Annotated in this window: 86 protein-coding genes and 1 tRNA gene (2 of these 87 cut by a window edge); 39 read left to right on the plus strand and 48 right to left on the minus strand. The window is 59.1% G+C overall.

Translation table 11 applies throughout. The annotated features are described in order from the left end of the window. From J4E00_RS07460 to J4E00_RS07495, 8 genes are all read right to left on the minus strand, one after another. Window positions 1–686 carry the start of a T9SS type A sorting domain-containing protein gene (locus J4E00_RS07460; RefSeq protein ID WP_208174516.1) on the minus strand. The gene continues 1,027 nt to the left of window position 1, outside the view, so 686 of the gene's 1,713 nt are visible here — the first part of the coding sequence; its start codon is at window positions 684–686; the stop codon falls past the left edge of the window. Window positions 687–859: 173 nt separating this feature from the next. Next, on the minus strand, window positions 860–1,621 hold the full coding sequence (locus J4E00_RS07465; RefSeq protein ID WP_208174517.1) for a slipin family protein: 762 nt from the start codon (window positions 1,619–1,621) through the stop codon (window positions 860–862). A gap of 67 nt (window positions 1,622–1,688) precedes the next feature. Further along, window positions 1,689–2,309 carry a hypothetical protein gene (locus J4E00_RS07470; protein WP_208174518.1) on the minus strand — a complete coding sequence of 207 codons (621 nt, stop codon included), beginning with the start codon at window positions 2,307–2,309 and terminating at the stop codon, window positions 1,689–1,691. A gap of 25 nt (window positions 2,310–2,334) precedes the next feature. Further along, window positions 2,335–3,693 (minus strand): M20/M25/M40 family metallo-hydrolase, encoded by a 1,359-nt coding sequence (locus J4E00_RS07475; RefSeq protein WP_208174519.1) that lies wholly within the window; start codon window positions 3,691–3,693, stop codon window positions 2,335–2,337. A 163-nt stretch (window positions 3,694–3,856) separates the two neighbouring features. Continuing rightward, on the minus strand, window positions 3,857–4,804 hold the full coding sequence (locus J4E00_RS07480) for an enhanced serine sensitivity protein SseB C-terminal domain-containing protein (protein ID WP_208174520.1): 948 nt from the start codon (window positions 4,802–4,804) through the stop codon (window positions 3,857–3,859). A gap of 192 nt (window positions 4,805–4,996) precedes the next feature. Further along, window positions 4,997–5,392 (minus strand): c-type cytochrome, encoded by a 396-nt coding sequence (locus J4E00_RS07485; protein ID WP_208174521.1) that lies wholly within the window; start codon window positions 5,390–5,392, stop codon window positions 4,997–4,999. Window positions 5,393–5,539: 147 nt separating this feature from the next. Then, the gene (locus tag J4E00_RS07490) at window positions 5,540–6,217 is read right to left on the minus strand and encodes an SCO family protein (protein WP_208174522.1); all 678 of its coding nucleotides are present in this window, start codon (window positions 6,215–6,217) and stop codon (window positions 5,540–5,542) included. 7 nt (window positions 6,218–6,224) lie between these two features. Next, the gene (locus J4E00_RS07495; RefSeq protein ID WP_208174523.1) at window positions 6,225–6,674 is read right to left on the minus strand and encodes a hypothetical protein; all 450 of its coding nucleotides are present in this window, start codon (window positions 6,672–6,674) and stop codon (window positions 6,225–6,227) included. Window positions 6,675–6,936: 262 nt separating this feature from the next. Here J4E00_RS07495 and J4E00_RS07500 point away from each other — a divergent pair, with 262 nt between their 5' ends. After that, on the plus strand, window positions 6,937–7,926 hold the full coding sequence (locus tag J4E00_RS07500; RefSeq protein ID WP_208174524.1) for an aldo/keto reductase: 990 nt from the start codon (window positions 6,937–6,939) through the stop codon (window positions 7,924–7,926). A 35-nt stretch (window positions 7,927–7,961) separates the two neighbouring features. Here J4E00_RS07500 and J4E00_RS07505 read toward each other — a convergent pair whose 3' ends face one another. Together J4E00_RS07505 and J4E00_RS07510 are read right to left on the minus strand one after the other, a co-directional pair. Next, a complete protein-coding gene (locus tag J4E00_RS07505) occupies window positions 7,962–8,657 on the minus strand; it encodes a hypothetical protein (RefSeq protein WP_208174525.1) in 696 nt (231 codons plus the stop codon). Window positions 8,658–8,936: 279 nt separating this feature from the next. After that, window positions 8,937–10,385 carry a diadenylate cyclase gene (locus J4E00_RS07510; RefSeq protein WP_208174526.1) on the minus strand — a complete coding sequence of 483 codons (1,449 nt, stop codon included), beginning with the start codon at window positions 10,383–10,385 and terminating at the stop codon, window positions 8,937–8,939. A 197-nt stretch (window positions 10,386–10,582) separates the two neighbouring features. Between J4E00_RS07510 and J4E00_RS07515 the strand changes: the two genes are divergently transcribed. The 6 genes from J4E00_RS07515 (at window position 10,583) to J4E00_RS07540 (ending at window position 18,939) form a co-directional block, all read left to right on the plus strand. Beyond that, entirely contained in the window at window positions 10,583–10,852 is a 270-nt protein-coding gene (locus J4E00_RS07515; RefSeq protein WP_208174527.1) for a hypothetical protein, read from the plus strand. Between the two features lie 77 nt (window positions 10,853–10,929). Further along, window positions 10,930–13,551: a PIG-L family deacetylase gene (locus J4E00_RS07520; RefSeq protein WP_208174528.1), complete on the plus strand. Its 2,622-nt coding sequence runs from the start codon at window positions 10,930–10,932 to the stop codon at window positions 13,549–13,551. 169 nt (window positions 13,552–13,720) lie between these two features. Continuing rightward, on the plus strand, window positions 13,721–15,097 hold the full coding sequence (locus J4E00_RS07525) for an aspartate kinase (RefSeq protein WP_208174529.1): 1,377 nt from the start codon (window positions 13,721–13,723) through the stop codon (window positions 15,095–15,097). A gap of 84 nt (window positions 15,098–15,181) precedes the next feature. Next, window positions 15,182–15,835, plus strand: coding sequence for a phosphatase PAP2 family protein (locus J4E00_RS07530; RefSeq protein WP_208174530.1), 654 nt, complete (start codon window positions 15,182–15,184; stop codon window positions 15,833–15,835). 105 nt (window positions 15,836–15,940) lie between these two features. Continuing rightward, window positions 15,941–16,837 (plus strand): glycerophosphodiester phosphodiesterase, encoded by an 897-nt coding sequence (locus J4E00_RS07535; RefSeq protein ID WP_208174531.1) that lies wholly within the window; start codon window positions 15,941–15,943, stop codon window positions 16,835–16,837. Between the two features lie 146 nt (window positions 16,838–16,983). Continuing rightward, window positions 16,984–18,939: a CocE/NonD family hydrolase gene (locus J4E00_RS07540; RefSeq protein ID WP_208174532.1), complete on the plus strand. Its 1,956-nt coding sequence runs from the start codon at window positions 16,984–16,986 to the stop codon at window positions 18,937–18,939. 165 nt (window positions 18,940–19,104) lie between these two features. On the opposite strand, the gene J4E00_RS07545 is transcribed toward J4E00_RS07540, so the two are convergent. The 5 genes from J4E00_RS07545 to J4E00_RS07565 form a co-directional block, all read right to left on the minus strand. Continuing rightward, entirely contained in the window at window positions 19,105–19,995 is an 891-nt protein-coding gene (locus J4E00_RS07545; protein ID WP_208174533.1) for a DUF2911 domain-containing protein, read from the minus strand. Window positions 19,996–20,253: 258 nt separating this feature from the next. After that, on the minus strand, window positions 20,254–20,901 hold the full coding sequence (locus J4E00_RS07550) for a biopolymer transporter ExbD (RefSeq protein WP_208174534.1): 648 nt from the start codon (window positions 20,899–20,901) through the stop codon (window positions 20,254–20,256). Window positions 20,902–21,479: 578 nt separating this feature from the next. Further along, complete coding sequence (locus J4E00_RS07555; protein WP_208174535.1) at window positions 21,480–23,390, minus strand: ABC-F family ATP-binding cassette domain-containing protein; 1,911 nt, start codon at window positions 23,388–23,390, stop codon at window positions 21,480–21,482. Window positions 23,391–23,507: 117 nt separating this feature from the next. Continuing rightward, complete coding sequence (locus tag J4E00_RS07560; RefSeq protein WP_208174536.1) at window positions 23,508–24,269, minus strand: hypothetical protein; 762 nt, start codon at window positions 24,267–24,269, stop codon at window positions 23,508–23,510. A gap of 208 nt (window positions 24,270–24,477) precedes the next feature. After that, window positions 24,478–25,338, minus strand: coding sequence for a DUF4240 domain-containing protein (locus J4E00_RS07565; RefSeq protein ID WP_208174537.1), 861 nt, complete (start codon window positions 25,336–25,338; stop codon window positions 24,478–24,480). A 263-nt stretch (window positions 25,339–25,601) separates the two neighbouring features. On the opposite strand from J4E00_RS07565, the gene J4E00_RS07570 reads away from it, so the two are divergent. Together J4E00_RS07570 and J4E00_RS07575 are read left to right on the plus strand one after the other, a co-directional pair. Continuing rightward, the gene (locus tag J4E00_RS07570; protein WP_208174538.1) at window positions 25,602–26,234 is read left to right on the plus strand and encodes a hypothetical protein; all 633 of its coding nucleotides are present in this window, start codon (window positions 25,602–25,604) and stop codon (window positions 26,232–26,234) included. 436 nt (window positions 26,235–26,670) lie between these two features. Continuing rightward, on the plus strand, window positions 26,671–27,024 hold the full coding sequence (locus J4E00_RS07575; protein WP_208174539.1) for a hypothetical protein: 354 nt from the start codon (window positions 26,671–26,673) through the stop codon (window positions 27,022–27,024). Between the two features lie 87 nt (window positions 27,025–27,111). Here J4E00_RS07575 and J4E00_RS07580 read toward each other — a convergent pair whose 3' ends face one another. Then, entirely contained in the window at window positions 27,112–27,639 is a 528-nt protein-coding gene (locus J4E00_RS07580; protein WP_208174540.1) for a hypothetical protein, read from the minus strand. 180 nt (window positions 27,640–27,819) lie between these two features. On the opposite strand from J4E00_RS07580, the gene J4E00_RS07585 reads away from it, so the two are divergent. Together J4E00_RS07585 and J4E00_RS07590 are read left to right on the plus strand one after the other, a co-directional pair. Further along, the gene (locus tag J4E00_RS07585; RefSeq protein ID WP_236049595.1) at window positions 27,820–28,623 is read left to right on the plus strand and encodes a rhamnogalacturonan acetylesterase; all 804 of its coding nucleotides are present in this window, start codon (window positions 27,820–27,822) and stop codon (window positions 28,621–28,623) included. A gap of 81 nt (window positions 28,624–28,704) precedes the next feature. After that, entirely contained in the window at window positions 28,705–29,709 is a 1,005-nt protein-coding gene (locus J4E00_RS07590) for a pectinesterase family protein (RefSeq protein ID WP_208174541.1), read from the plus strand. Window positions 29,710–29,994: 285 nt separating this feature from the next. Here J4E00_RS07590 and J4E00_RS07595 read toward each other — a convergent pair whose 3' ends face one another. Next, on the minus strand, window positions 29,995–30,894 hold the full coding sequence (locus J4E00_RS07595) for a manganese catalase family protein (protein ID WP_208174542.1): 900 nt from the start codon (window positions 30,892–30,894) through the stop codon (window positions 29,995–29,997). A 406-nt stretch (window positions 30,895–31,300) separates the two neighbouring features. Continuing rightward, on the minus strand, window positions 31,301–35,428 hold the full coding sequence (locus tag J4E00_RS07600; RefSeq protein WP_208174543.1) for a T9SS type A sorting domain-containing protein: 4,128 nt from the start codon (window positions 35,426–35,428) through the stop codon (window positions 31,301–31,303). Between the two features lie 707 nt (window positions 35,429–36,135). On the opposite strand from J4E00_RS07600, the gene J4E00_RS07605 reads away from it, so the two are divergent. Continuing rightward, window positions 36,136–36,504, plus strand: a complete 369-nt coding sequence (locus tag J4E00_RS07605) for a hypothetical protein (RefSeq protein WP_208174544.1) — start codon at window positions 36,136–36,138, stop codon at window positions 36,502–36,504. A gap of 7 nt (window positions 36,505–36,511) precedes the next feature. On the opposite strand, the gene J4E00_RS07610 is transcribed toward J4E00_RS07605, so the two are convergent. Further along, window positions 36,512–39,016 carry an ABC transporter permease gene (locus tag J4E00_RS07610; RefSeq protein ID WP_208174945.1) on the minus strand — a complete coding sequence of 835 codons (2,505 nt, stop codon included), beginning with the start codon at window positions 39,014–39,016 and terminating at the stop codon, window positions 36,512–36,514. 327 nt (window positions 39,017–39,343) lie between these two features. Here J4E00_RS07610 and J4E00_RS07615 point away from each other — a divergent pair, with 327 nt between their 5' ends. Further along, window positions 39,344–40,171 (plus strand): OmpA family protein, encoded by an 828-nt coding sequence (locus tag J4E00_RS07615; RefSeq protein ID WP_208174545.1) that lies wholly within the window; start codon window positions 39,344–39,346, stop codon window positions 40,169–40,171. A 47-nt stretch (window positions 40,172–40,218) separates the two neighbouring features. On the opposite strand, the gene J4E00_RS07620 is transcribed toward J4E00_RS07615, so the two are convergent. Continuing rightward, window positions 40,219–40,914 carry an ABC transporter ATP-binding protein gene (locus J4E00_RS07620; protein ID WP_208174546.1) on the minus strand — a complete coding sequence of 232 codons (696 nt, stop codon included), beginning with the start codon at window positions 40,912–40,914 and terminating at the stop codon, window positions 40,219–40,221. A gap of 208 nt (window positions 40,915–41,122) precedes the next feature. On the opposite strand from J4E00_RS07620, the gene J4E00_RS07625 reads away from it, so the two are divergent. Together J4E00_RS07625 and J4E00_RS07630 are read left to right on the plus strand one after the other, a co-directional pair. Continuing rightward, window positions 41,123–41,821: an arylesterase gene (locus tag J4E00_RS07625; protein ID WP_208174547.1), complete on the plus strand. Its 699-nt coding sequence runs from the start codon at window positions 41,123–41,125 to the stop codon at window positions 41,819–41,821. 491 nt (window positions 41,822–42,312) lie between these two features. Next, complete coding sequence (locus tag J4E00_RS07630; protein WP_208174548.1) at window positions 42,313–43,941, plus strand: cellulase family glycosylhydrolase; 1,629 nt, start codon at window positions 42,313–42,315, stop codon at window positions 43,939–43,941. A 199-nt stretch (window positions 43,942–44,140) separates the two neighbouring features. Here J4E00_RS07630 and J4E00_RS07635 read toward each other — a convergent pair whose 3' ends face one another. From J4E00_RS07635 to J4E00_RS07645, 3 genes are all read right to left on the minus strand, one after another. Next, window positions 44,141–44,902, minus strand: a complete 762-nt coding sequence (locus J4E00_RS07635; protein ID WP_208174549.1) for a serine protease — start codon at window positions 44,900–44,902, stop codon at window positions 44,141–44,143. Between the two features lie 139 nt (window positions 44,903–45,041). Continuing rightward, complete coding sequence (locus J4E00_RS07640; protein ID WP_208174550.1) at window positions 45,042–45,887, minus strand: hypothetical protein; 846 nt, start codon at window positions 45,885–45,887, stop codon at window positions 45,042–45,044. Window positions 45,888–46,139: 252 nt separating this feature from the next. Next, window positions 46,140–46,367: a hypothetical protein gene (locus J4E00_RS07645; protein ID WP_208174551.1), complete on the minus strand. Its 228-nt coding sequence runs from the start codon at window positions 46,365–46,367 to the stop codon at window positions 46,140–46,142. 105 nt (window positions 46,368–46,472) lie between these two features. Between J4E00_RS07645 and murI the strand changes: the two genes are divergently transcribed. The 4 genes from murI (at window position 46,473) to J4E00_RS07665 (ending at window position 54,225) form a co-directional block, all read left to right on the plus strand. After that, window positions 46,473–47,318 carry a glutamate racemase gene (murI, locus tag J4E00_RS07650; RefSeq protein WP_208174552.1) on the plus strand — a complete coding sequence of 282 codons (846 nt, stop codon included), beginning with the start codon at window positions 46,473–46,475 and terminating at the stop codon, window positions 47,316–47,318. 124 nt (window positions 47,319–47,442) lie between these two features. Next, the gene (locus J4E00_RS07655; protein WP_208174553.1) at window positions 47,443–48,654 is read left to right on the plus strand and encodes a T9SS type A sorting domain-containing protein; all 1,212 of its coding nucleotides are present in this window, start codon (window positions 47,443–47,445) and stop codon (window positions 48,652–48,654) included. A gap of 427 nt (window positions 48,655–49,081) precedes the next feature. After that, a complete protein-coding gene (locus J4E00_RS07660; protein ID WP_208174554.1) occupies window positions 49,082–52,387 on the plus strand; it encodes a SusC/RagA family TonB-linked outer membrane protein in 3,306 nt (1,101 codons plus the stop codon). Window positions 52,388–52,434: 47 nt separating this feature from the next. Next, the gene (locus J4E00_RS07665) at window positions 52,435–54,225 is read left to right on the plus strand and encodes a RagB/SusD family nutrient uptake outer membrane protein (protein ID WP_208174555.1); all 1,791 of its coding nucleotides are present in this window, start codon (window positions 52,435–52,437) and stop codon (window positions 54,223–54,225) included. 89 nt (window positions 54,226–54,314) lie between these two features. On the opposite strand, the gene J4E00_RS07670 is transcribed toward J4E00_RS07665, so the two are convergent. The 6 genes from J4E00_RS07670 to J4E00_RS07695 form a co-directional block, all read right to left on the minus strand. Continuing rightward, window positions 54,315–56,123 (minus strand): hypothetical protein, encoded by a 1,809-nt coding sequence (locus J4E00_RS07670; RefSeq protein WP_208174556.1) that lies wholly within the window; start codon window positions 56,121–56,123, stop codon window positions 54,315–54,317. A gap of 4 nt (window positions 56,124–56,127) precedes the next feature. Next, complete coding sequence (locus J4E00_RS07675; protein ID WP_208174557.1) at window positions 56,128–58,395, minus strand: hypothetical protein; 2,268 nt, start codon at window positions 58,393–58,395, stop codon at window positions 56,128–56,130. After that, entirely contained in the window at window positions 58,392–59,993 is a 1,602-nt protein-coding gene (locus J4E00_RS07680; RefSeq protein ID WP_208174558.1) for a BatA domain-containing protein, read from the minus strand. Before J4E00_RS07680 ends, J4E00_RS07675 begins: the two co-directional genes overlap by 4 nt. Before the next feature lie 180 nt (window positions 59,994–60,173). Next, entirely contained in the window at window positions 60,174–61,049 is an 876-nt protein-coding gene (locus tag J4E00_RS07685) for a DUF58 domain-containing protein (RefSeq protein WP_208174559.1), read from the minus strand. Window positions 61,050–61,124: 75 nt separating this feature from the next. Then, window positions 61,125–62,102 (minus strand): AAA family ATPase, encoded by a 978-nt coding sequence (locus J4E00_RS07690; protein WP_208174560.1) that lies wholly within the window; start codon window positions 62,100–62,102, stop codon window positions 61,125–61,127. Between the two features lie 89 nt (window positions 62,103–62,191). Beyond that, window positions 62,192–62,815 carry a DUF4159 domain-containing protein gene (locus J4E00_RS07695; RefSeq protein WP_208174561.1) on the minus strand — a complete coding sequence of 208 codons (624 nt, stop codon included), beginning with the start codon at window positions 62,813–62,815 and terminating at the stop codon, window positions 62,192–62,194. 261 nt (window positions 62,816–63,076) lie between these two features. Between J4E00_RS07695 and J4E00_RS07700 the strand changes: the two genes are divergently transcribed. Further along, window positions 63,077–63,709, plus strand: coding sequence for a porin family protein (locus tag J4E00_RS07700; protein WP_208174562.1), 633 nt, complete (start codon window positions 63,077–63,079; stop codon window positions 63,707–63,709). Between the two features lie 142 nt (window positions 63,710–63,851). Here the strand turns inward: J4E00_RS07700 and J4E00_RS07705 are convergent, their stop codons facing one another. The 7 genes from J4E00_RS07705 to J4E00_RS07735 all read right to left on the minus strand — a co-directional run bounded on the left by J4E00_RS07705 (window position 63,852) and on the right by J4E00_RS07735 (window position 74,282). Further along, on the minus strand, window positions 63,852–65,177 hold the full coding sequence (locus tag J4E00_RS07705) for a TldD/PmbA family protein (RefSeq protein WP_208174563.1): 1,326 nt from the start codon (window positions 65,175–65,177) through the stop codon (window positions 63,852–63,854). A gap of 33 nt (window positions 65,178–65,210) precedes the next feature. Continuing rightward, window positions 65,211–66,860: a TldD/PmbA family protein gene (locus J4E00_RS07710; RefSeq protein ID WP_208174564.1), complete on the minus strand. Its 1,650-nt coding sequence runs from the start codon at window positions 66,858–66,860 to the stop codon at window positions 65,211–65,213. A gap of 119 nt (window positions 66,861–66,979) precedes the next feature. Further along, window positions 66,980–68,314: a TldD/PmbA family protein gene (locus J4E00_RS07715; RefSeq protein ID WP_208174565.1), complete on the minus strand. Its 1,335-nt coding sequence runs from the start codon at window positions 68,312–68,314 to the stop codon at window positions 66,980–66,982. An 82-nt stretch (window positions 68,315–68,396) separates the two neighbouring features. Next, a complete protein-coding gene (locus J4E00_RS07720) occupies window positions 68,397–70,049 on the minus strand; it encodes a TldD/PmbA family protein (RefSeq protein ID WP_208174566.1) in 1,653 nt (550 codons plus the stop codon). Between the two features lie 90 nt (window positions 70,050–70,139). Then, window positions 70,140–71,459, minus strand: coding sequence for a TldD/PmbA family protein (locus J4E00_RS07725; RefSeq protein ID WP_208174567.1), 1,320 nt, complete (start codon window positions 71,457–71,459; stop codon window positions 70,140–70,142). 123 nt (window positions 71,460–71,582) lie between these two features. Next, window positions 71,583–73,232: a TldD/PmbA family protein gene (locus J4E00_RS07730; RefSeq protein ID WP_208174568.1), complete on the minus strand. Its 1,650-nt coding sequence runs from the start codon at window positions 73,230–73,232 to the stop codon at window positions 71,583–71,585. Between the two features lie 240 nt (window positions 73,233–73,472). Then, window positions 73,473–74,282 (minus strand): phosphatase PAP2 family protein, encoded by an 810-nt coding sequence (locus J4E00_RS07735; protein ID WP_208174569.1) that lies wholly within the window; start codon window positions 74,280–74,282, stop codon window positions 73,473–73,475. Between the two features lie 639 nt (window positions 74,283–74,921). On the opposite strand from J4E00_RS07735, the gene J4E00_RS07740 reads away from it, so the two are divergent. The 14 genes from J4E00_RS07740 (at window position 74,922) to J4E00_RS07805 (ending at window position 96,520) form a co-directional block, all read left to right on the plus strand. After that, window positions 74,922–75,599 (plus strand): response regulator transcription factor, encoded by a 678-nt coding sequence (locus J4E00_RS07740; protein ID WP_208174570.1) that lies wholly within the window; start codon window positions 74,922–74,924, stop codon window positions 75,597–75,599. 78 nt (window positions 75,600–75,677) lie between these two features. Next, window positions 75,678–76,997 (plus strand): sensor histidine kinase, encoded by a 1,320-nt coding sequence (locus J4E00_RS07745; protein ID WP_208174571.1) that lies wholly within the window; start codon window positions 75,678–75,680, stop codon window positions 76,995–76,997. A gap of 330 nt (window positions 76,998–77,327) precedes the next feature. Beyond that, window positions 77,328–78,143 carry an SDR family oxidoreductase gene (locus J4E00_RS07750; protein WP_208174572.1) on the plus strand — a complete coding sequence of 272 codons (816 nt, stop codon included), beginning with the start codon at window positions 77,328–77,330 and terminating at the stop codon, window positions 78,141–78,143. A 170-nt stretch (window positions 78,144–78,313) separates the two neighbouring features. Beyond that, window positions 78,314–80,950: an MGH1-like glycoside hydrolase domain-containing protein gene (locus J4E00_RS07755; protein ID WP_208174573.1), complete on the plus strand. Its 2,637-nt coding sequence runs from the start codon at window positions 78,314–78,316 to the stop codon at window positions 80,948–80,950. A 747-nt stretch (window positions 80,951–81,697) separates the two neighbouring features. Continuing rightward, entirely contained in the window at window positions 81,698–85,975 is a 4,278-nt protein-coding gene (locus J4E00_RS07760; RefSeq protein WP_208174574.1) for an Ig-like domain-containing protein, read from the plus strand. Window positions 85,976–86,202: 227 nt separating this feature from the next. Next, window positions 86,203–87,675, plus strand: a complete 1,473-nt coding sequence (locus tag J4E00_RS07765) for a CoA-acylating methylmalonate-semialdehyde dehydrogenase (protein WP_236049597.1) — start codon at window positions 86,203–86,205, stop codon at window positions 87,673–87,675. Between the two features lie 104 nt (window positions 87,676–87,779). Further along, window positions 87,780–89,201 carry an aminotransferase class III-fold pyridoxal phosphate-dependent enzyme gene (locus tag J4E00_RS07770; RefSeq protein ID WP_317196601.1) on the plus strand — a complete coding sequence of 474 codons (1,422 nt, stop codon included), beginning with the start codon at window positions 87,780–87,782 and terminating at the stop codon, window positions 89,199–89,201. 155 nt (window positions 89,202–89,356) lie between these two features. Further along, entirely contained in the window at window positions 89,357–90,730 is a 1,374-nt protein-coding gene (gene hydA / locus J4E00_RS07775) for a dihydropyrimidinase (protein WP_208174575.1), read from the plus strand. Between the two features lie 84 nt (window positions 90,731–90,814). Beyond that, window positions 90,815–91,681: a nitrilase-related carbon-nitrogen hydrolase gene (locus J4E00_RS07780; RefSeq protein WP_236049599.1), complete on the plus strand. Its 867-nt coding sequence runs from the start codon at window positions 90,815–90,817 to the stop codon at window positions 91,679–91,681. 217 nt (window positions 91,682–91,898) lie between these two features. After that, window positions 91,899–92,135 carry a hypothetical protein gene (locus J4E00_RS07785; RefSeq protein ID WP_208174576.1) on the plus strand — a complete coding sequence of 79 codons (237 nt, stop codon included), beginning with the start codon at window positions 91,899–91,901 and terminating at the stop codon, window positions 92,133–92,135. 65 nt (window positions 92,136–92,200) lie between these two features. Continuing rightward, window positions 92,201–93,526 (plus strand): FAD-dependent oxidoreductase, encoded by a 1,326-nt coding sequence (locus tag J4E00_RS07790; protein WP_208174577.1) that lies wholly within the window; start codon window positions 92,201–92,203, stop codon window positions 93,524–93,526. A gap of 76 nt (window positions 93,527–93,602) precedes the next feature. Then, window positions 93,603–94,991 (plus strand): NAD-dependent dihydropyrimidine dehydrogenase subunit PreA, encoded by a 1,389-nt coding sequence (preA, locus tag J4E00_RS07795; RefSeq protein ID WP_208174578.1) that lies wholly within the window; start codon window positions 93,603–93,605, stop codon window positions 94,989–94,991. Between the two features lie 108 nt (window positions 94,992–95,099). After that, window positions 95,100–95,390 (plus strand): hypothetical protein, encoded by a 291-nt coding sequence (locus J4E00_RS07800; protein ID WP_208174579.1) that lies wholly within the window; start codon window positions 95,100–95,102, stop codon window positions 95,388–95,390. Window positions 95,391–95,560: 170 nt separating this feature from the next. Further along, entirely contained in the window at window positions 95,561–96,520 is a 960-nt protein-coding gene (locus J4E00_RS07805) for a DUF6268 family outer membrane beta-barrel protein (protein WP_208174580.1), read from the plus strand. Window positions 96,521–96,533: 13 nt separating this feature from the next. Here the strand turns inward: J4E00_RS07805 and J4E00_RS07810 are convergent, their stop codons facing one another. From J4E00_RS07810 to J4E00_RS07850, 9 genes are all read right to left on the minus strand, one after another. Next, on the minus strand, window positions 96,534–96,920 hold the full coding sequence (locus tag J4E00_RS07810) for a DMT family transporter (RefSeq protein WP_208174581.1): 387 nt from the start codon (window positions 96,918–96,920) through the stop codon (window positions 96,534–96,536). After that, on the minus strand, window positions 96,917–97,921 hold the full coding sequence (locus J4E00_RS07815; protein WP_208174582.1) for a sterol desaturase family protein: 1,005 nt from the start codon (window positions 97,919–97,921) through the stop codon (window positions 96,917–96,919). The genes J4E00_RS07810 and J4E00_RS07815 overlap by 4 nt, the downstream gene beginning before the upstream one ends. A gap of 141 nt (window positions 97,922–98,062) precedes the next feature. After that, window positions 98,063–98,953, minus strand: coding sequence for an N-acetylneuraminate synthase family protein (locus J4E00_RS07820; RefSeq protein ID WP_208174583.1), 891 nt, complete (start codon window positions 98,951–98,953; stop codon window positions 98,063–98,065). 164 nt (window positions 98,954–99,117) lie between these two features. After that, a complete protein-coding gene (locus J4E00_RS07825; RefSeq protein ID WP_208174584.1) occupies window positions 99,118–99,927 on the minus strand; it encodes an SDR family oxidoreductase in 810 nt (269 codons plus the stop codon). 5 nt (window positions 99,928–99,932) lie between these two features. Continuing rightward, the gene (locus tag J4E00_RS07830) at window positions 99,933–101,267 is read right to left on the minus strand and encodes an aminotransferase class III-fold pyridoxal phosphate-dependent enzyme (RefSeq protein WP_208174585.1); all 1,335 of its coding nucleotides are present in this window, start codon (window positions 101,265–101,267) and stop codon (window positions 99,933–99,935) included. 123 nt (window positions 101,268–101,390) lie between these two features. Then, on the minus strand, window positions 101,391–102,344 hold the full coding sequence (locus J4E00_RS07835) for a transketolase family protein (RefSeq protein ID WP_208174586.1): 954 nt from the start codon (window positions 102,342–102,344) through the stop codon (window positions 101,391–101,393). A gap of 72 nt (window positions 102,345–102,416) precedes the next feature. Then, window positions 102,417–103,274 (minus strand): transketolase, encoded by an 858-nt coding sequence (locus J4E00_RS07840; RefSeq protein ID WP_208174587.1) that lies wholly within the window; start codon window positions 103,272–103,274, stop codon window positions 102,417–102,419. An 87-nt stretch (window positions 103,275–103,361) separates the two neighbouring features. Then, on the minus strand, window positions 103,362–104,168 hold the full coding sequence (locus J4E00_RS07845; protein WP_208174588.1) for a cytidylyltransferase domain-containing protein: 807 nt from the start codon (window positions 104,166–104,168) through the stop codon (window positions 103,362–103,364). Between the two features lie 114 nt (window positions 104,169–104,282). Beyond that, on the minus strand, window positions 104,283–105,359 hold the full coding sequence (locus J4E00_RS07850) for a hypothetical protein (RefSeq protein ID WP_208174589.1): 1,077 nt from the start codon (window positions 105,357–105,359) through the stop codon (window positions 104,283–104,285). A 471-nt stretch (window positions 105,360–105,830) separates the two neighbouring features. Here J4E00_RS07850 and J4E00_RS07855 point away from each other — a divergent pair, with 471 nt between their 5' ends. Further along, window positions 105,831–106,256 (plus strand): hypothetical protein, encoded by a 426-nt coding sequence (locus J4E00_RS07855; protein ID WP_208174590.1) that lies wholly within the window; start codon window positions 105,831–105,833, stop codon window positions 106,254–106,256. A 42-nt stretch (window positions 106,257–106,298) separates the two neighbouring features. Then, the gene (locus tag J4E00_RS07860; RefSeq protein WP_208174591.1) at window positions 106,299–106,967 is read left to right on the plus strand and encodes a sce7726 family protein; all 669 of its coding nucleotides are present in this window, start codon (window positions 106,299–106,301) and stop codon (window positions 106,965–106,967) included. Window positions 106,968–107,025: 58 nt separating this feature from the next. On the opposite strand, the gene J4E00_RS07865 is transcribed toward J4E00_RS07860, so the two are convergent. The 3 genes from J4E00_RS07865 to J4E00_RS07875 all read right to left on the minus strand — a co-directional run bounded on the left by J4E00_RS07865 (window position 107,026) and on the right by J4E00_RS07875 (window position 110,938). Then, window positions 107,026–107,811, minus strand: coding sequence for a GDSL-type esterase/lipase family protein (locus J4E00_RS07865; protein ID WP_208174592.1), 786 nt, complete (start codon window positions 107,809–107,811; stop codon window positions 107,026–107,028). A 153-nt stretch (window positions 107,812–107,964) separates the two neighbouring features. Next, complete coding sequence (locus J4E00_RS07870; RefSeq protein WP_208174593.1) at window positions 107,965–109,419, minus strand: glycoside hydrolase family 30 protein; 1,455 nt, start codon at window positions 109,417–109,419, stop codon at window positions 107,965–107,967. A gap of 1,443 nt (window positions 109,420–110,862) precedes the next feature. Continuing rightward, a tRNA-Asp gene (locus J4E00_RS07875) sits at window positions 110,863–110,938 on the minus strand. 202 nt (window positions 110,939–111,140) lie between these two features. Between J4E00_RS07875 and dinB the strand changes: the two genes are divergently transcribed. The 3 genes from dinB to J4E00_RS07890 all read left to right on the plus strand — a co-directional run. Next, window positions 111,141–112,223, plus strand: coding sequence for a DNA polymerase IV (gene dinB / locus J4E00_RS07880; RefSeq protein WP_208174594.1), 1,083 nt, complete (start codon window positions 111,141–111,143; stop codon window positions 112,221–112,223). Window positions 112,224–112,425: 202 nt separating this feature from the next. Further along, window positions 112,426–114,561: a carboxy terminal-processing peptidase gene (locus tag J4E00_RS07885; protein WP_208174595.1), complete on the plus strand. Its 2,136-nt coding sequence runs from the start codon at window positions 112,426–112,428 to the stop codon at window positions 114,559–114,561. 442 nt (window positions 114,562–115,003) lie between these two features. Continuing rightward, on the plus strand, window positions 115,004–115,343 hold the 5' end (the start) of the coding sequence (locus J4E00_RS07890; RefSeq protein WP_208174596.1) for a hypothetical protein. 350 nt of this gene lie beyond the right edge of the window; 340 of the gene's 690 nt are visible here — the first part of the coding sequence; its start codon is at window positions 115,004–115,006; its stop codon lies beyond the right edge, outside the window.

Below are 115,343 nucleotides of genomic sequence, written 5' to 3' on the forward strand. Positions count from 1 at the left end.
ACGTACTGCACCACTACATCTTCCGAGCCTGGCACGGCCACGAAGCTGGGCCGGCTGAAGCGCCGGGCGGGTGCTTCAATGGCCAAGGGCGTGGTCCAGAGCGGGATTCCGGCGGCCGAGAGCTTCACCAGCGGCACGGCCCTGGTGCCGCGCGTAGCGCTGGCCGTGCCGCTGGCATTCCAGCCAATCACCACGTTGTTGCCGGTGGTGATGCCGATGGCGGGCGAAAGCCCCGAGGTAGCTGCCGCATCCAGCAGTTGGATGCCCGTAGCGCCCCACAGCTGCTGCCCGGTAGGCGAAATCTTGTACACCACGCACTGGGTGCCACCCGTGCGGGTATCCTGAAATGCCAAGATGGTATTGCCAAGGTTGTCGGTTTTGAGGTCGTAGCGGAAGGTGGCGGTGCCCTGCGGCTGGTTGCTCACCAACAGGCCCGCCGCGCCCAACTGGGGCCGGCCATTCACGTCGAGCAATTGCAGCCGCATCTGGTAGTTGGTGGTGGCCACGGTTTCAAACCAAGATACCCAAGTGCCGCCATTCGGAGCCGGCGAAATGCGGGGCACTTCCTCCCGCGTGCCAGCCACATCACGAATAGTCAAATTCTGAGCGGAGTTGGCGCTCCACTGGGCGCTGGCTGAAAAGGTGCTGAGCGTGGCTGCCAGCAGCAGGAGTACAGGTTGTTTCATTGGAAAGGTGGTTGGACAGAATCGAATGCATAGCCAAAGCGTGAATGTCGCTGAAAATGATGGCTTGTCCAATGTGCCTCACCAATGCTACCCAACCCAATTCTGGTGCAGTGCAACAAAACAGCCGCCCCGCGACTAAGCGCGAGGCGGCTGGTCAGCAGTTCGAACTTTGGCTACTTATCCTGCTGATTAATCATTTGGGTGAAGCTTTTCGCCGCGTTGGTGAATTCTGATGGGATGAGCACCACCGTCGTGGTGTTGTTGTCGATACCGATTTCCGACAGCATCTGCATGCGGCGCAGCTCCAGGGCAATTGGGCTTTCCTCCATCTGCTTAGCGCCCTGCGTGAGCTTGATTGACGCCTCCAGTTCGGCCTCGGCCTTGATAATGCGGGCGCGCTTCTCGCGAATGGCCTCCGCCTCGCGTGCCATGGCCCGCTGCATGGATTCCGGAATTTCTACGTCTTTGATTTCGACCAGCTCAATTTTCACGCCCCAAGCCTCGGTAGCTGCGTCCACAATCTGCATCAGCGCGGAGTTGATGGCGGCCCGCTCACGCAGCACTTCATCCAGTTGGTGTTGGCCGATGATGTTGCGCAAGGCTGTGACCGATAACTGGTAAACCGCTTGGTTGAAGTTGGCCACCTTGATGATGGCGTCGGCCGGGTTCACCACCCGGAACCACAGCACGGCGTTCACCTTAATGGTTACGCTGTCCTTGGTGATGGTTTCCTGCTGCTCCAAATCCACCGTTTTAGTGCGGATATCAATGGTCTGTTGGCGCTCCAGAAACGGAATTATCCAGTACAGCCCCGGCCCCCGCCCGCCCACAAACCGGCCCAGCCGAAACACAATGGCCCGCTCGTATTCCTGCGCAATGCGGATGCCGGATAGCAGGATGAGAACAACAATGAGAAGAATGATGGACAGCGACATGGCGGGTTGGGGTTAGGAGAGGTTTTGGGGGATGTATCGCTGTTGGGGCATTGGCATTACAGCCAGATTAATCGATAAATACAGGTCGAATATTCTCGATGACCCATTTGCCTTGTGGGCGAATAAGCAAGAATTCCAAGTCAACTCCTTCCCGTAAATCTGCGGGTTCTGGAAGCTGGGAGAAATATACCCGTGCCGTATCACCCCGAACAGTTGTAGTGGGTGTCGTGCGAAGCAGCTTTTCCAAATCGGAAGCCGGGTCTTGCGAAAAAACAACTTGGTCGTAATTAAGCCCTTGGGGTGGGCCGCTCGATTGTCGGTCTGCCTGCATTGTGCTATCGGCCTTTTGAATTGCCCTTCGTTCGTTTACCAAGTAGCCCTCGGACACAAACCCGCTAGCCCTGAAGACATTCAAGTATAGTTCCGCAACCCTAAAATCTACTTTATAAATATCAGATGTGTCGCCATCATCGGTTAACCAAGCTGGCACAATTGGCAGGCTGCCTAACGAATCCTGTGTTGGACGATACCAGGCCAAAAACTGCTGCACTGTTGCAAGGGGGCTTGCAGCCGTTGTAGTTCTTCTTGGTTGTGAGGAAGGTTGCTGCACATCTTTCTTTGCCACATCGGAGGAACAAGAGGAAACACCAACAACAATTAAAATACTTACTAGCGTTACGATTCTCATAAAGCGGTTATTATAATACATAATCCTACCGCCCTACCACCGGCAGCACGGCTACGCTCTCGTGCCCGGCGGCATCCATGGAGGCCACACCGAAAATGAAATTGTCCTTACTGATGGACAAATCGGCCGTAGTGCCCGAGACTGGGATGCGTTGCTGCCACTGCGGGGCGCTGGTTTCGCGCACCAGCACCACGTAGCTGCTGGGTTTGGGGCCGGTGGCCGGCGCTTGCCAGCGCAGCTCGGTGCGGTTGGTAAGATTAGCGGTGAGGACTTCGACCTTGACGGGGGCGGCGGGGGCGAGAGCCAGGGCGGCCATGGTGGCGAGGTTGATGCCAGCGTTGCGACGTAGGTATGCGAAATCCATGCCTTCGACGACGTCGCCGTAGGCACGGCCTTTTTCGGTGCGCAGGTCCTGGTGCTGGTGCGTGAAATCCTCGTTCATCTCGGTGAAGCGGACGGCGGCAAAGCCCTGCTGGTTGAACGGCGTGTGGTCGCCGCCGCGCAGGAAGCGGTCGGGGCGATACTCCAGCACGGCTTGATGGCCGTGGCCGTAGAGTTGGGCAGCCCGGTTGATGAAGCGGGCCAGCTGGCGGCTGGGCGCGTCGTTCTCGGAGCTAAGCTGGCGGCGGACTTTGGCCTGTTCGGGCGTCTCGTTGGCCGGTACGCCTTCGCTGAACACGCGCAGGCGCTTGTCGTCGCTGATTTCGGGGTCGAAGCCGTGGGAGTTGCCCACGATGTCGTTGTTGAGCATGGCAATCAGGTTCCAGCCTTCTTTCTTGGCGCGCTCGGCCAGGTGGCCGGAGCCGTAGAGGCCCTGCTCTTCGCCCTGCACAGCCACGAACTTGAGGGTACAGGGAAATTTCTGCCCGGCCAGCACGCGGGCCAGCTCCATCACCAGCACGGTGCCGGAGCCGTCGTCGTTGGCGCCGGGGGCGTCGGCAATGGCGTTCATTACGTCGCTCACGCGCGAGTCGATGTGGCCGCTCACCAGAATGACGCGGGTATCGGCGGGGTCGGTGCCGGGCAGGGTAGCCAGCACGTTGGCCATGAGCACGGGCCGGTTGATGCGGCGGCCATCAGGCTTGATGGTGAAGGTATCCATCTCCACGGTCATGCGTCCGCCACCGGCCTTGCTGTATTTCAGGAACTCGTCGCGCACCCAGTTGCGGGCCGCACCGATGCCGCGCGTAGGACTCTGCGTGTCACTCAGCGTATGGCGCGTGCCAAATGAAACCAGCTTTCGAACGTCAGCCTCCAGGTTTTTGGCCGAAATCTCATCCACCAGCTTTTGAATGGCCGGGTCGGCTAGCGGCAGGAGCGGGGCCGGCTTTTGGGCGAGAGCCGCGAAGGGGGCTAGGAGAAGCAGGAGGACCGGAAATTTCATGGAAGTAAGGTAGGATGGAATGAGATAAATGAGAAAAAAGAACGTCATGCTGAGCAAAGCCGAAGCACCTCTACCGTCACCTAGTAAATCAATTACTTGCGCGGTAGAGATGCTTCGGCTTTGCTCAGCATGACGTTCTGAGCATTAGCTAAATAACTGGTGCTTATCCTTTCGTGTAAAACGGTTCAACCTGCTTGAAATAGGGGTTTACGCCCTCTTCTGAATCCAGGTCCAGCAGCATCAAATCCACGAACTGGTAGGCGTTGGTTTTGCCCTCGAGTACGGGGCCGAGCTCCTGCATGAAGCTGGGGTCTGGGTTGGTGCTAAGGAAGGCCATGAGCAGGCGGGGCACGTCGGGGTTGTTGGCCAGTTGCATCTGGGCGAGGTAAGCAGCTTCGATGTGGGGCTGGGTAGCGGCCCAGGCGGCAATAGCGTCGGCCACGGCGGCGGGGTGCTCGGCGGGCTGGCTAAGTAGCACCTGCGCATCGCCGCCGGCCGGCGAGAGCGGGCCGGTGAGCTGGCCGTTGAGGAGGGCCGCCAACTCGTCCTTCGGCAGGAGCTTACCAGCGGGTGAGAAGGGGTTCAGTACACAGTCCTGGCCCTGTACCATGCTGAAAAAAGCGTGGCCGGGGATGCGGACGTAGCTCACGGGGCCATTGTCGACACCGCCGTCGCTTAGGCGCGGCGGCGAGGAGAAGACGGGCAGCTTGCCGTCGTTGAGCACTTGCAACTGGATTTCCTGACCTTCCGCGAGCTTCACTTCGCCGGGCTCGATGCCTTCCATCGGGGCCAGAATCATGAGAATTTCTTCCTGCAGCAGCGCTTGGTAGAAAGCCGGACGAGCGTTTTCATCGGTGGCGGCCAGCAGCAGAAGCTGCTCCAGCACGTTCTCGGGCTCGAAGGGCATGGGGGGCGGCTCGGGCAGCTGGAAGGCCGGCGGCATGGCGGGCATGGGCGGGATGCCGGGCTCGGGGGGGGCCGTGTATTTAGAGCCCTGGTAGCGGGGGCCCGTGGCGGGTTTGTCGGCGGCAGGAGTGGGAGCGCCGGGGGTGGCGGGAGTGGCCGGCTTGGGGTCGGCGGGTTTATTTTTCAGGAAGTCTAGCAGGCCCATAGTGAATTCAGAATGCTGAGTGGATTGGAGCGCAATCTACGGCGAAAAATGGGTTGAAGAAGGGAGAATTAGCGAAGAATTAGGAAGGAAGAATGAGGAATTAGCATCGTGGTGGCCGGTTATGCTTAGTTTGGTGGGCACTTGCACAGGCCCTTGTCAACTTAAGAAAGACCGGCCATTCCTGCCTGGTTCTTACCGACAGCCTTCCAGCTGCTTCTCCACATCGTGAATGGTGCGGGGGGCGGCTTCGTTGCCCCAGTGGCTTTCGATGTAGTTGAGCAAATTGGTAAGCTGGGCGGGACTGAGGCCTTTGTTGCTGGGCATCACGTTGTGGTAGCCAATGCCGTTTACCACGATAACGGCATTCTGGCCGTTGCGGAGCAGACAGGGCAGCTCGCCGCGGTGGTCGGTGAGGTAGTCGGAGCCGGCCAGTGGGGGGATGAGGCGCTCCAGGCCCTGGCCCTGGTCGCCGTGGCAGCTGGCGCAATGCTGCACGTAGAGTCGCTCGCCCTGGTGGCGGTTGTTGCTGAAGCAGCCGGGAAGAGCGAGCAATGCCAGAACGGCGAAAGGGAGGGAGCGACGGGGCATTGTTGGATGATTTAACGGCGGCATCGTTCGGGCGTTGGGCCTCACCCTCTGCCCCCTTCTCCGTCATTCCGCGCATCAAGCGGCGTAGGGGCCGGGGGAAAGGCCCTCCACCCGCGTCATCTGAGCAGTGAGCTACACAAGATGCTTCTATTGCTTGGCTACGCCCTTTTTTCGCCCGTCAATCTCGGCCAGCAGAATGGGAATGTCGCGTTGCAAATTGGCAACCTGCTCGGCGTTCAACCCATCGTAAGCACCACGGATGCGGCCTTGGTCATCAACGAGAGCCAGGACACCGTTGTGGGCGAGGCCGCCGGGGGCCAGGCTATCGGGTACCACGCCGGTAAGCAGGTGGTTGGCCAACTCAAACGATTTGGCGCGGTCGCCGAGACTGGCGAAATGCCAGCGGGCAGCATCGCTGATGCCCAAGCGCTCGGCGTAGTCCTTCAGCACGGCGGTGCTGTCGTGCTCGGGGTCGATGGTGATGGAGAGGAAGCTGATGCGCGGGTCGGTGGGGAATTTCTTATACACCGTCAGCAGGGCGCTCTGCAGCTTGGGGCAAATGCCGGGGCAGGTAGCAAAGAAGAAATCGGTGACGTAGGCGCGGCCCGCAAAGGTTTGATTGGTGACGGGCTGGCCGGCCTGGTCTACCAGCTGGTAGGTGGGCACGGCCTGGTATATGGTATCGGCGGGGCCGCCGTCGGCGCGGGGGCGTACGTCGCGCTCGCCCAAAATGGGCAATGTGGCGGCCGTTTTGGGCGGTTCGGTGCAGGCAGTGGTGAGCAGGGTGGCCGCCAGCGCGGGCAGCAAAAACAGGCGTTTGAACATGCGAGGGTTATTTGGTGGGGGGCGGCACGTCGCCGGCGGCGGGGTGCTCGGTGGTGAAGCGGGTGGCCGAGTCGAGGGTGGATTTATACTGCCGGCTCACGGCATCGAGCACCTGCTGCTGCTGCCGGAAATAAGTGAGGCGGGTGGCGGGCGCGGCCGTGGTGTCGGGGGCTTTGTATTGGTGCATCCAGCCCATCATGGCAGCATCGGCGGCCAGCAGGCCATGGATGTAGGGCGCAGCAGCCTCGGTGTGGTAGCCCGAGAGCTTGCTCTTAAACTTATAGAGCTGTGCGGTTTGGGCCATCAGAGAATCGTGCTGGTTGAGCAGGGTCATCTCGGCGGCACTGGCTTCGGAAGGGGCACCATTCTCACCAATGGGCTTGTTGGGCGAAGAGCAGGCAGCAAGCACTGAGGCGGCCAGGGTGATGTGGAGGGCGTTTTTGAGAGAGATTTTCACGGTGCAAAGGTACGGCGGGCAAGCGTTTGGATGGGGGAGACGGGCATTTGGAGAAGCCAGGGCGAGGGTTTAGAGAATGCTAACAAATCAAAACAAGACTTAGCTGGTTTTCGTCAGATGATGCGGAGATGCGGCACTTCGCGTCTGTTTGTTGAACGGCCGGTGCTGCATCGTTAAAGCCTCATCATTCAACAGAAATACGCGGCACTTTGCGTCTCCGCATCATTTAAGAACCTGTACGTAACCATCCTCTTTTTTACGAATGAAAACGCGTCAACTGGGCCGCTCCGGCCTCACTGTTTCGGCCCTGGGTTTGGGCTGCATGGGCATGTCCGACTTTTATGCCGGGCAGGACGATGCCGAAAGCACCCGCACCCTGCACCGCGCCCTTGACCTGGGCGTGACCTTTTTCGATACCGCCGACATGTATGGTCCCTTCAAAAACGAAGAACTGGTGGGGCGCGCCTTTAAAGGCAAGCGCGACGGCGTGGTACTGGCCACCAAATTCGGCATTCAGCGCGACCCCAACGACCCCACCAAGCGCGGCATCAACGGCCGTCCCGAGTACGTGAAGGCGGCCTGCGAAGCCAGCCTCAAGCGCCTCGGCACCGACCACATCGACCTCTACTACCAGCACCGCGTCGACCCTAACACGCCAATTGAGGAAACCGTGGGGGCCATGAGCCGCCTAGTGGAAGAGGGCAAAGTGCGCTTCCTGGGCCTGAGCGAGGCCGCGCCGGCCACCGTGCGCCGGGCTGTGGCTGTTCATCCCATTGCCGCCCTCCAAACCGAATATTCGCTCTGGAGCCGCGAGCCGGAAGACGAGATTCTGCCCAGCATCCGGGAGTTGGGCGTGGGCTTTGTGCCGTATTCGCCGCTGGGCCGGGGCTTTCTCACGGGCCAAATCAAGAAGTTTGAAGACCTGGCCGAGGACGACTACCGTCGCTTCACCCCCCGCTTCCAGGGCGAAAACTTCCAGAAAAACCTCGATTTGGTGGCCCGCATCAACGACCTGGCCCAGCAAAAAGACTGCACCGCCGGCCAACTGGCGCTGGCCTGGGTGCTGGCGCAGGGCGATGATGTGGTGCCCATTCCCGGCACCAAGCGCGTGAAATATTTAGAGGAGAATCTGGGTGCGCTGGAAGTAGAGCTGACCAAAGACGAACTGGCCCAACTGGATGAGATTGCACCGAAGGGCGCAACCGCCGGCTCCCGCTATCCGGCGGCCATGATGGGCTCGGTGAATGGGTAAGTGAGAAGGGGTGGGGGCAGTTGGGCTAGCGAGCCTCACAGGCTGTAGCGCACGCCGATGCCCCCACCCCCGCCTACCGGCGACCCAGATGTGCCAAAAACTCTGGCGATGCACAATACCCATGATATATGCGCGCTGGCGTCAGCAGTTAGTGCCAAGCGCGGGCTAATATGGTAGCTGGCTGCCAATCCTATGGTTACAGGCAGGTCGCCTAGCTTACGCTGCCTTCCCGAATAAGGAATGGTTGTAGTTGGATTCAGTGCCAGTACGTTGTAATATTTCTCCGTGAAGCGGGTCATTACATAAGTAAGGCCCGCCCGCCCGTCAAGCTGCCAGCGACTTGCCGTCACAGGCAAAAGAGACTTGCGCAACAGCATGGAAACGGCGAAAGCCTGCACCGCTTCGGTGGAGTAGTAATAATAGTCGCCGCTATCTGTATACACTGGGTCGCTATTGGCGGATGCTGCCCGCTGTGCCTGCATAAACCCAGCTTCCAGGCCATAACCATTGGCGAACTGGCGCCCCACCAATATTTGCACCGGCTGCAGTTCGTAAGGCGAGGCGGTGCCTTTGGTATGCACGGTTTCGGGTTGAGCGTAGCGATGGTAGGCTGCTCCGGCTGCAACGTACCAGCCAGGCACAGCACTAGAAGAAGTCTGGGCGATGGCCCCCGTGAAGCTGCCAACAACCAAGGAGCCGGTGAGCACAAATAAACCGTAGAGAGGACGCATACAATTGCCGAAAGTGAGTTGGCAAATAAGCACGCCCTATCTATAGGGACAGTATCAATTTACTGAAGAAAAGGACTTCATAGAATGCCCAATTCAGTCAATCAAACCCAGCCGAATGAAATGTAATAGGCGTTTTTAAACTAATGAAAGCCTTTTTTTTGTAGCCAGTTAGACAAAGCAGGCTACAAAAAAAGGACTTTTCAGTTTTTATTATTCGATTAAAAGTCGAGGTAGTTACCCGCTGATTATCAACTCGTAGTCGGCTAGACAAAAGCCGAGTTACGATGGCAGCAAGTCAATCCAGCCGTCTTCACTCACCACCACAGCTAGCACGGGGTACTTGCTGCTATTCACGTAGCGGAGGGCGCCATTGAAGCGGGCGCCGCGGGAGGAGTCGCCTTTGTCGGTGGCCAGGCCGTCGAGGATGACGCCAATGGCGTGGCACATGGCGTTGGGCTCGATAAGGACAGCCCCGTCGATGTTGGTGACGAGGCGCAGGACAGAGGGCGTCATGATGCGCGGCACCACCCGGAAGCTTTGGCGGGTGAGGCGCTTGGCCTCCTGGGCCGCGCCGGTGGTGATGACCAGAATGGTGCCGTTGGGCTGACTGGTGGCCTGCTGGGCCAGGTCCCAGAGGTATTCGATGCTGTCGGGGTCGAGCGACGGAAACACGATGCGCAGGATGCGGGCAAAGTTGTCGGCGGCCACGCGGCCCTGGGGCAGGCGGGGGGTGTTGCTCACCACGCGCATCAGCACGTTGCCGGCATGGCTCATTTCCCAGCTGTAGTGATTGGTGAAATGCACCGTCACCAAGGGCTCGTATTGCGAATCACTTTCGGGCACAAGCTGGCCCAGGCCGAAGACGTGCGAGGCGTCCGAAATGAGCGCAGTGTGACCCTCGCTCAGCTCCAGCAGCTTGCGGATGGAGCGGTGGTCGCGCATGGGCACGGGCGTTTCCAGCGTGAGCACGGGCACCACGGCGGGGTGCATGCGCCGGCTGATGAGCATGGTCCCAATGCCCTCGTCGCCCTCGTGGCGCAGGGCAGCCACGCCATTGCAGGCGTCGTACAGGCCGTGGGTGCCGGCGGGGGCCACGCGCAGCATCAGGCGGCGGCCAGCCGAGCGCAGCAACTCGTTGTAGTCGCGGTCAAGCACGGGCTGGTCGTTGTCGGCGGTGTCGGCTTCGCGCAGGGCGCGGGTGCAGTCGTGCAGAAACTCCAGCACGGCCGCGTGGGGCAGGTTGGCGGGGCGGCCCGAGCCGGGCTTGGGCAGCGCGTAGTAATTGTCGTAGCAGTCGGAAGCCAGCTGCAGCACCACCGTCACGAGGTAGCCCTGCAAGCTGACGGGGGTGGAGCAGAACGAGCGCCGGTTTTCGTGGCGGCTGGCCGTAAGGATATTCAGCTTGCTCTCGGTGGCCTGGCACACCAGTTCGTACCAGTGCTGCTTCTCAAATCGGTCGTGGTCGTTGGGGTGCAGGTGGTACACCGAATCCTGCGGGCCTTTGTCCAACTCCAAAGCGGCAGCGTCGGCCTTGATGTCCTGAAAATCGTTGGGCGAGTAGCGCAGCATGGCGGGCTCCAGCACCACGGCATCGGGCTCGTCGGTTTCTTTGGCCGAAGCCAGACCCAGCAGGAAAACTTCGGGCCGCAGGCTGCGGTCGAGCAGGTTAAAAACGCCCTCGGCAAAGAGCTGGGCAGAAACGCGAAACAGGCTTTGGTGCTCCCACATGGGCAGATAATCAGAACAGCCAGACCCCGCTGCGGGCCCGACTTCAGGCCGAACTACGCAAAAAAGCGCCGAATAGTGGTATAGCAAAACAAAATTCCTGGTTTCTCGCTTCCAGCATTTCCTTCGAAGACGTATCTTCGGGCTACCACTGGTGGCTCTAGCCGCCTCTCCTTCACCCCGCCAACCCTCGCAAGCCTATGCTCTTCGTTGACATGCTTTTTGTGGTCGCGGTGGCCATTTCTTTTATTCCAATTCTTACCGGCTACTGCGCTCAGAGCCGGGGCCGCTCGTTCTGGCTGTGGTTTGCGCTGGGCTGGCTGCTGCCTATTGCCTCATTCCTGCTGCTCTTCGCCCTCATCGCCCGCGACGAGCTGGACCCTGGCCGCCGCCTGCTCGGCGAGGCCCGCCAGATTTTGCGTGAAGCCGAGGAAGAAGCGAAAGCGGAGCGCATTCGGAACCAAGGCTGATTTCTTGCCCGCCCGCGCAAGAAACGATACAATGCCCGCGCCCGGTAACTTCACGGCCTCATCCCGGTTTCCTGCGCATGATTCGTTCCCTACGCCCGCTGCTGGCGGCGCTGCTGCTGCCCCTGGCCGCCCTGGCCCAAACGCCCAAGTCCTACACGTCCTCCGAAATCCTGCTGGGCCTCAAAAAGCTCAACGTGCTGGGCTCGGTGATGTACCTGGCCGCCCACCCCGACGACGAAAACACCCGCCTCATCGCCTACCTGGCCAACGAGCGCCTGCTCGACACCAGCTACCTAAGCTGCACCCGCGGCGACGGCGGCCAGAACCTCATCGGTCCCGAGCTGCGCGAGGGCCTCGGCGTAATTCGCACGCAGGAGCTGCTGGCGGCCCGGCGCCTGGACGGCGGCCGGCAGTTCTTCACCCGCGCCAACGACTTCGGCTTCTCGAAAACCTCCGACGAAACCTTCCGCATCTGGGACAAGGAGCAGGTGCTGGCCGATATGGTGTGGGTTATCCGCCAGCGCCGGCCCGACGTGCTCCTCACCCGCTTCCCGCCCGATGCCCGCGCCGGCCACGGCCACCACCAGGCCAGCGCCCTGCTCGCTGCCGAAGCCTTCGACGCCGCCGGCGACCCCACACGCTTCCCCGAGCAATTGCAATACGTGCAAGCCTGGCAGCCCAAGCGCCTGCTCTGGAACACCGGCAGCTTCTTCGTCAAACCCGGCGAAAACATGGACGGCTACCTCAAGCTCGACGCCGGCGGCTACAACCCCCTGCTGGGCCAGAGCTACGGCGAAATCGCGGCCCGCAGCCGCAGCAACCACCGCAGCCAAGGCTTCGGCTCGGCCGCTCAGCGGGGCGAGGCGCTGGAGTATTTCCAGCCCGTGAAAGGCGAGAAAGCCACCAACGACCTGTTCGAAGGCGTGGACCAGACCTGGAACCGGGTGCCCGGCGGCGCGGATGTGGGCAAGCTCATCGAGGAGGTGATTCGCAAGTACGACCCGAGCAACCCCAGCGCCAGCGTGGCCGGGCTGCTGAAGGTGCGAAAGCAGCTGAAAAAGCCAACTGCGAGGGGTAACGAGGGAAATTACACCTACTGGAAGCGCGAAAAGCTAGGTCAAGTAGAAGGCATGATTAAAGCTTGTCTGGGTCTGCATTTAGAAGCCACAGCTCTAGCTGTATCTGTTGCGCCACGTCAGCCACTGCAACTTACCCTTGAGGCGCTGAACCGGTCAAGGGTTGCGGTTTCTGTTACTGGGATTTATGGAGACGAGTTAATAAGCCTTGATACCACTGTTGCTTTAACACCCGGGCAAACGGTAAGCCTTCGGCGCAGAATTAATCAGTCGACCAGCGAAGATGTATCTCAGCCATATTGGTTAAGGAAGCCTGGGACTGTAGGCATGTACTCTGTCCCAGAATCGCTGAGCTTTTCATCAGGAACTGATGCAGCAATTATGCTGGCCGAGTCAAAGAATGGCGTCAGCTTGATGCCAGCCGATGAGGCTACGGGAAGTTTCGGTGTTGTTTACCCCCAGCAAAGGTTGATTGGGATGCCCGAAAACCCGTCCAGTGATGGTGTTTGTTTCGTAGTGAGCGTGTTAGGGACCAAGCTTTATTACGCTGTTCCCGTCCAATACAAGCACACCGACCCGGTGCTGGGCGAACTGTACCAGTCGCTGGCCGTGGTGCCGCCCGTGGCCGTGAACCTGCCCGCCGCCCGCGCCTACGTCTTCGCCGATGCCCAGCCCAAGACCGTGCCCGTGACCCTGCGTGCCGGCCGCGCCGGGGTGGCCGGCACGCTGGCCCTGACCCTGCCCGCCGGCTGGACCAGCACCCCGGCCAGCCAGTCCTTCGCCCTGGCCGCCAAAGACGCCGAGCAAACCGTGGAGTTCCGCGTGCAGCCCGGCCCCGGCGTCGCCCCCGGCAAAACGGAGCTGCGCGCCGTGGCCACCGTGGCCGGCCAGTCCTACAGCCGCGGCATCCAGACCATTCAATACCCCCACATCCCCACCCAAACGCTGTTTCCCGAAGCCGTGGCCCCGCTCGTGAAACTAGAATTGCGCAAGCGCGGCCAGAACGTGGCCTACCTGATGGGCGCCGGCGACGAAGTGCCCGAGGCCCTGCGCCAAATCGGCTACCACGTGACCCTGCTCGAACCCAAAGACCTCACCGCCGCCACCCTCAAGCAATACGACGCCCTGGTAGTCGGCATCCGCGCCTACAACACGGTGGACCGCCTCAAAACCCAGCAGCCCGAAATCCTTAAATACATCGAGCAGGGCGGCAACGTGGTGGTGCAATACGTGGTGAACCGCGGCACCGTACTGCCCGAAATCGGCCCCTACCCGCTGACGCTTTCCTCCGACCGGGTGACGGTGGAAGACGCCCCCGTGACGCTGAGGAAGCACCCGTTGCTGGCCGCGCCCAACAAAATCACCGCGCAGGATTTCCACGGCTGGGTGCAGGAGCAGGGCCTGTATTACCCCGCCAAGTGGGACCCGAAATACCAGCCCGTTATTTCCAGCAGCGACCCCGGCGAGGCGGCCAAGGAAAGCGCCATTCTGGTGGCGGACTACGGCAAGGGCCACTTCATCTACACCGGCTTGTCGCTGTTTCGCGAGCTGCCGGCCGGCGTGCCCGGCGCCTACCGCATTATCACCAACATGATTTCCTACGGGAAGGAAGTGGCGCAGTAGCGGCCTGTAGCTTGGACGCTACGAGTCCGCGTCCAGGCGAACGTATGGCAATGCGCGGACTCGCAGCGTCCACGCTACAGTGCCCGTCATGCCTCGGCTGCGCTCGGCATGACGTTCTTTTGTGTTCTGATTACCCTTTTCAGGCTTTCTGGCCTCTTGCTATATACCCGTGCTTACAGTAGAAAAAATCGGCGGCACCTCGATGACCGCCTTTGCCGATGTTCTTCAGAACATCATCTTCCATGGCCGTGAAGGCGCGGCGCTGTACAGCCGCATTTTCGTGGTGTCGGCCTACGCCAACGTTACCAACTGGCTGCTGGAGAACAAGAAAACCGGCGCCCCCGGCGTGTATCACCACATCACCCAGAACCAGGATTTCCGGCATTCGCTGCAAGACGTAGCCGTCAGGCTCAAGGAGTTGAACAAGAACTATGAGGACTTGGGACTCGACCTGGCCGTGGCCGATGCCTTCATTCAGCAACGCATCGACCAGGCCCAGGTGTACTTAGATAGCTTGGTAAATGTGCTGGCCTCGGGCTACGTCAACAGCACGAATATTTTGCAGGCCGCCCGCGAAATTCTGGCCTCGATAGGGGAGGCGCATTCGGCCTTTAACTCCGTTAATATCTTGAAAAATCGGGGTGTGCATGCTACCCTTATCGACCTCAGCGGCTTCGACGACGCGCAAGCTCTCACCATTGATGAGCGCATTGCCAATGCCTTTGCCGATGTAGATTTCCGGCGCACCATCTGCATCGCCACCGGCTACACCAAGGGCACCGAGGGCATCATGCGCGAGTTCGACCGGGGCTATTCCGAAGTCACGTTCAGCAAGATTGCCGTGGCCGTGCGGCCCAAGGAGGCTATTATTCACAAGGAATACCACCTCAGCTCCGCCGACCCCAACCTCGTGGGCGTGGACCAGTGCCACCCCATCGGCTTCACCAACTACGACGTGGCCGACCAGCTCGCCGACGTGGGCATGGAGGCCATCCACCCCAAGGCCTCGAAGCCGCTGGAGATAAATGCCATCGACCTGCGCATTAAAAATACCTTCGAGCCTGACCATCCCGGCACACTGATTACCCGCGATTTCGTGTCGAAAACCAAGCACATCGAAGTCATTACGGGCACCGAGAAAGTAGTCATCATCGACATTCACGACCCGCTGATGGTGGGCGCCGCCGGCTTCGACCTGACCCTGATGCAGGTGTTTTTCGACCTCGGCGTCAGCTATATTTTCAAGGCCACCAGCGCCAACAGCATCTCGCTGCTCATCTGGGAAAAGGACCTGAAACCCCAGCTCGTGGCCGCTCTCGAAGCCAAGTACGAAAACGTGACTGTACAAACCGCCGCCCTGGTCTGCCTCATCGGTTCCAACATCGACGAGCCTGGTCTGCTGGCCCGGGCAGCCGGCGCACTGGCCGATTCGGGCATTAACATCCGCAGCGCGGGCTTCGCGCTGCGCAAGGTGAATATTCAATTCATCGTGGGCCGCGAGGATTATAAAACGGCCATTGTGGCGCTGAACCAAGCGCTGGGGTAGCACGTAGCGTGGACTCTGCGAGTCCGCGCATTGCACAACGTCCGCCTGGGTGCGGACTCGCAGAGTCCACGCTACTACCTGCTCATGACGCTCCGCCAGTTCCTTGTCTTTACGGCTATCTCGCTGCCGGCCTGCGCCTTGCTCATCCTGTTGCTTGACCAGCCGTTGGCCCAATTCATTCACGGGCATTTCGCTGGTGCGGCACCGTTTTTCGCCAGCCTTACCGCCTCGGCCGATGCTGTGCATGGGGCCCTCATGACGCACGTAGTGGGGCTGCCCATCATCTTTCTGGTGCTAGGGCTGGCGTTTGCCATCGGGCGCTACGCCCTGAAACGGCGCGGCGCTATTGTTTTCCTTATTCTTCTGCTCACCCACGAATTCAGCATGGTGCTGGCCAATGTGCTGAAAGGCAGCGTGCACCGCTTGCGGCCGGAGGTGCAGTTCAAGTCAGGGTACCTAGGTACGGGCCTGTGGGCCACGGGGCCGCACAACGATTCCTTTCCTTCGTCACACACTGCCATTTATTTCAGCCTGTTCCTGCCCCTGGCGGTGGCATTTCCACGCTGGCGCTGGCCGCTGCTGGTGCTGCCGGGCCTCATTGCACTGGGCCGGCTGGTGCTGGGCATGCACTATTTGAGTGATGTTTGGTTTTCGCTGTGGCTGGTGGTAGCCCTCACGTTTCTGTTTGGGTTACTGGATAGGCGGGTAGGAGCGGGGCTTGCCTCCGCTCATCGTTGAATGGGGTGGTTGCAAACCGTTTGACGGCCAACAAGAGCCAGCCCCTATATCCCGGACCGGCTATTTACCGTTCTGCTTCTTTCGGCCTTTGGGCTGTCGCCTTTCATGAGAAAACCCACGCTACTTGCCGGGGCCGCTATGGCCCTTTGTGCCCTGTTCCAGCTAACAGCCTGCACCGCCACCAAGCCCGTCGCCAATCCCAAACTGGTGGTACTGGGCCATGCCGGTTCCGGCTTTTTCACGCCCATCAGTCCGTTCAATTTCCGGCCGCCGAGCAGCTGGCGCGGCATTCGCCACGCTTTGCGCATCGGGGCCGATGGCGTGGAGATGGACCTGCAGCTCAGCCAGGACAGCGTGGTGATGCTCTACCACGACCCCCAGCTCGAAAACAGCAGCAACGGCCACGGCTGCATCAGCCAGCACCCGGCCGCCGAGCTCACGCAGCTGCGCTACCACGGCGGCTGGCCCTACGACTGGTTTCAGAAGGAGCGCCCCGTGACCTTTGATACTGTGCTGGCCCGCCTCAGCCGCCGCCCCACGTTCCCCTTCGTCCACCTCGATTTGCACGAGGACGACCCCTGCCGCCCGCCCGGCCATCAGCACGACCGCACGCCGCTGCTCATCCGCCAGATTGCCCGGAGCCTTGACCGCTACCATGTGCCGCCCGGTCAGGTACTGCTTATCACGCAGGAAGCGCCCACGGTGCTGCTGGCCCGCAAGCTGCTGCCGGCCGGCGTGCGCATCGGTCTCGAAATTGCCTCCGATGAGTTCGCATTTGGCCTGAAAGTAGCCCGCACCGAAAAGGTGCACACCGTGGTGCTCGATGCCGACCGCGTGACGCCTGACCAAGCCGCCCAAGCCCACGCCGCCGGCCTGAAAGTGGTGGTATTCGGTGGCCGCTCGGGCAAGGATATCCGGCGCGTGCTGGCTACCCAGCCCGATGAGATTGAAGTAGATAACGTGAAGCGCCTGCTTATCCTGCAAGGCCGCAGGAAGGGGTAAGGTATATTTAGCCCGTCATGCCACGCGCAGCCGAGGCATCTTGCGTGCTTTCACTAATCTAAATCGATTGGGTGACCAGCACACGCAAGATGCCTCGGCTGCGCTTGGCATGACGGAATTATTCGCCCAGTCACCTCCGCCTTCCTATGAAAACAACCACTTTCCTCACCACGGCGGTCCTCGTTTGGGCTGCCGTGCCGGCCCGTGCCCAGGCCACCTACCCGCTTACCTCCGCCGCGGAAAAGCAGTTCCTGGCCACCATCCTGGCCGATACATCCTATATCAAGCAGCATTTTACTAAAACGGAATACCAGATTCCGATGCGCGACGGCGTGAAGCTCTACACCATCGTGTACGCGCCCAAGGATGCTGATAAGGTGCGGTACCCCATCATGCTCAAGCGTACGCCGTACTCAATTGGGCCGTATGGGCCGGGCAAATACCTGCTGCGCATCAGCCCAAGTAGCGCCATGCTGCACGAGGGCTACATCTTCGCGTTTCAGGATGTGCGGGGCAAGTTCATGTCGGAAGGCACGTTTGAGGACGTGCGCCCAGCGCTGGAAAAACATGCCACCAAGCAGGATATCGACGAGGGCACCGATACTTTCGACACCATCGACTTTCTGCTGAAAAAGGGCCCGAAAAACAACGGCCGCGTAGGCCAATGGGGTATTTCCTATCCCGGTTTCTACACCACGGCTGGCCTGCTCAGCCGCCACCCAGCGCTGAAAGCCGCCAGTCCGCAGGCACCCGTCACCGACTGGTTTTGGGACGATGACCACCACAACGGCGCGTATTTCCTCACGGGCGTGAGCTTCTGGGCCAGCTTCGGCCAGCCGCGCCCGCAGCCCACCGCCGCCTACGCGCCCGAATTGCAAATGGGCACCCCCGACGGCTACGACTATTACTACCGTCTCGGCCCGCTCAAAAACGTAGATGACCAGCTCTTTCACGGTCAGGTGAAACACTGGAACGACTTGGTGCAGCATCCCAACTACGACGCCTTCTGGCAGGCCCGCAACCCCCGCCCGCACCTGCACGACATCAAAACCGCCGTGCTCACCGTGGGCGGCTTCAACGATGCCGAGGACCTATTCGGGGCCTTGCACACCTACCAAGCCCTGGAGCAGCAAAACCCCGGCCTCTCTAACCGCCTCGTGATGGGGCCCTGGGTGCACGGCGGCTGGGCCAATACCACTGGCGAGCAGGTGGGCAACGTGGCTTACGGGGCTGCCACTTCGATGTGGTACCAGGAAAACGTTGAAGCCCCGTTCTTCAAATCCTACCTGAAGGACGCCAAGCCCACCGCCGCTGCCAAGCTACCCGAAGCCACCGTGTTCGAAAGCGGCACCAACCAGTGGCGCCAGTTCGACGCCTGGCCGCCCAAAGCCGCTCAGACCAAAACACTCTACTTCCGCCAGGCCGGTGGTCTTAGCTTTAGTCCGCCCACCGATGGAACCAACGAGCGCCGCCGCCCCGAAGTCAACTTCGAGTTCGACCAGTTTCTGAGCGACCCGGCCCACCCCGTGCCCTACACCGAAGCCACTGCCCCGGCCATGACTCGCGAATACATGACCGACGACCAGCGCTTCGCCAGCCGCCGCCCCGATGTGCTCACCTACCAAACCGAAGTCCTCACCGCCCCGCTCACCCTCGCCGGTCCCATTGAGGCGCTGCTGCAAGTAGCCACCACCGGCTCCGATGCCGACTGGGTCGTGAAAATCATCGATGTATATCCTGACAGCGCCCGCGACAATCCGCGCAACGCGCCCGGCGTCCACCTCGGCGGCTACCAGCAGCTGGTGCGCTCCGAAGTCATGCGTGGCCGCTTCCGCAACAGCTTCAGCAAGCCGGAGCCCTTCACGCCGGGCCAAGTCACCGCCGTTCCCTTCACCGTGCAAGACCTCATGCATACCTTCCGGCCTGGCCATCGCCTCATGGTGCAGGTACAAAGCACTTGGTTTCCGTTGGTGGATAGAAACCCACAGAAGTACGTTGATAATATTTTTCAAGCCAACGAAAGCGACTTTCAGGCTGCCACGCACCGGCTGTACCACACACCGGAAAAGGCCTCACAACTCGTACTAAAGGTGCTGCCGTAACAGCACGCCCCCTTCTCAAGGAGAGGAGAACCACCGCTGCCCGACTGGGCCAGCTCATAAAACAAGCCCAAAAAAAGACCCGACTCTAAATGAGTCGGGCCTTTCAAGTTTTATCATCCTCCCCTCTCATATGGGGAGGGGGCGGGTGTGAGGCTACACCGGGGCTTACTTGCCTTTCTTAGCTTCAGCAATCAGTTCCTCGTCCATTTTTACGTACTCGCCGTTTGCCGGCGTGGCGGCCAGCGCAGCTTTCTTCGATGCTTCAGCAGCCGTGATGGCGCCTTTGTAATCCTTCATTTTTAGACGGATTTTGGCTTCCGTGTTCAGGTTCCAATACTTGGTAGGCTCGGCGGCATTCGCCTTTTCCATCCAGGTCACGGCTTGCTTCAGGTCTTTGTTGTTGTCGTAGTAATACACGGCGGCGGCAGCCAGGTCGGCCGGGGCGGGGGTAGCAGCTTTGATGACCTTCTCGTCAATCTGAGCCATCACCTTGCTCTCCACATCGGCCGTGATTTTGAACTTGGCGCCGGTGTTTTCCCACTCCATTGCCACATTGGCGGTGGCAGGCGTCAGGTCAGTGAAGCTGATGGTAAACGATTCCACCTTGCTGCTCACCTTGTAGGGCTTGATGGTGAAGCGGGCCACGTCCTGGTCTTCCTTGAAGCCTTCTACGTCAGCACCTTGCTTGAGGCTTTTATTCAGTACCACAGTCCACTCGCCGGGGCGCGGAATGGTGTAGATACCGTACTCGCCGGCGGGCACCTTCTTGCCATCGATGGTTACATCGTCCGAAAACTTGATGCTGGTGGTGGCGTTGGCGCCGGTGCGCCAGCGCTTGCCATTCGGTACCAGCGAGTTGTCGCTGCCGAAAATGCTGCGGCCCTTGGCGCTGGGCCGCGAGTATACGATGGTTACATCCGTCAGGCCCACCCGCTGCGTGATGGTGCTCTGGGGGCTGGCGGCGGGCGTCTTGATTTGGGCGTGGGCAGCCGGGGCGGCCACTAACGTAACGGCCGTAGCCACGGCGGCGGAGAAATGCAGAAAGGACTTGTTCATCAGTAAGAAAAAGGAGAGAGTGTGTTGTTGTCGGGCTAAAAATACGAAACCCGCGCTTAGGGCGCGGGTTTTTTGGCGAGAATACTAAAGAAGGAATTGCTAACAATTGATAATGAGTAGCAAGGGTTGTGAGATATTGATTCTGCGTAGCTCATTAATTTAGTAGGGTGCCGTAGGCGCGGCGTACAGGTTCACTGAGCCAGTTGCTCCGAAACCCGGGTTTGGGGCGCGGGCTTGAGGAATTCAATTTATCAGTTATTAATGCCTTGACGCCTGTTGAGAACCATCCTGAAGCTTTAAATTGAATCGATTAATTCCCTGGTTTTGTAATAGCTCTATTAAATGCATGACTTTCGATGCACTGGTTTCAGCGTTTATTAGCAATGCCACGTAGCTGGGCTTATGAACCAATGTCTGAATGACCTTTTTTGAAGTCATTGAGCAGGCTAATAGTTGCTCTTCCCCAAGTGGGTAATGCTCTTTGATTAGAAGTGCCAAATGGTTGTTCGATTGTTCTTCTAAAATGGCTGGTAATGCGCGAATGTCTACATCTATATACTCAATCTGGTTCAATTTTGAGCGCTGTGATGCGGAAAAAATAACACTTTGCTTTGCTGCGACTTTTTGAATAGTTATGGATTGGAATAGGGGGCCACTCACTGAAAAGGAATAATGCCCGTCAGTATCTAAGCCAATTACAGCTTCATTATTTTCAGGCAGACAGCCTGAGCCACTATGGTATGGTAGCTCTTCAAGTGCTGCGTTACCAATTCGTGGTCCCTTAAATTGTGTGGTAATAGCGTAAAAACAAACAATCAGAAAGACGACACCTGCAAACGGAGTCATATCCGGTGACGAAGCTCCCCGGCTTCTGCGCAACTTATTTTCTGATTTCACAAATGTCATGCGCTGCACACGATTAGGCCCCTTGCTTCGCTAAGGCTAACGAATCAAGGGGCCTAATCGTGTGTAGCGCTATCGAAATGCTACGTCAGCCCAAACTGCAGCCGAACAGATTCGCATATAGCCCGCCCTCGCGCTCGCTCAACTCCTCGTGCGAGCCGGCTTCTACGATGCGGCCGCCGTCGATGACCAGGATTTTATCGACTTTGCGGATGGTGCTCAGGCGGTGGGCAAGGCTGTATAGGCGGTGACTGCGCCGGTAGGCAGCAACGTGTGCCGCTAGATTTTGTATAGGTGCGACGCGGGCAGTAGCGTTTAATTGGGATTAAAACTCTAATTAATGTACCTTTCAATTCCCTTTCCACACTTTTACCGCTTTCCGTTATGTACACACCACCTCCTTCTTGGATGATTGAAAGCATCCAGCATCAAAAGAATTCTCAACGGTTTGGCTTGATTCTAGGTGGTCTGCTGGTAACATCAGCAATACTTGTTCAGATATTCGCTTAAACAAAAAGCCCTGGCACACCGCCGGGGCTTTTTGTTTGCTTACAATTGGCTCACTCAGATGAGCGAAAGGGTTACGCCAGTTCTGCTAACTCCAGCCAACGCAATTCCTTCTCTTCCAACTCCTGGTTCAGCGCCGATAGGCGGGCGCCCCAGGCAGCGAAATCCTGCGAGCTGCCCGCACCGCCGTTCAGCTTGGCGGTGATTTCCTGCTTCTCAGTTTCCAGCGTCGCCATGGCTTTTTCGAGCTGTTCGTACTCCTTCTTCTCGGCGAAGGTGGCGCGGCGCTTTTGGGGCGAGGGGGCTACGGCCGTGCTCACGGGCGCGGCCAGCTTGGCGGCGGCGCGGGCGGCTTTGGCAGCCTTTTCTTCTTCGATTAGCGCGGCTTCGGTTTCGCGCTCGGCGAGGTATTCGCGGTAGTCGGTGTAATTGCCGGGGAAGTTGAGGACGGCGCCGCCGGGCTCCAGTACGAAGAGGTGCTCGGCGAGGTGGTCGAGGAAGTACCGGTCGTGGCTCACGATGAGCAGGCAGCCGGTGAAGTGCAGCAGGAAGTCCTCCAGGATGTTGAGCGTGGCCAGGTCGAGGTCGTTGGTGGGCTCGTCAAGAATGAGGAAGTTGGGGTTCTTGATGAGCACGCGCAGCAGTTGCAGGCGGCGCTTTTCGCCCCCGCTCAGCTTGCTGACCAGCGTGTATTGCTGGGCCGGCGGGAACAGGAACAGGTTGAGGAACTGGCTGGCGGTGAGCACGTCGCCGTTGGCCAGTTCCACTACTTCGGCCACTTCCTTCACGATGTCGATGACGCGCTGCGAAGGGTCGAACTCCAGCTCGGTCTGGGTGTAGTAGCCGAACACGGTGTTGGTGCCCACGTCCACGGTGCCGGAATCGGGCTTCAGCTTGCCGGTGAGCATGTTGAGCAGCGTGGACTTGCCCGCGCCGTTGGGCCCCACGAGGCCAATCCGGTCCTTCTTTTTGAAGACGTAGCTGAAATCGTCGAGCACCACGTTGTCGCCGAATTTCTTGTTCAGGCCGTCGGCTTCGATGATTTTGCCGCCCTGGCGGGTGGTTTTCACGCTCAGCTCAATCTGCTGCTTGTTGAGGTTGGTGCTGGCCTTTTCCTTGGTGACGTAGAAGGCGTCGATGCGGGCTTTTTGCTTGGTGCCGCGGGCCTGGGGCATGCGGCGCATCCAGTCGAGCTCTTTTTTGAAGAGCTGGCGGGCCTTCTCCACTTCCACGGTTTCGCGCATTTCGCGGTCGGCCTTTTTCTCGACGAAATAGGCGTAGTTGCCCTGGTAGCGATATACCTGGCCCTTGTCGAGCTCCACGATTTCATTGGCCACCTTGTCGAGAAAGTACCGGTCGTGGGTCACCATCAGCAGGGTGAGGCTGGGCGAGTTCAGGCGGTTTTCGAGCCACTCGATGGTGGCCAGGTCCAAGTGGTTGGTGGGCTCGTCAAGCAGCAGCACGTCGGGCTCTTCGATGAGGACGCGGGCCAGGGCCACGCGCTTGCGCTGCCCGCCCGAGAGCTGGGCTACGTTGCGGGTGAGTAGCTCGCCGAGGATGCCGAGCTTGCCCAGAATCTGCTGCACCTGGGCTTCGTAGTCCCAGGCGTTGAGGGCGTCCATGCGTTCGAGCACGCGCTGGAGGTCATCGGATTTGTGGTCGGGGTCGTTCACGACGTGCTCATACTCCTGGATGGCGCGGAGCGTGTCGTTCTGGCTGGCGAAGATGGTTTGCTCCACGCTCAGGCTTTCGTCGAACACGGGGTTCTGGCCCAGGTAGGTGACGCGGATGCCCTTGCGCACGCTCACCTCGCCGGTGTCGGGGGCTTCGAGGCCGGCCAGCACCTTCATGAGGGTGGTTTTGCCGGTGCCGTTGATGCCCACAAAGGCCACGCGCTGGCCCAGGTTCAAGCCGAAGTTGAGGTCTTTAAACAGCCAGCGGTCGGCGTAATTCTTCGAGATGTTCTCGGCGGATAACAGGTTCATAGGCCGCAAAGGTACGGCCGGGGCGGGCGGGGTTTACCCTCAATTAAGCGGTTGCCGTGCTAAAACAGGGTAGGCAAGGCTGGGATAGAATTGAAAGCGTTTTTGCATCCTGTTCCTCTAACGAGTGAAATACAGTTTCCTTGTCGTAGAATCAACCTTGTGAGCTTGGAAGTATGCGCTCAGGTGATTCTCAATGTAATGTGTGGCCGGCTGGTGAAATTTTTGTATACCAGCGTGGTTAAGGCATTTGCAGTCGCCGAATGGGTTGTTTTCGGCTAAATGGAATTTGTGCTTGTCTAAGTAATCATGAAACGTAACAAACTGGCCCGCATAGCTCGGCCGTTTAGGCATATCTGGTGGAACCCGGTCTATTTCTTGAGCATGGCTCAAGCGGCGCGACGTCCAAATCCTGTAAACACCTGGCCGAAAACGGATAGAATCGATGTATTCATCCTTGTCGGCATTAGTAGACACCACGATAGTCATCACTTGCCCCTTGTAGGTGTAGGAAAAAGCCAATGGCTCTACGCCTGACGGATTAGCTCCAATCACACTTTTCGAAATGGCGACAAGGGTGCCGAATTGAAAATTATAGCGAGGGTAAGTTACGTGCAAGTCGCGTTGGGAATTTTTAGAGAGGCGTGGGGGAGTAGGTAAGGCTGTGGCAAATGGAGCGGCAATGATGGGCTTTTTCCCATCAAAAAATCGCACAACAACATAGCCCTCTCCCACACGCCATCCTGACGGGCCTTCGCAATATATATTGGCTGTATCAGGAATTTGGATAGGCCTGCGCCAGTCGCTTGATGGGCGGCTTGGTGAGAAATTTTGGCCTGTAGAAAGAACGGAAAGACATAATAGAGCAAGTATGTATTTCATAGTTTGCTACTGGTTGGATGTATTAATTATACGCCAAAATTCCCGAGAATCTATTGCAACCCCGCCCCACCTGCGGCCCCCGACACGCCCCGTCGCGGCGTGGGCGTGGGGGCGGATGTGAATAGCTAGCGGCTCACGCAGGCGTTGGAGAGCATCACAGGCCGCGGAAGGTACGGCCGGGGCATGCGGGGTGCTATTAACAGGCTATCTAACTTCTAACCCGGACTATTTCTTCCACAAGCTTAGGATACATGGCTTGTAATTCAGCGCCGCCTTTGGGCTCTCGGTTCATCACCCTATCCATTGAGTCATAATGGATAACTTCGGGAAACTGGTCGGCTACGGCGTCCCGTATTTCTGAATCATCCTCGTTATCGTGATTGACCGAATAAGCTTCGTCTGCCACGTAGAGCAACCCTTCGCCCCATGTATCACCAATATTGAAGCTGTATTTGCCGTTGACCAATGCGTTGATGTCTTGGCTGATTTCGGTAAAGAATTCTTGTCCTTTCAATAATAGCCAACAGCGAAAGTAAATAAACCCATCTTCCGATAAGCTATGGTCGAAAATGATGATTTCGTTTTCTTTCTTAAAATCACATTCTAAAATAACCGATAATTCTGCGATTTCAGCAGTGTATAGTCGCTGCAAATAAATCTGAAGTTGCTTCTCGAATTGAATTAGTTTCTGCTTACCGCTTTTGGAAAGCAATTCCGTTAGGTTTTCAATATGCTCATCTATATTATACTCGGACCAATTACTATTATGCTTTTTATTTGACTTTTCAATGCTGCGCCAGAAGAATTGCTGACCGATTTCGTCGGGTGAGGAAGCTTGTTTTTCTGGGATAATTTCACCTTCAGTAAGTCTGATATACCCTTTTTTGATTTTCTGCTGAATTAGTTTTTTGGTGTCAGCCAAACAGGCTTCAGCGGATGCGAACTGCTTTTCAGACTGGCGGCCTTTCGTCCCAACTGCGCCAGAAGAAATAATTTGAGTAGTGCCGTCGGATTCAGCAGTCCAAAACTTGTTTGAGCTTGTGTCCTGAAAAAATAGTTGCTGTCGCATCGGGGTAGCTTGAGATTCTGAACGCCAAACTTAATCCAACGCCACCTCTCAGATTCTGCCGCCCCACCCGCGGCCCCCGACACGCCCCGTCGCGGCGGGGGCGCAGGGGCGGATGTGAATAGCCAGCGGTCCACGCAGGCGTTGGAGAGTATCACCAGCCGCGCAAGGGACGGCCGGGGCGGGCGGGGTGGGATGAAGAATTGTAGCACCGCTAACTTTGATGCAGTGGCTTTCTTTGCTACTGTCCATTGTAAAACTGCTGTATGACTAATAGAGAATTGCGAAACGCCTTGTTAGAACGCCTAGCATCATACCTCGCACCTTATGGCTTCGTACTCAATAAAGCTCTGGCAGAATTTACCAAGCGGTCAGCAGAAGGCTGGGAAAAATTCCAATTGATTTATCTAGTTCGCAGCAATGGTTGGGAAATCAACCCTGCAATGTTAATACGCATTAACACTGTAGAAGACATTTATCACAAGGCTTCTTATTTCGAAACGAAGTGTCATAAAACAACTCCGACAGTCGGCATTCCACTGGAAGACTTCATCAATGATGGTAAAGGCTACCGATTTGATTTGAACAGTGAAGCAGATATTGAACGTTGCTACCAGAATATAATGATGTTGTTTAAAAAGGTTGTTGTTCCGTTTTTCTCGCAGTATAACGACATTGAGCAGCTTGATAAAGAGGTGAATATTGAAAATAGGGAAAGCATTTTCTCATGGGCGATTTATAAGGGGAGCCTCGGAATAATTCTTGCCAAATTGGTTGATAATCCGAAATACAACCAGCTAGAGGAAAAACATCGAATCTATTATCAGCAGTTTGCAGATGGATTCTATCTCGACGAATACGAAGGAGTAGCCAAAGTATTACGCATTATGAATCTGTAACGGGGCTGCGGATGCAATTTGACGCGCCTGTTACTGCTGCCCCACTAGCGGCGCCCGACACGGCCCGTCGCGGCGGGGGCCGCAGGTGGGGCCGGCGGAGATGCGAATGGCTCGATGGTACATGCGAATGGTCTGTTCGCATATGCAAATGGCTTGAAGGCATATACAAACAGCTTGATGGCATATCCAAATGGCTTGATGGTACATGAGAACAGACCGTTTGCATATGCAAATGGCTTGATGGCATATGCAAATGGCTTGAAGGTATATGCAAATAGCTTGATGGCATATGCAAATGGTTGCAAGGCATCTGCAATGAGCAGTTTAGCTCCTGGTAACGTCTTGAAGAAGGGAAAAAGCCGGAAATTAGCAGGACCTTAGAATACTGGTATATTGCGAGGGTAAACTTCTTGTCACCTTTTCATTTACCCGTCTTATGGCATACAAAGCCCGAGAATCTGCCCCCATTGCCAAAGCCCAGCTCCGCGTCGACGGGCTGGCCGCCATCGACCCCAAGCTGGACCTGGGCGAAACCATTTCCGTGGTCGAAGGCACCACCCTCGTGAAAAGTGCCGCCCAGACGCTAAGCGACTACAACAAGGCCCTGAAAACGGCCGACGACCTGCTCAACAAGCTCAATGGGCAGGAAAAAGCACTGGGCGCCTGGAGCTCTAAGGCCCTGAGCGGCGTCAAGTTCCGGTACGGCCCCGACAGCTCGGAGTACGAAATGGCCGGTGGCGTGCGCCAGAGCGAGCGCAAGAAGCCAGTCCGCAAACCGAAGGCCCTTTAACATTCGCAATAAGCTCATTCACACAAAAGCCCGTTTCCAAGCTGGAAACGGGCTTTTGTGTAGGTGCGTGGTTGCTGTGCATCCCGGCTAGAGCAGGGGCCGGGGCAACACGTACTGGTCGTTGTCGAGGGTGAGGTAGCCGGTGCGCAGGAACAGGCCGCGGTGGCGAATGGCCGTGCCCATCACATTGGAATAGGCCACGGGAATGGATAGCCAGATAACGTTGCCATTCAGCCGCCGCTCACGGAGTAGCGTTTTGTGGCCCATGCTCAAGCGGTAGCGTTCCAGCAGGCGGCCGTTGCGCCGGTAGCAGGTGACGTGGCGCCAGACCACGTTATCGGGCGTCCACTGCGTTTGGCGCACGCCGGTGGCGGGCAACGCACCAGAGTTTTGACCAGAAATGCCCTGCACCACCACGCGCCGCCGACCGCGGCCATGAGAATTGGTTTTGAAAAACGGGCTGGTTTGCTCAGCGCGCAGCCGTAGCTGGGCAGCTTGTTGGAGCAGGGTGTCGCGGGCGGCAAGGGCGCGGGCGGGGTCGGTGATGAGTTGGGCGCGGGCCGGGCCGGCCAGCAGCACCGAGAGGGCCAGTAGGCCTCCTAAGCGGTACAACATGCAAAATTTGGGGTTGTGGAAGGCCCAAAACTACTGCGCCAAGCAGCCTCTTGCCAGCGGACTAAGGGCAAATGCTGTTAAGAAACCGTTGCCAATAGTTGGACTGACCCGCCGTCAGTAGAAGGCGCAGGTAGGAGCAGGTTGCAGCCCGACGGGTCCACCTGCTTTCTTCGCGGGCACATGTCAAAATTCCTTGGGGCTATGCGCAACAATTTCCTGAAAACGGCCGCCGTGCTGGCCCTGCTGTGGCTCAGCGCCTTTAGCGCGCCGCCCGCCAAAATCACCGTCTACCTGATTGGCGACTCGACTATGTCGATAAAAGAGCCGAAGAATTACCCCGAAACGGGCTGGGGCATGCCCTTCGTGTTCTTTTTTGACGAAACCGTGACCGTGGACAACCGCGCCCAGAACGGCCGCAGCACCAAAAGCTTTGTGGCCGAAAACCGCTGGCAGCCCGTGGCCGGCGCCCTGAAGGAGGGCGACTACGTCTTCATCCAATTTGGGCACAACGACGAGGTGCCTACCAAGCGCAGCTACACGCCCGAGGCCGATTACAAGAACTACCTCATCCGCTTCATCGCCGAAACCCGCGCTAAAAAAGCTACGCCCGTGCTCATCACACCCGTGGCCCGGCGCAAGTTCGATGCGGCCGGCAAGGTAGAGGGCACCCACAATGTGTACTCCGAAATTGTGCGCGCTACGGCCCGTGAGCAGCAGGTACCGCTCATCGACCTCGACCGTGAAAGCCAGGCTTTGCTGCAGCAGTACGGCGTGGAGAATTCCAAGCTGCTCTTCAATCAGCTGGTGCCCGGAGAGCATCCCAATTACCCTGAAGGCAAGGAGGACAACACCCACTTTAACGAGCTGGGCGCGCGCAAAATGGCGCAAATCGTGCTGGCCGATATTCGCACCCTCAAGCTGGAGCTGGCCAACCGCATCGTGCAGCGCGCCGCCGCCAAAACCGTGGACCCGCAGGCCCGCTAGGGGGCATCCATGTTGATAGAACGTCATGCCGCGCAGTGTGACGGGCTGGCCTTTTTCCATCCGCTATAATTCAAGCCCTCGATGCGCTTTTATAACCTGTTTATAGCTGCTGGCCTGTTGCTCGCCGCTTCCGGCGTACACGCCCAGGTGGCGCCAGCGGCTAAGGCACCGGCCAAAATAGAAACCTTCCTGGTACCGGTGCGGCTGACAGTGGCGCCGGATGGCACCGGCGACTACCGCACCATTCAGGAGGCGGTGATGGCCGTGCGCGACTTTATGCAGGTGCCCGCCACCATCTTCATCAAGAACGGCACCTACAAAGAGAAGCTGCTGATTCCGTCGCAGAAAACCAACATCACGCTGCTGGGCGAGAGCAAGGAGGGGGTGGTCATCACCTACGGCGACTACTCCGGCGATGCCGAAAAGCACAGCACCTACACGTCGGCCACGGTGCGGGTGCAGGCAAATGACTTCACCGCCGAGAACATCACCTTCGAAAATTCGGCCGGGCGGGTGGGGCAGGCCGTGGCCCTGCACGTAGAGGGCGACCGCGCCACCTTCCGCAGCTGCCGCATGCTGGGCAACCAGGATACGCTGTTTCTGGCCATCGAAAACAGCCGGCAGTACTACCAGGACTGCTACATTGAGGGCACAACGGATTTTATTTTCGGCTCCAGCACGGCGGTGTTTGAGGGCTGCACCATTTTCAGTAAAACCAATTCCTACATCACGGCTGCTTCCACCTGGCCCCGGCAGTCGTTCGGGCTGGTGTTCCTGAATTGCAAGCTCACGGCCGCACCCGAGGCCACCAAAGTATACCTAGGCCGGCCCTGGCGGCCCAATGCCCGCACCGTTTTCATCAATACCGAGATGGGCGCCCACATCCGACCCGAAGGCTGGGAAAACTGGGGCAAAGTCAGCAACGAAGCCACGGCGTACTACGCCGAATTTGGCAGTAGTGGACCCGGCGCCAGCACCAGCGGCCGGGTGAAGTGGTCGCGCCAGCTCACAGCTAAAGAGGCGAAGCAGTACACGCTCAAGGCCATTTTTGCCGGGCCTATAGGGTGGGAGCCGGTGCGCAGGTAGGGCCTAGGTAGTCCACTAAAGACCGAACTAGTTCTCATACCGTGGCTTTGGCCAGTGCCTTGAGGTCTTGCCGTGGGCGGTAGCGCAGTATGCAACGCCGCCATCTACCAGCAGCCCGCCCAAAACGAGCATAACCACGGGATAGATGAGAGACGGTTGACAGCTGGCGTTAGTCGTTCCAGCGAGAAACCTCACCCCTGTCCTATCCCAAAAAAGAAGGGGAATAGGTTTTAGCCATGGTAAGGCCATTACTAGGCCAGGGGTGAGGTTTCCATTAGAATGCCGCTACTCGCCGTGGCTGCCGCTGCCGCTCAACGTACCCTTCACCTTGTCGCTGACGGTACCAATTATCGACCCCAGCGGGGTCATCTGCTCGGTTTGGGCGTGGCCGCGTGGGTCGGGCGTGGCCAGCACAGGGATGCCGCCGAGGGGCATGGCTTTCTCGACGTGGAATTCGCCCTTGCCGTCGATGGAGGGGCCGGAAGTCCAGCGGCCGGCGGGGGTACCGTCCTGGCCCAGGAAGGTGCTCACGAAAGCATAGTTGAAACCCTGCACTTCTTCGCTCTGCGGGAAGCTGTTGGGAATGGGCATGGCACCGAGGCCGCCGTTTTCCTCAATCACGGCCATCCACTGGTTCTGGTGCATGGTGTCGCGGGCGATGAGGAAGGACAGGAAATCCTTCATGCCGGGGTCGTCGGTCATCTCCCAGAGGCGGGTAGCCAGCACCCGGCCGGTGCTTTCGGCGGCCACGTTGGCGTACATGTCGGCCACGAGGTTGCCGCTGCCCACTATCCACGAGCCGTTGAAGGGTACGCCGTTGGCATCGGTAGCCAACGCCGCCTGACCCGAAGAGATGATGTGGCGCGGGTCCATGCCGCCGAGGATGGCGCCCACCATCTTGTCCTTGGCAAACTCGTCCTGCATACTCATCGGAGCGCCTTCCAGGTTGAGGGCCACGGCCGTGGCCAGCATCTCGATGTGGGCCATTTCCTCGGTGCCAGTTTCGAGCAGCATGTTGCGGTATTTTGCCGGGCCGCGCTGGCCCCAGGCTTGGAACATGTACTGCAAACACACCCGGATTTCGCCCTCAATGCCGCCAATTGCTTGCTGAAGCATGCGCGCAAAGGCCGGGTTGGGTTTGTCGACGCGTACTTTGTACTGGAGTTCTCTGTCGTGATAAAACATGATGTGGAAAGGGAAAGGAGGTTAGATTGACCGGCGAAATCCCGCCGGTTATCAGGCTATACGACCGGTTCTAACCCACCAATGGTCCGGAAAACCCGCATTTTGCGCGTGATAAACCAGTATTTGTTTCCTCCGCATAAATACCAGAATGGAGTGCGGCAAGCCTGCTGTGTGGATTGCTGCCGGCTCGACACCCTTCCCGCCGTGGGAGCGCGCTCGGTTTCTTATCTGCGCCACCTCAAAATCAAAGAGGAAATGGCCCGGGCCTGCTATTTGATTCGTTGCTCGCTTGCCGATAGCGCCGGCGCTTCTCCTCGCTGATGCCCCCGAAACGGCTACATCAGTAATGAAAAAAGGCCCCTGGGAATATTCCCGGGAGCCTTTTCTGCTATTGAACGCGACGGCTCTATTCCCTAGTGAGAAGCAGCGACTGGTTCACGGCCCCGCCATGCACGCGCACAACGTAGGCCCCGGTGGCCAAGTGCTGCAATTCGAGGAGGTGCTGCGCGGTGCCGGCTAGCGAGTACGTCGCGACCTGGCGGCCGGTGAGGTCAAGCACCTGCACGGTGTAGTTGCCGGCGGGTAGGCTACTCAGGTCGAGGGTAGCCGAGCGGCCCGCCGGGTTGGGATACAAGGTAGCGGCCGATTTGGCCCCAAATACCACGGTGCGCAACGGTGAATAAGTGCTGGTGCTGTCCCGGTCGACCTGGCGCAGGCGGTAGTACACCGGCTTGCCCGCCGACACGAACCGGGCGACGTTGACGTCCACAAACTCGTAGTTGGAAGGCGTAGTGCTTTCCCAGTTGCCCCGCACGGTGCCTATGGTAGCAAATGCTTTGCCGTCGAAGCTGCGCTCCACCACAAACCGGTCGTTGTTGTGCTCATTGGCAGTCAGCCACTGCAGTTGCGCATCGAAGTGGGCAGCCACGGCCGTGAAGCGCACCAGCGAAACGGGCAGCGGCGCCTGAATGGTCACGTTTTCGGGGGTGCCCGCACCGCCGGCGTAGTTGCTGCCGATAGCAGTGCCCAGGCTGGTATCGGTGCCGCCGGCGTAATTCTCGCCGGGCTGCACACTGGCGGTGGTCAGGGAAGTACGCAAGGGGTTATCGTAGCTCGTGGTGGCCGAAGCCCGGTACGCCAGCCCATTTTGCGCGGTGGCATCAATGGTAGCGCGGAATGTGAGGGCCAGCATTGCCCCGGCCGGGATGGTGAAGCCAGCAAAAACGGGCTGGCTCACGCCGTTGGTGGGCAGGCTGAAGCCGCTGGGGGTAGAAGTAGTGCCGTCGGCCAGGGTCAGGGTGACAATGGGCGTATAGGTACCATCGAACTTGAACAGGTTGTTGCGCAGGCTCCCCAAAATGCTGACACCCGTGGCCGTACCGCCGGTATTCGACACATTGATGGTGTAGAGGGCGGGCGGTACCGGGCCGGTAGGGCCGGAGCGTATGATGGTAGGCGTAGCGGTGCTCACGGCTACCGTCAGCACCGGCAGGCAGGCCGTGTTGCCCGACCCGCTGGTTGCCGCGTTGGTCTGAATGACGCCAATGGTACCGGCCGTGGCTCCGAAAGCGCTGAGCGTACTGCCCGTAGCACCATTGGCTCCACTGGCCACCGACGAGGCCGATGCCACCGTGCCATTGGCAACAACCACGCCGCCACCACCGCCACCGCCGGGCCCGTAGAGGGCTCCTGCCAGGCTGGCCCGGCCGCCCCGGCCGCCCCGGGCCGTAGCGGTGATGTTGCTGAGCGTGCTGGCGTTGCTCACCAGCAACAGCACCGAGCCGCCGGCCCCGCCACCGCCAGCCCCATCAATAAGCGTAGTGGCGGCGGCCAGGCCGTTGGCCACTACTGCGCCGTTGCCGGCTATGGCGCCGGTGCGCAGCATGATGATGCCGCCACCGGTGTTGCCGCCGCTGGCCAGCCCGCCGTCGTTGGCCACGCCGGCCCCGCCGCCGCCGCCCATGCTCAACCGGCCCACCGAGGCGCCAAAGGCAGCCCCGCCAATGCCCTGGGCATTATCGGTCACGTTGCCGGTATAGCTGAGGCCGTAGCCGCCAAAGCCGCCTTCTCCGCCATTGGCGCCACCGCCGCCACCGGTGTTGCGCAGGTTGTTGCTGGGCGAGAGGTCGGTACCGCCTCCGCCCGCGTTGCCGGGCGCGCCCCGGCCATTGCTGCCATTGCGGTAGCCTTCGAAACCGGTGCTGATGAGCGCCGTGTAGTTGCCATTGAGGTAGGCCGGGGTACCGGCGGTACCTTCGCCCTTGGCCCCGCCCGAGCCTACGGCAGTGCTGCTGCTAAGCTGGCTGAAGTCGGTGCTGTTGAACGAGGGCAGCGCGCCGACGCCGCTGTAAAGCTTGCCGCCGCCGCCCCGGAAGCCCCGACCGGTCATGCTCAGGCGAGCATTTGTGGCGAAGGTGGTGCGGCCAGCTACGTCGAGGGCCAGTACGCCGCCGGTCTTGCCGTTCCAGGCGGCGCCGGCCACGGAGTCAGCCACGGCCAGGGCCGAGTACTGCGGCACCCGGATTACCTGGAAGCGTCGCTGACCGGTGGGGTTGCTGCTGGCGTTGTAGTCGAGGTTATCGTAGGCATTGGTCAGGGCCTGCGTGAGGGTGAGCGTACCGCCGGTGGTACCAACTGAGCTGGCTGCCACGGCGTACTCGTAAAGGCCCGCCGTAAAGCGGTCGCCGCTGCCGGTCAGGTTGCCTTTGCCCAGGCTGCCGCCGCTGCCATACGAGGCGGTGTTACTGGTATTGATAGTCGCCCCCTGCATCTGCATCACCAGCACCAGGTCGCCGGCGGCGATGGGCGTTGTGCTCGCCCCTGTGCCCGTCAGGGCCGGGCCCACCGTAATGCTCGACGTGCCGCCAGTGGTGGTGGCCAGCAATCCGGGGAAATAGGTATTAGGTGCTGAAGCCGCCCCGAGGCTGCCCACGCCATCGTTGCCGGGCGTGGCGCACACATCGGCCAGGTTCGCTAACCCGCTGATGAGGGTGGTTATCGAAGCCAGATTGTTGGTGCTCACGGGGTCGGGCTCGGCAGCCGTATTGGCCGTGGTGGCCACCACCGACCCGCTGGCCGGTACGATGAAGGTAACCGTATTGGTGGCCGGCGCGCCGCCTGCTGCCAGGCTGCTGGCTCCAAACGTAACGCGGCCCGTGCTGCTTGAGTAGGAGCCGCTGCTCACCACCACACCGCTCAGCCCGGTAGGCAGTTGCAAGGTGGGCACCACGTTGGTGGCCGGGAGCGAGCCCAGGTTAGCAGTGGTCATGGTGTATTGCACCTGCGCACCGGGGGCGGCGGCCGTGGGGCCGCTCACGCTGTTTGCAATGTCAGCTCCGCGCACAATAACCGTGATGTTGGCTGGGGCTCCGGTTTCGCCCAATACGTCGTTGGCCGTATAGGGTATCGTCACCACGCCCGCAAACGTGCCGCTGGGTGTGAACGTAACCACACCCGCCGGCGTCACCACGAACGTGCCCTGGCCCGGTACCGTCAGGGTCGACTGAATGCCCGTCGCGTCGGGGTCTAGGTCCACGCTGCCGGGGCCATAGTTGGCGTAGGAGAAGCTGTCGTTGTTGAGTACGTTGACCGAGACAGCTTGATTGTAAATGGTGCTGGCTACGTCATCATCGAGGTAAGGCGTCTGACGGATGGCCAGGTTGCGGATTTCGTGCACGTTGGTGCTGCCGCCCGTCGAGCCCGCAAAGCCGATGCGCAGGTTGTTGGGTGGCCGGGGCACGGTGAAGTTGCGCACGGCCGTTTCCACAGTGAAGCCGTGCTGAATGCGGACCGTGATGCGGTAGGTACCGTTGGTGGGTACTACATCGATGTAGGCGCGGCGGTAGTCTGCCGAGCCGGCTTGGGCGCGCGCAGTGGGCACATCCAGGCTGAAAGGGAGCGTGGGAGTGCCGGTTAGGTAGGGGTAATCGGTACTGCTGCTGCCGTTGCCGGCTCCGCGCAGGGCTACCGCGTTGGGGGTAAGGTCGGGCGTATTAATGCCGCCTACCCGGCCTTCGGTGCCATTGGAGAAGTTGCCAAACTCGTCGATGCCAATGCCCAGGTAGCCAAATGGCACCCCGTTACTGAACGGATTAGCGGTTTTTTGGGCGTAGCCCAAAGAACCCCCCGAAGCCCCCGGGGCAAACGAAGCCGCTGAGGTTTGGTCGGCGTCAACCAGAAATACCGAGAAGCCATCGGCCCCGGTGCCACCATACGAAAAGAACTCAAACGAGATGTTGAAGCCATTAGGCGCGGGAAACTGGCCCTGGTCGATAACAAATCCGGATTGGTCGGTGGTCGCCGGGGTGAGGCGCAGGTAGCCTGCGCCAGCGGGGTCGAGGCTGTTGGCAGCCGTGAGCACCGCCGAGCCTCCCAGCGTGAAGCTGGCAGCTGAAGCGTTTTTAAAGGACTCGACTCGCGGAAACTGCGCCCTAGCCGAATGAAACTGGCCCAGCAACAGCACCAGTAAGAGGGCCCGTAGCCACGCTACCGATGAGGTAGTTACTGGCTGCTCAAGAGGAGAAAGTTGTTTCATTAGAAGAAAGTGTAGTGATAGATAATTGAACTAATCTGATACAAAATGGCAGCTACGCATATTTTGTAAAAAGAAGGTTTACAAGTATAGTCATTGGAATTTTCGTTCATGTCATTTGTGTGAAAAACACAAAATAATTGATATAAAGTCACTGTAAATCAATAATAAATTAGGGTATTATGAGAGGATAATTAAAGTTTGTTTTATTAATAATGGGGAAATAAAACGTTGATATTTGCCTCCTATATCCTGCTAAAGTGTCGATTCGCTAGTTTGGTCAGATATAATTATTGGGTGTTTCACCTGCTCTTTGCTGATGAATGAGTGGCAGTGGCAATTGCAGGCTTCAGTGGATGATGCCGGCTAATAGCTGCTTAGCCCATATCTGATGGGCGTTTTGCTGAAATAATCCAAGCGCGGAATCACTGCCCAGATGCCAAATCTGGCGCAAGAAAAAAGGCCCTTATGCCGCGGGTGTGCTGCACAAGGGCCTTTCAGCTATGGTCGTCTCTGATTCCGGGGCGTAGCTCATCCCTCCGCCCGCAGCACCGCCATAGTCGAGCGGCGCCGCATGCCTCGGGGCGAATGGGTTTCGGCCGCATTGCAACCAATCAGCCCTTGTCGGCATCCAAGGTTGCGACCGGTGGCTGAATGCTCATCTTCTTCCGATAGCTCGGCACGGGTAACGCTTTCAAACCGTATTAACCATGAAATCCTGGGTATTGAGCGCCGTGGCGTGGGGTTGTTTTGCGCTGTCGAGCTACGGACAAGGCCGTGACACAGCTTTTGCGGTACACAAGCTATTTGTGCAGCGGCGCCGCGGTAGCGATGCTTTGCTGGCCACGGCGGGCGAGATGGCAGGTTCAACCACCGTAGCCGGTGCTGTGAGCGGCCTGGTGGCCGGGGCCGCACCTGCAGCAGTGGGCTTTAGTCGAGCAGCACGATTCAGCACCGAGCGAGAGGCGGCCATTCTCAGCAGCTATGCCAACGGTTGGCCCATTCCGGCCGATGTGCGCCGCAAGCTGCGACGCAAGCATTTCCACCGCACCCGCCAAGATGTGCTGATGGGCCGCTAAGGCTGGATTACCCTTCGGCCCGCAGCACTTCCAGCGGCGAGCGGCGCAGCACCTCCCGGCTGTTGAATACGCCGATGATGGCCGTGAGCGCCGTGACCAGCGCCGCCAGCCCCAGCAGCGGCAGCACCGCCGCCGCAAAGCCCACCTCGAATACCCACACCGCCAGCGCCCAGGCCGCCAGTACCGCCAGCCCGATGCCGGCCAGCGCCGCCAGCAGCCCCAGCAGCCCGTATTCGACCAGCGTGATGCGCAGAATCTGGCTGCGGCTGGCGCCCAGCGTGCGCAGCAGCACGCTCTCGCGCACCCGCTGGTAGCGGCTGATGACCACCGAGCTGCTCAGCACCAGCAGCCCGGTGAGGATGCTAAAGCCCGCCATAAAACGGATGACAAAGGAGATTTTGCCGATAATATCGTCCAGCGTTTGCAGAATCAAACCCAGGTCGATGGCCGACACGTTGGGAAACTGCTGCACCAGCTTCTGCTCCACGGCGGCCAGCGCGGCCGTGCTGCCCGTGCGCGTGAGCACCACCTGGAACTGCGGCGCGCCTTCCAGCACCCCGGCCGGGAATATCACCAGGAAGCTGGGCTGTACCCGGCTGCGGTCAATCTCGCGGGTGCCGCCGATGATGGTGCGCATGGGTGAGCCCTGCACGTTGAAATCCAGCGTGTCGCCCAGGCCGAGCTTGGCGCGCTCCAGATAGCCCTTCTCCACTGAGATGCGCGGCAGGCCGTCCGGCCCCAGCTTTGGCAGGCTGCCGGCCGTGAGCTTTTCGGAGGAGTTCAGCGAGTCGCGATACGTCACGCGGTACTCGCGGGTGAGGGCCCAGGCTGGGATGCCCCGCGCCGTATCCTTCTTAATAACCGACACCGACGTGCCGTTGATGGCCGTCAGGCGCATGGTCACGATGGGCACGCGCTGCAACACCGGCAGCTTTTGCGAAGTCAGCAGGGCCTCCACGCCGGCGCGCTGCTCGGGCTGAATGTCGAACAGCACGAGGTTGGCCGACGATTTCTGGCCCGCTACCTGCACACGGCTCAGCAGCAGGGCCTGGGTGAGGAAAAGCGTGGCCAGCAGAAAGGTGCCCAGCCCGATGGATGTGACCAGCGTCAGGGTTTGGTTTTGGGGGCGATAGAGGTTGGCCAGGCCCTGTCGCCACACGTAGCCCCAGCCAGCGGGGAAGAAGCGCCGCACCACCGCCATCAGCAGGCGGCCCATGCCGGCCAGCGCCGCAAACGCCGCCAGCAGCCCCGCCCCGAAGCCCAGTGTGAGCTTCCAGTCGCGGGTCTGCCCGTAGGCAAAGGCCAGAATAAACAAGCCAATGACGCTGATGATGAGCCCGCGCAACGGGTCGGGGGTGGCCGTGTCGTCTTCAAAGGCTGTGCGCAGCACCCGCAGCGGCGACACCCGCCGGATGCTCAGCAGCGGCAGCAGGGCAAATAGCACCGCCATTAACAAGCCCGTGACCAGGCCTGTGCCCACCGCCGTCCACGACACGCTGACGGTGATAGCAACAGGCAAAAAGTCGCCCAGTACCCGCGGCAGCAGCGTTTGTACGGCCGCGCCCAGCGCTGCCCCCAGCACTGCGCCTACCAATCCCAGGCCGGCGGTTTGAATCAGGTAGATGAGCAACGCTTGTCGGCCGCTGGCGCCCAGGCAGCGCAGCACAGCCACGGCGGCCAGCTTCTCGCGCACGTACAAATTCACGGCGCTGGCCACGCCCACGCAGCCCAGAAGCAGCGCCACGAAGGCCACCAAACTCAGGTAGCGGGTGAGGTCGGCGAAGGCGCGGCCGGTACTTTTCTGGCGCTCGGCCACGGTGTCGGTGTCCACGTCGGACGCGTCTAGGCGGGCTTGCAGGGGCTTGAGGACGGCCGCCACATCGGTGCCCGGCGCAAACTGGTAGGCGCGGGTGTAGCGCACCCGGCTGCCGCGCTGCACCAGGCCGGTGCCGGCCACCAGCGCCTCGGGAATAAACACCGTGGGCGCCACCGCTGTGGTAATGCCCGACTGCCCCGGCGTCTTCAGTACCCGCCCCACGATGGGTAGCGTGAGTTGGCCTACCTGCACCGAGTCGCCCACCTTGGCCCCAAACTGCACCAGCAGCGCGTCGTCGACCAACGCCCCGGCCTGAATTCCAGCCTGCCCAAACTGCCCGGCCGCCGCCTTCGGCTCCGTTTCCCAGTCGCCATAAAAGAAGCCGCCCGAGCGGGCCCGTACTTGCGCCAGCCGCGTGCCCTTGCCAGGCCGGAACTGCACCAGCGAGGCAAACGAAACTTCGCGCACCTGGGCCGTGCCGAGGGCACTCAGCGTCGGCTCCAGCTTGGCCGGGAAAGGTTGGTTAGCCGAGAGCACCAAGTCGGCGCCCAGCAGCTCCCGCGCCTGCTCGCTGATGCTGCGCGCTAGGTTGTCGCCAAAGGAATTGATGCCCACCAGCGCCGCAATGCCCAGAATGATGCTGGCCATGAATAGCAGCAGCCGCGCCCGGCTGCGGCGGCTGTCGCGCCATGCCATGCGGAAAAGCCAGGAGGTAGCAGGACGGGAGGCGGGCAGGAGGGGAGTTGAAGTCACGGAAAGAGGAAAGAATTATCGAAATAGTGCTGACAATCATGCCAGGGGCCACAGGAATGACCTGTTACTTATTGCTAAGACGTAGAAAAAACATGGGCACTTTAACTGCCTACTGCAAAGTGGCTAGTAATTATGTTCCAACGGTAACGTTTGTGGCATAGTTGGGTGCAGCAGAAGTGCGTTATTTGAAGCTGCGCTTGCTACTCAAGCCGCACCGCTGCTAATAGATTCGGCAACACGATGAGATTTGTCGCCAGAGAGGGGGGGAGCATGCTACTGTTGTATTCGCTGGTAATAGCCGCCGGTTTGGCAGCCTGCCACATTGTAAAAGGAACGATGCCAACGGCAGTCACTCCGGCAACACCCGTTGTTTCGGTGGCGCAGGCGCTACCCGTTGCCGTGTATGGCCAAGTCCTTTCCGCCCACGACAGTGTGACGATAATTCCAAATGTCGAAATGATATTCCGATGCCAACTGACTGACTCCGCTACACAGCACTGGCGCACGGTTTTGCAGAATAACGACGCTTCGTACCAGGTGATGCTACGGCCGGGAACTGACTATCAGCTAACAATGAGGTTGAATGGGCGGTTGCTTGATTCCGTAACGTTTAAGCTTGCGGAGGGAAGCGCTGGGGCAGGTGGAATTATGCAAAATTTTTATGTCTCGTATACTGACACCCTGGAGGAAGGACTGAAGATTTATGCCGCATATTTCGATACAAACCGGGCCGCGCTTCAGCCAAGCGGCCGAGCGCACTTGAATGACTTTCTGAAAGAGATTCGGGCCGTTTCAATGAACGGTACAGTCATTGTGGTGCAGGGCCATGCAGAGCCACTGGAGGTTCCGACCGGCTACCCCAAACCGGAAAAATACCTGAATGGCCTGGGAAGGGAACGGGCCAAAGCGGTTTGTGCTTACTTGGAAAAGAATGGAATATCTCGGAATAAATTGTTGATAATCAGCTATGGTAGTAGGCACCCGGCAGCACCCAATACCTCTCCAGAGTATCAGCTGCTTAATCGCCGGGCCGAATTATACATTGTTCCCCTTAAGGATATAAGCCTACGGTACAGCCGCCGGCCTAAGCCGTACTAGGTAGCTGCTTAAGCAATTGGTGTTGAGAAATACCTCCCATGATTGCCTCACGCCAATCCGTTTCTTACGGCCGGGATTTCCTCCACCACCTTGCCGCCGCGCAGGCGCAACGTGCGTTGCGTCTTAGCCGCCAGCTCCATATCATGCGTCACCAGCACCAGCGTGGTGCCGGCTTCCCGGTTTAGCTCAAACAGCAGGTTCACCACCCGCTCGCTGGTGTCGGGGTCGAGGTTGCCGGTGGGCTCGTCGGCGAAGAGCAGGGCGGGGCGGTTGGCGAAGGCGCGGGCTAGGCTCACGCGCTGCTGCTCACCGCCCGAAAGCTGGGCTGGGTAGTGGCCCGCCCGCCCGGCCAGGCCTACGCGGTCGAGCAGTTCCATAGCGGTTTTGGACGCGCCGCGCTGCCCGCGCAGCTCCAGCGGCACCAGCACGTTTTCGAGGGCCGTAAGGGTGGGCAGCAGCTGGAAATTCTGGAAGATGAAGCCCACATGCTGGTTGCGCACCGCGGCCCGTTGGTCCTCGCTCAGCGTGTCGAGTTGAATGCCGTTGAGCCACACGCTGCCCGAGGTGGCGCGGTCCAGCCCGGCGGAGAGGCCCAGCAGCGTGGTTTTGCCCGAGCCCGACGGCCCGACGATGGCAAAGGTGTCGCCTGCTTTCAAATCGAAGCTGACGGCGTGCAGCACCGTGAGCGGCTGGCCACCGCTAGGGTAAGTTTTGGTGAGGTTATCGACGCGAAGAATGGACATGCGTTAGGGTAGGAGGGAATGGGGGTAGGCGGGGAGGAGGGAGGAAGCAGGTAGAGGACCGTTATGCCGAGCGTAGCCGAGGCCTGGCGGTCTCGCTCACTGTTCACCTAGATAACCCACAACCACCCCGCCTGTCGTTCGTTACCAAAGACGCGAAAACCTTCCCGATGTTTTCCACCTTTACGCTTCCGTGCCCAAAATCCCTTCCATGAGCTTCATTCGTCTCTCCTTCGCCGGCCTGTTTGCGCTGGCTCTTACCGCCTGCAATTCCAATTCCGCTCCTGAAACAGTCAAAGCTCCGGCCGCTACTTCTACCGCTTCCACTGCGGGGGCCAAACCCAGCGCTGGTACCGGTAAAAAGCGCTTGCTCTTCTTCGGCAACAGCCTTACCGCTGGCTACGGCGTGGAACCCGACGAAGCCTTCCCGGCCCTGATTGGCGACAAAATCGATTCTTTGAAACTCAACTATGAAGTTATAAACGCTGGCCTAAGCGGCGAAACCACCGCCGGCGGCCGCAGCCGCGTGGGCTGGATACTACGCCAACCGGTGGATGTATTCGTGCTGGAGCTGGGCGGCAACGACGGCTTGCGCGGTCTGCCCCTCGGCGCCACCCGCGAGAATCTGCAAGGCATCATCGACACGGTGCGCCGCCGCAGTCCCGGCGCTCAAATTGTGCTGGCCGGCATGCAGATTCCACCCAACATGGGCCAGGCCTATGCCAATGATTTCAAAGCCATCTACCAGGAAATAGCCAGCAAAAACAAGCTGGTCCTCATTCCTTTCCTGCTCGAAGGCGTCGGCGGAGACCGAACACTGAACCAGGCCGACGGCATTCACCCCACGCCGGCCGGGCACCGCATCGTGGCGCGCACGGTGTTTGCCATTTTGCAGCCAGTACTGAAATAAATAAGCTGCCTGGACTAATAAAATACAGGCTATTTGCCGGCCATTCAGCGACCCATAAATCAGGTTAAAACCGGTAATAAGCTGAATATCAAATTTTATCAAGTAAGCAACGAGGCCGCGTGACTACCACGCGGCCTCGTTGCTTACTGGCTAGTTACTCCCATACTGCTACAGTTCTGCTAGTTATTCCGAGATACTGATAGTTACCAGACTCTTGTTACGTTGGATTATTGATTTTGTCCTAGTCAAAACGATGAGATACAATCTTAAAAAATCCTGACAAGATGGTTGTAGTGTTTAAACAAGGTGGGCTGAAATGGTAAAATGCTGTTTATATTGTTGTTACAAGGTAATATGAGAAGGCATTGGTTTGCAGTCTCAGCCGAATGATTTTTTAAACGCTTACCAAACTTACTACCAAAAGTATGAAAAGTGCAAAAATATTCTTCGCTCCCGGCTCGCGTCCGCGCTTGCTCCTCTTCCTTTTCTTGGTGTTGGCAACCGCTTGGGGGCGGCCTTCGCTAGCCCAAACGCCCGTTGTCCGGTACGGGGCCCTCAGGGTGCAGGGCAACCAGATTCTGGGCCAAAGCAACCAGCCGGTGAGCCTGGCTGGCAACAGCCTGTTCTGGAGCAACAGTGGCTGGGGCGGCGAGCGGTACTACTCCGCCAACGTGGTGGGCTGGCTGAAAAATAACTGGAACGCCAGCATCGTGCGGGCCTCGATGGGCGTGGACGAAGCCGGTGGCTACCTGGAAAACCCGGCTCGTGAAAAAGCCAAAGTGAAAACCATCGTAGATGCCTGCGTGGCTGCTGGCCTCTACGTCATCATCGACTGGCACTCGCACCAGGCTGAGCAGCACCAGGCCCAAGCCATTGCCTTCTTCCAGGAAATGGCCACCACATACGGCAACACCCCAAACGTGATTTACGAAATCTACAACGAGCCCCTGCAAGTGTCGTGGACGGGCGTGGTAAAGCCCTACGCCCAGGCCGTAACCAATGCCATTCGCGCCATCGACCCCGACAATCTCATTATTGTGGGCACTCCTACTTGGTCGCAGGATGTGGACGTGGCGGCCAGCAGCCCCGTGGCGGGCACCAACATTGCCTATACCCTGCACTTTTACGCGGCTTCTCACAAAGCCTCGCTTCGCAGCAAAGCCAGCACGGCCCTGAGCCGGGGCGTGGCCTTGTTTGTGACAGAATATGGTACCTGCGATGCCTCCGGTGGCGGGTCCGTCGATGCAGCTTCTACGCAGGAGTGGATGGATTTTATGCGCCTCAACAAACTTAGCCACTGCAACTGGGCGCTGAATGACAAAGCCGAGACGGCGTCTGCACTGGTGCCCGGCACCAACCCTGCTGCCGCATGGTCCGACAGCTACCTGACCGCGTCGGGGCGCCTGGTAAAAGGATACATCCAAGCTTGGAGCGGGACAACTACGACAACCCCTCCTCCAACTACCACGCCTCCCAGCGGCACCACCACGAAGGTGGAGGCCGAAAGCTACCATGTCATGTCCGGGGTGCAAACGGAAACCACTGCCGACACGGGCGGGGGACTGAATGTGGGCTGGCTCGATGCCGGCGACTGGATGGCTTACACCGTGAACGTTCCCACGGCCGGCTCCTATACATTTCAGTACCGGGTGGCCAGTGCCAGCGGTGGCGGCCAAATCAGGCTGGAGCAAAATGCAGGCACCACGGTCCTCGGCAGCATTGCGGTACCCAATACCGGGGGCTGGCAAAACTGGACCACCATTACCAATACCCTGACGCTAGCCGCCGGGCAGCAGGATATTGCCATTGCCGTGCCTGCGGGCGGGTACAACATCAATTGGTGGAGCTTTACCAAAACGGCAGCCCGTATGGCATCGCCTCCTGCCACGCTCTACCCCAATCCTGCGCAGAAGCAGCTAAATCTGACCCTTGCCCAGCCGGGCACGGCGGCTCGTATCACCGTCATCAATACCCGTGGCAAGCAGGTGCTGAGCCGGGAGGTACCCGCCGGGGCTTTTCCAAATACCGCCGTTGCCATTGATGCGCTTGAGCCGGGCATCTACACAATACGGATAGAGCAGAGAGGCCAGGTTACTGCCACTAAGTTCGAGAAAGAATAACGCGGCAATGCCTCCCAAACCAAAGCCCCACTTGCACTGCAAGCGGGGCTTTGGCGTACTCAGGGCCGGTATTGGGGTAAAATCCGATGGTGCTTTGACGTGCTGTTTTGCCTGCTTGACTACCGATATACCAGCCGGCTATGGCATAGCCATATGTTGTGCAACCGGGGTTAATTAGCCCCCGCAGCAACAGCCCGGACTATTCCTGAAGGTAGCGCTTCACCACCCCGATGGGCGTAATCATGGTGTGCTTTTTTCCAGATGGTTCCTGCAGCGTAAATGACAACAAGCCAATTACCCGCCCTTGCTTGTCGACGACCGGGCAGCCGCTGAAACCGCTGAGCGTAGGCGATTCGTTCTGCGCCAGTAGGTATTCGGTGTCCGAAGTCTCTTCCACGCGCACCGGGTAGCGGTTTTGGGTGCAGTCGGCCTCGGCATAAGGGCAGCCGATAAGGTATACCTCCTCGCCCTGGGCCGGCGCATCGTAGCGTGGCGTAAGGGCTTGGTAGCCAGTACCACCACCCTTAATGCTGAACACCAGCGCATCGCTGGAGTCGCTGTCCACCGCGTTGAGCAATTTGTCGAGCCGCACCGTGTCGGTGGCTCGCTGGCGGGCAAACAGCTTCCAGGAAACCAGCTCGCCATTGACCAGTGAGCGTTTTTTAGTGGGCTCAATGCCGCCATCGGCGCCGAGTAGGTGGTTAGCTGTCAGGGCGTATTGCCGCTGGCCCACCTGCACCAGAAATGCGCTGGCACCATCCAGGTGCTGCCCATCGGCGAAGGTGGCCCCATTGGCGAGCAGCACCTGGGGCGACTGAGTAAATGGTTCGGCCATCCAGTTTTTCACCGGCGGTGCGGCGGCCTCTTTGGTTTGCGACGACGGGCCGTTGCAGGCTGCCAGGCTCAAAATGGCGCTGCTGGCGAGTAGCCGGAAAGCAGTCGTGCGGAAATACAGCTTCATACAGCTATTTGTAGTGGGATTGGAAATTGAAGGATATCGCATGAAGGCGCCTCGGGATAGTCTAGGCCTAGTGCTAGCGGTGGTATTGCCAGGCAATCCGGGCCAGGGCAGTTGGGTTCGAAACGGCCTTGGCCACGGGCTAGAGGGCTTGCCGGCCATTGTCGTCGGCCCCAGGTCCGGTGCTGAATGTCATCTCGGCCGGTAGATGCGGCTGCTTGCCAAAGAGCGTTTCGTAGAGCAGGACCGACGCCATGAAAACGCCGTCGTTGAGCAGGTGCTGGGTGTTTTCGCCGTGGCGCAGGTTGTCCTTGCCGCCCACGCGGTACTGGTAGCCGTCGCATCTTTCGTAGGCAGCTTTCACGGCATCGCCCACCCGAAACAGGCCGGCATTGGGCACTTGGCTTAGGGCGGCCAGTGTATGCTCCCGCATCAGGGCGTGGTCGGTGGCAAAGCTCGCAGAGTCCTCCAGGTACGGGTCATATGAAGCCAGCTGGTAGAGGTAAATAGCCGCCCTAGGGCTGTGGCGGCGCACTTTATCGGTCCAGAGCTTCAGGTTGGCGGCGTACCGGGCGGCACTGTCAACGACCACCGGCGTTTGCTCCTGCAATATCACATAGTCGAAATAATTGCCGTCGGCCTCGGTTTTGGCAAACAGCTCTTCGGCCTGCTCCTGGTCTTCCTGGTAAATGTCGTGCAGGGAAATGCCCATTTCCACCAGCAGCTCGCCGTTCATTAGCACCTTATTATGCTCGCACAGTTCCCGGAACTGCTCCGGAATGCTGGCGTAGTAAGCGGTGTGGCTGTTGCCTACGAACAGGATGCGCGGCGTTCCGGTGGCCGTTGGCGGCTTGGGCTGCGGCAGCGCTACCTCGGCCGGCGCAGTTGTGGCAGTTGTGGCGGAGGTACCCGCGCCGTTGCCACAGGCAGTCAGTAGCAGGAAGGTGGCCAGTAGGCCAATGGGTCGAAACCGGGTAAAAAGCAGCATAGGTAGAGTGTTGCAAGGCCGGTTTCAGGCCTTGGAAATGGGGGTATTCAGAAAGAGCGTGATAAAAACCTCGAAGGGCCGCTGCTTCGGAATCAATGGAACCTGGTTCTGGTAATACGCAGCTAAAAAGTGCTCAATGGAGCAGCGCTGCCGTTGAGTGCCAGCTCAGCAACGTTGCAACGCGCCTGTTGTATCCTTTACGCTCAACTTTCAGGAATAGTTGAGGTTAACATCATCGCACCGTGGTGCAGCTCAAAGCACCCGCACTGCGTCCAGGTTCACCTCGTCCCGCAACAGCTCCAGGTGGCGATAGGAGAGGGGGCGGCCCGCGTCGGTACTGAGTTCGGGCAGGGGCGCGCGAGCGGCGTCGAGGGTAAGCTGGGTAAGCTTGCGCTCGCCGAGGTAGATGGCGACAGGGCGGCCCAGGCGCGCATCATGGGCGGCCAGAGCGTGGTCAATTTCGGCCAAAATGGTGCTCATGGCGAATTAAGTGAGCGTGACGGGGGCGGAAATATAGCGGAAGTTTACAAAAATCATGAAGGCGCCAACTTCAGCGACGGCTCAATGCCAGCCTACCTTTGCAGCATGACTACTGCTTCCGTGCCCGCTGCTCCGGCGGCCCTGGCCACCCGGCCCATTGGCATGTTCGACTCTGGTATTGGCGGCCTCACGGTGGCGCGGGCCGTGGCGCGGCGCCTGCCCCACGAGCGCATCGTGTACTTCGGCGACACGGCCCACCTGCCCTATGGCGACAAAAGCGCCGCTGCCATTCAAGCCTACTCCGTCAAAATCTGCGACTTGCTGCTGCGTCAGAATTGCAAGCTGATTGTCATTGCCTGCAATTCGGCCTCGGCCGCCGCCTATGAGCTGGTGCGTGAGTACGTGGGCAGCAAGGCCAAGGTGCTGAGCGTGATTGACCCCATTGTGGCGCACCTGGGCCGGGCCTACGCTGGCCGCCGGGTAGGCCTCATCGGAACGAAGCAGACGGTGAATTCCAACGTCTATAAAAAGAAGGTCGACGACCTCGACGCTGGCGTGGACCTGTATTCGCTGGCCACCCCGCTGCTGGTACCCATGATTGAGGAGGGATTTTTCAAGAATTCTATCTCTGATGACATCATCGGCACCTACCTCAGCCATGCCACCCTGGCCGATATCGACGCGCTGGTGCTGGCCTGCACGCACTACCCGCTTATCAAGGAGCAGATTGCGGCCTACTACGCCGGCCGGGTCGATGTGCTGGACGCCTCCGACGTAGTGGCTGCCGACACCGAAGCGTATCTGGCCGCGCACAGCTTGCTGGCCCCGGCTGGACCAATACCACCCGCCCACCATTTCTACGTATCTGATTTTACCCGCTCGTTCGAGGAAAGCACCCGCATTTTCTTTGAGCAGGAAGTACATCTGGAGCATTACCCGCTGTGGGAGTAAGGCTTGAAAGAGCAGCCAAACAAAGTTTATACAGTGATAATGCGGCCTAAAAATTCAGGCAGTACCTTTGATAAAGCAGTATCTTCAATTCTTCTGTCCACCTTTTACCTTCATTCCGAATACCATGAAAAAACTTCTCCTCGCACTCATTACCACGCTGCCATTGGCTGGTTGGTCCCAGTCCCTCACTCAAGCTGATTTCACTGGAGTGGTAGTTCCGCAGTACCTCAGCAGTGGCAACAACAGCGGTTCGGCCACTTTTTCGGGCCCGCGCTTAGCCATCGTGTTCCGCGCCACGGTGAGCAACCTCACGCCCAGCACCCTCTACCGGTACTATGTGCAGGCTGCTACGGCGTCGGAGTTCACCTCTTCGGCTTCGGGCGCTGGCGTGTTGCTGCTGATTGCTCCCGGAGCGACGACGGCTGCTACTACTTATACCTCCGTTAGCACCGGCAGCTTGTCGACGGCTGGCAGCTACGCTACCTTCACCACCGATGCCACGGGCAGCTATACCGGCTGGTTTGCCTTGGTAAACTCGAACAACGCCTCCCGCTTCCAGGTACCGGGCACGGTGCTGTTCCCCACCATCACGCTGGCCACTGATGCCACCCCCGCTACCGTTGTGGCTCGTCGCGCCCTCAACCAGAGCATGACGCTGTTGAGCTTCACGAGTGGCGCCGGCGCCAACAATGGTACCCTGCTCACTGGTTCTTCGGCGGCTACGCCGAAAAACGTAGTATTCACCTACGACAACGCAGCTGGTACTGGCCGGCCGCTGAGCGGTGCCGTGGTAGAAAGCATTGGTGCCGCCACCGGCACTACTCAAACGGGCACCAACGCCTATACCTATAGCACCACCAACGGCAGCTATACCACTGTGGTCCCCAATACCCTCACCACGGGCGTGCGCCGCGTTGAAGAGCGCAGCATTGTAACGGGCGCCGTGCTGAACTGCAACACCGACGCCGATGGTGTATGGGCTTCGGGCGCTACTACCGTGAACCCCACCGGCGGTACCACTGCCGTGGTGCTCACCGCTACTGACACGCCCCTGAGCGCTGGCTGTGCAACTGTATCGGCCACGCTGCCCAACAATGCCCTGCCAGGCCTCACCATTTCGCCGAACCCGGCCACCGACCGCATCACGGTAGCCCTGCCCACGAAGGGTGCTGCTACGGTAGCGCTGCGCGACCTCACCGGCCGCGTGGTGATGGCTCCGGCTGCTCTGCCCGGCAACCAGCAAGTGCTGCTGCCGGCCAGCCTGGCCCACGGCATCTACCTGCTCGAAGTGCGCCAAGGCGACGTAACCGCTGTGCGTCGCATCGAGAAAAACTAAGCTCCCTGCAAAACAGCGTTGCCATAACCAATTGGTGATGGCTGGTGAAAACAAAAAAGCTCCTGCATTTCGCAGGAGCTTTTTTTATGCCTATGCCCAACCCACGTCCATGATGCGTGGTGAAAGTCAAGACATAAGGCGGGCTGTATGCAGCAAAGCCATTCTGGCAACGTTGCCGGGAACGATTGCACAATTAAAAAAGTAGAAAGGTTAGGCTTGCGGACTGATTCAGCTGATTTTTGAAAATATAAGTGGATTATAATATTGCCAGGAGTAATAGGCGAATACTCCATTTAGTATCAATGGATTTCACTTGCATCAGGAGTCTGATAACGGGCTGCCATTGGTAGCGGCTCGAATTGGGCCGATAAGGCAGGGCAATAAGTTTTGAGCTTTCATTTTCTTTCCCACCTTTTTTCAAATTCCCATGCGAAATCGATACTTGATTCTACTATGGCTGGCACTGCTGAGCAGCTTGTACAGCCTAAATGCCATGGCGCAGTCCGGCACGCGCCGCGTGAGCGGCACCGTGCGCGCCGGCGATTCCAAAGAGGGCCTGCCCGGCGTAACCGTCCTGGTGAAAGGCACCACTAACGGCACCTCGACCGGCATGGATGGCGGCTATGAGGTAAACGTGCCGGCTACTGGTGCCGTCACACTCTCTTTCAGCTTTGTGGGTTATACCACTAAAGAAGTAGCAGTAGGGAGCCAAAGCCAGATTGACGTGACGCTGGCGGCCGACAGCAAGCAGCTGGAAGACGTGGTGGTGATTGGCTACCAGGCCGTGCAGCGGCGCGACGTGACCGGTTCGGTGGCGTCGGTGAGCGCACAACAGATTAAGGACGTGCCAGTAAACTCGGCGGCGGAGGCCCTGAGCGGCCGGCTGGCCGGTGTGCAGGTAACCAGCTCGGAAGGCACGCCCGGCAACCAGAGCGTGAATATCCGGGTGCGCGGCGGCGGCTCCGTGACGCAGGACAACTCGCCGCTGTACGTGGTGGACGGGGTGCAGGTAGAAAACGCACTGAACGTGATTTCGCCGCAGGATATTCAGTCGGTGGACGTGCTGAAGGATGCTTCGGCCACTGCCATCTACGGCGCACGTGGCGCCAATGGCGTGGTTATCATCACGACCAAAGGCGGCAAGGAAGGTAAGCTGGTAGTGACGTACAATGGCTTCGCGGGTGTACGGCAGCTTTCGCGTAAGCTGGACGTGATGCAGCCAGCCGATTTCGTGAACTACCAGTACGAGCGCGCTTTGGGCATCGACCGGGTGGCGGGCAACACTACCACGGTGGGCGGCCTGAACACGTTCAAGTCGTTTTTCAAGTCGAAGAACTACAACAGCGACACGCTGAACCAGGTCCGCAACTCGCCGTTTCTGGATTGGCAGGACCAGGTTTTTGGTCGCGATGCCTTCCAGCAAACCCATAATATCTCGCTTTCGGGCGGCAGCGCTACCACGACCTATGCGCTGAGCGTGACCCGCAACGACGAGAAGGGCATTCAGTTGGGCTCGGGCTTTACGCGCAACTTGGTGAACTTTCGCTTCGACAACAAGGCCACGGACAAGTTTCGCTTCGGGGTAAATGTGCGTTTTAACGACCAGGTAGTAGATGGCTTGGGCACCTCGTCGCAGCTCTCGACCACTACCACGCGCCTGCGCAACTCGGTGGAATACCTGCCGCTCGCCGTAAGCCTGCCCGGCGCCTTCGACCCTAACTCGTTCGACGAGAGCTTCTACACCAACTCTTCGCTGGTAAACCCGGTGCTGGCACTGGAAAGCGACATTCGGCACGACAAGCAGCGCACCCTCAACCTGGCCGCCAACGCCAGCTACGCCCTCACCAAGGACTTCACGCTGCGCTCGACGGTGGGCTTCGATATTGGTAATTCGACCCTGGAAACGTTTTACGGGCGCAACTCGCCGGCCATCCGGCAGCCAGGCGGGGGCTTCAATTTGCAGCCGTCGGTATCCATTGCCACTGGCTCGGCGCTGTCCATCAACCAGTCAAATGTGCTGAGTTACAGCCACCAGTTTGGCAAGCATAGTGTGGATGCCCTTCTGGGCCAGGAAATTTACCAGCAAACCAGCCGGATTCTAACCGCGCAAACCAACTTCCTGCCGCTCGACATCACCGCCGACCAGGCCATTGCCAACATCAATCAGGGCGTACTGCCGTCGGCCTCTTTTGCCCAGCCCACGCCCACCAGCGATATCCTCACGATGCCGCACCTGCTCTCGGGCTTCGGCCGGCTCAACTACACCTACGACGACAAGTACCTGGCCACGGTCACGTTCCGGGCCGATGGTTCGTCGAAGTTTGCATCCGGTCGTCGGGTGGGCTACTTCCCGGCTGCTTCGCTGGCTTGGCGCATCTCGAAGGAAGACTTCATGAAAGAGCTGAGCAACACCATTTCGGACCTGAAGCTGCGCTTGAGCTACGGCCTAGCCGGCAACAACCGCATCAACGACTTCGGCTACAGCCAGAATTTCCGGACCGGACTGGGGCAGTACTCGCTCAACCATGCCATTTCGCTAGGCACCGTGGTAACGGGCCTAGCCAACCCGTTTTTGCTGTGGGAAACCACGGTGGCCCGCAATGTGGGCGTCGACCTGGCCCTATTCAACAACCGAGTGCAGCTATCGGTGGATGCCTACTACAACTCGACCCGCGACCTGCTCGTGAACGTACCTATCGCGCCCACTACCGGCTACCAGAGTCAGTTCCAGAACGTGGGCTCGACCACCAACCGCGGCCTGGAATTCCAGCTCAGCGGCACGATAGTGAAGACGCCGGACTTCACGTGGAATGCCAGTGGCAACGCCTCCATGAACCGGGGTCGGATTCAGGACCTGGGACCCATCACGGCTATTCCCGGGGTGTATTCGGGCTGGGCCAGCACCACCATTGCCAGCGACTTCCTGGCCCGGGTGGGCGACCCGGTGGGCATTTTCTACGGCTACCAAACCGATTTCGACAACGGCCGCCAGGGCTTCTACACGCCGGATGACTTCAGCGGCTACAACGCCACCACCCGCACCTGGACCCTGAAGCCCGGCGTGGCTACCGACGTATCGGTGCAGGGCCAGCCGGTAGCGCCAGGCATTATCAAGCTCAAGGACATCAGCGGCCCGAACGGTACACCCGATGGCGTGGTGGACGCCAACGACCGCACGGCCATCGGCAACGCCAACCCCAAGCTGGTGGGCGGCCTCAACCAGCAGTTTACCTATAAAGGCTTCGACGCCAGCGTGTTTTTCAACTTCGTGTACGGTAATAAGGTGTACAATGCCAACAAGATTGAGTTCACCACGTCCGTGAACCCATTCAGCAACCTGCTCACGATGATGAATGACCGATACCGCACCGTGGATAATAATGGCGTGGCCATCACCGACTTGGACGCGTCGCGCAACCTCAACCAGAACGCCAAAATCTGGCAACCCACCCGCACGCTGTTTGTGCATGACTGGGCCATTGAGGACGGTTCCTTCCTGCGACTGAATAACGTGACCATCGGCTACTCGCTGCCCAAAAGCCTCATTGCGAAGGTGAAGCTCACGCAGCTGCGCTTCTACGTGACCGGCAACAACCTCTACACCTGGACCAAATACACCGGCTTCGACCCCGAGGCCAACACCCGCCGCGCCTCGCCGCTCACACCGGGCGTGGACTACGCCGGCTACCCGCGCAGCCGCGTGCTGCTGTTCGGCGTCAACCTGTCGCTCTAAGTCAGGCAGAACGTTCCAGTGTACTACAATCTCAAAATTCCCATCCGATGAAATCCATAGTTCTCCGTTCCACCCTGGCTCTGGCCGCCGCGCTGAGTGCCGCCGCAGGCCTGACGGCCTGCAAAGACTACCTCGACGTGAGCCCCGACTCGCTCTACACGCCCGAGCAGGCGTTTAGCAGCGTGGGCAGCGCCACCAGCGCCGTGATTGGCGCCTACGACATGCTCTCGGGTGATACCGGCTACGGCACCCGCCTGAGCATGTATTATCCCTACGATACCGACGAGATGCAGGGCGCGCCCGGCGCCTTCGACGGCCGCTCGCGCAGCCTGTCGCGCTACACTGCCGAGCCCTTCAACCCCGAAATCACCAATCCCTTCAACAACCTCTACCAGGGCGTGGAGCGGGCCAATATCTGCATCGAGAACATCCCTAAGATGGCCCTGTATACGAACGGCTCTTCGGCCGATACCGCTGCCCTGCACCGCCTTTACGGCGAGGTGCTGACGCTTCGGGCCCAGTATTACTTCGAGCTGATTCGCAACTGGGGTGACGTCCCCACGCCCTTCGTGCCCACCTACACCGTGGCCCTCGCCGGCGGCGACCTCAACTCGCCCAATGCCGACCGCCTTGCCACCTACGACCACCTGCTGGCCGACCTGCTGGCTGCCGAAAAGCTGGTGCCCTGGCGCTCGCAGGCCGGTGCCGCCAACGAGCGCATCACCAAGGGCGCAGTGAAGGCCCTGCGCGCCCGTATGGCCCTGTTCCGGGGCGGTTACTCGTTGCATGGCCGCCAGATGACCCGCCCCAGCGATTACGCCACGTTCTACGCCATGGCCCGGCAGGAGTGCCTGGATTTGATGAACCGGCGCGGCGAGCACACCCTGAACCCCAGCTTTCAGGAGCTATTTAAGAGCATCAACGAGCTGCGGCCGGAGACGTCGAACGAAATCATTTTTCAGGTGGCCATGGGTGGCTCCAGCATTTCGGGTGATAGCAAGCTGGGGTACTACAGTGGCCCGCTGCTGAGCACCTCGCCGCTCTACGGCAGCACCCAGGCCCAGATTCGGCCCCTGCCCACTTACTTCTACGCCTTCGACTCGACCGATGTGCGCCGCAACGTCACCCTCACCACCTACAGCATCGACGCCAGCAACAACCAGAAAGGCGTGCTGCTGAGCGCCCTCACTGATGGCAAATTCCGCCGCGACTGGCGCGTGCCCTTGCTCAATGGCAGCGGCAACTACCTGGGTTACAATTGGCCTCTCATCCGCTTTGCCGATGTACTGCTCATGTTTGCCGAAGCCGACAATGAGGTGAACAATGGCCCCACGGCGGCGGGCGTGGCTGCCCTGCGCGAAGTCCGCACCCGGGCCTTTGGCGGCAGCACCACGCTGGGCCAGATTCCGACGCCCACCACCAAGGACGCCATGTTTGCGGCCATCGTGAACGAGCGGTTTCTGGAGTTCGGCGGCGAAGGCATCCGCAAATACGACCTGCTGCGCTGGAACCTGCTCGATACCAAAATCACGGAAGCCCGCGCCAACCTCAACAAGCTGATGACCGCGCAAGCACCTTACACCTTCGTGCCCAGCACGATGTACTATCGCGTCACGGGCGGTCAGGTGGTATGGGCCCGCTCGTTCTACCGGCCAGCCCCGGCCACCGCGCCCACCGGCACCACGTCCGTGGCCTGGCGCACAGCCGTGACTCCGGCTCTCATCGCCAACGTGGCTTCGGAGTACGCGCCGGGCAAAGGCAAAGAGCTATTCCCCTTCCCCCAAGGCACCGTAGACACGAACAAGAGCCCCGGCTTTAAACAAAACGAGGGCTACTAAGCCGTTGGCTTAAACCACAGCGAAACGGGCAGTTGGCGGAAAAGCCAGCTGCCCGTTTCACGTTTTTCGGGTGCTTATGCCACAAGTGCTTACAGCTTCTCTTCAAGCCAGAGGTAGCCGGCCGCCAGCAGAAACAGGCCAAAAAACCACCCCGCCGGCCAGGGCTCCGATACTGTAACAGCGGCTGTTGAAGCAGGGCTAACCGAAGAAACAGCCGCGTTGTGAGCAGCAATGGCCTGTTGATTTTCCAGTAATAACGGCCCCGACCATGCACCAGTCGGGTACACGTAGAAATGATGGATTGTGCGGCCGGTGCCGCGTACTTTGTGCCAGCCGGAAGCGTTAGGCCAGTATTGGGCGGTGCTCCACTCGGGCAGTCGGGTATCCTGCCGCAGGGCCAGTTGCACGGCCGGGCCGCCAGCCAGGGCAGTCACCGTGGGCCCTGTTTCGGGGAAGTTACCCGCGAAGTGCAGCGTGAGCGGCTGCTGGAGCCGGGGCCAGCGCGTGCCGGTCTGCCACGTGGCACCAGCCGGCGCGGGAGGCACGGCTGCCGTCAGCAGCTGGTTCCAGAATGACGCATAAACAGCCTGCTGGCCTTGTAAGGCCCAGCGGAACGTTTCGGGTACCACCGACACGACTGTAAAACCCAGGCCCAGCCGCCGGCTTGCCGCTGCTATTGCCCGCTGGGGACCGGTAATAAGGGGGCGCAAGTCCGCATCGGGCTGAATATGCGCCGGTAGTAAGGCGCGCGCCTCAGTGGGCATAGCGGGCCAGTGTAGCGGCTGAGGCACGGTGGGCGTAGCGCGGGGCTGCACAATAAAATCGGTGCGGCCGGGAACAGTACGGGGAAGGGGCGCGGCTTCAGCTAGGGTGATGAGGCCGAGCCGGCCGGCGCGCACTGCTGCCTGCAGGGCCTGCGTTTCGGGACCGGAAAGGGCCGCCAGCGTGCTGGCATCAGCAATGAGCACGGCGAAGCGGGCCAGCAGGGCAGGATTGAGGTGGTCGAGAGGTTGTGCGGGCTGGTTCACAAAATCAGTCTGGACCAGGCCCCGGCTCACGCTCGTGCGCAGGGCCACGGGGTAATGGCCCTCAGCCAGATGGTTTTTCAGAAACCGGAACTCGAACGAAGGAGCCGCCGCGAGTAGCAGCACGGCCGGCAGCACCGGCGCGGTGATTTCTACCGGTACAGGTTCGGCAAGCGTTGACTGGCCAGGCCGCCGGAGCAGTAGCTCGTAGCGCGCTAGGCCAGCGGCCTTGGGCTGGTAGCGTAGGTGGAAAGGCCCCCCACCGGTTGGCAGGCGTAGCGAGTCGCGTCCGGCACCAGCCGCTTGCAACACGACCCACGCGCCCGCATCTGGCGCGGCTACCGTTCCTTCTACCAGTAGCGTTTCGCCCAATGACAGTTTTGCGGGCCAGTAAGCCGTTTGAAAACCGCTGAGCTTAGGGCCTGTATGCAGGCGCACGGGTATCTGGCGCAGCAGTGGCAGGTCGGCGGCGGCCAGACCGTGGCCGAGCAGGTGCAGGCGATGCAAGACCGGCCGCTGCTCGGCCAACGTAAGCAAGCTGGCCAGCGGACGGGCTTTGGCGGGCGTTGCAAAGGCGCCGTAGCTCCACACTGGGGTGCCCGCACCCAACCGGCGCACAAGCTGCCGTAGCGTATCCGGCGAGTAGCCTTCGGTGAGCACAATGGACTCGGCCTGAGTCGTGGGCAAGTGTCGCATGGGTGGAAAGGCCGTGAGCCAGAGCGCCCCGGCTGCCCCCGCGCTGGCTAGCACCCGCGCCGCGCGCTGCCGTTGGCGCGGCCGCCGCCATGCCAGCACCATTAACATCAGCCCAAGCAGCAGGCAAAAGGCCAGCAGCAGGTAATAGAGAACAGGGTTTGGGGATGAAAGGGACAAAACGCTAACGGCTTAATTCCTGGAAATAGCGCCGGGCCAGCCGGTCGGGTGCTGGCAAGGCGGCGGGGGCGGGGGCCGGCGGCGCAAGCATATCGGTGAGGGCACTGGCTACCGGGGCGCGGCAGCCAGCGCAGGCGGGCCGGCCGGCACGCACATCGGCCACTAACTGCCGCAGGGCTCGCAACGCGGGTAGGTAGCGGCCCGGTCGCTCCTGGGCGGCACCGGCGAGCACGGCGCCGGCTTGGTCGAGGAGCACGGCATCGGCAGAGCGAGCGGGCTGGCCGTTTTCGGAGGCCGCCAGCCAGCGAAGGGCATTGCGCACGGCGGGTTGGGTGACTGGTGCAGAAAGGTGCTGCTGGCGGTGGGGCACGGCGGCCCCGGCTAGCTCGCCGGTGAGGCGCAGGGTGGCCTCGGGCATGGGCGGCGGCGTGAAACCGGCTTTCTTCACAAAAACGCGGGTTTGCTGCTGCACTTCCTTCAGCAGGCGCAGGGCGCGGTACTCATAGGGCAGCGCAGCCTTGAGCTGACCGGTACGCAGGCGCAGCTCGGCGGCCCACATCTGGTCGAGCACGGCGTGGAGCTTGGTTTTGATGGCGGGCTCCAGGAAATCGGCGGTTTCGGCGTCGTCGTGCTTGTGGATGTAGGGGTCCATCAACGCATCGGTTTCGGCGGTGGGTGAGGCTTTAGAGGGCGACACGGGCGGCGCGGCGTGGTCGTGCTCGTCGTGTTCCGGGGCCTCGGCAGTGGGAGCGGCAGGGGCGTCTTCGTCCTCAGCAATGGGGGAGTGCGGGGCCTCCGCGCCGATACCGGCTTCGGACTCTTCGCCTAGAAACTTGCCGTAGCGCAGGCGCAGTGTCTGTTGGTCGAAGCCCAGGGCGTTGGCGCGGCTGGCCACGGTGGCGGCGTCGAGCCTGGCCTTTTCGGCGAGGAGCTTTTCGGTATCGATGATAATCTGGCGCTCGCTGCGGAAGTAGGCCGGAGCTACTTTTACGCCCATGCCCATGTCGGAGGGGCTGTCGGCCACGGCGGTGTCCTGCCACTGCACGAGGTAGGAATCGGTGCGGGATCTGTGGCCGTTGTTGTCGCGGGCCGTGAGGTAGAAGTACAGCTCGTCGCCGTACGTCAGGCCCAGTTTCGGGAGGTTGAGCAGGCTGTTGAGGCTGGCCTGCGCCCCACCCAGGCCCGCGCTCAAATCGCGCCGCAGCTCCCGGAATTTCACGGCCTCGCCCTGGCCCTGCGCCACGGTGATGACTAGTTCGGCGTGGCTCAGGCCGTAGTCGTCCCGCACACTGGCACGAATGGGCACCTCCGGCCGCTGGCCTATGGCATTCACCAGCGTGTAGGGCTTAGGCGTGATGATGCGCAGTACCGGTGCCTGGTCGGGCCGCACATCGATGGCATAGTCATCCGAAACCGTGCCCGCGTAGCGCAGACGGTAGAGCGTAGAGGTGTTCAGGGTTTGCTCAGTAAAGAACGAGCCAGCAAGCCCGGCCACAGGCTGCAGGCGTAGCCGACGTTGGCCTAATTCCATTTCCGGCGCTGGCTGGCTGCTGCCATTCACGCGCACCTGCCAGCGCACCCGCGCGCCCTGCGGGCATTGAAACGACGCCTGAGAGGGCGCAAACGCCGACTGATGGGTGTAGGCCAGGGGCGTCACTAACAGCTGCGTTTCGGTGATGCGAGGAGGCGTTTGGCCGGCCGCTGGAATAGGAGTTGGGGCAGAAAACCGCATAGCCACTGCTGTCGGCTGGGCCGGCTTTGATTGATTGGGAGGCAGCAGAAACAAAGCAGCCGCAGACAGAAACAAGCCGGCGCTCACAATCAGCGGCTTCCTGAATGAAACGGGAAGCAACGCCGGCCCCTCTGCGGTTAACTGCTCCAACTCCCTGGCCACGCGCCGCAACTGCAGCTGGCTCAGAAAAGACAAACCGGCAGGGTCTTGCAGAATCAGGCCGGTGCTGTCCTGTAACTCGGTAAATTCCCGGTCCAGCCGGCGGGCTGCTTCCGCTTGGTTCAGCTGCCGCATTGGCCACAGCCACCAAGCTGCTGCAGCGAGCAAACCCAGTGCGGCCAGTGCCAGCCAAATGGTTTTTATAGCAGGCCAGTGATGCCCCAAAGCAGCCACCAGTATACCGGCTGCCAACAGCAGCAACAGCCCGGTTCCCGCATAACGCCGGATGTAGCTCTGCTTTACTGCCTGCAACTGAGCAACTGCCCTGCCTTGCGTGGCGAGTAAGCTCGTTTCGGATGCACGCTCAACAACCTTGCTCATGGTACGATTGAGGAGGTTAGGGCCTGGTTTTCCCGGCGCCGGGCTAGCAGGCGTTCAAGCAGCAGCAGCAGCCCGGCCACCAGCACCAGCCACGGCTGCAAATCAGTGATGCGCTGATTGAGCACGCGGCTTGGAGCTGCTGCCTGCGCTTGGCGAGAGGTGGTAAGCTGCGCGGGGTCGAGGGTGCGCTGGTCGTATTGGGCCAGCTGACGGTCGAGCTCTGTAACCGCATACAGGCCCTCATCGGTTGGCGTGGGCTGCAGCAGCCTGAGCAGGCGGGCGGGTAGCTGAGGGGCGTCGGCTAATGTGCTCCAGGCCGGGTCCAGGTGGGTGTGCAACTGGTAGAAAATTCCCGCAACTCCAGTCTGGCGCGACAATAGCGGCCGGCCCCGACCATCAACCCAGCCCGGCTCCCTAGTATCAGAAGGCAGTTCTGTGCCCCGGCGAAACACGGTGATGGGAGCTGCCTGCGTTTCTGTAGTGGCAAGCCGAGCCGTATCAGCTACTCCCGGCCCGGCAGCTTCCCGCCAGATGTGGCTGCTGCTGCTTCGCTCACCTTTGGGCAAAGGCTCATCCGAAAGCCAGAAGGTCCAGTAAGCCTGCAGATGGTCCGGACGCGTGGCTAGCCGGCGCAGTAGGGGCGGGTTGAGCAGGCCCGTTGCGGCCGCCCGCAACGCCGCTTCCAGGTAGTGAGCGTCCCTGGCATAAGCAGGACTTGCATAGATTTCGATGACCTGGGGTGGTGTTCCGCAGTCAATTGGAGTTCTGAGGCCGGAGCCTGGCTTGACCGGAACCAGCGCAAAGGTGGTCCGGCTGTTATCCGCAAGCGTATCGAGCCGGAGTGCTGGGAGATTGGCCACCCGAAACTGCTCGTGGGGCTCGTTCCGATACCCGATAGTCGCCGTTCGAAACGTGGTTTGAGTGGCCTTGCTGCGCCCCACCAGCAGGCGCAGACTATCGCCCCGCTTCCCCCGGATAGCCGCCGCCTGTAGCCAGGAGGAAGAGGCAGTATCGGGTAGCAGCTGCCAGGTGACGGCGCTTGGAGGCACATGGGTCCCTTGGAAATCGCGCAGTGCCGCCGTCGTGACCACATAAAGCGGCTGGCCTGGAAAAACGCCGACCGCCTGCTGCACCCGCGCCCAGGCAAACCCAGCCGCACCCGCCGCAGGCACCGAATCAGCACCTCCCGCTGCCCGCCATTGTCTGCTGGAAACCCTTGGAAACCCTTCCCTCAGCCAGCGCAGCGCATACCCGCGCCGCCGAAGCGAATCGATAGCCGGCCTCAGCGCATCCAGTGCGGGGAGCCGCAGCACTTCCGGACTCAGCAGCACCACGCCCCGACTGGCCGGCAGTTGCTGCCGCCACAGGGGCCCGGTCACCGCCACGGCCAGCGCAGCCAGCAACGCGGCCCGCAGCAGCAGCAGCCAGAGCTGCTCCAGCTTCAGGTTGCGCAGTCGGCGGTTGGCGCCCGCGGCCAGCCAGCGCAGGCTGCCCACTGCTACCTCGCGGCCCGGCCGGCGGTTCCAGAGATGAATGGCCACCGGCACCAGCAATCCTGTGAGGGAAAGAAGTGCGGTGGGGTTTAGGAGTGTAAGCAAATGATAAAGGAATTATGCGGGCGCAACCTCACCCCCTGACCCCCTCTCCCGCAGAGAGGGGGCACCGGTCTTGCGCAGGTTTGCGTGAAGTATTTTGAGCAGTGGAAAAGCAATAGGTGAACTCGTGAAAAATAAAATATACCACGCAAAACCGGTGCCCCCTCTCCGCGGGAGAGGGGGTCAGGGGGTGAGGTTGCGCTTGCGCAAAAACTCCCTCACCCCCCCATCCAGCGGCTGCGACGCATCAACTAAATGATAGTCGAACCCCTGACGGCGGGCTGCCTGAGCCGTTTCGCGCAGCCATAGCTGTAGCTGCTGCTGATAGGCGGCGCGTTGTTGGTCGGCATCGATTTGCAGCGTTTGGCCGGTTTCTAAATCTTTGAACGTGACTGCGCCCTGGTAGCTAAACTGCAGCTCATTGCGTGCCATCAGGTGCAGCAGCAGCACATCCCCGCTGGTGGCGCGCAGGCGGCTGAGCAGGGAGTTGATTTCGTTGCCATCCTCGTACAAGTCACTTACACATACCATTAGGGCTCGCTGTCGCCGGGCCGTGAGCGGGGCCAGTGTTTCGGTAGCGGGGAAGCGGCCGGCGGCTTCGGCTGTTTCCAGCGCGTGGTAGAGGCGGGGAAGCTGGCGGGTATCGGCGCGGGGCGGCAGGTGCTGCAAGCCGGCGGGATGAAGGATGGTGAGGCCCACGGCATCGCCTTGCTGGGTAGCAATGTAGGCCAGCGCGGCCAGCAGCAGCCGGGCGTATTCGAGCTTGGTGAGGCCGTTGTCGTCGCGGTGGTTCATGCTGGCGCTGGCATCCAGCAGCAGGTGCACGGTCAGGCTGGTGTCTACCTCCGACTCGCGCAGGTAGTAGCGGTCGGAGCGGGCGGCCAAGCGCCAGTCGAGGCGGCGCAGGTCGTCGCCGGGCTGGTAGGGCCGGTACTGACTGAACTCCATCCCCGCGCCGTGCCGTCGGCTGGCGTGCGCGCCGCTGAGGAAGCCCTCAGCCGCTTGCCGGGCGGCGAGGGACAAGTTGCGCAAGCCGTGGAGGTGTTCAGGGGTAAGCATAAAGCAACGCGAACTTTTAGTTCGCGAATCCAACGATTGATAAGTGATTATAAATGCACAAAATAAAAGTCCGCGCTACACCCACACCGCTTTCAGCAGCTCCGCTACGGCATCATCTGGCGTTAGATTCTCCGCTTCCGCGTTGAAATTCAACAGCACCCGATGCCGTAGCACCGGCGAGGCCAGTGTCCGGATGTCCTCCAGCGTGGCGGCGAAACGGCCGTGAAGCAGGGCGCGCGCCTTAGCACACAGAATGAGGGCCTGCCCGGCCCGTGGCCCCGCCCCCCAGCGCCCGTAGTACTTAATAAACTTTACCTCTGACGTTGCCGGCCGTGTGGCGCGCACCAGCCGGTTCACGAAATCCATCAGCTCGGGGCTGAAGCTGACCTGCCGCACCAGTGCCTGCAATGCCCGGATATCGGCTCCGCCCAGCACCGGCGCCACCTGCTGCCCGGCCGTGCCAGTAGTGCCGCGCAGCACCGCCAGCTCCTCATCGGCCGTGGGGTAGCCGATGCGGACGTATAGCAAAAACCGGTCGAGCTGGGCCTCGGGCAGGGGGTAGGTGCCCGATTGCTCGATGGGATTTTGAGTGGCCAGCAGGAAGAAGGGTTTGGGCAGCGCGTGCTCCTGCCCGGCGTAGGTAACGTGGCCTTCCTGCATGGCTTCGAGCAGGGCCGCCTGGGTTTTGGGCGGCGTCCGGTTGATTTCATCGGCCAGCACCAAGCTGGCGAAAATAGGCCCGGGCTTAAAGGTGAAAGAGCGCCGGCCCGTGCCGTGGTCTTCCTCCAGAACTTCCGTGCCCAGGATATCCGTCGGCATCAAATCTGGCGTGAACTGGATGCGGCGAAAGGGCAAATCCGTGGCAGCGGCCAGCGTGCGCACCAGCAGCGTTTTGGCCAGACCGGGCACGCCTTCGAGCAGGGCATGGCCGCCGGCCAGCAGCGCTACCAGCACCTCATCCAGCACGGCTTCCTGGCCCACGATGACCTTGGCAATTTCGGCTTTGAGGACGGGCAGCTTGGCGAGCAGGGTGGTTACTTCTTGTTCGGTCATCCTTTGGTTGTTAGTTGCTCGTTGTTAGTTGTCAGTGTCTGTCGTAAGCTCAATGAGCTACCAACTGAAACAAGCAACTAATAACAAAATCATGTCAGCGCGTACAGCAGAATATTCACCCCAAACTTGGTGTTGTCCTCAGCCAGAAAGCGCTTGTTGCGAAAGTCGTAGTCCCACTCGCAGCCGTAGTCTTTGTTGGAATACAGCACGCCGATGCGGCCCTTGATTTCGATGGCTTTCAGGTAGTCATGCACCAGGTCGTCGCCCCAGCCATTCAGCTCGAAGCCGGTATTGGGCGGGCCGTCTTTGAAAGTGAAAAACTGGGAGTAGATGGGGTGCGTTTTGGGGATTTTCCGGAGAGCGCCGGAGCCAAAGCACTGCCGCATCTGCTCCTCGAAGGAACGGGCAAATAGGCCGTCGATGTCGTGGTTGCAATCGTCCACAAACACGAAGCCGCCGTTGCGCACGTACTGGATGAAGTTCTGCTTTTCGGTGCCGGAAAACTGCACCAGCCGGTGCCCGCTCAGGTAGCAAAACGGGTAGTTGAACAACTCCGGACTGTCCAGGGCCACCACCTTTTCCTTGGGGTCGATGGGTACTTTGGTGTACTGCACCAGCGAGTGCAACAGGTTGGCGGGCATGCGCTCATCCACCGCGTCCCAGTCGCCGGAGTGGTATTTCAGGCGCACAAAAGTGAAGGGAGCAGCGGGCACAGCGAAGGAGGTAGAAGCGTAGAAAAATCGAAGAAAGTAAACCGGATGGCTTATGCGATAGTCGGGCTGAAAATAGTTGCGTTGCTTCCGGCGTTGACTTAGTGACTAAAAATCAGGCGCAATACATCGACCAACGCCGCAACTTTTGTCTCGACCAAGCGGTATTTGAATCAGTCGGTGTCAGCTGGCCGCTGCCGAAGCTACGGCCGAAACAGCAGAAGTTTTTAGTTCATCACCATCACCCTATTCCTATTGTTCGCTATGAAAAAGCTGCTGATTATCGGTTTCCTGAGTTTGTTTTTTGCGCCGCTAGCGCAAGCCCAACTGGGCATTAAGGGTGGCCTGAACGTGGCCGAGCTCACGGGCCGAGAGGGCGAAAGTTCCTCATACAAGGCCTTTTACCACGTCGGTGTGTTTTACCAGGCCAACATTATCGGCCCGCTTTCTATCCAGCCCGAAGTGCAGTATTCCCTGCAGGGCGGCAACCTGAAATCGGCCTACACCAACTACGACAGCCAACTGCACTACCTCACCGTGCCCATCCTAGCCAAACTCACCGTAGGCCCTGTATTTATCGAGGCCGGCCCACAGTTCGGGGTATTGCTCAACGCCAATCAGTCAGGAAATCTGCAAGTGGGTTTCACCGAGGATGGGCAGCCTGCTTATGGCAACGAGTCGCGCCCGGCTACCAGCAATTTCAAACGCGGCGATTTCAGCGTAGTGGGTGGCGTAGGACTGAAACTGGCTAGTAACTTTTCCCTCGGTGGCCGACTGGTAGCAGGCTTAAATGACATCAACGACGCTAAAAACCTGACCGGTATCAACGACCCACGGCTGCAAAACCGGGTCTTTCAGGTTTATGCCGCGTTTCAGTTTGGCGATGGTCGGAGGTAAAGGAGACTATCATTTGTCATCCTTTACCCGTCTGTCATCCTGAGCAGAGCGAAGAACCTTGTCACGTTTGTGTTATTTGAATTACTGCAAATCTTCCATCGGTGATAAGGTCCTTCGCTCCATTTAAGATGACTGCAATGCTCTAAATCGCATCCGACAAGCTCGTGAACGTGAAGTCCCGTATTTTCAGCGGCGGAATCAGGCAGCCGGCCAGGCGCTGGGGCCGGCCGATGGCCTCAATGTTGTTGAGCATGATAATGGGGCTTTCGTTGAAGCGCAAGTTTTTGATGGGGAATTTGATGACTCCGTTCTCAATGTAGAACGTGCCATCGCGCGTCAGGCCGGTGTAGAGCAGCGTTTGCGGGTCAACCTCGCGGATGTACCAGAGACGGGTGACGAGGATGCCCTTCGCGGTGTTCTTGATGAGTTCGGCTGTGCTTTGGGTGCCGCCAGCCATGATGAAACCATTGGGGTAAGCCGTGGCGGGAACCTTGCTTTTTTCGGCCCAGAAGCGGGTGTAAAACAAGTCTTTTACCACGCCTTTCTCAATCCAGGTCTGGCGCTTGGTGGGCAGGCCATCACCATCGAAGGCATTACCGGGTACCTCGACGTTCATGGGGTCGGAATAAATGGTTATGCGCTCATCAAATAGCTTTTCGCCCTTGCGGTTGCCGCCGCCCTTTTTGCTCAGGAAGCTACGGCCTTCGTCGGCCTCGCGGGCGCCCATGCCAAACACCAACCCGCCAAGCAGCGACAAATCCCCGCCGTCCATGAGGGCAGCTGGCTCCAGAATCACGGTGTATTTGCCAGGCTCGATGGCTTTGGCATTCACCGAGCTTAAGGCTTTATCAGCAGCACGTTGGGTGAGGCCTTTGGCATTGAGCTTGGCCGGGTCCGTCACGTCGGCAATGGCGTAGCCGGAGCCGCGCCCGTCGGCCGTGCGGACGGTTACCGAAAAGTCGGTGTTGGTCGATTGCTGGTAGGCTTCCAGTCCCTTGGAGTTGCGCTTGGCTACGAAGCTGGTGCCGCCATCCAGGAAGCCGGCGGCGGTGAGGTTCTTGGCAGCGCACAGGGCCATGCTATCGGCCGCAGCCTGGGCACGGGTGGCAGCCGTGAGCAAGGTAGTAGCCGCTGAGGGCGGGCTCAGATACGTTTGCGCCCCAATGAACGGCACGTACTCGGGGCTTTCGGGCGCGAGCTTGGCGATTTCCTCCGCCCGCTGTACGCAGCGCCGCAGGGTTTCATCGTCAAACTCATTGCAAGTAGCGATACCGCTGCGCTTGCCGAAACGTGACTCGACAGCCAGCGACACAGAATCCTGGGCGCCAGCCGTGCTCACGCTATTGCGGGCGTAGCGGATGTTGCCGGTGGTGCGCCCGCGCAAGGATGCTTCGCACTCATCAGCAGTACTATAGGTGAGGACTTTCTTGAGCAAAGCCTGGGCGTCGTCTTTGGAGAGAATGGCCATGATTGATTTGCAGAAATGTGGCTGAGAGGAAGGTTAGACTTTGCGAGCTGTATTGATGACGTTCACGCCGTTGAAGCGCGTGGTGGCCGAGCCGTGGCTGACCGACGACACCTGCGCCGGCTGGCCTTTGCCGTCGAAAAAGGTGCCGAAAAGGCGGTAGTCCGACTGGTCGCACGAGCCTGCGCAGGCACCCCAGAACTCCTGGGTGTTCGATTGGTAGGCCACATCTTCTAGTGGCTCTGTGATTTTTCCTTTCTCGATGGCAAAAAATAGCTGCCCGCCAAACTGGAAGTTGAAGCGCTGCTGGTCGATGCTGAACGAGCCCGCGCCGGCAATGTAAATGCCTTTGTCCACACCCTTCACCATTTCATCGGGGCTCATTTTGGTGGTGCCAGGGCGTAGGCTCACGTTGGGCATGCGCTGGAACTGCACGTCCTCCCACGACTGCGCGTAAGCGCAGCCGTCCGACTCTTTCTGGCCTACGATGTGCGCCTGGTCCCTGATTTTCTGGTAGTTCACCAGTTTGCCTTCTTTGATGAGGTCCCACTCGCGGGTTTTCACGCCCTCGTCGTCGTAGCCCACGTTGCCTACTGAGCCCGGTTGCAGCTTGTCGGCCACGATGTTAACGGCCTTCGAGCCGTAGGGCAGGTTTTTGGCCTTCCATTCCAGAGTGGCGAAGCTGGTGCCGGCAAAATTGGCCTCGTAGCCCAGCACGCGGTCCAGCTCCGTGGGGTGGCCGACGGATTCGTGGATGGTCAGGCCCAGGTGGCCGGGGTCGAGCACGAGGTCGTACTTGCCGGGCGTCACGGATTTCATGGTCAGCTTGGCCTTGGCCTGCTTACCAGCTAAGGCCGCATCGGCCAGGATGTCGTAGCGCAGCTTATAGCCCACGGTGTCCGTGCCCTGCGGGCCGCGCACCTGCTCGGCTGTGCTGGGTGTGAGGTACTCGTAGCCCAGCCCCACCGGCGCGCTCAGCGACTCCCGCGAGCGGAATTTGCCGGTCTTTGTGTCTACCGCCGTCGCCGAGAACGTGGGCCAGAGTCGGTGCACATCCTGGTCGATGTACGAGCCGTCGGTGCTGGCGAAGTACTTTTGCTCGTTCACCTGAAACAAGCCCGAATTGATGTAGCTGGCCCCGGCATCGAGCGCGGCGGCATTGGCGGCCAGCAGCAAATCCACCTTCTGCTTGATGGGCACCTCGAAAGCGCTCTGCTGGATGGGCGTTTTCCAACTCACCTCGCCGTAGCCCTGCTGGGCTGCCAGCTGCACGGGCTCCTTCAGCACCAGCTTGTTGGCCTTGGCAATGTCGGCGGCCACGCGAGCGGTGGCGGCCAGACTGGCCTCCGTCACCACGCTGGTTGAGGCGAAACCCCAGCAGCCGTTCACCAGCACCCGAATGCCCACGCCATAGCTCTCGGTGCTTACGATGTTCTGCACCTGCTTCTCCCGCGTAAACACGTACTGGTTGAGCGAGCGGCCGATACGCACGTCGGCATAGCTGGCTCCGGCGCCCTTAGCCGCGTTCAGGGCCGCATCGGCCAGGCGCTTTTTAATGATGACATCAGCGCCCGGCTCCAACAGGCGGGCGGGGTCGATGGGCGTATGGCCAAAGCCCGGCAGGCTGGGTAGGAACAGAGCCCCGGTAGCAAGGCTGGTAAGCCCCACAAAGTCGCGTCTTTTCATAAGGTGCAGAAAAAAGGTGAAAGAATAGCGTGGACGCTGTGATGCCACGCATTTGTTAATGAGTCAAGTTGAAACGGGTACCGTCGCCCCGGCGCGGACTCGCAGAGCCCCGCTACATGCTACACCGCATCCGAAAGGCTGGTGAAGGTGAAGTCACGGATTTTCAGCGGCGGCACCAAGTTACCGTTCAGGCGGACGGGTTTGCCGATGGCTTCCAAGTTGTTGAGCATAATGACCGGGCTTTCGTTAAAGCGGAAGTTCTTTACCGGAAACTTGATTTGGCCGTTTTCAATGTAGAACGTGCCGTCGCGGGTTAGGCCGGTGAAAAGCAGCGTTTGCGGGTCGACGGGGCGGATGTACCAGAGGCGGGTGACGAGGATGCCTTTGGCAGTGCCTTTGATGAGGTCGGCGGTGCTTTGCGTGCCGCCTTCCATAATCCAGCCGTTGGGGCGGGGCAGGTCGGGGATGCCGGCTTTCTGCGCCCAGAAACGCGAGGTATAGAGATTCTTTACCACGCCCTTTTCAATCCAGGTGGTGCGCTGTTGGGGCCGGCCGTCGCCGCTGAAGGTCAGGTCGCTGATTTCAGTATTCATCGGGTCGGAATAAATCGTAACCCGTTCATCGAACAGCTTTTCGCCTTTGCGATTGCCGCCGCCTTTTTTGCTCAGGAAGCTGCGCCCCTCGTCTGCGTTGCGGGCATCGAGGCTCTGCATCAGCGCACCAATCAGTGACGTGTCCACGTTGGAAAGTAGCGCGTTGGGTTCCAGAATCACCGTGTATTTGCCCGGCTCAATGGCGCGGGCTTTCACGGAAGACGCGGCTTTATCGGCGGCAATTTTGGTGAAGCGGGCCGCGTCCATCTTGGTGGCGTCGATGTAATCACCTGAGGCGTAACCAGAGCCGGTGCCGTCCGGCGTGCGCACCGTCACCGAGAACGTGACGTTGGAAACCTGCTGGTAGGCTTCCAGCCCCTTGGAATTGCGCTTGGCCACGAAGCCCACCGAGTCGTCCAGAAACGCGGCGGAACTGAGCTTGCGTTGGTCGCAGAGTGCCATGCTGGCCCCAATTTGCCTGGCACGGTAATCGGGGTCGATAGCGGCGGTGGCAGGGGAGAAGGAGCGGCTGCCTTCGATGTAGGTTTGGGGGCCTAGCAGCGGCATGTACTCCGGGCTTTCGGGCGCGAGCCGGGCAATTTCCTCGGCCCGCTGCACGCAGCGGCGTAGCGTGGCATCGTCGAATTCGTTGCAGGTTGCCACGCCGCTACGCTTTCCGAACCGGCTTTCCACGGCCAGCGAAATATTATCGTTCGCCCCGGCCGTGCTAATGGAGTTGCGGGCCGAGCGCACGTTGCCGCCGATGTTGCCATTGAGCGTGGTGTCGCACTCATCGGCCGTGCTGAAGCTGAGCACTTTCTTGAGGATGGTTTGGGCTTCGTCTTTGGTGAGAATGGCCATGAGGAAGGGTTGAATGTTGACTGTTAAGGGCTGAGTGAACCGCAATTCCCCTCATCAGTTGAGGGGGGGAGTTGCGGTTCACTCAGCCGATTTTGCGGGCCGTATTAATCACGTTCACGCCATTAAAGCGCGTGGTGCTGGAGCCGTGGCTCACGGCCGAGCTTTGGCTGGGCTGGCCCTTGCCATCGTTGAAGGCGCCGAAATAGCGGAAGTCGCTTTCGTCGCACGAGGCAGCGCAGCTGTTCCAGAATTCCTGGGTGTTGGCCTGGTAGGCCACATCTTCCAGCATTTCGGTGATTTTACCCTTCTCGATGGCGTAAAATACCTGTCCGCCGAACTGGAAATTGTAGCGCTGCTGGTCGATGGAGAAGGAGCCGTTGCCAGCGATGTAAATGCCTTTATCCACGCCGCGCACCAACTCATCCACGCTTAGCTTGGCCTTGCCGGGTTGCAGGCTCACGTTGGGCATGCGCTGGAATTGCACGTCCTGCCATGACTGCGAATAGCAGCAGCCGTCCGACTCGTTTTGGCCCACCATGTGCGCCTGGTCGCGGATTTTTTCATAGTCCACCAAGCGGCCTTCCTTAATCAAGTCCCAGCGTTTGGTTTTCACGCCTTCATCGTCGTAGCCCACCGCGCCCAGGGTACCCGGCTGGGTTTTATCGGCCACGATGTTGACCTGCTTCGAGCCGTAAGGGATGCCCTTGGCTTTCCATTCTAAAGTAGCAAATGAGGTGCCGGCGTAGTTGGCCTCGTAGCCTAGCACGCGGTCCAACTCCAGCGGGTGGCCCACACTTTCATGGATGGTCAGGCCCAGGTGGTGCGGGTCGAGCACGAGGTCGTATTTGCCGGGCGTCACCGATTTGGCCGTAAGCTTCTGCTTTACCTGTTTGGCGGCGGCGGTCACGTCTTCCAGCATGTCGTAGCTGTACTTATAGCCGATGATATCAGAGCCCGTGGGGCCGGCCACTTTGTCTTGAGCTTTGGGCGTCAGGTACTCGTAGCCCATGCCCACGGGCGAGCTCAGGGCCTGCCGCGAGCGGAATTTGCCGCTGGCCCGGTCAATGGCCGTGACGCCGAACGTGGGGTAAATCCGGTGCACGTCTTGGTCGATGTACGAGCCGTCGGTGCTGGCGAAATACTTCTGCTCGTTCACCTGAAACAGCACCGAATTGATGAACGACACGCCCAAATCCAGGGCCTTGGCGTTCACGCCCAGCAGTAAATCCACCTTGTCCTTGATGGGCACCTCAAACGCATTCTGCTGAATGGGAGCCTTCCAGGTCACTTCGCCGTAGCCCTTTTGTGGAGCCAGCTGCACCTTCTCCTTCTGCACTTTGGAGTTGGCTTTGGCAATCTGCACAGCCAGCTGAGCGGCTTTGGCAATGCCGGCTTCGGTCACGTTGTTGGTGGAAGCGAAGCCCCAGGTCCCGTTGGCAATGACGCGAATGCCGACGCCGTAGCTCTCGGTGCTGGCAATGTTCTGGACCTGCTTTTCGCGGGTGAAAATGCCCTGGTTGAGGTAGCGGCCAATGCGGACGTCGGCGTAAGTAGCCCCGGCCGCTTTGGCGGCGTTGAGGCCCGCATCGGCCAGGCGTTTTTTGATGGCGGTATCGGCGCCGGGCTCTAGCAAGCGGGCGGGGTCCACGGGGCTTCCAGCCAAACTGGGCAGGCTGGGTAGGAAAAGGGCTCCAGCCGCGAGGCCGGTAAGTCCTACAAAGTCACGTCTTTTCATAATATGAGTGTAGCGCGGACTTTTAGTCCGCGAGTGGTTTGCATGGAAAAGGTCACGTTCAATTCGCGGGCTAAAAGCCCGCGCTACGAGCTACACGGCATCCGATAAACTGGTGAAGGTGAAATCGCGGATTTTGAGCGGTGGCACCAGGCTGCCGTTCAGGCGCACCGGTTTCCCCAGCGCCTCTAAGTTATTGAGCATGATGACGGGACTCTCATTGAACCGGAAGTTTTTGATGGGAAATTTGATGGCCCCGTTTTCAATGTAGAACGTGCCGTCGCGGGTCAGGCCGGTGTAGAGCAGCGTTTGCGGGTCGACGGCGCGGATGTAGTAGAGGCGCGTGACCAGGATGCCTTTGGCAGTACCCTTAATGAGCTCGGCCGTGCTTTGGGTGCCGCCGGCCATAATCCAGCCGCTGGGTGGTGGGATGTCGGGCGCGCCGGATTTCTGCGCCCAGAAGCGGGAGGTGTAGAGGTTTTTTACCACGCCTTTTTCAATCCAGGTCGTTTTTTGCTGCGGGCGGCCGTCGCTGGCGAAGGTGAGGTCGGGCACGTCGGGGTGGGTGGGGTCGGAGTAGATGGTCACTCGCTCATCAAATACTTTTTCGCCCTTCTTATTGCCACCGCCCTTTTTGCTCAGGAAGCTGCGGCCTTCGTCGGCGTTGCGCACATCCATCGCGCCCATCATGTTGTTGAGCAAGTCGACGGCCGCAGCTGGTTCCAGAATCACGGTGTATTTGCCTGGTTCAATGGCCTTGGCGCCCACCGACGAGGCCGCTTTATCGGCTGCCACCCGCGTTAGCCGGGCCGCGTCGAACTTCGCTAAATTGGTATAATTCGCAATGGCGTAGCCCGAGCCAGTCCCATCCGCAGTGCGAACGGTGATGGAAAAATCGACGCTGCTCACCTGCTGGTAGGCTTCCAGCCCCTTGGAGTTGCGCTTAGCCACAAAGCCGGCTGAGTCATTGAAAAACCCTGCTGAGCTGAGCTTCTTCTGCTCGCACAACGCCATGCTGGCCCCAATCTGCTCGGCCCGATAATCCGGCGTAATGGCCGCCGTGTGCGCTGCAAACGAGCCCGGCGATGCCAGATAGGTCTGCGGCCCCAGCAGCGATACGTACTCCGGGCTTTCGGGCGCGAGCTTGGCAATTTCCTCAGCCCGCTGCACGCAGCGGCGCAAACTGGCATCGTCAAACTCGTTGCAAGTAGCTAAGCCACTGCGCTTGCCAAAGCGCGCCTGCACTGCAAGCGACACATTCTCCGCCGCCCCGGCCGTGCTGATGGAGTTGCGGGCCGAGCGCACGTTGCCGCCGATGTTGCCGTTGAGCGTGGCGTCGCACTCATCGGCCGTGCTGAAGCCGAGCACTTTCTTGAGGATGGTTTGGGCTTCGTCTTTGGTGAGAATGGCCATTTTTTCAAATGTGAAAATGGGAGAAATGTGAGAGCGGAGAAAAGTGGGGGAATGAGGGATAGATTAACTGGTTAAATAGCCTATTCCTACATTCCTCACATCTCTCTCATTTTCCACATTCAATTAAATCTTGCGAGCCGTGTTAATTACGTTCACGCCATTAAAGCGCGTGGTGCTAGAGCCGTGACTTACTGCTGAAACCTGGCTGGGCTGGCCCTTGCCATCAAAGAAAGAGCCGAACAGCCGGTAATCGGATTCGTCGCAAATCGCGGCGCAGCTGTTCCAGAATTCCTGGGTATTAGCTTGGTAAGCTACGTCCTCAATCATGCCCGCAATCTGACCTTTCTCTATGGCGTAGAATACCTGCCCGCCGAATTGGAAATTATAGCGCTGCTGGTCGATGGAATAGGAGCCGCGCCCGGCAATGTAAATTCCCTTCTCGACGTTCTTAATCAGCTCATCCACACTCAGCTTGGCTTTGCCCGGTTGCAGGCTCACGTTGGGCATGCGCTGGAACTGCACCGAATCCCAGGAATCGGCGTAGCAGCAGCCATCCGATTCGGTTTGGCCGACGATGTGCGCCTGGTCGCGGATTTTCTCATAGTTAACCAGCATGCCGTCCTTGATAAGGTCCCAACGCTTGGTTTTCACCCCTTCATCGTCGTAGCCGACTGCACCAAGCGAGCCAGGTTGCAGCTTGTCGGCCACGATGTTGACCAGTTTCGAACCATAAGGAATTTTCTTCTCCTTCCATTCCAGGGTGGCGAAGCTGGTGCCGGCATAGTTAGCCTCGTAGCCCAGCACGCGGTCTAGCTCCAGCGGGTGGCCGATGCTTTCGTGGATGGTCAGGCCCAGGTGGTTGGGGTCGAGCACGAGGTCGTATTTGCCAGCCGTCACAGACTTGGCGGTCAGCTTTTCCCTGGCTTGTTTGGCGGCCAGGGCGGCGTCTTCCAGCATATCATAGGAGTTGCGGTAGCCGATGAGGCCGGTGCCGCCGGCCCCGGCAATCTTGTCGGAGGCCTGGGGCGTAAGGTACTCGTAGCCCAGGCCCATGGGGGCGCTCAGCGCATCGCGGGTGCGGAATTTGCCGCTGGCCCGGTCGATGGCCGTGACCGAAAACGTGGGCCAAATGCGGTGCACGTCCTGGTCGATGTAGGAGCCGTCGGTGCTGGCAAAATACTTCTGCTCATTGATTTGGAACAGCGAGGAATTAACGAAGCTGGCCCCATTATCAGTGGCTTTCGCATTGGCGGCCAGCAATAATTCCACCTTCTGCGCCACTGGGACCTCGAAAGCATTTTGCTTAATGGGCGTTTTCCAATTCACCTCACCGTAGCCCTTTTGCGGGGCCAGTTGCACGGCCGACTTCTGCACCCTGGCATTGGCTTTCGCAATGGCAACGGCCAGTTGGGCGGCTTTGACCAAGCCGGCTTCGGTCACGGCGTTGGTGGCGGCGAAGCCCCAACTGCCGTTGGCCAGCACTCGCAGGCCGCAGCCGAAACTTTCGGCGCTTGCAATGTTCTGGACCTGCTTTTCGCGGGTGAAAATGCTCTGGTTGAGGTAGCGGCCGATGCGAACATCGGCGTAAGTCGCCCCAGCCGCTTTAGCGGCGTTCAGGCCCGCATCGGCCAGTCGCTTTTTCTGGGCAGGGTCCAAGCCCGGCTCCAGCAGGCGGGTGGCGTCTACGGGTGTGCCGCCCAGGCTGGGAAAGCCGGGGAGAAAGAGCGTTCCAGCGGCTAGGCTGGTAAGTCCCACAAAGTCGCGTCGTTTCAAAGCAGCGTAGTTATTTCAGAATAGAGGCAGCAGATTCGTAAAGATGAGCACGAATCTTAATGGAAAGGACAGCATGCTGCTAAAGCAGTTGCGTTGTTTCTAAAAAGAAAATTCCGGGTGCATATCCACCGGCCTCTGTGGGCGAAGCCAAGACCAACAAAAAACCCTGACTCGATTAAAGCCAGGGTTTATCAATATGCATAGCAGGTAGAACGCTTCTGCTGACGAAGCTAAACAGCCTCATTTCTTGGGCCGCCAGCTGATGCTCACGCCTGACGCGCCGTTGCCGAAGTAGGCCGGCGTCATGCCAATGTCGCGGCCGATGCTTTTGCGGCCCCAGCGGTTGCGGTGGCTCAGATAGGCCAGGTGGGCGGAGAGAATGCCAAAGCCCGCGCCGGCCACTACGTCGGACTGCCAGTGCTTGTCGTTAATCATGCGCAGGGCGGCTACGCTGGTCGCAATAGTGTAGGCCCCAATGCCATACCACTGGCTTTTGTCGCGGAACTCGGTGTGCACGATGCTGGCTGCCAGAAATGCCTGCGAGGTATGACCCGATGGAAACGAGAGGTTGTCGGCGCCGTTGGGACGGGTTTCGTTGGCGAGGTACTTCACAGCAAACGTGGAGGCCAGCATAATGGCTTCGCCTTTGGCAATGATGAGCAGGGTATTGATGCGGTCGTTGCGCGACTCCACACCGGCCACTGCTACGGCGGCTAGCTCTAAGTAGGGCAGAAAAATAAACGTATTGTCGAATGTCGTGCTCACCGGCCGGAACTGCTTCTGGACGAATGTGCGGGCATCGCGGTTGACACCAGCATCGCCTTGCGCCGTGATGGCACCGTACGTAATCAGCACGGCCGGAATTGCTACGGCTTTGAACAGCTTGCTTTTAAAAATCGGCTTTTTGACAGGGGCGGGAATACCGCTGGGGTTTGCGTATTTTTTGGTAGTATCGGCGGCCGGCGCCATTGGTACTTGGGCATAAGCTGGGGCTATGCTACTGGCTAGAAGGAAAAACGCGGTGAGATAGGAAAGTAAGCGGGAGCGCATAAGTCAAATCAGGCAAATGAGGGGAAAATAGAACGAGTGCTAATACGAGGGTGATAACATAAACGTAACATCAGAATCTGAGGAAAATCTTGATTCTGCTGCAATTCACCACATCTTCATGGCTGCTCCTCGGCTATCCCATCCGGCTGAAGCGCTTTCTCCATCATCTCAAGCTTGCGAACTAGAGGGTGATGTGACCAAAATCCAAGCCTCACGCAAGAGCCCGGAAGCTGTTGGAGCGAGTATACTAGAGCGGCACCTCGGGTACTCATTCTGCCGCCTGTTGGCTAAGGCAGGCATTTCCGGACTGGCGTTATGTCGCACTGTTGCTTCTCGCGATTCGGCAGGAGACTCTGGTGCCAGGAGTTAGGTGTTGGGGCGGATGACGACAACGAAAAGCCCAACCCTAAAAGCTCGCCGTCAACACCCATTCATTGAAGCGCTGCGTAACAGCAGCTAAGCAAGCGGTGCGGGCGAGCGGCACAACTGTGCCAAGGTCCTTGACTACACCGACCTCCGGTTCGCAAGTGCCAGATGACAGAGGCACTGAATTGCGAAACCGCATCTATGTATAAACTTTGACCGTTTCTTCGGGCCCGGCTGCCATCCCAGTGCTGGGCAGACTTATGTGTTTGCGTTATGAAAATTTTGCTTGTTGAGGATGAACCGGCCTTGCGCACGACTTTGCTGGGCTCGCTAAAACAGGCGGGCTACTTGGTGGAGGCTGCTGCCGACTTTGCGCAGGCCCAGGAGAAAATCATGCTGTATCAGTACGACTGCGTGCTGCTCGACCTGACACTGCCCGATGGCTCGGGCCTCGACCTGCTGCGGGCGCTCAAGGCCAGCAACTCGGCTGCCGGCGTGCTCATCATCACGGCCCGCGATGCGCTGGACGACAAAATCACGGGCTTCGACCTTGGGGCCGATGACTACCTCATCAAGCCTTTCCATCTCTCCGAACTCAACGCCCGGGTACGGGCCATTATCCGGCGGCGGCAGTTTCAGGGCCAGCAGCAAATCGTGTTTCGCGACCTAACGGTACTGCCCGACCTGGCCGAGGTGCAGGTGCGCGGTGCGGCGCTAGCCCTCACCCGCAAGGAGTACGACTTGCTGCTGTACCTGCTGGCAAATCCAGGTCGCGTGCTTACCAAGGAAGCCATTGCCGAACACCTGTGCGGCGATACCGTAGACGCAGCCGATTCTTTCGATTTTATTTATACGCATCTCAAGAACCTGCGCAAAAAGCTCCAGGAAAAGGGCGCTGACAACTATATCCGCACCATGTACGGGGTTGGTTATAAGCTGAGTACTGAATAATGCACCCGGCATGGCAAGCTGAACAGGCCCGCCCAACGTATACCAGGTGACGCCCGCTCTTTCCCGTTCGTCTATTCCATGAAGCTGCTCGCCGCTACTACTCGCTATTATTTGGTGCTGAACGTGTTGCTGTTCGGCATGGGGAGTGTTGCGCTCTACCACGGCATCAATTGGGCCCTGCGAACCGAGGTAAGCGAGCAGCTTTCCATCCGTCGGCAGGAGCTGCTAAACAAAGCCCGGGCTAATGAACTGCCCCCGGTAGCCCAGCTCGAAGCGCTGCTCATCATCAGCCGCAAACCCCGGCCCGAAGGCTTCCGTGATACGATTTTGCCTGACAACATTGAGCACGAGATGGTGCCGCACCGGGTGCTTACGTTCCCGCTGATGGTGCGGGGCGAGGGGCCGGTGTGGGTGACGTTGCAGAAGTCGCTGGTGGAAGCCGAGGACCTGGTAGGGGTGGTGCTGGGGGTGATGCTCGGGGCCTTGGCCTTGCTGCTGGGCGGCATGGTAATGCTGAACCGTTGGTTTGCTGCCCGGCTGTGGGCGCCTTTCCGAAACACGCTGGCAGCCCTGCGCAGCTACGACTTGCAGCAGCACCAGCCGCTGAAGCTGGCCACGCCCGCCATCGCCGAGTTTGCTGAGCTGAACCAGGCGCTTACCACCCTCAGCCAGCGGCTGGTGGAGGAATACGAAACCCTGCGCGAATTCACGGCCAACGCCGCCCACGAAACCCAGACGCCTCTGGCCATTATGCAGGCCCAGCTGGAGCAGTTGCTCCAGCTGCCTGTGCTGGCCGAAGACCCGGCTGCGGCCCCGCTCGTGGCTGACCTGTACGGGGCCACGTTACGCCTTTCGCGCCTGCATCAGGCCCTAAGCTTGCTGAGCAAAATCGAAAACCGGCAGTTTGCCCAGGCCGTGCCGGTGCGTCTCGACCAGTTGCTGGAGGAGAAAGTAGCCCAGTTTGAGCCGCTATTCGAAGCCCGTGAGCTACGCTACGGCATCGATGTCACGACGGAGCCCATTATCCAGGTCATGCACCCCGGCCTGGCTGACTCGCTACTGCAAAACCTGCTGCAAAATGCCGTGAAGCATAACGTGCGCGGTGGTGAGGTAGCCATCAAGCTCTCACCGCAGGGCCTGCGAATTAGCAATACCGGACCTGCCGTGCAGGGCGACCCGGCGCGGTTTTTCGAGCGTTTCCGCAAGCACAATGCCGCCTCGGAGTCGCCCGGCCTGGGCCTGAGTATCGTGCAGCAAATATGTGGCTACTACGGTTTTGGAGTAGAGTATACGGTGAGCAAGGGCGGCACCCGGCACACCTTACGCATTGTGTGGAAGCCAAGTATGCCGGTTTCAGCACAAAAGGCGGAAGCTCAGCCGCTGGCGATGCATCAGTAGCGGCTACGTCTACTGAGCGGACTATAGGTCGCAGGTTAGCCGTACAGTCCCGTTGGCGTTGCGTCATGTACCACCAGTTCGCTCTGGTATTCAACCATCTGGTTGCCACTGCGTCGCCAGTTTGTGACTGTTTAACGCAGTAGGTTCTAAAAGGCAGAAAGCGGGAGTGGGTCAAGCGAGCAGGGCTTAAGTGCGGCGCGTGCTTCCAACCCGGGGCGATTGGGTGCGTAAGTCTGGGTAGTGCGGCATTTTGGTGCTGCTTCATCAAAACCACAGGCCCGGCGCGTAGCATTGGGCCTTCAATCCCCCTCCAACCACACCCTTTCGCGCATGCCAACTCCCGACCCCCGGCGTCTCGCCAATCAAATTGCCCTTGTCACGGGCGCCAGCTCCGGCATTGGCGTGGCCGTAGCCAAGGCCCTGGCCGCCCACGGTGCCTCCGTGGTGGTGAACTACAGCCACGATGCCGACGGAGCCAACGCCACCGTGGCCGACATCGAAGCAGCCGGTGGCACCGCCGTAGCCATTCACGCCGATGTGAGCAAGGAGGACGAGGTGCAAGCCATGTTCAAACAAACCATCGAGCGCTTTGGCACCGTCCACATTGTGGTGGCCAACGCAGGGTTGCAGGTCGATTCTCCCTTCGTCGACATGACCCTGGAACAGTGGCAAAAGGTGATTGATGTGAACCTGACCGGCCAGTTTCTGTGCGTGCGCGAAGGTGCCCGCGAGTTCATTCGGCGCGGTGTGCAGCCCGAAATTTCCAAGGCCGCCGGCAAAATTATCTGCATGAGTTCGGTGCACGAAGTAATTCCGTGGGCTGGCCACGTCAACTACGCGGCCAGCAAGGGTGGCATCATGCAGCTGATGAAAAGCGTAGCCCAGGAACTGGCCCCGCATAAAATCCGGGCCAATAGCATTGGGCCGGGCGCCATTGCTACCCCCATCAACCTCTCGGCCCGCGACACGCCCGAGGAAGAAAAAGCCTTGCTCACCCTCATTCCCTACAACCGCGTGGGCGACCCCGCCGACGTAGGCAACCTGGCCGCCTGGCTGGCTTCGGACGAAGCCGACTACATCACCGGCCAAACCATTTTCATGGACGGCGGCATGACGCTGTATCCCGGGTTTGCGGAGGGCGGTTGAGAATTTAGAAACCCCATCATAACGCCAAGCTCATCCGGCGTCCGCGCAGCCAAAGCATTGCTTTTGCAACACTAGTCAATTCAATGGGTTAGTTATGCGGTAGCGACGCTTCGGCTGCGCGGACGCCAGCAGAGCCTGGCGTTTTATGTATTTCGACTAAATATTACTGAATGACCCCTGAACACCAACGCTTGGCCGAAGCCAACGCCGGTTCCAAACCCTGGCGTAAATTCGGTCCCTATGTAGCAGAGCGCCAGTGGGGCACGGTGCGCGAAGACTACAGCGCCAACGGCGACGCCTGGAATTTTACCACTCACGACCAGGCCCGCAGCCGCGCCTACCGCTGGGGCGAGGAGGCCCTGGCCGGCTTCTGCGATGACCAGCAAACCATCTGCTTCGGTCTGGGGCTTTGGAACGGGCAGGATGCCATTCTGAAAGAGCGCCTTTTTGGCCTGAGCAACCCTGAAGGAAACCACGGAGAGGACGTGAAGGAGGTGTATTACTACCTCGACGCCACGCCCACGCACTCTTACCAGCGGATGCTCTACAAGTACCCGCAGCACGCTTTCCCCTACGAGTGGCTGGTGAGCGAAAATGCTCGCCGCGACCGCAGCCGGCCTGAATTCGAGCTCATGGACACCGCCATGTTTCTCGAAAACCGCTACTTTGATGTGTTTGTGGAGTTTGCCAAAGCCGATGCCGAAGATATCCTCATCCAGCTCACTATTGTGAACCGAGGGCCCGACCACACCACGTTGCACCTGCTGCCGCAGCTTTGGTTTCGCAATACGTGGGCCTGGGGTAACGATGAGTATCGCCCCAAACTATCAGCTACTTCCGACAACCATCTCCACGCCGAGCACAAAGACCTGGGGGCTCTGACACTGTATTGCGACGAGCAGCCCAACCTGCTGTTCTGCGACAACAACACCAACAACGACCGCCTCTACAACGCGCCCTCCGACGAGCAGTTTTTCAAGGACGGCATCAACGACTACTTGCTGCACGGCCAGGCCGGCGCGGTGAATCCGGCGCGTACCGGCACCAAGGCCGCCGCGCATTACGAGCTAGCCATTGGCCCCGAAACCACCCGCGTGGTGCGCCTGCGCCTGGCCGCACCGGGCTTGGAAACCCCTTTTTCTACTTTCGACCAGACCCTGCGGCTGCGTCAGGCCGAGGCCGACCAGTTTTACCAGGTATTGCAAGCCGACCTGACCGATGCCGATGCCCGCAACGTGCAGCGGCAGGCCTTTGCTGGTATGTTGTGGTGCAAGCAGTTCTATTACTACGACGTGCCGGTGTGGCTGAAGGGCGACCCCGCTTTGCCACCTCCACCGCCCGAGCGCCTCGACGGCCGGAACGGCAGCGGCTGGCAGCACCTCAACAACCAGCACATCATCTCGATGCCCGATACCTGGGAGTACCCCTGGTACGCGGCCTGGGACCTCGCTTTTCACTGCTTGCCGCTGGCCCAGCTCGATGCGGAATTCGCTAAGAATCAACTCCTGCTGTTGTGCCGCGACTGGTACATGCACCCCAATGGCCAACTGCCCGCCTACGAATGGAAGCTGGCCGATGTGAACCCGCCCGTGCATGCCTACGCCGTCTGGCGGGTGTTCAAAATCGACCAGAAAGCCCGGGGCGACGCCGGTGATGTCGCTTTTCTGGAAACCATTTTTCACCGCCTCCTGCTGAATTTTACCTGGTGGGTGAACCGCAAGGACCGTGACGGCCGCAATATTTTCGAAGGCGGCTTCCTGGGGCTGGATAACATTGGGGTGTTCGACCGCTCGGCGCCGTTGCCCTACGGCGGCTACTTGGAGCAAGCCGATGGTACCGCTTGGGTGGCCATGTATGCGCTCAATATGATGCGCATCGCCCTGCAGCTCAGCCAGACCAACCCCGTGTATCAGGACCTGGCCAGCAAATTCTTTGAGCACTTTCTGTACATCGCCGAGGCCATGACCAACGTGGCCAACGAGCACATGGACCTCTGGGACGACGAGGACGAGTTTTACTACGATGCCCTGAACACGCCCGACCGCGGCCACGAGCTACTGAAAGTCAGAAGTTTGGTTGGGCTAATTCCGCTGTTCGCGGTGGAAGTAATTGACGAGGACTTGCTGACCAGCGCACCCAAGTTTCTGGAGCGCATGAACTGGTTTCTCGACAACCGACCCATCCTGGCCTCGCTGGTCTCGCGCTGGCAGGAACCCGGCAAGGGGGCTCGCCACCTGCTTTCGCTGCTGCGGGGTCACCGCGTAAAGCGACTATTGGCCAGAATGCTGGACGAGGCCGAATTCCTGTCGCCCTACGGCGTGCGCAGCCTGTCGCGCTACCACGCGACGCACCCATTCATCTTCCGCGGCACCGAAACCCAGTTCACGGTAAACTACGAGCCGGCCGAGTCGCAAACCAGCCTCTTCGGTGGCAACAGCAACTGGCGTGGCCCCATCTGGATGCCCATGAACTTCATGCTCATCGAGTCGCTCCAGCGCTTTCATCACTACTACGGCGACGACTTTAAGGTGGAATACCCCACCAATTCCGGCCAGACGGTGACCTTGCTCGAAGTAGCCGACGCGCTGACGACGCGCCTCACCAAGCTCTTCCTGCGCGACCCCGAAACCGGCCGCCGCGCTTGCTTTGGCGACGACAAGCAGTTGCAAAACGACCCCCATTTCCGCGACTATCTCTGGTTTCACGAGTATTTCCACGGCGACAATGGCCACGGCCTCGGCGCCAGCCACCAAACCGGTTGGACGGGCCTTATTGCCAAACTTCTGCAGCCACGCAGTGGAAGCTAACTGATGGCAGTAAGGCGTCAGTAGATAGCAACGCTGTTTTATATCTCTAGGCCCCGGCGGGGTGGCATTTTCCTTCGGGGGTGCTGCCTCGCCGGGGCCTCATCGCGTTCTATTGTCTGTTGCTGCAATAGCTAGCACCGCTGGGATACTGGAGTATTGTACGCGGTCCGGTTGAATCGCGCCAGCGGAGTACGGGTGAGCAGGGTATGCTACAAGTTGGCCTGGTACATTTTTTTTTGTACCAGGCCAACTTGTAGCATACCCTGTTGCAGAGCGGTTACGGTTTGGGCTCTTCCCCAGCCTGCTTAATTATGGCTTACACTTATACTCTTCGTAAACAATTGTCTCTGACGACAAGTGAAATTGTGTCTGGGATTTATTATGTGAAAGGCCTTGGTCAGCTTGATTCAATCAGCAAACGAGTGTACATAATTTTGGCATTTGCTGGTTAGGCCGTTGTTTTTTAGGGTAGGAGAGGAGGAAAACGGCTTTGCCGATGGGAGGCTGGGAGGCTTGCAAAAAATGAAATATGGTTGTGAGGTAAGCGTATGTAGCGGTTGAAGCGAGGTCTGAAAAAGGGCTTTATCAAACGATTGTGGCCACTTTTTGACTTCCATTTTCCTCACCTTTGGCAGGTTGCTCTACCGCATCACAGCTGAATTGGGCAGGCTCATCGGCCGGTGAGTGCTGGCCTCTGGGTGAAGCAGCGCAAGTCTTTCCTATCCACTCACAACCAAACCCACCATCATGGCGCTACACCTTACCACACCCGTGGTTCGTCGGCAACACAGGCTGACGTTGCTGCTAAGTTTAAGTCTGCTTGCCCTCCTGCTGCCCACCCGCGGCTGGGCCCAATGCAACCAGCTGGTCTGGTACGACGAGTTCAACACCGCGGCCCTCGACACAACCAAGTGGAAAGTAATTGTGGGCGACGGCTGCCCGACACTGTGTGGTTTCGGCAATGCCGAGCTGCAAAACTACCGTGCCCAAAACCTCGTGGTAGGTGGTGGCAACCTGACCATCAACACCAGATTGGAAACCACTACGGCGCCCAGCGGCAATACGTACCAGTACAGCTCGGGCAAGATTGAATCGAAAGTAGCCGGCCTGGGCAAGCTCCAAACCTTCAAGTACGGCCGCATTGAAGCGCGTATGCAACTACCCTCGGCAGGGGGCATCTGGCCCGCGTTCTGGATGCTGGCCGACCCCAGCAACTGGCCCTACACGGGCGAAATCGACATCATGGAGGCCAAGCACAAGAACCCGAATTCAGTGACGGGCACGGCCATTGGCAACGCGGGCGGCGGCAACCCCTACTTCGCCAGTCGCACCTATTCCGCCGGCGTCGATTTGTCGACCGGCTTCCACGTGTATGCCCTCGAATGGGGACCGGATGTGCTGCGCTTCTACGTGGATGGCAACCTCTACAACACCGTGACGCCGCAGACGGCAGCCGGCGCGTTTCCCTTCAACGACAACCAGTTTTACCTGATTCTCAACGCGGCGGTGGGTGGCCCCGGCTCGGGTTACACCGGCTATATTCAGCCCACGCCCGGCGACTACCCGACGCAAACGCTGGTCGACTACGTGCGGGTTTATAAGGGGACCTATAACTACGCCGTCATTGGTGATGGGGCGGTGTACCAGAACGAGCAGTACAAGAACTACCGCATTGATGCCATCGCTGGGGCTGCTTACAACTGGACAGTACCGGCTGGCGCCAGCATTGTGAGCGGGCAGGGCACCAACACCATTTCGGTGAACTGGGGCACCACCGCCGGCAACGTGGCCGTGACCGTGACCACCTCGGGCTGCACCACCAACACCTACACCAAAGCCGTGACCATGAGCCCGGCATTGACGGTAGAGAAGGTGTTCGAGGACTTCCAAAGCAACCGTTTCCTGACCTACGGCACCCGCACCGGCACGCTCACGCAGGCCGTGGCAAACCCCGGCTCAGCGGCGCCCAATACCTCGACGGCAGTGGGCCGATATGTGCGCAACCCCTCCGAAACCTACGACGTGATGTACGTGCAGGGCCTGACCGTCGGGAACGCCAACGATTTTGCGCAGGGTCGGAAGAAAGTGTACGTCGATGTGTATTCGAGTGCTCCGGTGGGCAGCCGCGTTACCATGCAGTTTGAGAACGGAGCAGTCACCACTGCGACCAACTTCCCCCTGGGCCGGCACAGTTCCTATAAAGCCTTCACCACCCGGCAAAATGCCTGGGAAACGCTGGAGTTCGACTACGAGCAGACCATTGATGCGGGCACCAGCATCTTCGCCATCAACAACGTAGCCTTCCTCTTTGAGCCGGGTCTGAATACGGCCAACACGTTTTACTTCGACAACGTGCAGGTGAAAACCATGCCCACGCCGCCCACTGTGGCCACCGATGTGCTGGAAAACTACGACGGCACCAGCCGCATCAGCTACGACGCCGCTATTACCAACGGCACTTACACGGCCAACTTTGCGAATCCTTCGGCCACGGGCGTAAACACCTCGGCCCACGTCGCCAAGTACGTGCGCAACAGCACGCAAACCTACGATGTGTTATTTTTCAACGCCGGCCCTCCCGGCACGGTCATCACCGATGCTGGCAAGTTCAAGGACCAGACCTACCAGCTGCAGCTCGACCTCTACACCGATGCGCCGGTGGGCACCACGGTGCGCATCACACTGCAAAACAAAGCGGCGGCTGCGCCCACGGGTAGCTACCCGGCCGGCCGCAACAGCACCTACCTCGCCCAGACCACGGTGCAAAACGGCTGGCAAACCCTAACCCTGAGCTTCGACACCTCGCCTGATGCGGGAACCTCCAATCTGGCCATCGACCAACTGGCGGTGCTGTTCAACGGCAACACGAACACCGGCAACACCTACTACCTCGACAATTTGAAGGTAATCAAGCACGTAGCTGACCCCACCTATACAGCCGGGACGCTCTATGAAGACTACCAGGCAACCCACAACATCAGCTACCAAACCGCCAACGGCACCTACCAGGCCACGCAGGCCAATCCTTCGGCCACCGGTATCAATACCTCCAGCAGCGTGGGCAAGTACACCCGTAATGCGGCCTCGACCTACGACGCGCTGACCTTCGCCAGCGCCGCCGTGAAAGACGGTGGCCTGTTCAAAACCGGCGATAAAGTGTTTGCCATGGACGTGTACACCTCCGCGCCGGTCGGTACGGTGATTTCGTGGCAATTGGAAAGTAGTGCAGCTTCACTGCCAGGTAATTACCCGGCCGGCCGGCACAGCATCTACCAGTCGGTGGTGCGGCAGACCAATACCTGGCACACGCTCACGTTCACCTACGCCAGCACGCCCGATGGCAGCACCACCGACGTCAGTGTCGACCGCATTGTGTTCCTGTTCGCGCCAAACTCGACCGGGGGCGACGTGTACTACTTCGACAACCTGCGCAGCCTGAACAAAGTGGGCACTGCACCCACCAACGTGGCCCCAACCGTCAGCCTGACTTCGCCCGCCAGCGGGGCCACTTTCACTGCCCCCGCCAGTATCACCATCAGCGCCAATGCGGCTGATTCCGATGGCACGGTTTCGAAAGTTGATTTCTACAACGGGGCCACGCTGCTGAACAGCGACACCACAAGCCCTTACAGCTACACCTGGACTGGTGTGGCCGCCGGTACCTACTCCATTACGGCCAAAGCCACCGATAACAGTGGTGCGGTCACTACCTCAACCGCTGTCAGTGTGACAGTTAGTCCGGCTGCTACGGGACAGGCCATTCCGGGCACTATTCAGGCCGAGAGCTACTCGGCCATGTTGGGCATCCAAACCGAAACCACCACCGATACCGGCGGCGGCCTGAACGTAGGATACATTGATGCCGGCGACTACCTGGACTACGCGGTGAACGTAGCCACGGCCGGCACCTACACCGTGGGCTTCCGGGTGGCCAGCCTGTCGGGCGGCGGCCAGGCGCAACTGCGCAATAGCGCGGGCACTACCTTGGGCAGCGTTGCCATCGGTGCAACGGGCGACTGGCAAACCTGGCAGACTGTCAACACCACCGTCACGCTAACGGCTGGTGCTCAAACCCTGCGCGTATACGCCGCTGCCGGAGGCTGGAACCTCAACTGGATTTCGTTCGCCACTGCTGCTACCAACGCTGCCCCAACCGTCAGCCTGACCTCACCGGCTAATGGTGCCACCTCCACGGCCCCGTCCAGTATCACCATCAGTGCCAATGCGACTGATACCGACGGCACGGTTAGCTCGGTGGCTTTCTACCAGGGCACCACTTTGCTGAACACCGACACTACTGCTCCCTACAGCTACAGCTGGACGAACGTGGCGGCCGGAACCTATTCCATTACGGCCAAAGCCACCGATAACGCCGGTGCGGTTACGACTTCGGCTGTTGTCAGCGTCACCGTCAGCACTGCCCAGGCCGGCACGTATTGCGCCACCACCACCGACTTCAGCTATGGCGCGGTGAGCAGCGGCGGCAACGTGACGTTCACCTTCCATCCCCTTGGTGCCACTGTGGGCGGGAACCTGGCCATCCTCTACCTGCGGGCGGGTACTACGGGCACGTACCCCGGCTACACGATGACCAAGAACACTGCCGGCGATTTTACCTACACCCTGGCCTTGGCCACCGGCACGCTCACCAATCTGTACTTCACCTACCAGTATGGTGCCGGCGGCCCCGAACGCAACACCGCGGCCACGCCTTTCACTTACACTGCGGGCGCGGCCTGCACCCAGGCTCGTGGTGTGCTGGCTACGGTTGCAACTTCCAGTGGCCTCGTAGCCGGTGCAGCCTACCCGAACCCCGTCACCAACCAGCTTACGGTAGAGTTGCGTGGCACTTCGGCGCATAGCCTCACGCTCCGCGACTTGCGCGGAGCTGTGGTACGGGAATTGGCCGTCGAAGCCGGCCGCCCCAGCACTGCCCTCAACCTGAGTAAGCTTGCTGCCGGCGTCTACCTGCTCACCATTAGCAGCGCTGAGGGCCAGGAAGTACGCAAGATTGTGAAGGAATAGTGCGGCTGTGACTGCCTGATTGAGTCGGGCCAATACAATAAATTAATCAGGGGCTGCGAGACAATGTGTGGTTGTCTTGCAGCCCCTTCTTACATTGCTCCCGGCAAGTCCCACAAAAACAGGCGCCAAGCATCGCAATAGAAAATATTTTTGCCGGAAACGATTGGGGAAGCATTTTCATATCCCGCAAAACCCTTAGCTTGCACCCCGCTTAACATTAAGGTAACATGGAAGTCCAAACGTTGAAGTATCCGGCCATTCAGAACTACGTAGCTGGCCAGTCGGTAAATGATGCCCATACGGCCACCATGGACGTATTCAGCCCACTTTCCGGGCAATTGATTTCCACCGTGCCGTTGAGTGGAGCTGCCAGCCTCGATGCTGCCGTGCAGGCAGCCAAGGCAGCTTTTCCCTCGTGGTCGGCCATACCCATCAAGGAGCGGGTGCAGATTTTCTACCGCTACAAAACCCTGCTGGAACGTGACATGAAAGCCCTGGCCGACCTCGTGCGCGAGGAAAACGGCAAAACTTACGACGAGGCCCGCGCCGAAGTTGAAAAAGCCATTGAACTGACTGAGTTTGCCTGCTCGATGCCGCAGCTCATCCAAGGCGAATTTCTGGAAGTGAGCAAGGGCGTAGAAGCCCGCGCCGAGCGCAAGCCGCTGGGCGTTGTGGCCAGCATCGCCCCCTTCAACTTCCCCAACATGGTGCCCCACTGGACTATCCCGAACGCCATCGTGCTCGGCAATACCATGATTTTGAAACCCTCGGAGCAAGTGCCGCTGAGCGCCGTAAAAATCGCCGAGCTACTGAAAGAAGCTGGCCTGCCTGACGGTGTGCTGAACGTGGTAAACGGCGACCGCGAAATTGTCGAAGCCATCTGTGACCACCCCGATATTCAGGCCGTAAGCTTTGTGGGGTCGACCAAAATCGCCAAAGTCGTATACATCCGCGCCACCAGCAACCTGAAGCGCTGCGTGGCCCTCGGAGGCGCCAAAAACCATCTCATGGTACTGCCCGACGCTCACCCCGAAATGACGGCCTCCAACGTGGCCGCCTCCATGTCGGGCTGTGCGGGCCAGCGCTGCATGGCTGGCTCCACCATGGTAGGAGTGGGGCCCGTCGATGACATTGTGGCCAAAATTGTGGAAGAAGCGAAGAAAATTGTGGCTGGCCAAAACCTAGGCTCCGTCATCAGCAAAGAAGCAAAGGCCCGCATCGAGCAACACATCACCGAAGCCGAAGCGGCCGGCGCCCAAGTCCTGCTCGACGGCCGTAACGCCGTGGTACCCGGCCACGAAGACGGCTACTACGTAGGCGCCACCGTCATCGACTACGTTACGCCCGACATGCGCATTGCCCAGGAAGAAGTCTTCGGCCCGGTGCTCGCCATCATGCGAACCAACACCCTAGACGAGGCATTGGCCATCGAAAACGCCAACCCCTACGGCAACGCCGCCGCCGTATTCACCAGCAGCGGCAGCAGCGCCCGCTATGTGATGGACCACGCCAACGCTGGCATGATAGGCGTGAACATCGGCGTCCCCGTGCCCCGCGAGCCCTTCTCCTTCGGCGGCTGGAACGAGTCGAAATTCGGCGCCTGCGACATTACCGGCAAAAGCTCCATCGAATTCTGGACGCAGCTCAAGAAAACCACTACCAAGTGGAACCCGGAGTCACGGGTGAACTGGATGAGCTAGGTTCAAACACCAGAACCTCACCCCCGGCCCCTCTGCCAAGTAGAGGGGAGCCTGACGTTTATTACGTTAGCAAACCCATTGATTTTATTCAACGCGCATCTCCGGTGCCCCCTCTCCGCGGGAGAGGGGGTCAGGGGGTGAGGTTCCTCGCCCGCGCCGACTGCACCACCATCATGGAAACCACCTACGACCTCTACAAAGACCAAATCCTGCACGATAACCTTGACCACACGTTGTTCTCGTGGTCGAAGCAAACGGGCCTGAATCCTATCAACGCCGAGCGGGCTGAGGGTGTGTACGTATACGACCGCGACGGTAAGCGCTACCTCGACTTCTCGGCCCAGCTCATGAACGTGAACATCGGCCACGGCGACCAGCGTGTGACCGAAGCCGTGGCTGCCCAAATGCGCGAGCTCAGCTATGTGTACCCCGGCATGATTACCAAGGCCCGCGGCGACCTTGGCCGCCGGCTGGCCGAAATCACAGCACCCAACCTCACCAAGGCTTTCTTCACGCTGGGCGGAGCCGAGGCCATCGAAAATGCCATCAAGCTGGCGCGAGTGTACACCGGCCGCCACAAGATTGTGTCGCTGTACCAGTCGTTTCACGGGGCTAGCTACGGCGCCATGAGCGTGGGCGGCGACCCCCGCAAGTTTGCCGTGGACAGCCAGGCCATGCCCGGCACCGTGCACGTCGAAAACCCTTATTTCTACCGCTGCCCCTGGTACTCCGAAACGCCCGAGCAGTGCGCCCAGCGCGCCGCCGACGCCATGGAGCGCATCATCGGCTACGAGAACCCCGGTAGCGTGGCCGCCATCATCATGGAAGGGGAGTCGGGTACATCGGGCTGCATCAAGTACCCGCCCGGCTACTGGACGCGCGTTCGCGAAATCTGCGACAAGCACGGCATCCTGCTCATTGCCGATGAGGTAATGTCGGGCTTCGGCCGCACCGGCAAGTGGTTCGGCTCGGACCACCACGGCGTGAAGGTCGACATCATGTGCATGGCCAAAGGCATTACGGCTGGCTACCTGCCCTTGGGCGCCGTGATGGTAGACGAGAAAATTGCTAAGTCGTTCGACGACAAGCCGCTGCCGCTGGGCCTGACCTACTCGGCGCACCCGGTTTCCTGCGCCGCCGCCGTGGCTGTGCTTGATATCTACGAGAGCGACAACCTACTCGAAAACACGGTGGAAATGGGTAAGTACATGGACGAGCAAGTGGCCCAACTCATGCGCCACCACCCCAGCATCGGCGACTGGCGCAACACCGGCCTCTTCGGCTGCCTGGAACTGGTAAAAAACCGCGACACCAAGGAGCCCATGGCCCCCTGGAACGCTATCCCCACCCAAATGGACATCATGAACCAGGTAGCGGCCAAAATTCGCGAGCTAGGCATGTACACCTTCGTGCGCTGGAGCTACATCTTCATCTGCCCACCGCTAACCATTAATAAGGAAGAAATTGACGAGGGTTTGGCCATTATCAGTGAGGCCATTAGCATTGCTGATAAGCACGTTTATTAGGCGCAGCCCTGCGAAACCTTGCCCCCGGCCCCTCTCCCCAGGAGAGGAGAGCATGACGAATTTCTAAGACTGAAAAAAAGAATATCGCACTACTGCTCCGCCGTGGCCCCCCTCTCCTGGGGAGAGGGGCCGGGGGTGAGCTTTCCCGCCAGAACATGTCCATCCTCCTCAAAAATGGCCGCGTCGTCACCGCCGATTCGGACGCCGTCTGCGATATCCTGATTGAAGGCGAAACCATTGTGTCCATCGGCCGCAATGTGTCGGCCGACGGTGCAGAGGTTATTGACTGCACGGGCAAGATGGTGATGCCGGGCGGCATTGACCCGCACGTGCATCTGGAAATGCCCTTTATGGGCACCTTCAGCTCCGATACTTACGAAACTGGTACCCGCGCCGCGTTGCACGGCGGCACCACTACCGTCATTGATTTTATCCTGCAAAAGCAGGGAAACTCGCTACGTGCTGCGTTTGAGGAGTGGAGCGGCCGCGCCACCGGCAACGCCGTGGGCGACTACAGCTTCCACATGGCTGTCACGGATTTCAACCCTGGCACAAAAGAGGAAATCAAGGACATGATTGCCGAGGGCATTACTTCCTTTAAAACCTTCATGGCTTACAAAGGTGCGCTCATGATTGACGACGCGCAGATGGTGGGCCTGATGCAGGAGGTGAAAAAGCACGGCGGCCTCGTAACGGCCCACGCCACCAACGGCGATATGATTGATACGCTCATCGCCCAGCACCGGGCGCAGGGCAAGCTCACGCCGCTCTATCACTACCTCTCGCAGCCCGAAGTAACTGAGGCCGAAGCCTCGGGCCGCTTCGCCGACATCGCCAACTACACCGGCGTGAATGCCTACATCGTGCACCTGACCTGCGAGGGCGCGCTAAACCAGGTACGTCGCGCCACCGAGCGCAACCAGCGCGTGCTGGTCGAAACTTGTATTCAGTACCTGCTGCTCGACGCCTCGTTGTATGAGGACGAAGCCAATGGCGCAAAGTGGGTAATGTCGCCGCCGCTACGCGAGAAAAAGGACCAGGCCACGCTCTGGGCCGGTATCAACCAGGGCCTTGTGAACGTGGTGGGCACCGACCACTGCCCGTTTATGTGGGAGCAGAAACTGATGGGCAAGGACGACTTTTCAAAAATCCCGAATGGCCATCCCGCCATTGAGCATCGCATGGAATTGCTGTTTTCGGAAGGCGTAAATAAAGGCCGAATTACCCCGCAGAAATTCGTGGAAGTAACGTCGACCAATGCTGCAAAAATCTTCGGCATGTTTCCGCGCAAAGGCACCATCAGCATTGGCGGCGATGCGGATTTGGTGATTTTCGACCCGCAGAAAAAGCATACCATTTCGGCTGCGACACATCACATGAATTGCGATTATTCTGGCTACGAAGGCTGGGAATTAACCGGCAAAATTGACACAGTGCTGCTCCGCGGCAAAGTAGCCGTTGATGCCGGCGAAACGAAGGTTTCGAAAGGCTACGGGCAGTTCATCAAGCGTGGCAAAACGAATATTTAGAACGACTAAAACACATCATTCCGAGTGAAGCCGAGGAATGAGGTTCTAATACAACAGTCATAACTCATCCCCATCAAAAAGAAAATGCCCAGAATTATCAAATCCGGCCTCATTCAGATGAGCTTGCCGATGACTGAAGGCGAAGGCACCATTCAGGAAATTATGCAGGCCATGGAGGCCAAGCACATTCCACTCATCGAAGAAGCCGGCCGCCAGGGCGTGCAGATTCTTTGCTTGCAGGAAATCTTCAATACCCCATATTTCTGCCCCGGCCAGGACAAAAATTGGTACGCCTCGGCCGAAGCCGTGCCTGGTCCCACCACCGAGCGCATGGCGGAATATGCCAAGAAGTATAATATGGTGATGATTGTGCCCGTGTACGAGCGCGAGCAAGCCGGCTTCCTCTACAATACAGCTGCCGTGATTGATGCCGACGGTACCTACCTCGGCAAATACCGCAAAAACCACATCCCGCACACCACCGGTTTCTGGGAGAAGTTCTTCTTCAAGCCCGGCAACCTGGGCTATCCGGTATTTCAAACTAAATACGCCAAAATCGGCGTCTACATCTGCTATGACCGGCACTTCCCCGACGGCGCCCGCATCCTGGGCCTGAACGGCGCCGAAATCGTGTACAACCCTTCGGCCACCGTAGCCGGCCTCTCCCAATACCTCTGGAAGCTGGAGCAACCTGCACACGCTGCCGCCAACGGCTATTTCATGGGCTGCATCAACCGCGTGGGCGAGGAGAAGCCCTGGAACCTGGGCCGCTTCTATGGCACATCGTATTTTGTGGACCCGCGCGGCCAAATCATTGCCGAGGCCGACGAATACAAGGACGAATTACTCGTTGCTGAATTCGACCTCGACATGATTGATGAGGTACGCAATACCTGGCAGTTCTTCCGCGACCGCCGCCCCGAAACCTACGAGAAACTGGTGGAGCTATAAGCCTTTGGGATGGTCGAACGGTCATGCCGAGCGTAGCCTAATCATCTTGCGAGCAACAGTAACTCAATCAGTAAATGTTACTGTTGCTCGCAGGCCAATTTGATGGCAAAAGGACTCGTCAAAAATGGACACTAGGAACACCAGACCCGAGATAGTAGCTAACTACAAGCGAGCCACCTACTGTTATGTGGTTCCCTTTGGCTTTCTTGGCTTACAAATGCTGTTGAACCTAGTTTCCAACTTTGAGCGCCAACCATTTCTAGCGCTGTTCTTTCTCAGCGTCTTGCCTCTTGGTATTCTCGGTATTGTCTTCACTAAACGTGGTTTTACGTTGGCTGCTACTAGTGGTGACAGGGAGAAAAAGGATGTTGGTTACTCAAATTTCATTGTAGGAGCCATCATCGTTGCTTTGGGGGTGCTGGGGCTTAGCCTTGCTTATGTAATGACTGGCTGAAAAGATTCGCCATCACTAGCCTGGGGCTATAAATGGCAAAAAACCGACTTTAACTATTTCCAAAAATGGCCGAATTTTCTACACCTACTACTGAGCAGGAATTTGCGGAGAACTTCGCGCAATTGAAGCCGGTGATGAACCGTACCGAAGCGCTGTACGAAAGCTCCCGCTGCCTCTTCTGTTTCGATGCGCCGTGTATAAAAGCGTGCCCATCGGGGATTGACATTCCGCAGTTTATTCGGCAGATTAATTCGGGAAATGAGACTGGGGCCGCGCGCACTATTTACGAGGCCAATTACTTCGGTAATGCCTGCGGTAAAGTATGCCCCACGGAGGTGTTGTGCGAAGGTGCTTGCGTGTACAACCTGCAGGAAGTGAAGCCAATTGAGATAGGGCGCCTCCAAAGTTACGCCACTACAAAAGTGATTAAGAGCGACAAAAAGCTGTTTGGCCCCGGTATGGAAAATGGGAAGAAGGTTGCCGTAATTGGTGCCGGCCCGGCTGGTATTTCGGCAGCTTGCGAATTACGTTTGCTGGGCTACTCGGTAGATGTTTTTGAGGCCAAAGCGCAACCTTCAGGCCTGACGGTGTACGGGGTAGCGCCCTACAAAATCACCAACGAAGAAACGTTGGCCGAGATGGCTTATTTGCAGGCACAGTTTGGTTACAATACGCATTTTAATTCCGCCATAACTTCACGAGCAGAACTTGCTGAATTAGAAAATAAATACGACGCTATTTTCCTCGGAATTGGCCTCGGTAAAACCAACGAACTACGACTGCCGGGCGAGGATAAAATCAATTGCACCGGCGCGGTCGAATTTATTGCCGAATTACGGCAGCACCAGCACGAGGTAGCCGTCGGCCGCACCGTAATTGTGCTGGGTGGCGGCAATACGGCAATGGATGCCGCATCGGAATCGTCGCGCCTTGGAGCCGAAACGGTCATCCTGGCTTACCGGCGTGCCAAGGAAGAAATGGGCGCTTATAATTTCGAGTATGACCTTGCCAAAGGTGTAGGAGTTAAGGGCTTGTTTAATGTGGCGCCCTTGGAAATTACCGGTAACGGTTACGTGGCCGGTGTGAAATTTATCCGCACCGAAACCAAGGATGGCAAGGTGCACGAGATTGCCGGTTCTGAGTTTGTTCAACCCTGCGACATGGTCATCAAAGCCACTGGCCAGGCCAAGCAAACAGAATTCCTGAGTCTGATTCCGTACCTAAAACTGGATGGAAAAGGCCGCATTATAGCCAATCCGCACACCGGACAGACGTCGAACCCCAAATACTTCGCCTCAGGTGATGCCTGGAACGGCGGGGCCGAAGTGGTGAACGCAGCCGCTGAGGCCAAGCTCACGGCGCGCGGCATCCATGCTTATTTGAGCAAGTAGCGCGGCCTTTTAGTCCGCGAGTGAAAATCATATATCATTTCGTATTCAATCGCGGGCTAAAAGGCCGCGCTACAGCATGCCCGACCTCTCCATCAATTTCGCCGGCATCAAATCGCCGAATCCGTTCTGGCTGGCTTCGGCCCCGCCCACCAATTCCGGCTACCAGGTCATGAAAGCCTTCGACGCGGGTTGGGGCGGGGCGGTGTGGAAGACGCTGGGCGTGCCCGTTGTGAACGTATCGAGCCGCTATGGCGGCGTGAACTACCGCGACAAGCGCCTCGTAGGCTTCAACAATATTGAGTTGATTTCGGACCGGCCGCTGTCCGACAATTTGCGCGAGATTGAGGAGGTGAAGAAGCGCTTTCCCAACCACGCCGTTATTGCCTCGCTCATGGTGCAGAGCCAGCAGGAGTGGCACGACATCGTGCGGCAAAGCCAGGATGCGGGCGCCGACGGCTTCGAACTGAACTTTGGCTGCCCACATGGCATGTGCGAGCGCGGCATGGGCTCGGCGGTGGGGCAGGAGCCCAAAATTCTGCAAATGATTGTGGAGTGGGTGATGGAAGTGGCCCAGAAGCCCGTCATCGTGAAGCTGACACCCAATATTTCCGACATCACGGAGCCAGCCCTGGCTGCCCGGCGCGGCGGTGCCGATGCTATTTCGCTCATTAACACCATCCAGAGCATCGTAGGCGTCGATTTGGATAAGTTTGCGCCGTATCCGATTGTAGATGGCAAGGGTACCAACGGCGGCTACTGTGGCCCGGCCGTGAAGCCCATTGCTCTGAACATGGTAAAGAATTGCGCGCAGCACCCCGACATCAAACTGCCCATTTCGGGCATTGGTGGCATCGAGAACTGGCGCGATGCAGTGGAGCATATTCTGTTGGGTGCTAGCAGCGTGCAGGTATGCACGGCGGCCATGCACTTTGGTTTCGGCATCATCCGCGAAATGACTTCCGGCCTAGAGCAATACATGGTCGAGAAAGGCTTCAACACCATTGACGACATGGTGGGGAAGGCGCTGCCCAACGTGCTGCATTGGGAAGACCTGAACATGAAGTACAAGGTGACGGCCAATATCAACGAGGCTAAATGCATTGGGTGTCAGCTGTGCTACACGGCTTGCGAAGACGGTGCCCATCAAGCCATCAAACTGAACGCGGGTACGCGCATCCCCGAAATCATCGAGGAGAACTGCGTGGGCTGCAATCTTTGCTCGCTGGTATGCCCCGTGGAGCAATGCATTACAATGGAGCAGACCGACTCCGGCACCCAGCACCTCACCTGGAAAGAGCGGGTGGAAGCCGGCACGGCACCTACCGAATTTGAAGATGAAAAAGCGGGCGGGCGTCACCATTGGGTGCCCGCGCCCAGTGCCGCCCTTAGCAAGGAACGCCACAAAACGCTGCCGGGTAAAGCCCGCATTATCAACGGCGAAACAGAAGTGCCGGCCGAGGCTTAAGTAGCTGGTTAGCCCAGTATTCAGGCACTAAATGTGGTCCGTATTTTGTTAACGACGTATACATACAATCACCTGTAACTCGACGCGCTTCGGCCGCCTGTATATATCATGAAAACGAAACCACTGATTTTTGCGCTTGGCATCTGCCTAATGCTGCTGACGGGTTGTGTGGCCTCTGTAGGCCCTGGTTATGATGCTGGTTACGGCTATTATCCGCCGGCTGGTGCCTATTATGCCCGTCCGTACTACGCCCGACCGTACTATTACAATCCGCGTCCGGCTGTGATTGTGCCAGCCCGTCCTTACCGAGGTGGCGGCTATGGCAACGGCTACCACGGCGACCGTGGGTACCATGGCGGAGGCGGCTACAATGGCGGTGGCCACAGCCGTCGCCGCTAAGTAGCAACTGCTTAATAAGTTCAGTAAGGGCCGTCCGCGCAAGCGGGCGGCCCTTACGTCTGAAATCAGCTGCCGTTTTCGCTGACTATTGCAGTTGCCAAAACGCCGATAACATGGTCCGCTCGGGAAGCTCCCTTATAGCAACAGGAGCACTGCTTACTTATTGCCGGATGCCCCCGTTCTTTGACTTTCGCCTCTGGTTTTCGCGCATGCTTTCATCGTATTCTTTGCGAGTATTTTACTTGCCCTTATTCGGGTTGATTGGGCTCTTGCCCAAAATCAGTCACGCGCAGGGCTATGTTGAGGGCATTGGCCTGAACTATGAAGTACTGCCCTTAAAGCTGAATAACAGCGGGGAGCATACCTTTCGGGCTGATGTTGTGCGCGCCAACCTGATAGTTCCGGTCGCACAGAGTAGCGACAGCAGCCGTAGCCTGTTGGTCGGCGCCAGCCTGGAAACGATGCGTTTCAGCGGCGACCGGCCAGGCTTTGCCGTGAGTAGTGTTTATGGGTTCTCTTCGGTGCTTGGGTACCGCTGCCGTCTCTCGCCGCAGCTGGAGCTAACGGCCCTGGCCTTACCTGCCTTGAACTCTGACCTGCACGAAGTGCGCGGCACGGACCTTACCTGGGGCGGTGTAGCGCGCGTGGCTTGTCGCGTCAAGCCGCAGCTCAGCTACCGGCTAACGGTAGGCTATCGGCAGCAATTTTATGGCCCGCAATACGTCCTGCTGATGGGTATTGACTGGCAAATAGCGCCGCGTTGGCGGGCGTTTGGAGACTTGCCTACTACGTTTACCATCGGCTATGCCGCCGGGCCGCGGACCAATCTGGGCTTCAACCTTATTGGCATTAACACCGCCTACCGACTGCGGGAGCAAGACCAGTATTTTCAGTATCAGCAGGGACACTACGGGCTGTTTGCTGAGCGGTATCTGAGCGCTCATTGGGCTTTGCGGGCCACGGCTGCTTACGCCATCACACGCCGGCTTGATGTGTATGCCAAAGAGGATAAATGGCCTTCAACCATCGATTACATCGGAATTGGAAAGGCGCCAACGCCGCTTAATGCCCACATTGAGAAAGGCATAGCCTTTCGGGTATCCTTAAGCCACCGGGTAGCAACACGTTGACGCGCAGCCGATATTAGTGGACCGCAGCACCGTCTACGCGCCTCAACCCCAGCACCCCTATAATAATCAGGGCGGTAAAGAATACGCTTTGCCAGGAAAGCGACTGCTTAAGGTAGAGCACATCTACCAGCTTGATACCGACTACTGCCAATGCCATCCAAGCTGAATAAGCAGTGGCGGTGGGGATGGAGCGCATGGCCTGCGACAGAAAAATAACGTTGGCCAAGCCAAATCCTACATACGCCAGCAGTGGCAGCACGGGCAGCAACGTCGCGGGTTGCGCATAGGAGTGCAGCCAATCGATGTCTTTGATGCGCTGCATATTGAGCGCTTTCAGACTATACGTCCAGAAAACCTCCATGAGAGAGGCCAGAAACAGGGATATCCAGGGATTAATCAACGGGGCAGGGCAGCGGCGGTGGATGAAACGGAAGGCGCGGCAGCGGCCGGCTGGTTGGGCGAGGCTTCAAAGTTACCACCCGGCCGATGCGCCGGAATGGTTGAGGTATGAGTTTCGGGCACTGGCCAGCCGTGCAATGGGCGCAAAGCCGGCACACGGTCGGTAATACGGGTTAGCAACCGCACACGGATGCCGTGGTAGGCCCGAAATAGGACGGACCGCTTGGCCAAGGCTTCTTCATCGAAGCGGGCCACGGAGAAGACATGCTGGCTGAAATAGTCCTTTGGGAAAGCGTAGGGCAGGCCCCACTTTTCCGGTTTGCGGTCGGGCCGGTAGGCGGTGCCAAACATCCAGTCCCAAAAGGCAAATTTGGTTGAGAAGTTGGCGTAAAACACCTCTTCGTGGTCGGCGTGGTGCCACAGATGCATCTCGGGGCCGTTGATGAAGTACTGTAGGCGGCCGGAACGCACGTCGATGTTGCAGTGAATCCAGATGCCCCAAACGGCATCGATGCAGGCCTTGATGGGCACCACCATGGGGTCGGCCCCGAGCAGGATAATGGGTGCAAACTCAATGGTCTGATTAATCAAAATCTCGACGGCGTGGGAGCGGGAGCCCGCCAGCCAATCTACCTGCTTGCCCGAGTGGTGGGCTTCGTGGGTGCGCCAGAAAAACGCGCTGCTGTGCTGAAACCGATGGAACCAGTAGATGTAAAAGTCGTGCGTCACCACAAAAAACAGCACCTGCACCCAAATGGGCCAGCCCGTTACAAAATGCAGCTTCGAGAACCCAAAATGTTGGTCGAGCGGCTGAATGATGTAGTCGAAAATGACAATTTTCAGGGCGTAGCTCTGTACGAAAGTGTAGAGCACGAGGTCCGTCCAAAAGCCTTCGCGGAAAAACGGCAGGCCCTTGCGGTACGGGATAATGCGCTCCAGCGTAATCACGATGGCCACCCAAATCAGCAGAATGGCTGTGGTGATGATTTCGACTTTGGGCATGATGTAGGGGAGGTGTTTTGCCTGTCATCATGAGTGTAGCGAAGGACCTCATCACGCCAGAACCAATCGGTCAAACGTAATAAAGTCCTTCGCTGCGCTCAGGATGACAAACGATTAGAACATCAGTTCAACCCGAACACCCTACTCCTGGTTCGGTGTTAGCTCGCGGCGCAAGCGGCGGCGAGGCTCCAGTTCGGAGTCGTACACCACCTTGACGCCATCACCTAGGCCTTCCTCTACGTCGCGGATATCGCGCACGAGCTTGGCCATGCCACCGGGCTCCACCGAGGCAGCGTGGTCGGAGCCCCACATGGCGCGGTCGAGGGTGAAGTGGCGCTCTACGAAGCTGGCACCCAGCGTGACAGCCGCCACCGTAGTAGCGAGGCCGGTTTCGTGACCCGAGTAGCCGATGGGCGTATTCGGAAACATGCCTTGCAGCACGGGCACCATGCGCAGGTTCAACTCGGCCGGGGGGCAGGGATAGGACGAGGTGGAGTGCGCAATCATCAGCTCGTCAAGCCCAACCCATTTCACGGCTTGGTTGATTTCGTCGAGCGTACTCATGCCGGTGCTCAGCATCAGCGGGCGGCCGCTGGCGCGCACGCGGTCGAGCAGGGGCTTATCGGTGAGGGAGGCGGAAGCCATTTTGTACATCACCGGCTCGAACTGCTCCATGAAGTCAACCGACGGCTCGTCCCAGCAGGAGGCAAACCAGTCGATGCCTAAGGCGCGGCAGTAGTCGTCGATGGCCGTGTATTCGGCTTGGCCGAACTCGGTTTTACGCTTGTAGTCGATGTAGCTCATGCGGCCCCAGGGGGTGTCGCGCTGCTTTTCCCACTGGTCTTTAGGTACGCACAGCTCGGGCGTGCGCTTCTGGAACTTCACGGCGTCGCAGCCGGCCTTGGCGGCCTCGGCGATGAGCTGTTTGGCGAGGTCCAGCGAACCATTGTGGTTGATACCGATTTCGGCAATGATGTAGGCCGGGTGGCCCGCGCCAATGAATCGGTTTTTGCGAATTTCAACAGCTTGCATAAGGCGAACGGTGAAAAGTGGAATGGGATTAAAAAGAAGCGTTTAGGAGCGCCTGAATTGGTCGCTTCCAAACGGTAGTTAAAGTTTGTGGTAGCGGCACGAAGCAGCTAATCCGCAGCATTATGAATGTGTGAAGCCGTCATTCCCGGCTTGGTAGTCAAGGGCTAAATAGCCGTCCAGCCACCGTCAACGACCAGATTAGCTCCGGTCATATAGGCTGAAGCGTCGGAGGCCAGGAATACTATCGCGCCTTGGTAGTCGGTGGCGGCTGCCATGCGGCCCAGCGGCGTTTTGGCGCTGTATTGCTTGATAAAAAACTCGTCCTGACTGTTCTCCACGCCACCGGGCGAGAGCGTGTTCACCCGCACACCGTCCTTGCCCCAATAGGCGGCCAGGTAGCGCGTGAAATTGACCACCGCACCCTTAGTGGTAGGGTAGGAGGGTGATTTATAAAAGGGTTGCTCACCGGCCTCGTTGCGGTATATGCTCTGGTCGGGTCCCACGATGCCATAGGTACTGGCCACGTTGATGATGGAGCCGCTACCCTGCCGGGCCATCGGCGTGCCCAACACCTGCGAGGCTAGGAACATGCCCGTTACGTTCACTTCCAGCACTTGGCGGAAGGTCTCAAGCGGGAAGTTCTCGAATTTGGACAGGTCCGCCGCCATGGCCGGATTTTCGAACATGTCGTTGATGGCGGCATTATTCACCAGCACATCGATGCGGCCAAATTGGGCCAGAATCTGGTCGCGGGCCGCTTCGAGCGAGGTACGGTTGGTAATGTCCACCCCCAAGCCAAGATGCATACCGCTGCCGTAGAGGTGATTCGCTACCCCACGACTAAGACCGTCTTGAATATCAAGCGCAACAACATTAGCACCGGCTTGAGCAAGAGCCCAGCAATGGTTGCGGCCGAGCAAGCCACAGGCCCCGGTCACGATGGCCGTCTTACCGGTTAAATCAAATAAGCTCATGTAATCTATTTCGCCTTCACCGGCGCGGCATTGGTCACTTTGCGGAACACGGCCTCTACCGGCTCGCCCAGCAGGCGGGAGGCAACGTCGCCGGCTTCGATGGCTTCTTTTAGTAGCGGCAGCACTTCGCGGTAGGAGGCCAGGGTGTGGGCTACGTCGGCGTCGGTATGAGAGAAGCACATGTTGTGGAAGCCGCCCCACATGATGCCGCGCTTGAACAGCTCCTGCTGCATGAAAGCCTTAATCTCCATGCCGTTGCCGGCCGAAGGGTCGAAGGTTACTATCGTGCGGCAGTCGTAGCCGTAGCACTTGGTGTACTGCGTCAGGCCCAGTTCAGCGGCAATCTCGTTGTAGCCGTCTTTGAGCTTTTTGCCCTGCTCAGCGAGGCGAGCCGGCACATTCTTTTCGCGCATTTCGGTGATGGTAGCCACCGCGGCGGCCAAGCTCAGCGCCTCACCGCCGAACGTGGTGAAGAAGAATACGTCCTGCTCAAACAGCTGCATCACGTCGCGCCGGCCGGTGAGCAGTGCGATGGGCATGCCGTTGGCAAAGGCCTTGGAATACACCGCTAAATCGGGCGTGATGCCGAAATACTCCTGCGCGCCGCCCACAGCCACTCGGAAGCCGGTCCACATCTCGTCAAAAATCAGCATCGTGCCATTTTCCTGGCACAGCCGGGCCACTTCGTGCAGGAAGTTGTCTTTGGGTGCATCGAAAATGAAGGGCTCCAGAATCACACAGGCCACGTCGTCATCGAGCAGCGCCTTCAGCGAATCGATGTTGTTGTACTCGAACGCGGCTACCAAATCCTTGCTTTCCTGCGGAATGCCTTTGTCGCGGCTGGTGGTGCCGATGTACCAGTCGTGCCAGCCGTGGTAGCCGCAGCACAGCACCTTGTTGCGCCCGGTAAAGGCCCGCGACACACGCACCGCCGCCGAGCACACGTCGGCGCCCGTTTTGCTGATGCGGATGCTTTCGGCGTTGGGAATAATCTCGTGAATCAGCTCCGATAGCTCCACTTCCAACTCGTGCATCATCGAAAAGGTGATGCCGTCTTCGAGTTGAGCTTTAATGGCATTGTCCACTCGCTCGTAGGCGTAACCGAGTGAAATGGGGCCAATACCCATCTGAAAGTCAATGTACTCGTTGCCATCCACGTCCCAGATGTGAGAGCCTTTGGCGCGCTTGATGTACTTGGGGCTTACGCCTTTGGTGTATTGGCCCGGGCCCTTCGCCAGGGTCTGGGTCACGGGCGTCATGATGCGCTGGGCGCGGGCGTACAGCTCGTCCGACTTTGTAATGTCGGGGTAATTCTCGTTAGAGGAAACGGTGTTAGGCATGGCTATTTTGTCATCCTGAGCGCAGCGAAGGACCTTATCACGTCTGCGCTGCAATGGGTTACTGATTCTGACAAAAGCAGCCGTGATAAGATGCTTCCTTCGTCAGCATAACAGGCAGTTTAATTACTCCGCAAACTCATTTTCAAGTACTGCCGGGCCTTCGGCAATGGCTGCCCCCGACTCGCCCAGGTACTCGGTAATGCGGCGGGCAATGTGGTGGCCGGTGAAGCCTTCGTACTCTAGCACGGCGCTCAGGCGGCCAGGGCGGTACCAACGTTCTTCCAGCGCCAGCGGTAGCACGCGAGCCGTGAGCTGGTTGCGGAGTAGTATTTCGGCCAAGATAGAATACAGGCCGCCGGTGATGAAATGGTCTTCCACCGTCACGATGAGCGAGCCGCGGCGCACCACGTCGAGCAGTGCTGCTTCGTCAATCGGTTTGAGGCTGCGCAGGTTGATGAGGCCGACGGATTTACCCTGCGCTTGTAGCAGCTCGCGGGCCACCAGCGTTTGCTCGAAGAGCATCCCGTAGGTGAGTATGGTAATATCGGTGCCTTCAGCTACGATTTCGGCCTTGCCGATTTCAAACGGAGCGTGCTCATAGGTGCCGGGGCGGGTGTTGACGCGCAGGTAGGCCGGCGCGGGTGAAGCCCAGACGGCGGGCAGCATAGCGACCATATCTGCCTCGTCGGCGGGGGCAAAAACGGTCATTCCGGGGATGCCGCGCATCAGACTTACGTCCTCAATGGCTTGGTGGGTAGGGCCGTTGCCGTCGGAGAGAAAGCCCGGCACGAAGCCGCTCAGCTTCACCGGCAGCTTGCCGATGCCCACGTCGGTGCGGATAAACTCGAACGCCCGCAGTGTGAGGAAAGTCGCCAGCGCGTGCACCACCGGTACCCGGCCGCGCAGGGCCAGGCCTGCGGCGGCCCCAATGAGGGTTTGCTCCGTAATACCAGTGTCAATGAATCGCGGGCCGAGCACGGCGGGCAAGTTGCGGATGAGAGCACGGTTTTCGGCCGTCATCACTACAATGCGCTCATCGGCGAGAGCCGTTTCTTTGATTAATTCTTCGTAGGTCATAATGTAGCGTGGACTCTGCGAGTCCGCGAATGAATGGGATTAGGCGCGGACTCGCAGAGTCCACGCTACTTATTATCGTACCGTCAGCGTTTCACTCGTCAACGTGGTGGCTACCTGGCTGTGCAGCTCACGCAGCAATTCCTCCACTTCATCGGCCGAGAAATTGCAGAACCAGCGGTCGGCGCGGGCTTCGATGCTCGGCAGGCCGCGCCCGCGTACCGTGTCGCAGATGATGACGGAGGGCTTGGTAGCCGAGAAGGGCAGGGCGGCGAAAGCATCTTCCAGCTGCGCGAAATCGTGGCCGTCGATGCGGCGTACTTCGCAGCCGAATGCTTCAAATTTGGGCGCCATGGGCTCCAGCGGAATCAGGTCTTCGGTGGCCACGTTGGCTTGGAAGTGGTTGCGGTCAACCACCAGTGTCAGGTTGTTCACTTTGTGGGCGCTGGCTACCAGTAGGCTTTCCCACACGGTGCCCTCATTCAGCTCGCCGTCGCCAGTGATGACGATGACCTTGTTGTCCTGGCCGCGCATCCGGCAATCCATGGCCACGCCCAGGGCCACGCTGGGCAGGTGCCCGAGCGAGCCCGAGTGAAATTCCACACCGGGCACGTTGCGGTTGGGGTGCCAGTAAATGTGGTCGTCGGTGCTCAGGTGCTGGTCGAGGCGCGCTTTGTCGATAAAGCCAAGCTCCACGAAGGTGCCGTAGAGGGCGGGCACGTCGTGGCCTTTGCTCAAGAACAGGTAGTCGCGGTTGGGGTCGGTGAGGTTGTCGGGCCGCACGTTCAAAAACTCGCTGTAGAGGTACACCAGCAGGTCGGCGCAGCTAAGGGAGGCACCCGTGAAGCAGCCGCCATCGGTGCTGAGGCGCACGATGTGCTCGCGCACTTTCAGAGCCATTTTCTCTAGTTTCTGTTGGGTCTCAGAAGTCATTAATTCTAGTGCTTGGTTGTTGGTGCCTGATGCTTGGTGATGAAAGCCAGACTCGAAAGCCAAGCACCAACAACCAAGCACCAAGCACTATATTGTACGAGTTTGCGATGAATCCACGGTTTTCAATTCGTCGAGGTGGTTTCGGTACCAGTTTACGCCCGCGTATTGGGCATTGAGCTGCGCAATGTCGGGGCGTTCGGCTGTCAGCCGAAGTATGTCGTTGATGCCGAAAGTTGGGTTTTGGTTGTACAGCGCATCATAAACGGCGCTGATAAAGGCATAGTCTTCCGGATAGTCGATGGTCCAGCGGTGGCTCATCGAAAAGTCCTTCCCGGCATCCCAGGTCACGTTGCCAATGGCAAACCGGTCGGGATTTTCCCAGAAGAAAGGGGTGGTGTGTTCGCGCTCCAGCGGCCGCCGGGCCTCGCGCCAGGCCGTTTCCAGGGCCGTGAAAGGCATCACCTCCACATCGTTGCCATCAGGAAAAGTAGCAGGGTGCAGGTTGCTCACAAAATCGTAGCGCTCGGCGAAGTCGAGGTAAAATCGGACGACTTCGTCAATAATGGCCGGGTCGATGAGCGGACAATCGGAGGGAATTTTCAGCACCACGTCGGCGCCGTAATGGCGGGCGGCCTGGTAGTGGCGGTCCAGCAAGTCGAGGGCGTTGCCACGAAAGCACTCCAGGCCATGGGCGGCACAGCAGGCCGCCACAGCGTCATCGGCGGGGTCGGTGGTGGTGGCTACCACTACGGTGCCGGCCAGCGGCGCGCGTTGCACCCGCTCCACCATGCGCACCAGTAGCGGTTGACCCGCCAGCGGCAGCAGGATTTTGCCGGGCAGGCGCGAGGAGCCCATGCGGGCCTGCACAACGGTCAGAATCTTGGGAACGACCATATTTTTTGGTTGGCAATATCCGGTAGTCGGTGAACGGCACCGAATACTCTTAAATATTAAGAAAATACCTTGAAAAATTTGGTATCTGCTTTATAACTAATTACAAAAAGTTCATCAGTGCATGGCCATGGAGGCAGTCACTGGCTCGGTTTGAGCGAAGGATTCCGGGTCGTACTGCTTCAGAAAAGCTGGCCCGCTGCCCTCAAACCGGCTAAAGCCCCGGCAAATGGCCGCGATGCGCCGGGCCGAGGTGCCGCCGTTCTGCCAAGGCAGCTTGCGTTTGAGGTCGTCTAGGTCGAAGTAGGAATGTACCGGTTTGCCCAGTGCCAAGCCCACGTATACCACCGTGGAGTATTGAGTGATGAGCTCCACACAGTTGGCAATCATATGGTCCGTGTTGCCTTCGGTGAAAATCATTGTGCCGGCCGGAGCGTTGGCCTTGATTTCATCCACGGCGCGGGGCAGGGTTTCGTTGGGGTGCAGCTTGAAAGCCAGTGGACGGCCGGCAGCAATGCGTACGCACTCGCGGATGAACTTGGGGCGGTTTTCGGGTGTGTAGGTTTCGCGCAAGTCGGAGGTAGCCACCAGCACGTAACCGTGGTGCGGGAAGTCGTTATTCCGCACCCGCTCGATGTTGTCGAAGTTGGGAATACCGGTCACAATGAGTTTGTCGCGGTCGACGCCCACATAGTCAAAGTGCTCCTTGTAGCCTGCAGAGGCCACGCAGTAGATATCGCAGCAATTGGCGAGGCCGTTGAGGGCCGTGCCAATGGCCAGGCTAGGTGCCCAGTGCAGCTTGCGGATGAGGCGCGCCCACCAGTTGAGCGGGTCGGTCATGCCTTCCTGCACGAAAATGGTTTTGGTAGCGCGCACCAGTGGCCACGGCGCGATGATGTCGGAGCAGCACACCACCAGGTCGTAGGTGTTGCCAAACTGACGGCCCTCAAAATCGTTTTTCAGGCCATGGGCCGCCAGGTATTTATCCGCCTTGGCCTTGATAGGGCCCGTAACAACGGTAGGATTCAGCCCCCCCGACCAGCACAGGAACTTGTAGAAGGGACGCAGGTGGCCGTCGTAATAAATCTGGCTGAAGAAGGGCTCGAACTCGTCTTCCAACAGTTGCGCAATCTGGTGCATCTGCGTGGTTTGGTTGGGCGAGCCGATGAGGAACAAGACCTTTTTTCGGGACATGCAAAAGCAAAAATTGAAGCGACTGAACCAGGAGCGCGCTCCCATGAATGCCCCATAACCGGGCAGAGGGACTGCCGGTTTTAGGGCGCCTCCAGCCGTTGTCGGCCGGAGATGGGAACGTGGCAAGGTACAGCACAGTCGGCAAAGTAAGGATGCTGAGATGATGCACCGGGGATGCCACGGTTAAGCATTTGCGAAGGTTTTGACGGACTTAGCGAGCAATAGAAATTTTGCGAAACAGGTAGTTGCCTGGCTGCATTTAAGCTAGATATTATAGAATAGTAAGCAGGGGATATCATTATTAACTCCCCTAAGTTGGGAATATTCCCTAACTACGTAAGTAGTCGGTAGCGCAAAATATCAGTATAAAACAGTAGGGTGCTGCTTAACACCGCGCCTACTTTTGCCTCAACTCAAAAATACGGTGCTGGCACTAAAGAAGGCCTCATCACTATAATTAACCGCATTTCTATGCTCCTGAGCTCTCTACCTGATACCGATGGCAGCCGGTGTATTCTCACCTTTGATGAGCCGAATGGCTGGCTGCGCGCCACTTGGCGCGGCTTCGTGGATATGGAGGAGGCTATGCGCGGCGCCGACAACTACCTCCGCCAGCTGGAAGGCTTGCGCTGCCCGTACTTGCTCAACGACAACGTGGCCCTGCGCGGTCCCTGGTTCGATTCTATCGATTGGCTGGAGCAGGTGTGGGTGCCACAGGCCGTGAGCATGGGGCTCCGCTACGTGGCCCATGTGGTGCAGGCCGATTCTCTGTCGGATACCATTACAGTCAACTTTCAAGGTCCGGTGGCGGGTGGACTGGAACTCCAGATTTTTCAGCAGGTGCCCGAAGCCGAAGCATGGCTACGTATCTGCCAGCAGCGTACCGTGTCGGCCTAAAACCTTGCGACGGTTGGTGGCCTGTTTATCTTTGGGGTTGCCATGAACGACCCGGAAATTCGTGCCCTGCTCTACCCGCTACTCCTAGGTGGCGTGCACATCGATGAGCTACCTACCGGTACCACCCGCGCCGACGTGGTGCACATCACCGAGCATTTTATGCACGGCTACGAGGTGAAGGGCGACGGCGATACCCTCCAGCGCGTGGCCAATCAGCTGCGCTGTTACGGTGAGGTCTATGACTTTGTCACCTTCGTTATTACTGAAAAGTACCTGGCCAAGCTGCTGCCGCTCTTGCCCGAGTGGGTGGGCATCCAAGTGGCTTCGGCCGAAGGCTTGCGTCTGCACCGTGCGGCAGGCTACAACGCCACCGTGGAGCGGGCGCCCATTGCCAAGCTACTGCTGTTGGAAGAGGTGAAGCAGTTTCTGATGGCGCGGGGCCTTGTGGGCGTGAGCACCTTGCGCGGCAAAGAAATCAGTCAGTTTCTGCGCACCACGCAGCTGGTGCCGCTAGCCAGCCTGGCGCAGTATGTGCGCGAGCGCCTCATGGCCCGGCTGCCCGAGCGCCTGCTCATGCGGGCCGAGCGCAAGGCCGAGCGCGAGCGGTTGCCACCGCGCCGCAAGAAGGCCCGGCCGAAGGCTAAAAAGAAGGTTGCTAAAAAACGCCCGGAACGAGTACCGCGAAGCGCTGCTTCGGCCAGCATTGAATAGGCAATTGCTACGCGAGCCGAATCGGAAATTCGGAGTACAGGGCTTTTCGGTACGTGGGCTACTTTTTCAAAGCTGCCGCTACCGCTTGGTTGAGTAAGGGTTCCATCACGCGGTAGCCGGCCATATTGGGATGCACACCGTCTTCGCCGTAGGCTTTTTTCAGGCCGTTCTGCTCGTCTTTCAGGGCAGTGTGGATGTCGTAATAGGCAAGGTGCTGCTGGGTGGCGTAGGCTTTTAACTGCTGGTTGAGAGCCAGAATTTTGGGCGCCGGATTCAGGCCCTTGCGCCACCAGAAGTCAGTAGATGGCGCCACCGAACCCAGCACCACCCGAATGCCGTGCGCCTTTGCCAACTCACACATCGACATGATGTTATTCATTGTGGTTTGTGGGTTGTAGGGGCCGCTGTTCTCGGCAATGTCGTTGGTGCCCACTAGGATGACAACTGCAGCCGGATGCAGGTCAATTACGTCGGCTCGAAAGCGAACCAGGGTTTTGCCCGTAGTTTGGCCGCTGATGCCCCGGCCTACATATTCGTAGGTTTTGCCTCGAAAAAAAACCGAATCTTCCTTCACCCAGCCTTCGGTAATGGAATTGCCGATGATGACCACGCGGGGCCGGCTGGGGGCGGGGGCGGGCAGGCGCTGGTTGGCCGTGGCATAGCGCGCCAGTTCGGCCCAGTCGTTGTGCAACAGGTACTCCCGTTGCTTGTCAGCGGCTGCATCGGCTGCTTTTTTAGCAGCTTCGGCGGCACTAGGCTGCTGGGCGTGAGCGGCTACAGCTAGGAGCAGGCCTCCAGCCAACAGCGCAGTGCGCCGGGTATGTTTGAAAACAGGATAATGCATGAAAGACAAGGCGAACAGGCTATTCAAATTGCAGGTGCTGGTTGAAAAACGGCAGCAGCTTCTGGTACATGCGGCCCGTGTGCCCCATGACGCCGCTGCCGTGGTTGCCTGCGTACGGCGGGTGCGGAGGTAAAGCTCGGCGGAAAGAGGTTCTTAGTTCATCACCAGCGTCATAATAGAATGCGGGGCGGCCGTGGTTTTGGCGCCCTGGCCAGCCATCCAGAGCTGGAATTCCTGGGGCTTGTCGCCGCTGTTTAGCACCACCACGGCCAGGCTGCCGTCGGGGTTGCGGAAGGCGGTGGTTTGCAGCCAGTCGCGGTTTGAGGCGGTGGCTATGCGCTTGGCGCCGGGGCGGATGAACTTCGAAAAGTGGCCGATGTAGTAATAGGCATTGGTGTAAATCAGCTTGCCGGCTTTGGTATCGGCAATGATGGGCGCAAAGCAGAAGTTGCCAACGTGGTTGGGGCCGCCGTTTTCGTCGAGCAGCACGTTCCAGTCGGTCCAGCCCACGGTGCCGGCGTTGAAGTCACCAATCATCGACATGCCATACTTCTCGCCCAAGGCCCAGTCTTCCACCTTGGCCATGTCGAATTTCTCCTTGCAGCCTTCCGTAAACAGTAGGTTGGTGTTGGGATACGCCTCGTGCACGCGCTTCACGTTGTCGAAGAGCATGCCGCTGCCGGTCCAGGTTTCATACCAGTGGTAGCCGATGCCCCACACGTATTTAGCGGCGGCAGGGTCGTCGAGTACGGTGCTGGCGCGCTGGTATACTAGGTCACGGTTGTGGTCCCAGGCAATGAGTTTCTTCGAGCCCAGCCCCCCTTTGGCCAGCGTGGGGCCGAGGTACCCTTTGATGAAATCACGCTCTTCTTCGCCGGTGAAAATGCATGATTCCCACCTCTGGATGGCCATGGGCTCGTTTTGCACCGAGAGGCCCCAGATGGGAATGCCCATCTGCTCGTAGGTTTTGATGAACTTCACGTAATAGTCGGCCCAGGTCTGGCGGTATTTTGCCAGCAGCTTGCCGCCGTGCAGCAGGTCGTTGTTGTCCTTCATCCAGGCCGGCGGACTCCACGGGGCCACATACAGCGTGAGCTTGCCACCGGCCGCCGCCATCACCTGCTTGATGAACGGGATGCGAAACTGCTCGTCGTGTTTCACGCTGAAGGTTTTCAGCGCCTCGTCCTTATCGGCCACGTAGGTGTAGCTCTCGGTCGAAAAGTCGGAGCTGTGGATGCTGGTGCGGCCCAGCGTGTAGCCAATGCCGGTCGTGGGGCTGTAATAGGCTTTCAGAAATTCCTGCTGCTGCGGCTTGGGTAGCTTAGCAAAGGTTTCGGCTGAGGCATCCGTCAGCGCCCCGCCGATGCCGAGCATGGTCTGGAACGAGTGGCCAGGGTCGACAAACACGCAGACCTGGGTTTCGAGCGGTTGGGCAGCGGGCGCAAACGTAAGGGCATCGCCGGCCGCAAGACGCTGGCTCGTGTTGGCTGCCGTGGTGAAGACGCGGGCCGTTTTGCCGGCGGCGGAGTAAGGGGTGGGTTTTTGGGCAGCGGCGCTGCTGAGGCCAAGAGTTGAAAGCAGCAGGAAAGACAGGAGATTGTTGGACATAAGAAATGATTTAGGCCAATGGGAGTGACCAAAGGCCGGGAGTTACTGCTTTTTTGAACTCGATGTTGAAGCCTGTATCAGGAAAGCGCGCCACATAAATGCCTGGGCTGAAAGCCGCTCCATCAACGGTGTTCTCGTCTTTGGTAGCAGCTTCGGTTCAACACCACGCGGCCCGCCGCTTCGGCCACGCTCAGACGGCGGGCCTACGTATCGGTTGGTATCTGGTGGATTAAGCTAGCAGGCACATGAGGCACCGTGTATTATTAATGAGCGCACAATAAGTGCGGGTGCAATAGGCTGGCATGGATGGGAGTGGGGGAGGCGCAGATGAACAGCGACGCGCTAGGCAAGGCGTCCGTGGCCCCTAGCTAGTCTGCCAGTCTCCTACATTAAGGCAAACAAATGTAGCCGCCTCCTTATCATCCAAAGCGGGTAAAAACCTGCTTTCTGACTTGTTAGAACTGTTTTAAAGTTTCAATCATACACTTACTACACACGTGCTGTCGTCACATTTCAGTCCTGATTCTACTATAAATCCCTTTGGTACTTACTCACGACACACGTTAAAAAACAACTAAAAAAGGTGATTCGATTTGCTTAAAAGCCAACTGGCAGGGCTGCTACTGGCGCGGTGAAATGGTCTTCGCTGGTCGTTACTGTCGGCGTGGTTTGCGTGGCGACTGCTCGGCCGGTTAGGTCCAGCAGGCGTAGCATCAGGGATGGATTGCTGGGCGGTGTAGTCGAGGTGCAATTGTTAGTCGGCCGTCGTGGGGGCGCTCAGCCTGCGATGCCAACTGCTATGGGGCAGATGCGAATAGTCCACGTACTAGGTGCTGCCTGTTTGGCAAAAGCAGGATGCTGGCAATCGACTGCTTTACCAATGGGAGGTCCATTCGCGTTGCCTTAGAGGAAGTGGGTTTGAGCATAGAAAATTCTTACATGATGGCCAGTTGGGGTGAGTTGCCCCAAACGTTTGTGATAATTCTTTGCAAACGTTTGGGGTATTACACCAAACCCGTTGAGTACCCTTATTATTCTTGTAGATAAATTTTGAAAAAGTGCCTTTTTACTTCAAAAAAAGCTGAAATTCCCTGCTTGTGCATGTATTGGTCGCTTAAGCTATACTAACATAAGCTTCTGCCTTTCCTGTAACTACTCGAATTAGGATTATTCCGTAATCAGGCCGGTCCTTTGTGGCGTGTGTCTTAGCCTTCTGAAGAAGGTTCGAAAGCTGAATGCAACAGCTTGCGCTAGGAGCGATGTGAAGGTGTTATAACGCATTATGAGAGCCGCAATCGTTTCCGGTGGATTTTTCTTAAGAGGGACCCTTGTTTTCTAATCCAGGCAAAAGTGGCCTTAATCGACGGTTAGGGGCATCTGGATAGCTTTGGGGCAGCGCATGAACGCAAAAAATCCCGGCCACTATTGCGACCGGGATTCGTGCTGTAGAGAGAGGACTCGAACCTCTAATTTTACTAGCGAGATAGGCTAGCGCGTCTGCCAGTTCCGCCACCCCACATTGTTTGCTAATTCAAAAGTACATAAAAGAATTATGAATAAAAAGGCAAGGGTTGATATTGTTTTTTATCGATTCTTTTAAAAACGGCCCAAAAGAGCCTGGGAATTAGCATTCCGAAAACTATAACCCGCTCTGTGTGCTGGAAACAAAGGTTCGGCCCGTCTTATGGCACGTTTTATCTTTGTTGGGATAAAAAGCAAGAATGGTGGCTGCCGATTTTATACGCAAAATCATCCATTTGGACATGGATGCATTTTATGCTTCGGTGGAGCAGCGCGACCACCCCGAACTGCGCGGAAAACCGCTGGCAGTGGGCAGCGCGCAGGGGCGGGGCGTGGTAGCGGCGGCCAGCTACGAGGCCCGGCAGTACGGTGTGCGCTCGGCTATGCCGTCGGCTACGGCGCTGCGCAAGTGCCCGGAACTGCTGTTTGTGCCACCGCGCTTCTCGGTGTACAAGGAGGTGTCGCGGCAGATTCGGGCCATTTTTGCGGAATACACGCCGCTGATTGAGCCGGTGTCGCTGGACGAGGCTTACCTGGATGTAACCGAAAACCTGAAAGGAATTGCCTCGGCCACCCAGATTGCGCGGGAAATCCGGGCCAGGATTCTGGCGGAAACCAGCCTGACGGCCTCGGCGGGCATCTCGTATAATAAGTTTCTGGCCAAGCTGGCTTCGGACTACCGTAAACCGAATGGGCAGTTTGTGGTGCGGCCCGAGCAGGGGCTGGGCTTTGTGGAGGGGCTGGCGGTGGGGCAGTTTCACGGAGTAGGGCCGGTAACGGCGGCGCGCATGAACCAGTTGGGCATCTTCACCGGGGCCGATTTGCGGGCGCAACCGGTGGAGCTGCTGCACCAGCATTTTGGGAAGGCGGGGCGCTACTACCACGCCATTGCCCGCGCCGAGGACCATCGGCCCGTGGTGGCCGACCGCCTGCGCAAGTCCATGGGCTCGGAAAATACCTTTGCGGAAGATTTGACGCAGTTTCCGGAGCTGCTGGCGGGCCTGCAGCCGCTCATTGAGGACGTGTGGGAATATTGCCAGCGTAGCGGCATCCGGGGGCGCACCGTAACGCTGAAGGTGAAGTTTGCCGACTTCCAGCAGATTACGCGCAGCCGCAGCGGGGTGGGTGGCGTGCCCAGCCAGACGGTGCTGGAGCGCATTTGCCGGGAGCTGGTGGAGGGGCTTTTTCCGCTGGAAAAAGGGGTGCGGCTGCTGGGCGTTACGCTTTCCAACCTGGATAATGAGCAGGCCACAGCCGGGCGGCAGCTGACACTCAATTTTTGAGCGACCAAGCCCGGCCGGATGGCACAGCCGTCGGACCGGGAATGGCTGGGGGACAGCGTATGCCGATATTTTCGCAACCTTGGTCGGTTCTTTTTCGACTATGGGAGCAATTACTGGTGCGATTCTGGTTAAGGATGCGGCATCTTTACCATCCGGCTACGCCGAAGCGTCCGGTCTTCCCTCTCAATTAGCCTCTCCCTACATGCAATTCCCCCGATTTAAGCTCGGTTTATATTCTACTTCGGTGCTGGCCCTGCTGGGGCTGGCGTCTTACTCGGTATACCAGGGCACGCCCCCGCGCGACCAGGTGGTGCTCGGGGTGATGCTCTCGGGGCTGACCCAGGCGCACTACCAGCCCGAGAAGCTCGACGACCAGTTTTCGCAGCGCGTGTACGACTTGTACCTCAAGCGTATCGACGTGAACAAGCAGCTGCTGCTTGCCCCGGAAGTGGCCCAACTCAGCCAGTTCAAAACCCAGATTGACGACGAGCTGAAGGGCGGCACCCACGAGTTTCTGGACGTGACGAGCACGCTGCTGGCCAAGCGCACGCTCGAAATCCAGACCCTTTACCGCCAGATTCTGGCCAAGCCGTTCGACTTTGCGGTGCAGGAAAGCTGGGAAACCGACCCCACCAAGGCCTCCTACGCCGCCAACACCGCTGAGCAGCGCGAGCAGTGGCGCAAGATGCTGAAGTACCAAACCCTGGCCCGCCTCTCGGAGATGATGGACGACGAGGCCAAGAAGAAGGACAAGCCGCTGGCCGCTACCAAAGTGGGCGCCTCGCCCGCGAATACTTCCGATAAGGTGCGCACGCCCGCCGAGATGGAGGCCGACGCCCGCAAGCAGGTGCTGAAATACTACGATGATTATTTCGCCGACCTGATTCAGACCGATGCCAACGACCGGCTGGCGGCTTTCGCCAACGCAATTGCCAATACCTACGACCCCCACACCGACTACCTCGCGCCCATTGCCCGCGACAACTTCGACATTGCCATGAGCGGCCGTCTGGAAGGCACTGGTGCCCAGTTGCAGGAGGACGAGGGCAAGCTGAAAGTGACCGACATCGTGGCCGGTTCGGCTTCGGCCCGGCAGGGCGAGCTGAAAGTGGGCGACATCATCCTGCGCGTGGCCCAGGGCGCCGCCGAGCCGGTGAGCGTGGAAGGGATGAAGTTTGAGAAGGCCGTGAAGCTCATTCGGGGGCCGAAGGGCACGGAGGTGCGCCTCACGGTGCGCAAGCCCGACGGCGCCACGGTGGTAATTCCCATCATCCGCGACGTGGTCATTATTGAGGATACCTACGCGCAGTCGGCCCTCATCAAGCAGGGCGGCCGCACCTACGGCTACCTGCACCTGCCCGGCTTCTATGCCGATTTCGGGGGGAAAGGCGGCCGCAGCAGCGCCGAAGACGTGAAGAATGAGCTGGCCAAGCTCTCGAAGGAAAACGTGGCCGGTGTGGTGCTCGACCTGCGCTACAACGGCGGCGGCTCCCTGCGCGATGCCGTGGACATGGGCGGCCTCTTTGTGCCCACCGGCCCCATGGTGCAGGTGAAAACCAGCCGCGGCGCCGCCCAGCCCGTGGCCGATACCGACCCCGCCGTGCAATACACTGGCCCGCTGGTGGTACTCGTGAACAAATACAGCGCCTCGGCTTCGGAGATTCTGGCTGCTGCTATGCAGGACTATCACCGCGCCATTGTGATGGGCAGCACCACCTACGGCAAGGGCACGGTACAGCAGGTGTTCGACCTCGATAATGCCGTGAATGCCCAGGCCGCGGCACTCAAGCCCCTGGGCTCGCTCAAGCTCACCATCCAGAAGTTTTACCGCATCAGCGGCGGCTCGACGCAGTTTAAGGGCGTGACGCCCGACATCACCCTGCCCGACGCGCTGACTTCCTACGCCAAGGGCGAGCAGGAATCGGAATACCCGCTGCCCTGGGATGAGATTGCGCCGGCCAAGTACCAGCCCGCCAATACCCTGCCCGCCAGCCTCGACAAGCTGAAGGCCAACAGCGCCGCTCGCGTGGCCGCGAGCCCCGGCTTCAAGCTCATTACCGATGCTACCCAGCGCGCCACCGAGCGCCGCAAAGACACCAACCTCTCGCTGAACCTGGCCGCCTACCGCGCTCAGCAGGTGCAGGCCCGCGCCCTCAACAAGCAGCAAACTGCGGCCCAGAATGCCCTGGCCAGCCTCGACGTATCGGCCCTGGCCGCCGATGCCAAGCCGGCTTCGGACTCCACCGCCGCCAAGCGCCTCACCCGCTTCCTCAAGCCCCTGCGCAAAGACCCCGCCCTGGCCGAAGCCGTGGCCGTGATTGGCGACGAGCTGCAGTAAGGCAAGCCGCTTTAAGAATCGAAACGCCCCCGTTGCTGCTGAGCGACGGGGGCGTTTTGGTGTGGTGCGGGCACGCATTATTACCAGCTGGCCTGTTCTTTCAGGTATCCCTGCCAGCGCACGTCGCAGATGCATGCCGGTGGGGAAGGGGAAATCTGAAACCAGACAGCAGGGACCCCTGCTGCCCGGTTCCAAATCAAAACGCACCAGCAGGGGGCCCTGCTGCCCGGTTTCAAATCGAAACTCGTCAGCAGGGGTCCCTGCTGCCTGGTTTCAAATCAGAACTCGCCGGCAGGGGTCCCTGCTGCCCGGTTCCAAAGTGAAGCCGACTGACAGGGACCCCTGCCGTCTGGTTTCGGAAAATAAGATGGTTGAAGCTGTGAGAAAATGGATACCTTGCCACAACCATTCAATTTCTCACTTCACTTTTTACCAGTCTGTTATGACGCCATCTACCCCTGAGGAGCAAGGCCCCTCCACGCCCAAAAAGGGCAAAACCAAAGACGTGATTCCCTTTGGGGAGCTGGAGCTGGCCACCCTGGCCCTGAAAGCCGCTGATGCCTGGGATGCCTCCCCACTCCCCGCGCTGCTCTGGTGCAGCAAGGCCGAGCTGCGCACAGCGGCTGTGGCTTTCCGGGCCAGTATCGGCGCGGCCGATGTGGCCGACGACGACGTGAGCCCCGCCGGTGCCCGGCTGGCCGAGCTGGATAAAATGATTGATTCCAGCCTAAAATTCGTGCGCAACTACCTCCTGGAGGAGCACGGCTCCAAAAGCAAGGCCA

Source organism: Hymenobacter negativus (assembly GCF_017571495.1).
GTDB lineage: Bacteria > Bacteroidota > Bacteroidia > Cytophagales > Hymenobacteraceae > Hymenobacter > Hymenobacter negativus.

What these genes read in the sequence shown, in the direction of transcription:
- J4E00_RS07500 (WP_208174524.1), top strand. Translation starts at nt 6,937, where the DNA reads ATGAAAACGCGTCAACTGGGCCGCTCCGGCCTCACTGTTTCGGCCCTG.
- J4E00_RS07605 (WP_208174544.1), top strand. Translation starts at nt 36,136, where the DNA reads ATGAAATCCTGGGTATTGAGCGCCGTGGCGTGGGGTTGTTTTGCGCTG.
- J4E00_RS07560 (WP_208174536.1), bottom strand. Translation starts at nt 24,269, where the DNA reads ATGAAATACATACTTGCTCTATTATGTCTTTCCGTTCTTTCTACAGGC.
- J4E00_RS07860 (WP_208174591.1), top strand. Translation starts at nt 106,299, where the DNA reads ATGAACGACCCGGAAATTCGTGCCCTGCTCTACCCGCTACTCCTAGGT.
- J4E00_RS07655 (WP_208174553.1), top strand. Translation starts at nt 47,443, where the DNA reads ATGAAAAAACTTCTCCTCGCACTCATTACCACGCTGCCATTGGCTGGT.
- J4E00_RS07705 (WP_208174563.1), bottom strand. Translation starts at nt 65,177, where the DNA reads ATGGCCATTCTCTCCAAAGACGACGCCCAGGCTTTGCTCAAGAAAGTC.
- J4E00_RS07840 (WP_208174587.1), bottom strand. Translation starts at nt 103,274, where the DNA reads ATGACTTCTGAGACCCAACAGAAACTAGAGAAAATGGCTCTGAAAGTG.
- J4E00_RS07550 (WP_208174534.1), bottom strand. Translation starts at nt 20,901, where the DNA reads ATGACATTTGTGAAATCAGAAAATAAGTTGCGCAGAAGCCGGGGAGCT.
- J4E00_RS07510 (WP_208174526.1), bottom strand. Translation starts at nt 10,385, where the DNA reads ATGTGGGAGCACCAAAGCCTGTTTCGCGTTTCTGCCCAGCTCTTTGCC.
- J4E00_RS07645 (WP_208174551.1), bottom strand. Translation starts at nt 46,367, where the DNA reads ATGAGCACCATTTTGGCCGAAATTGACCACGCTCTGGCCGCCCATGAT.
- J4E00_RS07820 (WP_208174583.1), bottom strand. Translation starts at nt 98,953, where the DNA reads ATGCAAGCTGTTGAAATTCGCAAAAACCGATTCATTGGCGCGGGCCAC.
- J4E00_RS07740 (WP_208174570.1), top strand. Translation starts at nt 74,922, where the DNA reads ATGAAAATTTTGCTTGTTGAGGATGAACCGGCCTTGCGCACGACTTTG.
- hydA (WP_208174575.1), top strand. Translation starts at nt 89,357, where the DNA reads ATGTCCATCCTCCTCAAAAATGGCCGCGTCGTCACCGCCGATTCGGAC.
- J4E00_RS07760 (WP_208174574.1), top strand. Translation starts at nt 81,698, where the DNA reads ATGGCGCTACACCTTACCACACCCGTGGTTCGTCGGCAACACAGGCTG.
- J4E00_RS07515 (WP_208174527.1), top strand. Translation starts at nt 10,583, where the DNA reads ATGCTCTTCGTTGACATGCTTTTTGTGGTCGCGGTGGCCATTTCTTTT.
- J4E00_RS07725 (WP_208174567.1), bottom strand. Translation starts at nt 71,459, where the DNA reads ATGGCCATTCTCACCAAAGACGAAGCCCAAACCATCCTCAAGAAAGTG.
- J4E00_RS07615 (WP_208174545.1), top strand. Translation starts at nt 39,344, where the DNA reads ATGCTACTGTTGTATTCGCTGGTAATAGCCGCCGGTTTGGCAGCCTGC.
- J4E00_RS07530 (WP_208174530.1), top strand. Translation starts at nt 15,182, where the DNA reads ATGACGCTCCGCCAGTTCCTTGTCTTTACGGCTATCTCGCTGCCGGCC.
- J4E00_RS07745 (WP_208174571.1), top strand. Translation starts at nt 75,678, where the DNA reads ATGAAGCTGCTCGCCGCTACTACTCGCTATTATTTGGTGCTGAACGTG.
- J4E00_RS07485 (WP_208174521.1), bottom strand. Translation starts at nt 5,392, where the DNA reads ATGCCCCGTCGCTCCCTCCCTTTCGCCGTTCTGGCATTGCTCGCTCTT.
- J4E00_RS07545 (WP_208174533.1), bottom strand. Translation starts at nt 19,995, where the DNA reads ATGAACAAGTCCTTTCTGCATTTCTCCGCCGCCGTGGCTACGGCCGTT.
- J4E00_RS07800 (WP_208174579.1), top strand. Translation starts at nt 95,100, where the DNA reads ATGAAAACGAAACCACTGATTTTTGCGCTTGGCATCTGCCTAATGCTG.
- J4E00_RS07855 (WP_208174590.1), top strand. Translation starts at nt 105,831, where the DNA reads ATGCTCCTGAGCTCTCTACCTGATACCGATGGCAGCCGGTGTATTCTC.
- dinB (WP_208174594.1), top strand. Translation starts at nt 111,141, where the DNA reads ATGGTGGCTGCCGATTTTATACGCAAAATCATCCATTTGGACATGGAT.
- J4E00_RS07480 (WP_208174520.1), bottom strand. Translation starts at nt 4,804, where the DNA reads ATGGGCCTGCTAGACTTCCTGAAAAATAAACCCGCCGACCCCAAGCCG.
- J4E00_RS07640 (WP_208174550.1), bottom strand. Translation starts at nt 45,887, where the DNA reads ATGCTGCTTTTTACCCGGTTTCGACCCATTGGCCTACTGGCCACCTTC.
- J4E00_RS07620 (WP_208174546.1), bottom strand. Translation starts at nt 40,914, where the DNA reads ATGTCCATTCTTCGCGTCGATAACCTCACCAAAACTTACCCTAGCGGT.
- J4E00_RS07665 (WP_208174555.1), top strand. Translation starts at nt 52,435, where the DNA reads ATGAAATCCATAGTTCTCCGTTCCACCCTGGCTCTGGCCGCCGCGCTG.
- J4E00_RS07520 (WP_208174528.1), top strand. Translation starts at nt 10,930, where the DNA reads ATGATTCGTTCCCTACGCCCGCTGCTGGCGGCGCTGCTGCTGCCCCTG.
- J4E00_RS07490 (WP_208174522.1), bottom strand. Translation starts at nt 6,217, where the DNA reads ATGTTCAAACGCCTGTTTTTGCTGCCCGCGCTGGCGGCCACCCTGCTC.
- J4E00_RS07735 (WP_208174569.1), bottom strand. Translation starts at nt 74,282, where the DNA reads ATGCGCTCCCGCTTACTTTCCTATCTCACCGCGTTTTTCCTTCTAGCC.
- J4E00_RS07885 (WP_208174595.1), top strand. Translation starts at nt 112,426, where the DNA reads ATGCAATTCCCCCGATTTAAGCTCGGTTTATATTCTACTTCGGTGCTG.
- J4E00_RS07830 (WP_208174585.1), bottom strand. Translation starts at nt 101,267, where the DNA reads ATGCCTAACACCGTTTCCTCTAACGAGAATTACCCCGACATTACAAAG.
- J4E00_RS07575 (WP_208174539.1), top strand. Translation starts at nt 26,671, where the DNA reads ATGGCATACAAAGCCCGAGAATCTGCCCCCATTGCCAAAGCCCAGCTC.
- J4E00_RS07625 (WP_208174547.1), top strand. Translation starts at nt 41,123, where the DNA reads ATGAGCTTCATTCGTCTCTCCTTCGCCGGCCTGTTTGCGCTGGCTCTT.
- J4E00_RS07610 (WP_208174945.1), bottom strand. Translation starts at nt 39,016, where the DNA reads ATGGCATGGCGCGACAGCCGCCGCAGCCGGGCGCGGCTGCTGCTATTC.
- J4E00_RS07540 (WP_208174532.1), top strand. Translation starts at nt 16,984, where the DNA reads ATGAAAACAACCACTTTCCTCACCACGGCGGTCCTCGTTTGGGCTGCC.
- J4E00_RS07675 (WP_208174557.1), bottom strand. Translation starts at nt 58,395, where the DNA reads ATGAGCAAGGTTGTTGAGCGTGCATCCGAAACGAGCTTACTCGCCACG.
- J4E00_RS07850 (WP_208174589.1), bottom strand. Translation starts at nt 105,359, where the DNA reads ATGTCCCGAAAAAAGGTCTTGTTCCTCATCGGCTCGCCCAACCAAACC.
- J4E00_RS07865 (WP_208174592.1), bottom strand. Translation starts at nt 107,811, where the DNA reads ATGCATTATCCTGTTTTCAAACATACCCGGCGCACTGCGCTGTTGGCT.
- J4E00_RS07765 (WP_236049597.1), top strand. Translation starts at nt 86,203, where the DNA reads ATGGAAGTCCAAACGTTGAAGTATCCGGCCATTCAGAACTACGTAGCT.
- J4E00_RS07565 (WP_208174537.1), bottom strand. Translation starts at nt 25,338, where the DNA reads ATGCGACAGCAACTATTTTTTCAGGACACAAGCTCAAACAAGTTTTGG.
- J4E00_RS07470 (WP_208174518.1), bottom strand. Translation starts at nt 2,309, where the DNA reads ATGAGAATCGTAACGCTAGTAAGTATTTTAATTGTTGTTGGTGTTTCC.
- J4E00_RS07870 (WP_208174593.1), bottom strand. Translation starts at nt 109,419, where the DNA reads ATGTCCAACAATCTCCTGTCTTTCCTGCTGCTTTCAACTCTTGGCCTC.
- J4E00_RS07580 (WP_208174540.1), bottom strand. Translation starts at nt 27,639, where the DNA reads ATGTTGTACCGCTTAGGAGGCCTACTGGCCCTCTCGGTGCTGCTGGCC.
- J4E00_RS07835 (WP_208174586.1), bottom strand. Translation starts at nt 102,344, where the DNA reads ATGACCTACGAAGAATTAATCAAAGAAACGGCTCTCGCCGATGAGCGC.
- J4E00_RS07475 (WP_208174519.1), bottom strand. Translation starts at nt 3,693, where the DNA reads ATGAAATTTCCGGTCCTCCTGCTTCTCCTAGCCCCCTTCGCGGCTCTC.
- J4E00_RS07805 (WP_208174580.1), top strand. Translation starts at nt 95,561, where the DNA reads ATGCCCCCGTTCTTTGACTTTCGCCTCTGGTTTTCGCGCATGCTTTCA.
- J4E00_RS07720 (WP_208174566.1), bottom strand. Translation starts at nt 70,049, where the DNA reads ATGAAAAGACGTGACTTTGTAGGACTTACCGGCCTCGCGGCTGGAGCC.
- J4E00_RS07570 (WP_208174538.1), top strand. Translation starts at nt 25,602, where the DNA reads ATGACTAATAGAGAATTGCGAAACGCCTTGTTAGAACGCCTAGCATCA.
- J4E00_RS07750 (WP_208174572.1), top strand. Translation starts at nt 77,328, where the DNA reads ATGCCAACTCCCGACCCCCGGCGTCTCGCCAATCAAATTGCCCTTGTC.
- J4E00_RS07505 (WP_208174525.1), bottom strand. Translation starts at nt 8,657, where the DNA reads ATGCGTCCTCTCTACGGTTTATTTGTGCTCACCGGCTCCTTGGTTGTT.
- J4E00_RS07535 (WP_208174531.1), top strand. Translation starts at nt 15,941, where the DNA reads ATGAGAAAACCCACGCTACTTGCCGGGGCCGCTATGGCCCTTTGTGCC.
- J4E00_RS07715 (WP_208174565.1), bottom strand. Translation starts at nt 68,314, where the DNA reads ATGGCCATTCTCACCAAAGACGAAGCCCAAACCATCCTCAAGAAAGTG.
- J4E00_RS07585 (WP_236049595.1), top strand. Translation starts at nt 27,820, where the DNA reads ATGTCAAAATTCCTTGGGGCTATGCGCAACAATTTCCTGAAAACGGCC.
- J4E00_RS07660 (WP_208174554.1), top strand. Translation starts at nt 49,082, where the DNA reads ATGCGAAATCGATACTTGATTCTACTATGGCTGGCACTGCTGAGCAGC.
- J4E00_RS07635 (WP_208174549.1), bottom strand. Translation starts at nt 44,902, where the DNA reads ATGAAGCTGTATTTCCGCACGACTGCTTTCCGGCTACTCGCCAGCAGC.
- J4E00_RS07815 (WP_208174582.1), bottom strand. Translation starts at nt 97,921, where the DNA reads ATGCCCAAAGTCGAAATCATCACCACAGCCATTCTGCTGATTTGGGTG.
- J4E00_RS07590 (WP_208174541.1), top strand. Translation starts at nt 28,705, where the DNA reads ATGCGCTTTTATAACCTGTTTATAGCTGCTGGCCTGTTGCTCGCCGCT.
- J4E00_RS07555 (WP_208174535.1), bottom strand. Translation starts at nt 23,390, where the DNA reads ATGAACCTGTTATCCGCCGAGAACATCTCGAAGAATTACGCCGACCGC.
- J4E00_RS07465 (WP_208174517.1), bottom strand. Translation starts at nt 1,621, where the DNA reads ATGTCGCTGTCCATCATTCTTCTCATTGTTGTTCTCATCCTGCTATCC.
- J4E00_RS07685 (WP_208174559.1), bottom strand. Translation starts at nt 61,049, where the DNA reads ATGCTTACCCCTGAACACCTCCACGGCTTGCGCAACTTGTCCCTCGCC.
- J4E00_RS07600 (WP_208174543.1), bottom strand. Translation starts at nt 35,428, where the DNA reads ATGAAACAACTTTCTCCTCTTGAGCAGCCAGTAACTACCTCATCGGTA.
- J4E00_RS07825 (WP_208174584.1), bottom strand. Translation starts at nt 99,927, where the DNA reads ATGAGCTTATTTGATTTAACCGGTAAGACGGCCATCGTGACCGGGGCC.
- murI (WP_208174552.1), top strand. Translation starts at nt 46,473, where the DNA reads ATGACTACTGCTTCCGTGCCCGCTGCTCCGGCGGCCCTGGCCACCCGG.
- J4E00_RS07785 (WP_208174576.1), top strand. Translation starts at nt 91,899, where the DNA reads ATGCTGTTGAACCTAGTTTCCAACTTTGAGCGCCAACCATTTCTAGCG.
- J4E00_RS07595 (WP_208174542.1), bottom strand. Translation starts at nt 30,894, where the DNA reads ATGTTTTATCACGACAGAGAACTCCAGTACAAAGTACGCGTCGACAAA.
- preA (WP_208174578.1), top strand. Translation starts at nt 93,603, where the DNA reads ATGCCCGACCTCTCCATCAATTTCGCCGGCATCAAATCGCCGAATCCG.
- J4E00_RS07690 (WP_208174560.1), bottom strand. Translation starts at nt 62,102, where the DNA reads ATGACCGAACAAGAAGTAACCACCCTGCTCGCCAAGCTGCCCGTCCTC.
- J4E00_RS07710 (WP_208174564.1), bottom strand. Translation starts at nt 66,860, where the DNA reads ATGAAAAGACGCGACTTTGTGGGGCTTACCAGCCTTGCTACCGGGGCT.
- J4E00_RS07755 (WP_208174573.1), top strand. Translation starts at nt 78,314, where the DNA reads ATGACCCCTGAACACCAACGCTTGGCCGAAGCCAACGCCGGTTCCAAA.
- J4E00_RS07700 (WP_208174562.1), top strand. Translation starts at nt 63,077, where the DNA reads ATGAAAAAGCTGCTGATTATCGGTTTCCTGAGTTTGTTTTTTGCGCCG.
- J4E00_RS07790 (WP_208174577.1), top strand. Translation starts at nt 92,201, where the DNA reads ATGGCCGAATTTTCTACACCTACTACTGAGCAGGAATTTGCGGAGAAC.
- J4E00_RS07845 (WP_208174588.1), bottom strand. Translation starts at nt 104,168, where the DNA reads ATGGTCGTTCCCAAGATTCTGACCGTTGTGCAGGCCCGCATGGGCTCC.
- J4E00_RS07780 (WP_236049599.1), top strand. Translation starts at nt 90,815, where the DNA reads ATGCCCAGAATTATCAAATCCGGCCTCATTCAGATGAGCTTGCCGATG.